This is a genomic window from Pelagibius sp., from assembly GCF_965249265.1.
GTDB lineage: Bacteria > Pseudomonadota > Alphaproteobacteria > Kiloniellales > Kiloniellaceae > Pelagibius.
Map to the genome: position 1 here is coordinate 1,520,882 of NZ_OZ252224.1, position 109,407 is coordinate 1,630,288.

The following is a 109,407-nucleotide window of genomic DNA, read 5'->3' on the forward strand; positions in this document are numbered from 1 at the left end:
GATCGCGGTAGTCGGGAATCTTGGCGGCCGAGCCCGGCGTCGTCTCAATGGTGAAGTCCTGCATCAGATCGATGATCTGCCGGCGGGTTTCTTCGGTGGCGCTATCCACCGTATCGGCGTTGCTCACGGCAAACATCCCAAGCTTCCTTCTTAACCGATCATACCGTTTCAAGGCCGCCGGCGGCCACCAGTTCGGCCAGGCGGGAGTCGTTGTAGTCGTCTTCCAGGCGGCTGGCTGCAGCGGCGGCCTCAGCCTCCAGGTCATCACCGCAGTCCTCGGGGGTGCCGCGGCGCCATTCCTCAAGATAAGCATCGCTGCCGTGCAGCTTGGCGCGCATGGCGGCGCGGTCGATGGCTTTCTCGAAGCGCTCGGTCAACTGGATCTTGGCGTTTTTGCGTCCCGCCTTGACGATGACCTGGGCGGGGATATCGCGCCAGTAGACAATGGTCAGCTGAGCCATGACGAGGGCTCCTCCGGCAGGTCCACCTTCCGCTCCAGAAAGCGCGCCATCTCGCCGTAGCCGGTGAAACGGTACTCGTAGGACAGACCCAGGCGCGCGGCAGCCTGTTCCGCGTGCGCCTGCAGGTCGGCGTTTTCCGTCTGGGCCAGATAAATCAACTTCGTATAGTTCCCGAAATAGAGATCCTGCAGTTCAGGGTGGCGGTCCAGCCCGAGACCCTGAATGATCAGCCGCTCGAAATGGCGGGCGAGATAGTCGGTGAGATAGAAGGTTCCGATCTCCGCCTCCGCCAGTTCATCAAAGGTCTGATTGCCGGCGAAGAAGGAGTAGCAGTGCGGACCCTCGATCCGCTCCACGCCCTCTGCCTCAAGCACCCGGTCCAGCTCTCCGCCGGTGCCGCAGTCGCCGTAAAGCACGAAGATGCGATCGTAGTTCGCGCGCGCCTTTTGGATGCGCTCGCGGATTGCTTCGGGGATCTTGTGCGGCGTGTTGTGCCAGGATGCCGGCAGGCAACTGATCGTTAGATGGCGCCAGGCATTCACCTTGACCAGTTCCACCAACTCGCGGGCCAGGGCCCCGCAGGCGATCAGCAGGGTGCGTTCCGGGCAATGGAGGTCGGTCGTTTGGAGGTCTGTCGTCTGGAGCGCGGTCATTGCTGGACCCTCCCGCCGGGCGCCCCGGGCGCTTAGGCGACGCCCTGTGACTGGTTGTGACGGCGTTTCATGAACTCCTTGGCCGTTTCCACGGCCACCGCCGCGTCACGGCAGTAGGCATCGGCGCCGACGGCTTCGGCAAAGGCCTCGTTCAGCGGGGCGCCGCCGACCAGCACCACATAGTCGTCGCGAATGCCCTTTTCCTTCATGGTGTCGATGACGACCTTCATGTAGGGCATGGTCGTGGTCAGCAGGGCGGACATGCCCAGGATGTCGGGCTTGTGCTCTTCCAGGGCGGCCAGATAGTTCTCCACCGGGTTGTTGATGCCCAGGTCGATGACGTCGAAACCGGCGCCCTCCATCATCATCGACACTAGGTTCTTGCCGATGTCGTGGATGTCGCCCTTTACCGTGCCGATCACCATGGTGCCGAGCTTCGGGGCACCGGTCTCGGCAAGCAGCGGACGCAGGATGAACATGCCGCCCTTCATCGCGTTGGCGGCCAGCAGCACCTCGGGCACGAAAAGAATGCCGTCGCGGAAGTCGATGCCGACGATACGCATGCCTTCGACCAGGGCCTCCGTCAGCACCCTGTAGGGTTGCCAACCGCGGCCGAGCAGGATGTGCACGGCTTCCTCGATTTCCTCCTTGAGGCCGTCATAGAGGTCGTCGTGCATCTGCTTGACGAGTTCTTCGTCGTCAAGGCTGTTCAGGTCGAGATCGTCTTCGTCCGCCATACTCAAATCCTCTTGGCAAGAGCGCGAGGGCTTTGCAGCCCCTCACAACATTTGTGGCTGTTGCGGGCCTTGGTCGGCTTCGCCTTCGGCGACAAATCGTGTCTGAAACGCGACATCGGAGAAAGGGGAGTGAAGTCAAAGGGTTGTGTTGGTTTTCCCGGTTTGCGACACAAGCTGTCGCGGAGGGATTCCGGCGATCAGGCGGCGGGTAACCCTCGACAGCGGTCTCTTGGCCAGGATTGCTGTCCTAGGCCGAAAGGCCGCGGCGGCTTATGCGGCTTGCCAAGCCGTTGATGCAATGGAAGGATCGCATACCTAAGGGAAGCTTGGATGCGCCGTTCTCGGGGATGTCATGCCATTTAGCGTGGCGATTATCGGCGCCGGGCCGAGCGGGTTCTACACCGCGGAGGCCTTGCGGCGATCCAGTCTGGATTTTCGGATCGACCTCATCGAGGGTCTGCCGACCCCTTTTGGTCTGATTCGTTTCGGCGTCGCGCCGGATCACCAATCGACAAAGCGCGTCGCGCGCAGCTATGAGCGTACCGCCCAGGACGAGGCGGTCGGCTACTTCGGCAACGTCGAGGTCGGACGCGACATCGGACTTGAAGAATTGCGGGGCCTCTACGATGCCGTGGTGGTCGCCATTGGTGCGCCGCTGGACCGGGAGCTGAAGATTCCCGGCGGCGACAAAGCGGGGGTCTACGGCTCGGCCACCTTCGTCGGCTGGTACAACGGTCATCCCGACCACCGTGACTTGGCGCCGGACCTGAACACCGAAAGCGTCGCCATTATCGGCAACGGCAACGTCGCGCTGGATATCGCAAGGGTTCTGGTGAAGACCCCGGCGGAGATGGCGACCACGGACCTTCCGGACTACGCCGGCGCCGTGCTCCATTCGGCGCCGGTTCGCGATGTCCATCTCATCGGCCGGCGCGGGCCGCTGGAATCCAAGTTCACTAATGTCGAACTGCGTGAGATGGCGCGGCTGGAAGACTGTCTGCCGCTGGTCGACCCCGGCCAGATACCGGACGGGCCGGCAGCCGATGCCGACGAGCGGGAGCAACGGCTCCAGGCCAAGAACCTCGACACCTTGCGTAGCTTTGCCGGGCTTGATGCGGCTGGCAAAAGCAAGCGCGTCCATTTCAGATTTTTCAACCGGCCGGTCGAAGTACTGGGTGGCAGCCGGGTCGAAGCCCTTCGGCTGGAGAAGACCCGGGTCGAGGACGGTCACGCGGTCGGGACCGGCGAGACCTTCGACCTGCCCTGCGGTGCGGTCGTGGCCGCGATCGGTACCAAGGCCCAGCCGCTGGAAGGTCTGCCCTTCGACCAGAGCAAAGGGGTCGTGACCAACCGCCATGGGCGGGTGGACAGGGGGCTCTACGTGGTCGGCTGGGCCAGGCGCGGCCCTACCGGGGTGATCGGCACCAACAAACCCGATGCGGAAGAGATTGCCACTCATATCGAAGCGGATCTCGCCGACGCCGGTGGAGGTTCTGGGGCCAAGGCGTCCCTGGCCCGGAAGACCGGGCGTCCGGCACTGGAAGACCTGCTGGATCAGCGCGGTGTCAACTGGATCAGTTATGACGGCTGGAAGGTGATCGAGGCGGCAGAGGTGGAGGCGGCGGAACCCGGCATGCCGCGCAAGAAACTGATCCGCATCGCGGAAATGCTGGCGGTGCTGGACGGTGCCGGGCCGGCGCCCCGCCAGCGCTCGGATTGAGGTATACACATACAAAAATTGTGATTTTTTAAATTTCACGGTTGATTATGATGTTTTTTGAACAAGGCGTTGGCAAACCTGGGCCTCAGGGCCATATTCACGCCGGGTTGGCAGAGCTGTCAGGGGCGCTGCCCTGATCAAGTGAAAGGTCTTGGGAATGGAAGGTTCGACGGCTCTTAAGGTTGAGCCCTCAGGCCGCCGGGTTTTGGACTCGGCGGTGGTGCGCTTCGCCGGTGATTCGGGCGACGGGATGCAGCTGACCGGCAGTCAGTTTACGCTGTCGACGGCGCTGGCCGGCAACGACCTTGCGACCTTCCCGGACTTCCCCGCCGAGATCCGCGCCCCGGTCGGCACGACTTTCGGCGTATCGGCCTTCCAGATCAATTTCGGCGCCCGGGTCATCAAGACCTCCGGTGATGCCCTCGACGTGCTGGTGGCGATGAACCCGGCGGCCTTGAAGGTCGATCTGCCGGAATTGAAATCCGGTGGCCTGCTGATCCTCGATTCCGGCTCCTTCAACGAGCGCAACTTCACCAAGGCCGGCTATCAGCAGGACCCGCGGGAGGACGGCAGCCTCGACGATTACCGGATCGTTGAAGTCGACATGTCGCAGATGACCCAGGATGCCCTGAAGGATTCCGGCCTCACCAAGAAAGAGGCGCTGCGCTGCAAGAACATGTGGGCGCTGGGGCTGGTCTATTGGATGTTCGGGCGCGAGCGGAAGCCGACGCAGGACTGGTTGACCAGCAAATTCGCCAAGCGGCCGGAAATCGCCACGGCCAATATTGCCGCGCTCAACGCGGGTCATGCTTTTGGCGAGACGGCGGAGATGGGCGAGGACCTGGCCGCTTTCTCCATCCCCGCAGCGAAGATCGCGCCGGGCCTCTACCGCAACATCACCGGGGCGGAGGCTTTGTCCTGGGGCTTGGTGGCCGGCGCCAGCGGCGCCGACCTGAAGCTGGTGTTCTGTTCCTATCCGATCACCCCCGCGTCTTCACTGCTCCATACACTCGCCGGGCTGAAGAACCACGGCGTCGTGACCTTTCAGGCGGAAGACGAGATCGCAGCGGTCTGCGCGGCCATCGGGGCGTCCTATGCCGGCGGGGTCGGCGTCACCTCCAGCTCCGGGCCGGGCGTTGCCTTGAAGACCGAAGCGATTGGCCTGGCGATCTCGGCCGAACTGCCGCTGGTCATCGTCAATTCCCAGCGTGCCGGACCATCGACGGGCATGCCGACCAAGACGGAACAGTCGGATCTCTATCAGTCGGTTTTCGGGCGCAACGGCGACTCGCCGCTGGTGGTATTGGCGGCCCGTTCGCCGGCCGACTGTTTCGATGTTGCGATCGAGGCCGTGCGTCTTGCGACCAAGTACATGACCCCCGTCATCCTGTTGAGCGACGGGTACATCGCCAATGCCGCCGAGCCTTGGGCCGTGCCCGATGCCGAGACTCTGCCGCGCTTTCCGGTGACCTTCGAAACCAATGCCGAAGGCTTCCATCCCTTCAAGCGCGACCTGGAAACCCTGGCCCGTGCCTGGGCGGTACCGGGCACGCCGGGGCTGGAACACCGGATCGGCGGTATCGAAAAGGCCAGCGACAGCGGCAACATCTCCTATGACGCCGAGAATCACCAGCGCATGACCAACCTGCGCCGCGACAAGGTTCTGGGCATCGCCAAGGACATCCCGGCCCAGGCCTTTGAGCAGGGCGGCAGCGACGACCGCCTGGTGCTGGTCGGCTGGGGATCGACCTACGGGCCGATCAGCCGCGCGGTCGACAACCTGCGTCAGGAGGGCCTGCCGGTCGCTCATCTGCACCTGCGGCACATCTGGCCGCTGGCGGAGAACCTGGGCGAGCTGCTGTCCGGTTTCGAACAGATCCTGGTTCCGGAGATGAACGACGGACAACTGGTCACTTTGTTGCGCAGCGAATTCCTGGTACCGGCCGAGGGCCTGAACAAGGTGACCGGTAAGCCGTTCAAGATTGCAGAGATTGAGGCGGCGGTACGTGCCCGCCTGGAGGCCTGAGATGAACATCGCGACCCCGGCCGTAAAGACGGCCAAGGACTACGCCTCGGATCAGGAGGTGCGCTGGTGCCCGGGCTGCGGCGACTACGCGATCCTGAAGGCTGTGCAGAAGACCCTGGCCGAATTGCAGGTGGACACGGAGAAGACGGTCTTCATCTCCGGGATCGGCTGTGCGGCGCGCTTTCCTTATTATCTCTCGACCTATGGCTTCCACACCATCCACGGTCGTGCGCCGGCCTTTGCGACCGGTGTCAAGCTGACCAACCCGGAGCTCGACGTCTGGGTTGTCTCAGGCGACGGCGATGCGCTGTCGATCGGCGGCAACCATCTGCTGCATGTCCTGCGGCGCAACGTCGACCTGCAGCTCCTGCTGTTCAACAACGAGATCTATGGCCTGACCAAGGGACAGTATTCGCCGACCTCGCGGGTCGGGACGCGCTCGCCTTCGACGCCGGGCGGTTCGCTCGACACGCCGGTCTCGGCGGGCTCCTTCGCGCTGGGGGCCGGTGCGCGCTTCTTCGCTCGCTCGGTCGACACCCAGCAGAAGGATTTGCCGGTGGTGCTGAAAAGGGCGCGCGAGCATCGCGGCGCCTCGCTGGTCGAGATTTTCCAGAATTGCATCGTCTACAACGATAACGCCTTTGCGGGCTTTACCGACCGCTCGGTTGCAGCAGACGCGCAGATCCACCTGGAGCACGGCAAGCCGATGCTGTTCGGCAAGGAGCGCAACAAGGGACTGCGCCTGAAGCCGGGCCGCCTTGAGCTTGAGACCGTTACGCTGGGTGAGGGCGGAGTCACGGAAGCGGACATCCTGGTGCATGACGAAACCGACCGCGCCATGGCCACGTTACTGGTGGCCATGGAGCCGCCGAGCCTGCCGGTGGCGATGGGGGTGGTCTTCTGCGACCCGGCACCCAGCAGCTACGAAGCCGGTGTTTTGGCCGAAGTCGACGCGATCGAAAGCAGCCGTCCGGGAACCCTGGCCGAGCTGCTCACGAAGGGGAACACCTGGACGGTGTCCTAAGGCCGGTATTGCCGTTCGGGCCGGACGAGGGTCCCGACGTCAGACCAGCTTCTTCAAAAGCCTTACGAACTGCTCGCGCTCTTCGGGGGGCAGGGGGGCCAGGATCTCGCCGCCGATGCGCTTTGCGTCGGACAGCAGCGATGCGACCGTTTCCTTTCCCAGAGGCGAGAGGCTTAAGACCATCCGCCGCCGGTCATTGGGGTCCGGCAGCCGCTCTATGAAGCCGCGCTCCTGAAGGCGCCGGATAACGCCCTGGATGGTTGCCGGATCCATCGCGGCCATGCGTCCGAGCCGGTTCTGCGACAGCTTGCCGGTCTCGTGGAGGCGGGCCAGGGCGAAGAACTGAGTCGGCGTCAACTGGGCGTCGGCCAGGACGGTCAGGAAAATCGAAGACGCGCGCTGATGGGCCCGACGCAGAAGATGCTGAACCTGATGGTCCAGAACGAAGTCCTGGGTCGGCGCCGTGTCGTCAACGGGCGCTGAAAGACGGGTTTGTTCGGAAAAGCTGGACAAGTTGGTCATCCCTGAAGGAGATCGAAACCTCGGAAAAGCAGCCCACGACCATCTTTTGCGGCTCGTTGGGCGCCAACAAATCCTCTGCCGGAGAGCAGTATACAGGTGCTTTTCGCCGCGCGTCCAGCCGCTAAACACCGGCAATACATTAGATTTTCCGAATTAATCCGCTGCCAGGCAGGGTTGCCCCAGAAGGTCGGTGGCAAACCAGCCGCTGCTTACCAATGCCGCCAGGGCTTCGATATCCGGGGCCAGCAGGCGGTCGTCGGCCAGGAAGGCGGCGCGCGCACGGATGGCCGCCATGGCCCCGGCAAGCTTCGGCGAGGTCTCCAGCGGCCGGCGCAGGTCGACACCCTGGGCCGCCGCCATCAGCTCGATGGCGACGATATGGGCCACATTCTCCGCGATATCCGAAAGGCGGCGGGCGCCGTGGGCGGCCATGGAGACGTGGTCTTCCTGATTGGCTGAGGTCGGCAGGCTGTCGATGCTGGCGGGGTGGCACAGGATCTTGTTTTCCGATGCCAGCGCCGCGGCGGTGACATGGGCGATCATGAAGCCGGAGTTGAGGCCGGGTTCGGCGACCAGGAAGGCGGGCAGGGTGCTCATATGTGCGTCCACCAGCAGGGCGACCCGCCGCTCGGAAAGGGAACCGATCTCCGACAGGGCAATCGCGATGGTGTCGGCGGCAAAGGCAACCGGCTCGGCATGGAAGTTGCCGCCGGAAAGCACCTCGCCGGTATCGGGGAAGACCAGGGGATTGTCGGAGACGGCATTGGCCTCGATCGTCAAGGTCGCAGCAGCGGTCCGGAAGCTGTCGATCACCGCGCCCATCACCTGAGGCTGACAACGCAGGGAGTAGGGGTCCTGAACCCGGTCACAATCCAGGTGCGATTGACGGATGGCGCTGCCGTCGAGCAGGTCGCGCAGCCATGCCGCCACTTGAGCCTGGCCGCGATGGCCGCGCAGGTCCTGGATCCTCGGGTCGAAGGGTGTGTCACTGCCGAGGGCAGCATCGACGGAAAGAGCGCCGGCGGTGATGGCCGCGCTAAAGATATCCCAGGCCTGAAAAAGGCCATGAAGAGCGAGGGCAGTAGAAACCTGGGTGCCGTTCAGGAGGGCAAGCCCCTCTTTGGCGGCCAGTTCGACCGGCTGCAGTTCTTGCTCGGCCAACACCTCGGCGGTCGGGCGGATCTGCCCGTCATGGCGGATTGCGCCTTCACCCAGCAGGACGGCTGAGAGGTGGGCCAGCGGTGCCAGATCGCCGGACGCGCCCACCGAGCCCTTGCCGGGGATGACCGGGTAGAGCTCTTCGTTCAGCAGCAGGATCAGGCGGTCGATCACTTCGGCGCGAATGCCCGAGTGGCCGCGCGCGAGGGCATTGATTTTCATTATCAGAATCAGGCGCACCACCCGGTCATCCAAAGGTGTCCCGACCCCGGTGCAGTGCGACAGCACCAGCCGGCTCTGCAGTTCGGTCACCTGATCGCCGGCAATGGTCTGCCGGGCCAGGCTGCCGAAGCCGGTGGTGATTCCGTAGACCGTACGCTCTTCCGCAACCACCTGGGCGACACAGTCGGCGGCAGCGTTGATGGCCTGATAGCAGGAGGGGTCAAGACTGATTGGCCGGTGCCGGCGCCAATACGCACAAAGCCTGTCCAGGGTCAGGCCGCCAGCCTTTAACATCTCGTGATCGCCATTCACCGGTAACAGCCTCCCTTGTCCGAAGTTGTATATACAACTTCGGCACTCATACCATCGTTCTGATGGACCATAAAGCCCGGGCTTCGACAGATCGCGGTCATTTTGTTTCCGACGAAAAGGGTAGAAGAAACGAGAGAGCTGTAATCGAAGATTGTGGGAACAAAAACATAGACAGGCACCAAGCACTTGATTCGGCCAGCACATGAAATCTGCATTATCATCAAAACGAGTAGTTTTTGTGACTTATGCAAAGGCCGAAAGAGCAAAATGACACCCGATGTTTAGCTTAAACGGAACCTTAAGTGCTGGCCCATTAGGTTTCGCTTCAGCTGGGGAATAATACAGTTTGAGGAAGTCTTATGCGGCTCCAGGCCCTTCGATCCTTTCGGATCGCCCATCGTGTCTTGACCCTGATTGCCCTCTCGGCGGCCGGCCTGATGGTTGTGGCCGGTATGATGCTGATGGATCTCCGCGGCTCGCTGATCGAGCAGAAGCAAAACGAACTGCGCCAGTTGGTGGAAAGCGCCGTCGCCATTGCTGACGCAAATCACAAGCGCGCCGAAGCCGGTGAAATCTCGGTCGAGGAAGCCCAGCGCCTGTCGCTGACCGCGATCGGCGACATTCGCTATAACGGTTCGGACTACTTCTGGGTCAACGACATGCAGTCGGTGATGGTGATGCACCCGATCAAACCGGCTTTGAACGGCAAGGACCTGAGCGACCTGAAAGACAAGGCCGGGACGCAGATCTTCGTCGAATTCGTCAAGGTGGTCAGCGCCGATGGGGCCGGTTATGTCCGTTATCTCTGGCCCAAGCCGGGCAGCGAGCAACCGGAGCCGAAGGAATCCTACGTCCAAGGGTTCGAGCCCTGGGGCTGGATCATCGGAACCGGCGTCTACATCGACGACCTGAACGCGATCTTCTGGCAGAAGGCGACGGTGATCGGCGGTATGATCGCTGCCATTCTGGTCGGCATTGCGGTTGTCTCCATGCTGATCGCGCGCAGCATTACCCGGCCGATCTCCGGGATGATCGCCTCGATGCGCAGCTTGGCCGACGGCGATCTCAAAGTCGAGATTCCCGGTGTTGGCCGCCATGATGAGATCGGCGATATGGCCGATGCCGTGCAGGTTTTCCGCAGCAACGCTGAAAACCAGAGGCGTTTGGAGAAGGAGAACAAGGACTCTGCCAAGCGCGCCGAGCAGGAAAAGCAGACCGCCATGCGCCAGCTCGCCGATGGTTTCGAGGCCAGTGTGAAGTCGGTGGTCGACTCGGTCTCCTCGACCGCATCGACCATGCAGACAACGGCGCAGTCGATGACTTCGGCGGCGGAGGAAACCGAGCAACAGGCCCAGGCCGCCGCCGGCGCTTCCGAAGAGGCTTCCACCAATGTTCAAACCGTTGCCTCGGCGGCGGAGGAGCTTGCCTCTTCAATCGAGGAGATCGGGCGCCAGGTTTCGCGGTCATCCGAAACCGCCAACCGGGCCGTCGAACACGCAAGGGGCACCAACGGCAAAGTGGAGGGTCTTGTCGAGGCCGCCCAGAAGGTCGGCGAAGTCGTCAATCTGATTTCCGACATCGCGGAGCAGACCAACCTTCTGGCGCTGAACGCGACGATCGAGGCGGCCCGCGCCGGTGAGGCCGGCAAGGGATTCGCGGTCGTCGCCAACGAAGTGAAATCGCTCGCGACCCAGACCGCCAAGGCGACCGAGGAGATTTCGCAGCAGATCGGTGAGATCCAGTCTGCGACCACCGATGCGGCAACGGCAATCAAGTCGATCGCCGAGACGGTCGAACAGATCAACGAGATCGCCGGCAGCATCTCGGCCGCGGTTGAAGAACAGGGCGCGGCGACGCAGGAAATCGCGCGCAACGTTCAGCAGGCTTCCGCCGGCACTCAGAAGGTCAGCGGGAACATCGGCGCGGTCACCAAGACCGCGGGTCAGACCGGTTCTTCTGCGGGCGAGGTCCTGGGCGCAGCAAGCCAGCTTTCCCAGCAGTCGGACAAGCTCCGCAAGGAAGTGCAGCAGTTCATCACCAAGGTCCGCGCGGCCTGACGATCAAGGAACTGAGCCCCCGTTTTCAGCCGGATCCAACGGTTGAGGCGGGGGCTTCGTGTTTCGCTCTCCGTCCGGCATCGATCATCGCGATACTTTCCGTCGGTTAAAGAACAGCCGATCCCCCTGAAGCCGCCAAGCTTGAGGCAGGCGGCCGCCTCTTAGCGGCCTTACGAAGCAGCAAAAAGGGGGAAAGGCTGATGGCCGGCAGACGACGCGGAGGCGGAAGGGCGGGGTCGCGCCCGCAAGAGACTGTGGCGCCCGCCGGTCTCTCCGGAGGAAACTACCGCCCCCTTGCCGAAGCCGATCTTCCCAGGATTGTTGCGGCGGCTATGGAGGTTTTGGAGCGCACCGGCATCGAGGTCGCGCCGAGCCCTTGCCGTGAGATCTTTCGGACCGCCGGTTGCCGGATCGATGACGATGCGAACCGGGTCTACATCGGACAGAAACTGATCGAGCAAAGCCTGCGGACGGCGGCGCGCGAAGTGCTGCTGGCCGGGCGCAGTGAGAAACACGATCTGCTGCTGGGCGGCCGCCGGGTCTACATGGGCACCGGCGGGCAGGCGGTGAAGATCCTCGACCTCGACGGCAAGGTGCGGGAGACGCGACTGTCGGACAACTACGATATCGGGCGTCTCTGCGACACGCTGGAGCATATCCACTTCTACATGCGCCCCGTCGTGCCGCGCGATCTTGCCAACGATCAGATCGACATCAACCAGTTCTATGCCTGCCTCGCGGCCACCGAAAAACACGTGATGGCAAACGCGTACCTGCCGGAGAAGGTGGCCGGCCAGCGGGCCATGGCGGAGATCCTGGCCGGCGGCGCGGAGGCGCTGGACCGCCGCCCGATCATCTCCTACAGCAACTGCTGGACGGTCAGTCCGCTGCGCTACGCGACCGAGACCGTCGAGATCCTCGATCAGATCGTCGCTCATGGCCTGCCGGTGGCAATTTCTTCGGCACCGCAAGCGGGGGCGACCTCACCGGCGGCGCTGGCGGGAACCCTTGTGCAGATAACGGCCGAGCAGCTTTCCGGCATCGTCTATGTGAACCTGTTGAACCCGGGTCATCCCCTGCTGATGGGCTGTGTGCCGGCCCAGGCCGATCTGCGCAGCGGTGCATTTGTCGGGGGCTCCGCTGAGTTCGCCCTCTTGAATGCCGCTTGTGCCCAGATCGCCCAATACCTGGACGTCCCGATCTACAATTCCTCCGGGATCTCCGACGCCAAGGTGCCGGATGCCCAGGCCGGGGCGGAGAAGGGGATCACCGGACTCGCTGCCGCGCTGGCCGGCTCGAACTACATCCACCATTCCGCCGGTTTTCTGGAAAGCCTGCTGACCGTGGCGTATGAGCAGTTCGTGATCGACAATGACGTGAATGGCGAGATCATGCGCATGCTGAAGGGCATCGAGGTCACCGAGGAATCGCTGTCGATTGCCGTCATAGATGACGTCTGCAGGGGCGCCGGGCACTTCCTCGGCCATCCTCAGACCCTCGCCCTGATGAACAGCGAATATCTCTACCCGAGCCTGCTGGACCGCGACAATCGCGACGACTGGGAAATGAAGGGCGCTCGCGACATCCGCGAGGCAGCCCGAGAACGGGCCCGCAAGGTCCTGGCCGAACACTGGCCGCAGGCGATCCCCGCCGACCTGGATGCCGAGATTCGCCGGCGCTTCGACATCCTGCTGCCGCAGCGTGCGATGCGCCCGGCTGCCTGAAGGGGGGCGTGATCCTGCTCGTGTGAGCCTGGATCATGGGTTAGGCTGCCCCCATGAATCGGCGGCCTTACTGGCAGACAAAATCGCTTTCTGAGATGACCTCGGCGGAGTGGGAAGCACTCTGCGATGGCTGCGGGCGCTGCTGTCTGATCAAACTGGAGGACCCGGACGACGGCGAGATCGTTCACACCGAGGTCACCTGCCATTTGTTGAACGAACAAAGCTGCCGTTGCGGCGACTACGCCAACCGCAAGGCCATCGTGCCGGATTGCGTACAGCTTTCGCCGCAGAACATCGGCGAATTGAACTTCATGCCGCCGAGCTGCGCCTACCGCCGCCTTGCCGAAGGGCGGGACCTTGCCTGGTGGCATCCCCTGGTGTCGGGAGATCCCAACTCGGTCCATGAAGCGGGTATCTCCGTACGCGGCCGGGTAGTCTCGGAATCTCAGGTTGCCGATGAGGACCTGGAAGACCACATCGTGGATTGGCCCAACCAGGAAACAACGGAAGCATGAGCGCCGAGGATCTCGCTGACATCGCAACACTTGCCGAGGGGCAGGGACTGCGCCTGCGCGGCGCCTTTCTCTGCGAGGCAGACGATGCCGTTCCGCCGCAGGCCGACGGCAGCGAGAGCGGGACCTTGGTCCTGCTGGGCAATTTGGGCGGCAGTCTCTGGCCGGCTTTTTCTGCGGCGCCGGAATTCAGCGACGGACAGCCGGATCCGATGAATCGTTGGAGCAGCCGGGTCATCGCCGCGCTGGCGGAAAGGCTCGGCGGCCGCGCCGTTTTTCCCTTCGGCGGGCCGCCCTATCACCCCTTTCTGCGTTGGGCGCAGCGTGCTGAAGGCCTTGCCGCTTCGCCCCTGGGCATGCTGATCCATCCGGAATTCGGTCTCTGGCATGCTTATCGCGGCGGCATTGCGTTTGGCCGGGCGTTGGCGATTGAGCCGGGCCCCCCGGTTCCTGCACCCTGTGAGGACTGCGCCGGCCGGCCTTGCCTGTCGGCTTGTCCGGTGAACGCCTTTACGCCTTCCGGCTACAATGTGCCGGCCTGTACCGCGCACCTTGCCAGCGCCGAAGGTGAAGACTGCCTTTCCGGCGGCTGCCTGGCACGCCGCGCCTGTCCGGTGGGCGCGGAACACACCTACGGAGCGCCCCAGGCAGCCTTTCATATGAGCGCTTTTCTCACGGCGCAGACAGCAAGAATGGAGCCTTGATGAGAGAAACGATTCTTTTGATCGACCATCCCGTCGGCAAGCGCGATGACCGGGCATCCGGCCTGCTTCAGGAAATGGGATATGGCATCGAATGGTGCTCACCGGGCAGGGGCGATGCGCTGCCGCCGGTGGACAGTGATTACAAGGCCGCGGTCGTCTATGGCGGGGCGGAGAGCGTGAACAAGCCGGATGAGTATGCCTACCTTCGCCAGGAGACGGATTGGATCGGCGCCTGGGCGGAGAGCGGCCGCCCCTTTCTCGGCATCTGCCTGGGCGGACAGATGCTGGCCCAGGCCCTGGGCGCGCCGGTCAGCCGACATGACGAAGGGGCACACGAGATCGGCTACGTTGAGATCGAGCCGACCCCGGCGGCCAACGGTTTCCTTGACCAGGCGATGCATGTTTATCAGTGGCACAACGAAGGCTTCGCGGTGCCGCAGACTGCCGAGTTGCTTGCTTCCGGACCGGTGTTTCGCAACCAGGCCTTTCGCTATGGCAGCAAGGCCTACGGCATACAGTTTCATCCCGAGGTCTCAATTTCGGTGATGCAGCGCTGGATGCGTGACGCCGCGCACATGTTGGAAGAGCCGGGTGCGCAGTCAAAAGAGCAGCAGTTGGAAGCCGCGGCCCGTTTCGATGCGCCGATGGCCGCATGGCTGCGCAGTTTCTTGCACAACTGGCTGGCCTGACCGCGACTTAGTGAACCGCTCTAAGCAGTGGACGGCTTCCGGTTTCGCCGTTGGGCGCGGTCCAGCGCTGGCCAAGACGCATAATGAAAGCGCCGAGGCGCAGCAGATGTCGTCCGACCAGCCGGCGTAGGCGGCCTCTGGGCTTCTGGTGGCGGCTGCGAAGCCGGACGGGCCGAGGGCGTGGCGCAAAGGGCTCGCTGATGCCCGGTGGAAGGATCCCCGACGGCAGTGTTCCGCTCGCCCGAATGAGGCTGTAGTGCAGAATCTCAGACATAGAATTCCTCATTTATCATCGGCTTTGCATCTTGCCTCGCAGGATTGAGAGGCTTGAAATCCGCCGTACATCAGTAAAATATGCAGGGATCTCCAACCCACAAACGACGCTTTCTCATCTGATGAGTTAGTTTTGCTAAGGCATGGTGCCATGAAGGATTTGCCCCCGCTGAATGCCCTCCGGGCTTTTGAGGCCGGCGCCCGCCATCTCAGCTTCACGAAGGCGGCCCAGGAACTGCATGTCACCCAGGCGGCGGTCAGCCACCAGGTAAAGGCGCTGGAGGATCATCTCGGCATGGCTCTGTTCAAGCGCCTCACCCGTAAGCTGGTCCTCACCGACCAGGGAAAGGCGCTCTACCCGGTGGTGAGTGAGAGCTTCGGGCGCATTGCAGAGGCGGCTGGCAGGCTGCGCGATGACGGCGAGTCGCGCATATTGACCATCTCCATCACACCGGCTTTCGGCGCCAAGTGGCTGATCCACCATCTGCCGCGGTTTTGGGAACGGCACCCGGAGATCGACCTGCGCATTCACCATTCGATCCAGACCACCGACCTGCGCAGTGACGACGTTGATCTTGCGATACGCTACGGCGCAGGTCAGTGGGAGGGTGTAACGTCGGAGTTCTTGTTGCGTGTCGATCGTTTTCCGGTCTGCAGCCCGGCGCTGCTGAAAGGCAAGAAGGCGATCCGCGAGCCGGCGGACCTCTGCGGTCACACCCTTCTGCATGAGGACGATCACGACGGTTGGATTCAGTGGCTGGCGGTCGCCGGTGTGAAAGACATAAACCCGCGCCGCGGCCCGATCATCGACGATGCAACGGTGATCCTGCATGCTGCTGCGGAAGGCCAGGGCGTCGCCCTGGGGAGCACGTCAATTGTCGCCGAAGATCTCGAATCCGGGCGTCTGGTGAAGCCTTTCGACCTGACAGTGCTCAGCGACCTCGCCTATCACCTGGTCTATCTGCCGGATGCCCTGGAACGCCCCAAGATAAAGGTCTTCCGCGACTTCCTGGTAGCGGCGGCGCACCAAGGCGAAGCGAAGCTTTAAGGTTGTCGTGGCATGCCGGTACTCTGATCCTGGACGTAGAGGCTGGTTCCCGGCGCGGCGGCAATCGGTGCGCCGGAAATCTCGAAGAGGAGTTTGCGCTGCATCGCCTCGGCGAAGTCATCGAAATCGTCGGCGGTGAGCAGGAAGCTCCCCGGGCCGCCGACGACCCAGGCCTGATAGTAATCCGTAAGCTCCGGCTCTTCATTCAGGATGGCGAGTCCGTTGATGGTGATGCCCAGCTGGTTGGCATAGTCTCTCGCGATTGCCGGTGATTTGCCCTCGTTGGCCCGCCCGTCACCGGAAACGTCGATCGCTTTGCGCAAGCCCTCGAAGCCGTTGCGTTGGATAGACTGCACCGCATGGATGATGGCGTTGTTCATAGAGGTGGCGCCGCCGCTGACAAGACGTCTGCTGCGGCGCACCTGCTGCGCGAAAAGCAAGGCTTCCTGGCCGCTGGTGATTTTGGTCCAACCGATTGCAACGGCCTGGGCGGCATTGCTGGACCATTGCAGCAGGGTGACGGCAATGCCCAGGGGTGCGGTTTCCTCGATGGCGCCCAGCACCGATGGATCTTCGAAGGCGGCAGCAATTCCTAACATCTGCAAACGGAACTCGTCGTCGGTTACGCTTGAGGAACTGTCGACGGCCAACACCAGTTCCAGATCGACCGTCTGGCTTGCCGTTGCGTCGAAGGAACCGGAAAAGTAGAGGCAGAAGACTGTGGTGAGAGTGGAAAGATGGCGGGCGAGGCGGCGCATCCGGGCAGTCTAGCGAGCCTTTGCCGTGTCCGATAGCGCAACCGCACGATTACACGGCTTCTTATACTCCTTGCTTTATCGGTTCACCGCGAGCAGGGGGTTCCTTGGGCAGGGTTTTTGACGCAGCCGAAACACGTTCATCGCTTTTAAATACAGAGGCCGGCATAGTAACCCCTTCCTGAGCGGAAAGGGTGAAAGAGGAGCCCGGGCTATGCCTCTGGGGACTTTGTTGCTACGGCGTTTTGCCGCGTTTCTGACCTTTGGCTTTCTGATTCATGGAGTCCTGGCAGTCACTGCGGCGCCGGCCCTTGCAGGCGAGCAGTTTGCCGAGGCAGCCGGCAAGACCAGCAAGGTGACCCTTGAGGTGGTGATCGCCGAAGGTGCCAAGCTGCTGCGTGATGCCGTCACCTTCAAGATCGCCAAGATCGCCCCGGGCGGGCGCCTGGAACCGGTGACGACGAAGACCGGTGCCCCTCTCAATGTAGACCTGCGACAGGGCCGTTATCGGGTTGAGGCGCGCTTCGGCGATACAGCGGTTACGTCGGACCTCGAGGTGGCGGACAAGCCGCTGACCCATCGGATTTCATTGAACGCCGGCTGGGCCCATCTTCGTGTGATCCCGCATCGCGGGGCCCTGCCGCTGAGCACTGCAATCGAATGGGAAATCCTGACCTATGGCCGTGATGCCAGCGGCAACCGCCATCAGGTTGCCGTGGCGAAGAGCCCCAATCCGCGCGTCGTTCTGCCCGAGGGTTTCTACTTGGTGCGGGCGAAGACCCGGGATGCCCTGGTGAAGCACACCATCGAGATCACTGCCGGGCATACCTACAAATACACGCTGGACCTGAACGCCGGCGCCGTAGGTCTTTCAGCGGTGCGGGGCCGTGGCGGTCCCGAGATCCGGGAAACCATCGACTGGCAGATCTTTAAGGCGAGCGACACGACGCTCAGCACGCCGGTGACCTCGCGCCGTGCGGCCAGCGGGCAGCTCTGGCTGCGTGAAGGACGCTATGTCGTTGTCGCCAGCAGCGGTCCACGCAGAGGCCGGGCGAACTTCGAGGTGCGCTCGGGCAACGAGCGCCAGATCACTGTCGAATTGAAATAGGCTTTTCGCCGGCCGGGCCGCTCAGTCGAGCTCGCGCAGTTTTTCTGCCGTGTCCTTGCGCCATTCGGCCTCGTTCTGCACCGCTTCCAGAGTCACGGCCTCGCCGTTGTTCGGGTTGGTCAAAGTCTGTTTTTCCGGCGCACCGCTAAACCAGGCAAAAGCACTCTCGCCGTCATTGGCCTGACTGATGGCGATGGCGGCGGCCAGGGCCACCCCCACGCCGATAAGGGCGATCTTACGATTCATGATGATGTCCCACTCCCCGTGACATCCTGAAATAGGATGTCTCTTCCCGATCCCAGACTATCTGGGCTTTGAGGGGGCAATTGCACATGACTTTTCTGTGACTTTGAATAGTTCCAAAGAAGCGCCGAGTATTCCGAATTCTCTAATATTTTCTGCCCGAATTGACCGCAATTGGAAGCTGCCTTTTAGAACAGCAGCTTGGGCAGCACGGTGGCCAGCGGTTGCCAGAACCAGAGCACCAGCATACCGAGAATCTGCAGGGCGATGAACGGCAGCACGCCCTGATAGATCTGGCCGGTGGTGACTTCCTTGGGCGCCGCGCCGCGCAGGTAAAACAGCGAAAAGCCAAAGGGCGGTGTCAGAAACGATGTCTGCAGATTGATGGCGATCAGGATCGAAAGCCAGACCGGGTCGTGACCCATGAGGATCAGGACCGGCGCCACCAGCGGCAGCAGAATCACCGAGATTTCGACGAAGTCGAGGAAGAATCCCAGGACGAAGATCAGCGCCATGACGAACAGCAGGGCGCCGTCGGCACCGCCGGGCATGGCGGCGATAATCTCTTCGACGTGGGTGTCGCCGCCCAAACCGCGGAACACCAACGAGAACACGCTGGCGGTCAGGATGGTGGCGAAGATCATCGCGGTGACTGTCATGGTGCCGGTCATCACCGGCTTCAGGATGTCCGCGCGCCAGGCGCGTTTGAGGGCGAGTCCGACCGCAGCGAGAGCAACCGCCACCAAAGCGACCGCGATCAATCCAAGCAGCCAGTCCTGCGCACCGATATCGTCGCGTTGCAGGCGGACCGGGGCGAAGCGCGCCAGGATTGCCAGGGCCAGCAGCGCTGCGCCGCCGCCATAGATGAGGAAGGGCGGTCCGTCCTGGCGCAGCGCGGCCAGGAGCAGGGCGCCCACGGCGCCGACGGATGCCGCTTCGCTGGGTGTGGCGATGCCGCCGAGGATCGAACCCAGCACCGCGACGATCAGCACCATCGGCGGCAGCAGCGCGGCCAGCACCTTGGCGCGCGGCGGCGCCTCCTCAGGCTGGGCGAGGGCAGGGGCGTCCGCCGGCGTCACCCAGGCCTTCACCAGCATGTAGACGATGTAGATCCCGACCAGCAGCAGGCCGGGCAGCAGGGCGGCAGCGAAGGTCTGTCCGACGGAGATGGTGTCGATGGTGAAGAGGCCCTGGCGGAACTGCGCCTGTTGATAGCTGTTGGACATGACGTCGGAGAGGATGATCAGCAGGGTTGAGGGCGGGATGATCTGGCCCAGGGTGCCGGCGGTGCAGACAACGCCGGAGGCCAGGCGCGGGTTGTAGCCGTTACGCAGCATGGTGGGCAGGGCGATCATGCCCATGGCGACGACGGTGGCGCCGACGATGCCGGTGGAGGCGGCGAGCAGTGCGCCGACCAGGATCACCGAAACGCCGAGGCCGCCGCGCAGATTGCCGAAGAGGCGGCCCATGGTTTCCAGCAGGTCTTCGGCGATGCGGCTCTGCTGCAGCACCACGCCCATGAAAACGAAGAGCGAGATGGCGATCAGCACGTCGTTGGTCAGCAGGCCGAAGACACGCTGGCCGAGGGCGCCCAGCAGGCTGACGTCGAAAACGCCCAAGGCCCAACCGAGCGCGGCGAAAACCACGGCCACGCCGGTCAGCGTGAAGGCAACGGGATAGCCGAGCAGGATGGCGCCGATCAGCGCCGCGAACATCAGGAGGTCGAGATACTCACTCACGCTGTATCGCGCCTTTCGGCGAGACTGAGAAGGTCACGCAGCAGACAGGCGAGGCCCTGGACGATCAGCAGGATACAGAACCCCGGGATCAGGGACTTCAGGAGAAAGGAGGCGGGAATGCCGCCGACTGAAATCGGTCCCTCCAGCACCGCCCAGGAATTGCGTACCGAAGGCCAGGTGAACCAGAGCACCATCAACAGGGAGGGAATGAGGAAGCCGAGACCTCCGGCCAGATCAATGGCCGCTTTACCGCGTTTGCCAAAGCGGCTGTAGAAGATGTCGACCCGCACATGGGCATCGACCAGCAGGGTATAGCCGGCGCCCAGCATAAAAAGGGCGGCATGCATGTAAAGCACGCCTTCATTGAGGAAGATGAAGGAGATTCCGAAGACATAGCGCAGCAGCACCACGGCGAATTGCAGCAGCACCATCGCCAGGGCAAGCCAGCGCACGCCCGAGCCGACGGTCCGGTTCACGGCATCGAGCCGGGCGATCCAAAGCTGCATCATCTGATCCTGACCAAGTACCCTTGCGCCATGCTTCGAGACGCCGCCTCCGACGGCTCCTCAGCATGAGGTGTATCGCTATCCTGCCTCACCCTGAGGAGGCCTGAAAGGCCGTCTCGAAGGGCGAGGCAGGATTGGCTGCGATGATGCTAGTACTTGTAGTCCAGCGCCCGGGCGTTCATCTGCCCGTTGTCGGCATAGACCATGTAGTCGGCGATCGAGCTGCGGTAGGCGAGGAAACTCTCGACGATGCGCTTGACCAGTTCGTCGCTGTCGTCGCGCAGTTCGGCCATCACTTCGCCGGCGGCATTGCCCATGGCGACGATGACGCTCTCCGGCAGCATTTTCACCTGCACACCCTGTTCGGCTACCAGTTTCTGCAGGGCGGCGGCGTGCTTGGTGGTGTACTCGGTCCAGACCGGGTTGTAGAGCGACTCGCAGGCCAAGGCGACCGCCTGTTTCAGATCGTCGGGCAGGGCGTTGTAGGCTTCCAGGTTGACGCCGCACTCCTCCGCCGAGGACGGTTCGCCGACGCCGGGCCAGTAGTAGTTCTTGGCCACCTGATAAAAGCCGAGGGCGGAATCGGTCCAGGGACCGATGAACTCGCCGGCGTCCAGGGCGCCGGACTGCAGCGCCTGGAACATGTCGCGCCCGCCCATGGCCTGCACCGCCATGCCGAGCTTGCTGCACATCTCCGACGCCAGGCCGGTGGTGCGGTAGCGTAGGCCCTTCAGGTCGTCGACCGAGTTGATGTCCTTGCTGAACCAGCCGGCCCACTGCGGGCCGGAGTTACCGCAGAGGAAAGGCTTCAGGCCGAAGCGGCCGTACATTTCGTCATAAAGCGCCTGGCCGCCGCCGTGGGTCAGCCAGCCGACCTGCTCGTCGGCGCGCAGGCCGAACGGCTGCGATCCGAACAGCAGGATGCCCTTGGATTTCGAACCCCAGTAGGCGGGGACGGCGTGGTAGAGCTCGGCGGTGCCTTCAGAAACGGCATCGAAGACGCCGCGGCCCGGCACCAGTTCACCGGCGGCAAAGAGCTTCACTTCGATGCGTCCGCCGGAGAGGGCGGTAATGCGGTCGGCCAGCAACTGGGCGGCGACACCTGGTCCGGGCAGATTCTTCGGCCAGGCCGTCACCATCTTCCACTGCATGGTTCCCTGCGCGATGGCCGGCGCGGCCAGGGTGGCGCTGGCGGCTGCCGCGGCACCGCCTGCTTTGATGAAAGTACGTCTCTTCATGTCTCGTCTCCCAAATCTATGACCCAAGCATTCTTCGTTTCAGTTTCCCTTAGGACTTTCCCTTGCGTCCAGCATCGGCAGGTTGTGCTTTGCCCGCCGAACGCCGTTATTCACCCGGCTTTGCGGCAATGAATTTCTACCGGCAGGATGGCGGACTCGGCGAAGCCGCGTCCGGTGTTCGCGGCCATGGTGGCGGCAGCCGCCCCATGGATCAGTTGAACGGCGCGGTGCGGCGGTTTTTCACCCTGGTCCACCAGGGCCCGCGAGCGCTTGGCAAAGGCCAAAGCCTGTTCCCGGGTGTCGCGCAGCGCGATGTCGACGAAACCGCAGGCCCGCAATCCCTCTTCGGTTTGCCCTGGCGTCGCCAGAAAACTGGACTCCGGCGTCTCGGCCCAGGGCGTCGGGTAGTCCAGCTTGCCACCGTCCCCCCGGGCGATCTCGGAGAGCATCAACCAGCCGCCGGGTTTCAGGACCCGATGGATCTCGGCGTAGAAAGCGGCCTTGTCGGCGATGTTCATGGACACGTTCATGGAGTAGGCGCCCTCGAAGCCGGCATCCGCGAAGGGCATGGCCAGAGCGTCGCCCTGCTCGAAGCGGACCCGGTCCTGAAGGTCAAGCTGGGTGGTTACTTCCCGGGCCACCGCGCAGAACTCCTCGGTTAAATCGATGCCGGTGATCCGGCAGCCGAAGCGGTTTGCGAAGTAGCGTGCCGGGCCGCCGATCCCGCTGCCGATATCCAGCAGATGATCACTCGGCGCAACGCTGAGGGTGTCGGCCAGTTCCTCGGTCACCTCCAGGCCGCGGCCGTGAAACTGATCATAGGGTGCCAGCGCTTCCAGGGTCGGCCGTTCCGGGTCGGCCCCGTCTGCTGCCAAGGCCTTCTGCAAGCGCGCCAGAAGATCGCCTTTGGTGTAGTGGCCGGCGATGTCCGATGAAGTGCTCAAATTCCGGTTCCCCTCTTGTCCGGTTTGGCGGCAGCGGCTGCTTTGTCTGTTTCCCGTGCCTTGCTTCAGTCCAGCATCGGCAGGTTGAGGCCCTGTTCCCGGGCACAGTCCTTGGCGATTTCGTAACCGGCATCGGCATGGCGCATGACACCGGTGGCCGGGTCGTTCCACAGTACCCGGCCGACGCGTGCGGCGGCGGCATCGCTGCCGTCGCAGACGACGACCATGCCGGAGTGTTGCGAGTAGCCCATGCCGACCCCGCCGCCGTGGTGCAGCGACACCCAGGTCGCACCGCTGGCGGTGTTCAGGAGCGCATTCAGCAGCGGCCAGTCGGAAACGGCGTCGGAGCCGTCCATCATGCCCTCGGTCTCGCGGTTGGGGCTGGCGACGGAGCCGGAGTCCAAGTGGTCGCGGCCGATGACGATGGGCGCAGAGACTTCCCCGCTGGCCACCATCTCGTTGAAGGCGAGTCCCAGACGGTGGCGCTGGCCGAGACCGACCCAGCAGATCCGCGCCGGCAGGCCCTGGAACTGAATGCGCTCGCGCGCCATGTCCAGCCAGTTGTGGAGATGCGGATCGTCGGGAATCATCTCCTTCACTTTGGCATCGGTTTTGTAGATATCCTCCGGATCGCCGGACAGCGCCGCCCAGCGGAAGGGGCCGATGCCGCGGCAGAAGAGGGGGCGGATATAGGCCGGCACGAAGCCGGGAAAGTCGAAGGCATGCTCGACGCCCATGTCCTGGGCCATCTGGCGGATGTTGTTGCCGTAGTCCAGCGTTGGGATGCCCTGGGCGTGGAAGTCCAGCATGGCGCGGACCTGCATGGCCATGGATTCCTTGGCCGCCTTCACCACCGCTTGAGGATTGGCGGCCTTCTCGCGTTCCCAGTGTTCCAGGCTCCAGCCGGCTGGCAGATAGCCGTTCAGCGGATCGTGGGCCGAGGTCTGGTCGGTCACGGCATCCGGGCGGATGCCCTGTTTCACCATCTCCGGAAACACCTCCGCGGCGTTGCCGAGCAACCCGACCGAAACCGCTTCGCCCTTGGCCTTGGCCTCTTCGATGATCGCCAGCGCTTCCTCCAAAGTGTCGGCGCGGCGGTCGAGATAACCGGTCTTCAGGCGCATCTCGATGCGGCTCGGCTGGCACTCTACCGCCAGCATGGAGGCCCCGGCCATGGTCGCCGCCAGGGGCTGCGCGCCGCCCATGCCGCCGAGCCCGCCGGTCAGAATCCATCGGCCTTTCAGGTCCCCGCCGTAGTGCTGGCGCCCGACCTCGACAAAGGTTTCGTAGGTGCCCTGGACGATGCCCTGGCTACCGATATAGATCCAGGACCCGGCGGTCATCTGGCCGTACATCATCAGGCCGACCTTATCGAGCTTGTTGAAATGCTCCCAGTCGGCCCAGTGCGGCACCAGGTTGGAGTTGGCGATCAGCACCCGCGGTGCATCGGCATGGGTCTTGAACACCCCCACCGGCTTGCCGGACTGCACCAGCAGCGTCTCGTCCTCGTTCAGCCCCTCCAGGCTGGAGACGATGGTGTCGAAGGACTTCCAGTCCCGCGCCGCCCGGCCGATGCCGCCGTAGACCACCAGTTCCTCGGGCTTTTCCGCCACCTCGGGATCGAGGTTGTTCATCAGCATGCGCAGCGGCGCTTCGGTCAGCCAGGATTTGGCGGAAAGCGCGCTGCCGTGGGGGCTGCGGATGACGCGGGCATTGTCACGGCGCGACGAAGCGGCGGTTTCGGACATGGCAGGTAAACTCCGGATCAGGACCAAAGTTGTATATACAACTTTCGCCGGAGAGTCGACGGGCTAGGGCAAAGCTGTCCCGGAACTAGCCGCTGCGGGTGCAAGTCCGCGAGAGGATCGCGACCCATTCGTTGTCGACTTCGGCTTCCCAGAGGGCCTCGAAGCGGTCGTTGCCGTTGAAGCGGATTTCCTCGCGCACCGCTCCGGCGTTGCCGAGGATGAAGCGCATCGCGCCCTCCAGTTTCAGGTGATCGGCGCTTTCTTCGACCAGTTGCATCTCCACCGTGGCGTCATAGGACAGCAGGCGGCGCAGGGCGAGGGGGGCGGTGCCGCTGTCCAGCCAGACGTCGAGCATCGCGGCGCCGTTGTCCTCGACCATCTCGCCGACCAGCCAGCCGTTGCGGAGGCGGTAATCCAACGTCATCGTAAGGGCGGCGTCGTTTTCCCGGCCCTCGCAGGTCCACTGGCCAACCAGCTTTGTCGCGAGCGGTGCGGTTTCGGCCGCCGCGAGGGTCCCTGAGTTGCTCAGGAACAAGAAGGCCGCGAGGGCGGGGGTGATGGATTTGAAGAGGGTTCTGGGTCGCAAGGTAAAGGCTCCAAACAACGGTTCATCGGCGACTCAGTCCGGATGTTCTAGGCGGTTCTGAAGCGAGCGTCCAGTTATCTGAATTGGTATGGCCGCTTGCGGCGGTCTGCACTCAAATGTGATTGGCACGGCAGGGCATGCGGTGTTGCACTTCACTTATGCTGCGCTTCATCGCCAATCTCTCTCTGCTGTGGGCCCTGACTGCCTGTACGGCCAACGCCGCTGCGGAGCCCGGGCTCGACCTTGTTACCATACCCGGCGGCAGCTTCGTGACCGGCGACGCGGGCGGCGATGCCAACGAGGTACGGCGCCGCGTCACCCTTGCGTCCTTCACCTTGATGCGCCGGGAGGTGACCAACGCCCAGTTTCACGCCTTCGTTGCCGAGACAGGTCATGTGACGAACGCCGAGCGGTCGGGTGGCGGCTATGTCTGGACGGACCGCTGGCGCCTGGTTGCCGGGGCCGACTGGCGGCATCCCCAGGGGCCGGGCTCCGGAATCGAAGGCCTGGACGCGCATCCCGTGGTGCAGGTCTCCGCCGGCGATGCGGAGGCCTTCTGCGCCCACCACGGCCTGCACCTGCCGGGCGAGGAAGCCTGGGCCTTCGCCGCCCGCGGGCCGCAGTCGCTGCGTTATGCCTGGGGGAACACGCCGCCGGTACAGGACGGAAAACAGCTTGTCGCCAATTTCGGCACAGAGTCTTGCTGTGCGCCCGACGGGAGCGACGGCTATCGCCGCACTGCCCCGGTGGGCAGCTTCCCCGCCGGGCGCTCGCCCTTCGATCTCGACGACATGGCGGGCAATGTCTGGGAATGGACGGCCAGTGCCTTTCCCAGCAGGCCGTCGCAGCGGGCGATCCGCGGCGGCGGCTGGGGCAACAACCCCTACTGCCTGCGCGCTGCCTATCGTCACGGCAATCCGCCGGACATCGGCCTCGACATGGTCGGCTTTCGCTGCGCCGGGTCCAACAACTGACACCGTCGGCCGTCTTGAACCGGCGCCCTCTGTTGTTATATAGTTATCATGATAATTATATGGAGTCCCTGATGACCGAACCCCTTTCGCTCTTTGCCCAGATCACGCCCAAGGCCCAGCATTTCGAAGCCGCCCGCGAAGCGGTTCTTGAGATCATTCCCGCGACGCTGGAGGAGGCGGGCTGCCGCGAGTTCGTGCTTCACGAGGCGCGGGACGGCAGCGGGAAGCTTTTTCTCTATGAAACCTGGGATGACGAGGTGGCGCTGGAGGCCCACTATGCCCAGCCCTACACGCGCTCGGTTCTGGAACGCTACAAGGACTGGCTGGCGGCGCCGGTGCAGGTCACCAAGCTGACACGCCTTTGAGGGCAGGGGCTCATGTTCTTCCTGAAGGACCTGCCGACCCAGGACATGCTGCAGGGTTACCAGGCGCGCTTTCCCGTTATGGACGCGCCGACGGTGGAAACGGCCTTGAAGCTGCTGCGGCGCGCAAGCCTGCTGCTGCGCGAACTGGACGCCTACTTTGCCGCACATCGCCTTTCCCAGACGCGCTTTTTGATCCTGGTGCTGCTCGACCGCGATCCGACGGTGGACGGGCTCTCGGTGACGGAGATCGCCGGCAAGCTGGATATCTCCAAGCCCATCGTCACCAATACTCTGAGGGCCCTGGCCGCCGACGGCCTGTTGAAGATCGTCACCAACGAAGACGACCTCAGAGCCCGCTGGGTCACGCTGACGGCGAGGGGACGAAAACGTCTGCACAAGGTTCTACCGGGCTACTTCGAGCTGATTCAGGACTTCATGGCACGGCCTTGAAGGGAAGGCAGCCCGCTCAATCACCAGACTCGCGTCCGGGAATCCCTGGGACTGTTGGGCGAAGCATCAGCGCGCCGTTTCCGCCGAGAAGCGTTCGCCGAGGCGGTAGCGGTCGCCGGGGTGGAGCAGGCGGGCCCAGGTGACTGGCCGCTTGCCCGACCAGGTGTGGCGGCGCAGCAGCAGACAGGGGGTGCCGGCGGTGATTTCCAGCAGCCGGCATTCTTCCTTGCTGGGCGCCACGGCCATGACGACATGCTCGGCCTCGCTGAGGGGCGCGGCCTGCATCAGGTAGTGGTTGGGGGTGATGGCGGTGAAATCCTGGTCCAGATAGGCGGGCGCCACCGCCGGGTTGACGATGCGATCCTCCAACTGGATCGGCAGGCCGTTTTCCCGATGCACGATGATCGAGTGAAACAGGGCTTCGCCGCGGCGCAGGCCGAGCAGCTTGGCTTCGAAAGCACGCGCCTTTTCCCGGCGCAGCAGACAGACCTCCGCCGTGTGCGCGTGACCGCGCTCGCGAATCTCATCGGCGATGTTGTGAATCGAGAGAATTTCCGACTGCGGCTTGGCCTGGGCGACGAAGGTGCCGGCGCCCTGCACCCGTTCCAGCCAGCCTTCTGCGGTAAGCTCCCGCAGCGCCCGGTGGACTGTCATGCGGCTGACGCCCAGGTCGCGGGTCAGTTCGTTCTCCGAGGGCACCCTTGCCGTCTCCGGCCAATCGCCGGCCTGAATGCGGCCCACGATGTGATCCTTCACCTGCCGATAGAGGGGCAGGTCGTCACGGGTTTTTGAACCGGAGGAGGAAGCAGGCATGGAACGCGGCGGTTTCCCGAGGTAGGTTTCTGAAAACACTAGCATCGCTTGGATGCTCAACTTGTATATACAAGGTGCGGGCCACTGGCCAGCCGGGCGAACTGGGCCCGCGATCGGAAACCACCTCTACGACCTATCTTCAAGGAATCCTCTTGGACCTCTTCGATTTCTCTTCAGGCTCTTTGCCGCTGCTGGTTTCCATGCCCCACAGCGGCACCCATATCCCGGCCGAGATGGCGGCGCGGATGACGGAAGCCGGCCTGGCGGTGCCGGACACCGACTGGCATATCCCGCGCCTCTATGATTTTCTCGGCGATCTCGATGTCTCGGTCATCCGGGCGAGCCACTCGCGCTATGTCGCCGACCTGAACCGCGCACCGGACGGGGCCGCGCTCTATGCAGGGGCCGACAATACGGAACTCTGTCCGACCACCACCTTCGACCGCCGGCCCATCTATCGCGAGGGCGAGGCGCCGACGGAAGCCGAGATCGCCGAGCGGCAGGCCTTCTATTGGCAGCCCTACCATGACCGCGTCGCCGACGAATTGGCGGCGATGAAATCAAAGCACGGCATCGCGCTGCTCTGGGATGCCCATTCGATCTGCAGCCACGTGCCGCGCTTCTTCGAGGGCCGCCTGCCGGATCTCAACCTGGGCACCGCTGACGGCGCATCGGCGGCGGGGGACCTGCTGGACATTCTCCGCGCCGTGGCGAGAGAGGCGGAGGCCGTCGGCTACAGCCACGCCGCCAACGGCCGCTTCAAGGGCGGCTACATCACCCGCCACTACGGCAAACCCGACGCCGGGATCCATGCGGTGCAGCTTGAGCTTTCCTGGGCCACCTACATGGACGAGGCACCGCCCTTCGACTTTCGCGAAGACCTGGCGGCCGGGGTGCGCCCGGTGCTCGCCGGCCTCGTCCAGACCATGCTGGCCTGGGCGGAGATGGAGGTCGACGCCTAACAGGCGGATCGGGTTCCCCCTCACCCCGACCCTCTCCCACAAGGGGAGAGGGAGAAACAAACAAGGCGCCTGTTGATAGACCCTCTCCCCTGGTGGGAGAGGGAGGGGCCCGCGAAGCGGGAGGGTGAGGGGGAATGCTGCGTTTCGCGCAGCGGCACAATCAGCCCGCGCTAGCCACCCTTCACGATCTTCCCGTCCTTCATCACCTGATGACAGGGGTTGAAACCGACGGCGTAGGCGAGCTGCGCCGGATGGTCGATGTCCCAGAGCACCAGATCGGCGGCTTTGCCGACCTCCAGCGTGCCATGGCTCGCCCCCATCCCCAGGGCCCGCGCGCCGTTGCGGGTGATCCCGGCCAGCGCTTCTTCCGGGGTCATGCGGAACAGGGTGCAGGCCATGTTCAGCATCAGCAGCAGGGAGGTGACGGGCGAGGAGCCGGGATTGCAGTCGCTGGCAAGAGCGATGGGCACACCCGCCTCGCGAAAGGCTGCCAGCGGCGGGAGCTGGGTTTCGCGCAGAAAGTAGAAGGCGCCGGGCAGCAGCACCGCGACGGCGCCACTGGCCGCCATGGCGCGCACGCCCTCGACGCTGGTGTATTCCAGATGGTCGGCGGAAAGGGCGCCGAAGCGGGCCGCCAGCGCCGCGCCGTGCAGGTCGGAAAGCTGGTCGGAGTGCAGCTTTACCGGCAGGCCGGCGGCCCGGGCGGCCTCGAAGACCCGCGCCACCTGTTCGGGGTAAAAGGCGATACGCTCGCAAAAAGCGTCCACCGCGTCGGCGAGGCCCGAGGCCGCGACCTCAGGCATCATGGCGATGACGGCGTCGATGTAGTCTTCCGGCCGGTTGTCGAATTCCGGCGGCAGGGCGTGGGCGCCGAGGAAGGTGGTCTTCACCGTTACCGGATGATTGTCGCCGAGCCGCCGGGCGACCCGCAGCATCTTCAGTTCGTGTTCCAGCGCCAGGCCGTAGCCGGACTTGATCTCGATGGTGGTCACCCCCTCGGCAAGGAAGGCCCGCAGTCGGGGCAGGGCGGCGGCATAGAGATCATCTTCGTCGGCCTTGCGGGTTTGGGCGACGGTGGAGCGGATGCCGCCGCCGGCGCGGGCGATTTCTTCATAGGAGGCACCCTCCAGGCGCAGCTCGAATTCCCGCGCGCGGTCGCCGCCGTAGACCATATGGGTGTGACAGTCGATCAGTCCCGGCGTGATCCAGCGGCCATCGCAGGGATGCACCGCCTTGGCCAAATTCTCAGCTGCGCCGGGCATCTCGGCCTCGGGGCCGAGCCAGACGATCTCGCCCCCGGCCACGGCGAGCGCCGCGCCCTCAATCGCCCCGTAAGGCGGGCTGCCGTTTGCCGCGTCGCCAAGCGTCATGGTGGCGAGACGGGCGCCGGTCCAGAGATGATCCCACATAGGCTGCTGCTTCCCCAGTTGACGGCGACAACGACTTACGGCGCGAAGACACCGCATCAGTTGTATATACAACCTGCCTGACTTACGCTTGCCTCTCTCATCACGCAAGCGCCGCCAATCGCTTTTTTCATAGCAGGACATGATGACCCGCCAAACGCTTTTCGCAGCAAACGCCCTGCTTCCCGACGGCTGGGCGGAGAATGTACGGCTTGAGGTTGATGCAGACGGGAACCTGGATCAGATAACGCGAGGGGCTGCGGTGGCCGACGCCACGCGTCTGGCCGGGGCGGTGCTGCCGGGCATGCCGAACCTGCACAGCCATGCGTTCCAGCGGGCCATGGCGGGCCTGGCCGAACATGTCGCGCCGGGCAGTTCGGGCGACGACTCCTTCTGGACCTGGCGGGAGGTGATGTACCGCTTCGTCGGCGCTCTGACGCCGGAACAGGTTCAGGCCATCGCCGCCCAGCTTTATGTCGAGATGCTGAAAGCCGGCTATACGGCGGTGGGCGAGTTTCACTATCTGCATCATGGCCCTGACGGCAGCCCTTACGACGATATCGCAGAGATGTCGCGGCGAACCATCGCGGCGGCAGGGACGACCGGTATCGGTATCACCCAGCTGCCGGTGCTCTATGGCTACGGCGGCTTCGGCGCTCAGAAAACGGGTGAAGGGCAACGGCGTTTTCTGAATGATCCCAACCATTTGCTGCGTATCGTTGAGGTGCTTAAGGATTCACATGAAGATGATCCCCAAGTGCGGATCGGCCTCGCCCCCCATTCCCTGCGTGCAGTCACGCTTGAGACTTTGGATGAAGTGGTAGCCGGGCTCACCGGCCTCGATCCGGCGGCGCCGATCCATCTCCATATCGCCGAGCAGGTGAAGGAGGTGGAGGACTGTCTGGCCTGGTCCGGCAGGCGGCCGGTCGAATGGCTGCTGGAGAATCACGCCCCGGACCGCCGCTGGTGTCTGATCCACGCGACCCATATGAGCGAAGCCGAGACGAAGGGGCTGGCTGCTTCCGGCGCGGTCGCCGGCCTTTGCCCGACGACGGAGGCCAATCTCGGCGACGGGCTCTTCCCGGCGGTGGACTTCCTTGCAGCCGGCGGGGCCTGGGGCATCGGCTCCGACAGCCACATCTCGGTCAGCCCGGTCGAAGAGCTACGCTGGTTCGAATACGGCGAGCGGCTGGCCAGGCGCAAGCGCAACGTGCTGGCCGGGGAGGGTGCCGATGCCTCCCTCGGTCATCGTCTCTACAGCGACGCCTTGGCCGGTGGCGCGCAGGCCCTCGGCCGTCCCATCGGTGCGTTGCAGGTGGGCAGGCGCGCCGACCTTGTGGTCCTCGATCCGGCGGTGCCGGCCCTCTCGGAGATGCCGGTCGAACGCCTGCTCGACGCGATGATCTTCGCCGGCAACCGCAACCCGGTGCGCGACGTCATGGTCGGCGGCGACTGGGTGGTCTGCGAAGGGTCGCACAGGGACGAGCGCAAGGTGCTGGAAGACTACCGCGCGGTGCTGCGGACTTTGTTGTCTTAGGCAAAAGGCGAGCGATACAGCGAAGGCGGCGCACACCGCTTCCCCCTCACCCAGCTTCGCCTAAACGCGATCTTTGATCCGTTAAGGCTGCGCAACCCTCTCCCACCAGGGGAGAGGGGGAATCAGATAAGGGGCCGGCAGTAGTTCCCTCTCCCCTTGAGGGCTACGGCATTCACGGAATTGCTTCTCTTTGAGGCGATGATGTGATTCAAGCAATCCAGGTTTTTTTGGGGGATCTGGATGGCTGGGTTTGGAGACGTGCGTGTTGCGGGTCGGTCGGAATGGATGATGGACCAGTTGGTGTCGAGCGGCAGTTGCGTATTGCGCAAGGTTGGTGGTGACCGGGCTGGTGAGATGGCGTGCCACCGGTTTTTGTCTTCGCCGCATTCCAGCGTTGCGGCGATCCTGTCCGGCCTTGCGGCCCGGACGGCGGCGGTGTGCGCGGGTCGGCATGTGATCTGCATCCAGGATACGAGCGAGATCAACTTCAAGAACCGCGCGGCCAACCGCCGGGGTTTTGGATGCGGGGCGGATGGCACGAGCCCGGCCTTTTTCCTGCACCCGCTGCTTGCGGTGGACGCCGAGGACGAGGCGGTGCTTGGCCTTGTGGGGGCCGAGATCTGGACCCGGCCGCCGGTCAAGGCGGGCGATCGTCGGCGGCGTGCGCCTTCGGACAAGGAGAGCGGTCGCTGGCTGTCCGGGGCGCGCTGCGCCGGCGAGGGTTTGGCCGGCGCCGCCAGCGTAACCGTGGTGGCCGACCGGGAAAGCGACGTCTACACGCTGTTTGCCGGCAAGCCCGAGGGCGTGGAGCTTGTGGTGCGGGCGCGCCACGACCGTGGCTTGGCGGACGGGGAGAACGAAGCAGACGGGGCGGATGGCCGCCGCCTGTTCGAGGCACTGGCGGCGGAACCTGCGCAAGGCCGGTCTGTCGTGAAGGTCGGCCCGCGTGGGCCGGGCGACAAGGGCCGCGAGGCCACGGTGGAACTGCGGGCACGCCGTGTGCGGATCGTCCGCCCCTCGAGGCTGAAGAAGGCGCATGCCGCAGAGATGGTCGAGATGACCGTCGTCGAAGCGCGCGAGCCCGATCCGCCGGCGGGCAAGGCGGCGCTGCACTGGCGTCTGCTGTCGTCGGCGGACATCGCGCCGCAGCGTGCGGTTCAGCTCTACCGCCTGCGCTGGCGCATCGAGCAGCTGTTCCGAACCTGCAAGAGCGACGGCCTGCGCTTCGACGAAACCCAGATGCACGATGCCGGGCGGCTGATGAAGTTCGCCGCCATGGCGCTCGGCGCGGCGGCCCGCATCATGCAACTGGTCGATGCCCGCGACGGCTCGCGCCGACCGGCGACGGACGCCCTCGACGCCGGCTTTCTGCCCGCACTCCAGGCGATCTCCAAGACGCTCGAAGGCAACACCGAGCGCCAGAAAAATCCGCATCCAGCCGACAGCCTCGCGTTCCTCGCCTGGGTCTGCGCCCGCCTCGGCGGATGGAACTGCTACTACAAACCGCCCGGACCAAAGACCATGAAAACCGGTTGGCAAACCCTCGCAGCACAACTCACCGGATTCGCACTCGCAACAAACATCGAAAATGTGTGAATCCCATAGCCCCTTGAGGGAGAGGGAGGGGCCCGCGTCAGCGGGAGGGTGAGGGGGCCCTGTCACGCCTGATTTCGCTCTTTGCCGATCGCTTAAACAGGAAGTGCCTTGACGGACATACCTATGGTCTGTATTTAACTGATCAGTTATTTAACAAGATGGTTTAGTTTACCATGCCTTCAGATGCCCTCAGCATGACCTTCGCCGCCTTGGCGGACCCGACCCGCCGGGCGATCCTGGCGCGGCTCTCCTCAGGCGCGGCGACGGTGAGCGAACTGGCCGAGCCTTTCGACATGAGCATGCCGGCAGTCTCCAAGCATCTGAAGGTGCTGGAGCGTGCCGGGCTGATCGGCCGCGGGCGCGAAGCCCAGTGGCGGCCCTGCCGCCTGGAGGCGGAGCCGATGAAGGAGGCCGTCGACTGGCTGGAGACCTACCGCCGCTTCTGGGAGGACAGCCTCGATAACCTGGATGCCTATCTGAAGGAATTACAGACTGCCGCGCCTGGTGATGAAAAGCCCGCAGTGGCCCCCAAAAGGAAGCGATGATGACCAAGCGCGCCGAGAGCCGGCAGTCCGACGATGCGTCAAGCGCCGTGCTGACCTTTACCCGCAACTTCGATGCACCGTGCAAACGTGTCTTCGATGCCTGGACAAATGCCGAGCAGCTCTCCAACTGGTTCTGTCCGGCCGGCTTCACGGTCGTTTCCTGCGCGGTCGATTTCCGGGTGGGCGGTGTTTTCGGCGTCGCCATGCGGTCATCCGATGGCAGGGTTTTTCGCTGGCACAACACCTATCGGGACATCGTCATACCGCAACGCCTCGCCTATGCCAGCTCAATCCTGGACGAGGCCGGCCGGCCGATCTTCGATGCCGTCACTTCGGTGACCTTTCGGGAACGCGATGGCGGGACACTGTTGATCGTCGAGTCCGCGGTCGAGAAGCTCCACGATCCGGCGGCGGCTGTTTTCGCCGACGCGATGGAACCGGGCTGGCGGGAGGGCTTGGGAAACCTCGCCGCCTTTCTGCATCGACAATCGAAGGAGGGCTGATTCCATGACACCACAAACTGCCGACACGCTGGCCGACGACTTTGTACTGTCCATCACCCGCAGATTGGAGGCGCCGCGCGAACTGGTTTTCAAGGTCTGGAGCCAGCCGGAGCACCTGGCCCGCTGGTGGGGACCGAAGGGCTTCACCCTGCCGTCCTGTCAGATGGACTTTCGCCCGGGCGGCGCCTTCCGCTTCACCATGCGCGGCGCCAATGGAAAAGATCACACTCTGCAGGGTGTTTATCGCGAAATTGTTCCGCCACAACGCCTGTCGTTTTCCTGGCGATGGGTCGACGAGGCGGAAGACTGTGCGGGGCCGGAAACCCAGGTAACGGTAACCCTGGAGAGCCAGGGCGACAAGACGTTGCTCACCCTGCATCAGGCGCGTTTCGATACCGTGAGCGCGCGGGATTCACACGGCGAGGGCTGGGGTGAGTCGTTGGATCGGCTCACCGACTACGTCGGTGGCTTGTGACGGCACAGGTGACAAAGGAGATCATATCATGGCACATCAAACCGTATCCCGCAGCGAATGGCTGGAGGCCCGCAAGGCGCATCTGGAAGCGGAAAAGGCCTTCACGCGGCAGCGCGACGTTTTGCTGGAGGCGCGCCGTGCCCTGCCTTGGGTCAAGGTTGAAGAGAACTACGTCTTCGAAGGACCGCAAGGGCCGGTCACGCTGGCCGACCTTTTCGACGGCCGCGGCCAGCTCATGATCCAGCACTTTATGTTCGGACCGGATTGGGAGGAGGGCTGCCCCAGTTGTTCCCTCATGGCCGATCACATTGACGGCGCCCGCCCGCATCTCGCCCAGGCCGGGCTTTCCTTCGCCGCCGTTGCGCGCGCGCCGATCGCCAGGATCGAGGCCTTCAGGCGACGCCTGGGCTGGGGTTTCCCCTGGGTCTCGTCACTCGCCAACGACTTTAACTTTGACTTCAATGTGTCGTTCAAGCCGGAGGCGCTCGACCGCGGCGAGGCCGTCTACAACTACCGGACCGCGCAGGGCGACATGGAGGAGCGGCAAGGCGTCTCCGTGTTCTGCAGAGACGAGACGGGCGGCATCTTCCACAGCTACTCCACCTATGCCCGCGGCGTGGAGAGCTTCATCGGCGCCTTCAATCTTCTCGACATGGTGCCCAAGGGGCGCAACGAGAAGACCATCATGGACTGGGTGCGCCACCACGACCGCTATGAAGATCAGAACTTCGCGGCGCAGCCCTCAGCGGCCGAATAGGAAACAAGAACCGGTGCTTTGAGCGCTGGGAGCAGCAGCTTTCTGGAGTTCCGATTGCAAGGTGGCGCGCAGCGGTTCCCCCTCCCTCTCCCCTGGTGGGAGAGGGAGGGTGAGGGGGGATCGCTGCGGCCGACCCTAGACCCAGGGGCAGTGGCTGTTGGAGGCGCCGAAGGTGCGACCTTGGGCAAAGCGCGAGAAGGCGAAGGGCTCCAGCTCTGCCACCCGGTTGTCGCCGGCCAGGATCTTTGCCACCAGCTTGCCGACGCCGGTCATTTTGAAGCCGTGGTTTGAATCGGCGATCATGTAGGCGTTGGGCATGATCCAGTCGAAGATCGGCACGTTGTCCGGCGTGAAGGCGCCGATGCCGCCGTTGGGCCGGTCCTTGAAGTTTTTCCGGTGGTTTTTGAAGCGCGGCATGAGATAGCCCATAGAGGCGGTCAGGTAGTCGGCGAACCAGTCGTCGGCCTGGTATTCCTCGTTGTCCCAGCCATAGGGATCGAGCTTTGCCTTGGGCCCGATCTTGATGGGGATGGTGCCGCCCTGCACGCCGGCACGCTCCATACGCTCCGCGCCGTTTTTCCAGTAGACGTAGAGATGGTCGGAAATCTCCGCACCGGTCTCTTCGTTCAGCACCGGGGTGTTCATCATCTCGACATGGAGGACCGGCGGATCGAGGTCGCGGTTGTCGCGGTAGGGCTCGTCGACATAAACCTCGCCTTCCAGAAGCCGCCAATAGGTCCACATGTCCAGGCTGTTGGCGCCGCCGTCGGGATACTTGGCCTCGATGGTATCGGGCTTGCCGAGCATTTCCCAATGCTTGCCGATCCAGGCGCCGTAGCAGAGCACCGCCACTTCGCAGGCGATGTCGCCCTGGTTGGTGTGCAGTTTGGAAATGCGGCCGTTGGTGACGTCGTAGCCGGTCACCTCAACGCCGGAGAGAATCTCGACGCCGTGTTGGGCGCACTTCTCGGCAAGGCCGGCGACGGCCTGCCGCGTACCGGCGTAGCCCGAAGGTTTTTCATGGAGCACGACGCCGACGTTCTCGGTATTGAAGTCCGGCCAGTAGCCTTTCAGGAAAGACTTTGCCTCCTTGCCGACATAAACGTCGGAACGGTAGTCGGCGGCGTTCTGGCTCTTGGTCATGCGTTCGTAATCGGCGATCTGGTTTTCTTCGCCGACGGAGATGTAGCCGACCTGCTGAAAGCCGAAGCGCACCGGATCTTCCATCCAGACATCGACGGAGTGGCGCAGGATCGGATGCAGCGCTTCGGTCATATAGAAGTTGCGCACGCAGCCGCAGGCGATGCCGGTGGCCCCGGCGCCGGGCGCCGTTTTGTCGAGTACGACGATGTCCTTGCCCGAGCCCTTGCCGCGGGCTTCGAGTTCCTTGGCCAGGTGCCAGGCGGTAGAGAGGCCGTGAACGCCGGCCCCGGCGATGACATAGGTTTTTGAATCCGGAAGTACGGTCATGGTGGTGTCCTTGTCAGGTCTGATCGACGGATCGTTCCCCCCTGGCGCCCACCTTGACCGTCTGGCCCGCTAGGAAGACCGCGTCTGCCTTCCCGTCTGCGCCGGGCGGAATCGATCCGACCCTTTTCGGGTGCCGCCGGGGCGATGATTAATCGCCTGAACCCTGCGCGTTTAGGCCGGAAACGACACCACCTGTCGTCTATACACGAGACATTCCGCGCTTGTATAGACAATTTGAAAGGAAGGCAGCGAGAGCGCTGCGGCCCCCGATAATCCTGGTGCGACATCGCCTTGGGGCCGCGGATTTCCTTGCCTGATCGCAATTTGTAACGGCCTCGTCACGAAGGCCGGGGAGGTAGCATGGCACGGGATGCAGGGCGCCGCGGCGGCCGGCGCGGGCAGGGGGTACGCAGGCCGTCGTCCGGCCTGAAGCAGCTTGATTGGCGGGCGCTGGAAAACCCCTACGATCCGATCAAGGTCTTGCGCGACGACCAGGTCGAGATGATTACCGACACCGCTTTCCGCATTCTGGAAGAGGTCGGGATGGACTTCCTTCATCCCGAGGCGCTGGAGATCCTGGCCAAGGCCGGCGCCCGCGTGGAACCGGGTAGCGAGCGCGTTTACATGGACCGCGGCCTCGTGAAGGAAGCGCTGGCTTCCGCCCCGTCCAGCTTCACCCTGCATGCGCGCAATCCCGCTCATAACCTGAAGATCGGTGATCGCAACATCGTCTTCGGTTGCGTCGGATCGGCCCCCAATTCTTCCGACACCGACGGCGGGCGGCGTCCCGGGAACTACCGCGACTACAAGAACTTCCTGCGCCTGACCCAAGCTTTCAACATCATTCATTTTGTTGCCGGTTATCCGGTGGAACCAGTCGACCTGCATCCCTCGACCCGGCATCTTGATGCGCTGCGCGATTGCGTGACCCTGACCGACAAGGCCTTCCATGCCTACTCCCTCGGCCGCACGCGCATCCTCGATGGCCTCGAGATCGTGCGTATCGGCCACGGCATGACGGAATCGGAACTGGCGGCCAAGCCCTGCCTCTTCACCATCGTCAACACCTCCTCGCCGCTGCGCCTCGACGGACCGATGATCGAGGGCGTCATCGAGATGGCGCGGCGCAACCAAGTGGTCATCATCACGCCGTTCACGCTGTCCGGCGCCATGAGCCCGGCGACGGTGGCCGGCGCCCTGGCCCAGCAGCATGCCGAAGCCATGGCGGGCATGGCTTTCGCACAGATGGTCAATCCCGGCGCACCGGTGATCTACGGCGGCTTCACCTCCAACGTCGACATGAAATCGGGCGCGCCCGCTTTCGGCACGCCGGAATACAGCCGCGCCGCCCTGGCCGGCGGGCAACTCGCCCGGCACATCGGCGTGCCCTACCGTTCCTCCAACGCCAATGCGGCCAACTGCGTCGACGCCCAGGCGGCCTACGAATCCCAGATGTCGATCTGGGGGGCGGTGATGGGCCATGCCAACTTCATGATGCACGGCGCCGGCTGGCTGGAAGGGGGGCTCTGCGCCTCCTTCGAGAAGTTCGTGCTGGATGCGGAGATGCTGCAGATGATGGCCGAGTTCATAAGGCCTCTGGAAGTCAGCGAGGATGCCATCGGCCTGGAGGCGATCCGCGAAGTCGGGCCCGGCGGCCACTTCTTCGGCGCCGCCCATACCCTGGAACGCTACGAGACCGCCTTCTACGACCCGATCATCTCGGACTGGCGCAACTTTGAGAACTGGCAGGACGCCGGCAGCGAAACCGCGACCCAGCGCGCCAACCGTCTTTACAAATCGGTCCTGGAAGACTTCACGCCGCCGGCGCTCGATCCGGCGGTGAAAGAGGAACTCGACGCCTTCGTCGCGCGCCGCACGGCGGAGGGGGGTGCAGAAGCAGCATAGCTGTCTGCCCCTGTGGTCGGTTAGTCTCCCCGGCCATGAGCGATTCGTCAGACAACTTCCGCGGCGCCCTTTTCATGTCCATCTCCATGGCGGGCTTTGCGCTGAACGACGCGACCATCAAACTGGTCTCGGCGGATCTCGATCTCTATCAGATCATTTTCCTGCGCGGCATCTTCGCCACGCTGTTGGTGGGGGCGATGGCCTGGTACCGCGGCGGTCTGTTCTATCTGCCGTCGCGCCACGACACCGGGGTGATGGTCCTGCGCGCGGTGGGGGAGGTCGGCGGCACGCTCTGTTTCCTGACGGCGCTGTTTAACATGCCCATCGCCAATGCCACGGCGATCCTCCAGGCCCTGCCGCTGGCAGTGACCCTGGCGGCGGCCCTCTTCCTGGGGGAGAAGGTGGGCTGGCGGCGCTACACCGCCATCTGCGTCGGCTTCATCGGCGTGCTGATCATCGTGCGCCCGGGCGGCGAGGGCTTCAACGCCTATGCACTCTGGGCTGTCGCGGCGGTCGGTTTCATCGTCCTGCGCGACCTCTCGACCCGGCGTCTCTCGCCCGGCATTCCCTCCGCTTTCGTCGCACTCACGTCGTCCATCGCCATTACCGCGGTCGGCGGTGTCCTGTCATTGACGGTGCCCTGGCAGCCGGTCAGCGGCGGCTCCCTGCTGCTGCTTGCCGGCGCCGCCGGTTTTCTTTTCTTCGCCTATCTCTTCGCGGTGATGACCATGCGGGTAGGGGAGGTGAGCTTCGTGTCGCCCTTCCGCTATTCGGTGCTCATCTGGGCCATCGTCCTGGGCCTCGTGCTGTTCGGCGAGGTCCCCGACGCCTGGACCATCACCGGCAGCCTCATCGTCGTCGGCATGGGCATCTACACCTTCTACCGCGAACGGCGGCTGGTGAAGGCGGCTGCGGCGGCTTAGAAGGGATTTGCCCTTCTGAGACTATTCCGCCGCAAGCTGTGCGTTAGCCCCCGGATGCACCGGCGCTTCCTTGGCGCGGAAGAGATAGCGCCGAAAGATCTCGCCGTAGCCGGAGAAGACGTAACCGCCGTTGGCGGCCTGGAAGACGGCGCGGTTTTTTCGGTACAGCGCCGGGATGCGGTACCAGGGCAGGCCCGGCTTGGCATGATGGACGATGTGCAGATTGTTGTTGAGGAACAGCAGCGACATCACGGGATCGGCCTCGACGATGGCAGAGCGTTCGGCGGGCACGGGTACGGCGCGGTGTTCCAGGAAGGAGCGCAGCAGGCTCAGCCCGATGCCGGGATAGACGAACAGTAGCAGGTACTGCCAGAGCGGCAGATCGCAGACGGCCAGCACCCAGATCAAAACCAGGGCGACGCCCAGCGCGTGGAGCGCCCAGGCTTTGGCATGAGAGCTATCGCCTCTCATCAGGCGCTTGCCTTCGCCGCGGTAGAACAGCCAGAGGCAGCGCAGCGGGCCCAGCAACAGGCGGCCGGCGAGGCTGTTCTGGGCAATCAGGAAGCCGCGGGTGAGGGGGCCGGCGGCCTGCCAGGCCTCGGTCGTGACATAGAAGGATTCCGGATCGTCCAACGGATCGGTCAGGCTGTCGTCGTTGTGGTGGGCGAGATGGCTTTCGCGGTAGAGGCGGAAGGGAATCCAAAGCCAGAGGCTCGGCAGCACCAGCGCCTCGTTGAGCCAGGCCCAAGGCGTCGGATGGCCGTGCACCACCTCGTGCTGCAGCGATCCGTGCCAGGCGACAAGAAAGGTCCCGACCGGCAACAGGATCCACCAGCCAAGATCGGCATGAAACCAAGTAACGACACCGAAGGCGCCGTAGATGATCAAGGCGACGGCCAGTGTCGGAACTTCGACCTTTTCAGGCAAGCGGGCAGACTTCTGCCCCTCTACAAAACGACTACTCAAGTTGCTTCATCCCCCGATGAATGACGACCAGAGCCATTCTCTCAAAAGGGAGTAGGGGGTGAAATGCGGGACTGCGCACTTTTCGCAGTTTCTTATCTGCAATGTTTACAAATGCCGCATTTACGCTCTAATATGTTTGTAATATCACCAAAATGGTGAAAAATCACGGAAAGCTTAATGGATCGTCGACAAACCGTTGAAATCTTTCGCGAACGCCTGACCGAGGTCATCGAGCGTTCCGGGCTCAGCCGTTCGGCGTTCGCCCGCAAATCGGGCCTCGACCGTTCGACCCTCTCGCAGTTGCTGACCGACGGGAACGACCGCTTGCCGCGGGCCGAGACCATCGCCTCCATTGCCGAGCACGAACAGGTATCGACCGATTGGCTGCTTGGCCTGGTTCAGGAAGAAAAGGTCGGAACCAACATTCTGAGCGAGGCGCCGGAGATCGCCCGGGGCTCCACGTCCACCTTTGCGGACGAGCGGCTGGCGCGCTGGCGGGCCGAGGCGGTGGGCTACAAGATCCGCTATGTGCCTTCGACCCTGCCCGACCTGCTGAAGGGCGAGGAGGTGATCCGTTTCGAGTATCGTCAGCAGGGCAGCGAGATGCCGGCCTTTCGCATGGAGCAGGCGGAGGCGCGGCTGGCGTACAGCCGCCGCCCGGAAACCGATCTGGAGGCCTGTTCCTCGCTTCAGTCGCTGGAGATGTTTGCGCGCGGCCAGGGTATCTGGTCGACCTTGCCGCTCGCCGACCGCAAGCTGCAGCTCTCCTGGATGATCGCGCTGCTGGACGAACTCTATCCGACCTTCCGCTGGTTCCTCTTCGACGGGCTGAAGCATTACTCGGCACCGGTCACGATCTTCGGGCCGACAAGAGCGGCGGCCTACATCGGCAACATGTACTTCGTCTTCAATTCCACCGAACACATCCGTGCGCTGACCCAGCACTTTGACAACCTTATCCGCGGCGCCGTCGTGCAGCCGCCCGACGTCAGCCGCCTCCTCACCGGATTGCTGAAGGAGCTGGAGGAGCGCGAAGCAAAAGGGACCGCACGATGACGGCTGACAAAAACGATAGCTGGAATGGCAGCGCCGGAAGCTGTCTGTGTGAAGCCGTACGCTACCGGGTCACGGGGCCGCTGCGCCCGGTGATCGCCTGCCATTGTGTCCAGTGCCGCAAGGCCTACAGCAACTTCGCGGCGTTCTCCGCAGCGCGGCGCGGAGACCTGGAAATCGAGAATCCGGAAGGCGTTACCTGGTTCGAGTCTTCGCCCGGTGTGCGGCGCGGCTTTTGCCGGTACTGCGGTTCTTCCCTGTTCTGGGACTGCGATGGCCTCGGCTACGTTTCGGTCTCCGCCGGGACGCTGGATCAGCCCAGTGGCCTCAGCCTGCATCACCACATCTACGTGGCGGACAAGGGCGACTTCTACGAGATCGGCGACGGCGTCGAATGCCATGCGAAAAGCCACGCCTATAACTGGCCGGACGATGTGATGGGCGCCGAAGCGGCTCGCGGCGAGGACTGATGCTTTCCGCTTCTCTGCCGATGTACGATCTGCCCGCTCTGCGTAAGGAAACCGATGCCTGGTGGGCCGCCCTCGCTGCGGCCTTTCGTGCCGAGGGACTGAAGGATGTGCCCGACAGTCTGGCGCGCAGCGACGAGCCTGCAGCGCTCTGGCTTTCATCCGATCTGCTGTTCAGCCAGACCTGCGGCTATCCCCTGACCCACAGCCTCAAAGGAAAAGTGACCCTGCTGATGACGCCGGTCTACGACCTTGAAGGCTGCGCGGGCGGTACCTACTACAGTGAGATCCTGGTGCGCCGGGATGCGGACTTTCAAGGTCTCGCCGATCTGCGCGGTAAGCGTGCCGCCGTCAACGAGGCGGGATCGCAGAGCGGCTACAACGTACTCCGCAGCGCCATTGCGCCCCTTGCGAAGCAGGGGCGCTTCTTTGCTGCGGTGGAGGAAAGCGGCAGTCACCGAAACTCGATGGCGATGGTCGCCTCAGGGGACGCCGACGTCTGCGCGGTGGACTGCGTCACCTATGGCCTGCTGTGCAAGGCGGAGCCGGAAGCGGCTGTGGGGCTGCGCCGTCTGGTGGTCAGTGCTTCGGCGCCGGCCTTGCCCTTCATCACGCGGCGCGACATCCCGGAAGCGGATCTGCAGCGGCTGCGCGGCGGTCTGCGCAGCGCCTTCGATGATCCTGCGCTTGCGGACATCAGGGCGGCGCTCCTGCTCACCGATGTCGTGACGCGGCCGCTGGGCGATTATGCCGTCATAGAGGCGATGGAAACACAGGCTGTCTCCCTCGGCTATCCGACACTTGCCTGAACGGGCAGCGGCCTAAGGGGGACCCATGCCGTCAGAGACTTCTCTTTGCGATGAGAGCGCCGTCGCGCTGCGCCGCCTGCTCCTGGCGAAGGAGATTTCACCGGTCGAACTGCTGGCATCCTGTCATGCCCGGATCGATGCGGTAAACCCGGCCGTGAATGCCGTCGTCGCCGAAGATCGGGAAGCCGCAGAGGCCGCCGCGCGGCAAGCGGAAGCGGCGATCCTGCGGGGCGAGACCGAACCGCCGCTGCTTGGCCTACCGGTCGGTATCAAGGATCTGAATGAGACGGCGCAGCTGCGCACAACCTTCGGGTCTTCCGCCTTTGCTGAGCATGTTCCGGTACGCGACGATGCCCTGGTCGCGCGCATCCGTTCAGCCGGTGGGATCATCGCGGCCAAGACAAACACGCCGGAGTTCGGCGCCGGCGCCAACACCACCAATGCGGTCTACGGTGTCACGGCCAATCCCTACGACGCGGCGCTGACCTGTGGCGGTTCTTCCGGCGGATCGACGGTCGCCCTGGCGACGGGGATGCTGCCGCTGGCGAACGGTTCCGATCTCGGCGGCTCGCTGCGCATTCCGGCGGCTTATTGCGGGGTTGTCGGCTATCGCGCCACCGCCGGCGTGGTGCCCATGGTGCGCAAGAAGATCGGCTGGTCGCCGCTCTGGACCGAGGGGCCGATGGCGCGCAGCCTTGATGACCTGCTGCTGTTTCTGTCCGCCATTGCCGGCGAAGACCGGCGGGATCCGCTTTCCGGGCCAAGCGACGGCGCCGGTTTTGCGGGCCTCACTGCGGCACCGCTCGAGGGTATCAGGGTTGCGGTCTCCGAGGACCTGGGTGGCGTGCCGGTCAGCACCCCGGTGCGCCGGCTGTTCCAGGCGCGCTGCCGGACCTTGGCGGGGATTGTCGATTGTACGCAGACGGCGCCTGACCTCGGCGATGTGGACCGTTGCTTCGAAGTTTTGCGCGCTGTCAGCTTCCTGGGGGATGTGAAGGATCTGGTCGCCCGCTCCCCGGATCTGGTCGGCCCCAACGTCACGGCCAATGTGAAGCTGGGTCTGACGTTTTCCGCCGCCGATGTGGCCGAAGCGGAAACAGCCCAAACCCGGCTTTACCACCGCTTCCTGGCCTTCATGGAAGACTATGATCTGCTGATCTGCCCCGCGGCCTCGGTGCAGCCTTTCGACAAGACCCTGTTGTTTCCGAAGGAAATCGAAGGTCAGGCCCTGGCCACCTATATCTCCTGGTTGGCGATCACCTATGCCCTCACACTTTCGGGGCATCCCGTCCTGGTGTTGCCCTGCGGGCTGGATGACCAGGGCCTGCCCTTTGGCCTGCAGATCGTCGGGCGCAAGGGACGGGATCGGGATCTGTTGCGTCTGGGATTGGCGCTGGAGGCTGCCTTTGGCCGTCATCCCGACCTTTCTCGGACAGCGCCGGACATTGGCCGGCTTCAGATCTGATCGTTTGAAACCGGCTCAAAGAAAAGCGGCCCCGGGAAAACCCGGGGCCGAGAGGATTATCGTGGCTTAAAGGTAGGTCCCACGGCAGGTCGCTAACGCCGTATTGAACCCAGTACTGGCAAAGCAGTAAAAAGAATATAGCATCGGTTCCGGAGAAAATCAATTGAAATGCAAATAATTAACCATTCTACTTAATGTATAGCGTGGTTTTTCGTTTTGATTTTAAGTTAAATTCTGCTGTTAACTATTAATGCTCCAGATTTTCAGTGATTTTTACGCCAGATGTTTTTCCTATCCGATTTTGATTATTTTCCCTATTAACCTTTCGGTGCCCTAACGACCGCGCCAGAGGCCCCGGCCGGCGGTACGGGCGGCTTCTTCCTGGGCCAGGTAGGGGGCGGGATCGCCAGCGCCATCGTTGCGCAGGGCAAGGGCCCAGCCCTGCTCCACCAGCCAGGCATTCAACTCGGGTCCGCCGACGCCGCCCAGGTAGCAGACCGCCAGGGGCCGCCCAGCGCTGTCTTGTTCCTGCTCCACACAGACAACCCAATGATTGCCGACCCGGTTCTGCGCTGCCCAGCGCGCCTCCTGGCCGCAGGCCCAGACCTGGCTGCCGATCGCACAGGTCTGGGAGACCGGGGTCCCTTGGAGCCCGTAGAGACCAACCTGCCGGCCGGCAAAGTCGAGGCTGGCCGAATCGATCACCGCCGGTCCGCGTCCCGATATCTCGGCACCATTGTCCTGCGCCTCCGCCGTCGGGGCGATCAGGGCGGCGAGGAGCGTCACGGCCGCTATGAAAGGCGATCGAGGGCGCGCTGAACTTCGGCGGCTCGGGGATGATTGACGGCTCATCCGCCGACCCTGCCATAGGGCTTTGAGATCCGCCATAGGCAGTGGAGGAGGCGTCGCTGCGGTCTTATCGCGCTCTGCTCTCAATTCGTTAAGCAATTATGGTTAAAGATATCTGAGAGCAGTATGGGAGCGCCCTTGCCCTCAGGCCCGGAGCCGCGCCCGTGATCAACCGGCATGGAATGAGCGATGCCTGACGTGGAAGAAGAAAACAAAGCCGAAGAGGCTGATGAAGCGGCTTCGGCGGCCGCGGCAGAAGCCGGCGAAGACGGCGGTTCGGACGACGCAGACCAGGAAGCCATGATGGCCGAATGGGCCGCCATGGCCGAGGAAGGCGAGGAAGACGCAGAGGATGGCGCGGCAGATGCCGCCGCTGAGGATGGGCCTCCGCTGGAGAAGATCCCCTCAATTCATGAAGTCTCCCTGGAGGCTTATGCGATTCTCGGCAAGTCTTCGATGCCGGTCAGCCAGCTTCTGCGCATGGGACGCGGGGCGGTGGTCGAACTTGAAACCGGCTTGGGCGACGAGATCGAGATGCGGATCAACGATAAGCTCGTTGCCAAGGGGGAGGTGGTCGTGGTCGAAGACCGCATCGCCATCGAAGTGACGGAGATCGTCAAACGCGAGGGCCGTTGAGGTCGACCGCCAGGGTCTGGCGGAGCCCGCCAAGGCTTCGAGAACTGCCAGAGTTTACAGGAACGGCGCAGGCCTGATCAGGCGGCGCTGACGCTGTTGTTTGGAATGCCCTGGCGCAGGCAGTGGGAGATCAGCTTCAGTGCGGCATCGGTCAGCGAAAAGGCGATGCCCATGCATTCGCCGTCATGCCACATGCAGGTGCCTTCGATCTCTCCCGCCTCGTCATGCTCGACGCTGACGTCGACCGGTGGCGGCATGCCCCCGGCGAAGCGCAGCTTGGCGCCGCCGATGGACACATCTTCCAGGATGCCTTGGTACTCCACGCCCGCGGCGGTCAAGGTGACCGTTTCCTGACGCGGCAGCACGAAGCGTAACGAGCGGCGCCGCTCGAAATCACGCAGATGCTCTGGGCCAACCTTTGAGCTCATGGGAACTCCAGACTACCTCCATCAAGACTGCGTAATCGTAAGATGCAGGTTATTAACAAGATACTAATCGATTTAAGTCGGGCCCGAATAGTATTCACTAAAGGAAAGGTAACCTGAAAAATCATTGGATTCCCTCGTGTATTGGGTGGAGAACGCCGCGTGGTTATTTTGGGGCACTCGAAGAAATGGCCGCCCGTGGATCGGGATGCGCGCTGCCGGCCGCGGCTAGAGGCCGGAATTTGCTCATGTTTTGGCGAAAGTGGTGTCTCCTTATTCGCCAAATCAGATAACCTTCGGCTTCACGAATACTTTGGGAGCGGCAGCGAGAGCCTTCGTGGGCCTTCCGAAGCAAAGTGCCGCGGGTATCCCGGCGGCGCCTTCTCTGGATCGGCAAAGTGAGAGATGATGGGTTTTTGCGAATCGGCCCTGCCGTCGGCGGGCCACCCCACAGGAGACCCAGAGCATGCCGTCGTTTGATATTGTCTCGGAAACCGATCTCAATGAAGTCGATAATGCCCTTGCCGGCATGCGCCGGGAGATCGATCAGCGATACGACTTCAAAGGCTCAAATTGCTCTATCGAGCGGAAGGAAGCCGTTCTGACCATCCTGGCCGACGACGACCTGAAGCTGCGCCAGATGCACGACCTGTTGAGCACCTATATGACGCGCCGGAAGCTGGATTCCGGCGCCTGCGACCTGGGCACGCCGGAAAAGGCCTCAGGCAATTCGATCCGGCAGGTGGTCACCATCAAGCAGGGGATCGAGCAGGAGCTGGCCAAGAAGATCGTGAAGGAACTGAAGTCGAGCAAGCTGAAGGTTCAGGTTTCCATCCAGGGCGACAGCCTGCGCGTCACCGGCAAGAAACGGGACGACCTGCAGGATGCCATCGCCCTGGTGAAAGACATGGGCATCGAGCAGCCGCTGCAGTACGAGAATTTCCGCGACTAGATCCGACCATGTTTTGACGGAAGCACTTCGTGGTTGCGCCAAAACATGTGAATCCGATCACCATGAAACAGTTAGAGCAGATTCACCGGTCCCTTGCCGGGCAGCGCCCGGCTGTCTGGATCGATCGTTTCGGACGCTTCGTTTAGGGCTGCCTCCCGTTCGTTAACAGGGTTTGGTAATCCGTTGTTAACTATTGAGGATCAATGTCTTAGCCAGTTTACAGAAGAACTGGCGAAATTTACCTCATGGTCACATTTCCAAAGGAAGCTGATGGCATCGTCCGAATGATGGAGAAGTCCATGTCGGTATTGCCCATTGGTCATCAAGAATTCACGCGGGCAGACATACACGTCCTGTTGAACCGGGGCTGCGAAATGGTCGACCGCGGTCTGGCCGGCGCTTGCGTGCCGGTGGAGACCGAGGCGGGCGAGCTTGTGGTCGCCCTGCTCGATTACGATCATCAATGTCTGATCTGCGCTTTCGGCAAGGCCCAGGGTTGGTACTACGCCCTGGATGCCGCCTGGCAGCCGCTGGCTCAGGGTCAGTTGATCGACGATGTGCTCTCGGTCCTGCCTGAAGCCCTGGAAGCACATCGGCCCGCTGCGGCCAACGCCTGCTGAACGGAAGCCTGCCGTGTTCGCCCGAGCAGCACGGCTCCATCGCCGTTTTCACATGGCGCGTTCCATCCTCGCCGTAATCGTCCTGGCGCTGATGCTGACTCCCCACGCCGCGACAGCGGAAGTGGCGGAGAATGCCGAACAGGCAGGCTCGCCCTGGGAGCACGACCTGTGGCACGGCGCCACGACGATGATGCGGATCTACGTTTGCAGCCATGCCCGCCGGCCGCCTTCCTGGTGTGCCGAGGAGCAACAACTCCCCTCCGAAGCGCCTCTGCCGGCGGAGCAGGGGCCGCCCCTCACGGCCGAGGATGCGGCCTGGCTGACCTTCCTGGATACAGCTGATCCCGGAAACCTGTCACTGAAGGACGTCGCCTTCATCAAGAAGCGTGCCCTGAAACGGCGCGATACCCAGGCCATGGAGATTCTCGGTTATCTCTATGCACAGGGTATCTCCGTCGACCGCGACTATGCCGAGGCTTATCGCTGGTACGGCAGAGCCTATCTGGCCGGCGAGAAGCGGGTGAAGCCGAACATGGACCTGGTCTGGGGGCTGTTGCAGAAGTTCGATCTGCAGGCGGCCGTGGCTTTGACCAGGGAGTTCAATGCGCTGGAAAAGGCATCGTCAGGCGCAAGGACCAGCGGCGAGGACCCAGAGTCCTCAAGGGCCGCGCAGACCCCTTCGCGGGCGGTGCAGGACCCGACCGGGCCGTAGGCCGCATCTCGCCATCACCTGCGGACTTCAGAGAGAACCTTGCGCGGCTCGCCGCCGCCACAGGCTGTTCGGGCGCTCAGAACAACGCAGCGCCGGAAGGGCCGAGACTGTTCGCCTGCGGCGCTTTTTTTGTCTCTAGGCCAACAGCTTGACGATAATTGTTGCAAAAAAGCATCATATTGTTGCCTAAGATTTAGAGCAGGTGTTCAAATTTTCGGCAAAGGCAAATTTTGCTTTGAAGGCTGCTAACGAAATGCCCATATTGTTGATGTGAGCGACGCGTCGCGTCGTTCCGGACGCCTTCGGGCGTTTCCTCCCTAAACTTGGGCCACCTTTCCGGTGGCCTTTTTTTCTGCGCGATCTTGGCCCGGCTTTGGCTCTGTTCGGGGGCGGCAATCAGCTCAGCGCCTTGGCCAGGAATGGCAGGCTGCGGTCCATCCGATAGTCGACGGAGGAGTGGTTGTCGGGAAACTCCTCATAGACATGGTCGACGCCGGCGGCCTCCAGCTTGCGGTGCAGACGGCGGGCGCCGTAAACCAGTTCGTACTGATCGATATCGCCGCAGTCGATCCACAGCGCCTTCAGCTTTTTCAGATTGTCCGTCTTGTCATCGGCCATGTTGACCGGGTCCCAGAGACGCCAGTTCTGCCAGCGCTCTTCGATGAGCTCACAGGTCTCCGCATCGACCGGCAGACGGATGCCGCAAAAGGCGCTGGGGTCGGGGTCGTAGGTCGCGCACATCGCGAGCGACATCAGCAGGTGAACATCGCCGCCTTTCCATTTCGGTCCGGCTTCGAAGTCGGTGATGAACTTTTCGATCGATCCCTTCTTGGCCAGGGTACGCAGCAAGGCCGGCATGTCGCGCAGATAGCAGAGCTCAAAGCCCATGTCCCCGGAATGGCAGGCTGCCGCCGCCCAGCAGTCCGGGCGGCGAAAAGCATGGACGATGGAGCCGTAGCCGCCGGAAGACTTTCCGAAGATGCCGCGTTTCCCATCGCCGCCGCAGCCGAAGCGCTGCTCGATCAGGGGCACGACTTCGTCGATCAGAACGTCTTCCCAGGGCCCCATGGCAGCCGAGTTGATGTACTGGTTCCCGCCGAGCCGCGTAAAGCAGTCCGGGAAAGCGACGACGGCCGGCGGCATCTCGCCGCGACCGATCAGCCGGTCCAGGCGCTCCGGAACGTTTTCGCCGAAGTTTTTCCAGTTCACATGCGCCGGCCCGCCGGCGGTGAAGCCGACGATGTCGACGAGCAAGGGCAGGTCACTGCCGTCATGCCCATCGGGTACATAGACCACCACGTCCCGTTCGTGCGGGTCGCCCAGCAGATTGCCGCGCAGCAGAGCTGAATCGAGGATCAGGTTGTGAAGCTTGCCCCGGGGGGCGGCACGGTCGAGGCGCATGCTGCGATCCTTCTGCTGGTGTGGTTCTCTGCCGCTTCTGTCTATTGCCTTTGGCCTGTCCGATCAACGTGGCATCCCCTGGCCGGCAAACTGTCGGTTTTCCCGTCTTCCAGATATCGCTAAACTAAGAGGCTGGGATGACCGGCAGAACTGGAGGAGAGCGGCGGAAATGCAGGCGATTACGGCGATTGCGAGTGATGATGAGGGTTTGGCCCTGCGGTGGCAGAATGGCACGGAGAGCCATTTTTCCTGGCTCTGGTTGCGAGACCATGACCAGGGGCCGGAGAGCCTGGATCCGTCAACGCTGCAGCGGCGCGTCGATACCTTCGCCCTTGATGAAACGCTCCGTGGCTCCGACTGTGCGATCCTGGAAGAAGGCCGGGCGCTCGCCGTCACCTGGCCGGAGAACGGTCTTTGCAGCCGCTATTCGGCGGACTTTCTGGCCGCCATGGCCGGCATCGCTGCGGGAGACTGGGACACCCTGGCGGGAATGCCGCAGCGCATCTGGTCGGGCCGTTCACCGCTGAAACTGCAGGACCCGGTACCCTACGACGACATTCTCAGCGGCGCGGCCTCCGGTGGGCAGGAAGGCTTGCGGGCCTGCTTTGAGCGTTTGCAGCGCGACGGCTTTGCGGTGATCGAGGGTGTACCGACCGACGAGGCGACGGCGCGCGAACTGTTCAACCGATTCGGCTACATCCGCGAGACCATCTTCGGCGGAGTCTGGGGCGTCTCTGCCGATATCACCGACTATGAAGACAGCGCCTATTCGACCGAATACCTGGAACCGCATACCGACGCCACCTACAGCCACGATGCGCCGGGGCTGCAGTGTTTTCTCTGCCTGGAGTTCGATGGGGAAGGGGGCGAGTCCATCCTTGTCGACGGTTTCGCGATCGCCGAGCAGATGCGCGCGGAAGAGCCGGAACTGTTTCGGGTATTGAGCGAAGTGCCGGTGCCCGGACGCTACATCGATACCCGTCAGCATCTGCGCGCGGAGCGCCCCGCCATCCGCCTGGACGGGCAAGGGCGCCTGCTGCAGGTCAGTTTCAACAACTACGACCGTGCGCCCTTCTGGCTCGGCGCCGACCGCATGAAGGCCTTCTATCGGGCCTACAAGTCTTTCCATGACCGGATCGTTGAGCGGGACAACTGGCTTACCGTGCCGCTGCGGCCCGGCATGGCGCTTATCTTCGACAACTGGCGCCTTTTGCATGGCCGCATGGCCTATTCCGGCAAGCGCACCTTCTGCGGTTGCTACCATAACCACGAAGACTTTGAATCCGCCCTGCGCAATCTTGGTTGGAGTAAGGGGCCGGCAAAAAGCTAAAAACAAATCAAAACGAACAGGGAGTATCAAAAATGAAAAACATCTTTGCTTTGGGATCCGCGGCCACTCTGGCCTTTGTCATGGCGACACCGGCGGCGTTTGCCGGGGAGACTCTGGACCGGGTCATGGCGACCAAGACCTTGACCATGTCGTCGGATGCGGAGTATCCGCCGCAGTCGTTCCTCAACGACAATAACGAAATGGACGGCTTCGACGTCGACGTCGGCAAGGAAATTGCCAAGCGCATGGGCGTCGAGTTGAAGATCGTAACACCCTCCTGGGACATCATCACAGGCGGCAGCTGGGGTGGACGCTGGGACATGTCCGTCGGCTCCATGACGCCGACCAAACAGCGCGCCAAGGTACTGAACTTCCCGGCGGTCTACTACTACACACCGGCCGCCTTTGCGGTGCATCAGGATTCGAAAATCGCCTCGCTGGACGACCTCAGCGGCAAGACCATAGGCTCCTGCGGCGGCTGCACCTACGATGCCTATCTGAACAAGGACCTGGTCATCGATGCCGAGGGTGCACCCGCCTTCGACTATCTGGTCGAAGCCGGTGAGATCAAAACCTACGAAACCGACACCCATGCTTTCGACGACCTGCGCCTGGGCGACGGTACGCGTCTGGACGCGGCATTCTCGGCCCTGCCGACGATCCAGGCAGCCATTGAAGGGGGCTATCCCCTGAAGGTGATCGGCAAGCCGGCTTTCTACGAACCGCTGTCGGTGGCCACCGACAAGGGCGATCCGGAATTCGATGCCAAGATCACCGCGATCGTCGACGCGATGAAAGCAGACGGTACGCTGCAGCAGCTTTCCGAGAAGTGGTACGGGGTTGACCTGACCGCCGTTCAGTAGCGGAGGGTTCGATGCTCGATCTCGCCCGCGGGAACCCCTGGGTCTCGCGGGCGATCCTCTTCGTTTTTGCCGCTGCGGCGCTGACCGCCATGGGGCTGGGCGGCACCGCCGTGGGCAATCTCTTTTCGCCCCTGCTCGGTGCCGTCGGCCCGGAGGCGACGCCGGGCCTTGGCCGGCACTTGCTGGTCGGCCTGATGCTGGCCGGCGCCCTTGTCGCCAACCTCGAGATCATCCGCTTTTTGCCATTCCGCCTCCAGGTCCTGCTGGTCTGGGCGGAGTTGCTGTTGCTGTTCTACGGCTTCGTGCTGTCCTTCGACCGCGACTTCGGTGTGATCTTCGCGGTCGGTCGCTCCGGCGTTTCGAACCTCTATTTCCTGATCACCACCGGCGCCTTCACCACGCTCTACGTTTCCCTGATCGCCATCGCCATCGCCTGCGTGCTGGCGCTGATCGGCGCGCTCGGCAAGCTTTCGCGCAACGGCGCCTTCTATGCGGTGGCGACGTTCTACATTTCCTTCTTCCGCGGCACACCGCTGCTGTTGCAGGTGGTTCTGATCTATACCGGTTTTGCCCAGCTGGGCTTTGTAATGGAGGCTGTACCCGCCGGTATCACGGCGCTCGCGCTCTGCTACGGCGCCTACATGGCGGAAATCTTCCGGGCCGGCATCGAGGGGGTGCCGTCGGGCCAGCGCGAAGCCGCCAAAGCTCTGGCTCTGCCGTCGGATCTGATTTTCCGCAAGATCGTATTTCCCCAGGCCATGCGGCTGATCGTGCCGCCGACCGGCAACCAGTTCATTGCCATGCTGAAGGACTCCTCCCTGGTTTCCATCGTCGGCGTCTGGGAGCTGACCAAGACCGCCCAGGTGCTGGGCAAGCGGGATTTCCAGGTCTTCGAATTCCTCATTGCCGCGGCGGTGATCTATTGGGTGATGTCGGTTGTCTTCGAGGTGATTCAGGCGCGCATTGAAGGTTACTATGGCAAAGGCAATACCCGCTAACCGCCGGACGGACTTTTAGGAACCCTATGCGCGACCCCCGTTACGACATTCTTTTCGAGCCCGTGCAGATCGGGCCGGTGACCGCCCGCAACCGCTTCTATCAGGTGCCGCATTGCGCCGGCATGGGCTATCGCTATCCCAGCTCCAACGCCGCAATGCGCGGTGTGAAGGCCGAAGGCGGCTGGGCGGTGGTCTGCACGGAGGAGACGGAGATTCATGCCTCCGCAGAGATCAGCCCCTATGTCGAAAACCGCATCTGGGACGACCAGGATCTGCCGCATCTGATCGCGCTGACCGAAGCGGTGCATGCCCAAGGCGGTCTGGCGGGCATAGAGCTGGTTCACAACGGTCTGCACAGCCCCAACCACTACAGCCGCGAGGTGCCCATGGGGCCGTCCCACCGGCCCGTCGATTCCGGCGATCCGTTGCAAGCCCGGGCGATGGACAAGACCGACATCGCGAATTTCAGGCGCTGGCACCGCAACGCGGCTTTGCGGGCGCGCGAAGCCGGTTTCGACATCGTCTACGTCTACGCCGGCCATGACATGTCGCTGCTGCAGCACTTCCTTTCGCGTCGCCACAACGACCGCTGCGACGAATACGGCGGCAGTCTGGAAAACCGGCTTCGCCTGATCAAAGAGATCCTGATCGACACCAAGGAGGCCGTCGGTGATCGTTGCGGCGTCGCTTTTCGTTTTGCCGTCGACGAACTGCTGGGCGAAGAGGGCATTACCGCCGGGGGCGAGGGGCATGACGCCGTTGCCATGTTGGCCGAACTGCCGGACCTCTGGGATGTGAATGTCTCCGACTGGGAGAACGACAGCCAGACCGCCCGCTTCGCGGAGGAGGGTTACCAGGAAAGCTACACCCGTTTCGTGAAGTCCCTGACCAGCAAGCCGGTGGTCGGGGTCGGCCGTTACACCTCGCCCGATGCCATGGTGCGCGTGGTGAAACAGGGCATTCTCGACATGATCGGCGCGGCGCGGCCCTCCATCGCCGACCCTTTCCTGCCGAAGAAGATCGAGGAAGGGCGCATCGACGATATCCGTGAGTGCATCGGCTGCAACATCTGCGTGACCGGCGACAACTTCTCGGCGCCGATCCGCTGCACCCAGAACCCGACCATGGGGGAGGAGTGGCGCCGCGGCTGGCACCCCGAAGTGATTCCCGAGATCAAAGAGCGCGACAGGGTGCTGATCGTCGGCGGCGGTCCCGCTGGGCTGGAGGCGGCGCGGGCCTGCGGCCAGCGCGGGCTGGAGGTGGTGTTGGCCGAGGCGGAGGAGGTTTGGGGCGGCCGCGTGACGCGTGAGTCCAGGCTGCCGGGTCTGGCGTCCTGGGGCCGGGTGCGGGACTGGCGCCTTGGGCAGCTGCACAAGCTGGCCAACGTGGAAATGTATCTGGCAAGCGCCCTCGGCGCCGAAGACATCCTCAGCTACGGCATACCCCATGTTGTGCTGGCGACCGGCGCCGCCTGGCGCCGCGACGGCATCGGGCGCAGCGGGCATGCGGCGATCCCGGGGCTGGCGGCCGGGCCGCTGCTGACCCCGGATGACGTGATGGCCGAGGGTTTTGACCCTCAAGGCCTGCCGGACGGCCCGGTAGTGGTTTATGACGACGACGGCTACGTCATGGGCGGCCTGATGGCGGAAGTTCTCGCCAGGGCGGGCCGCAAGGTGACACTGGTGACGCCGGCGCCTCTGGTTTCCGCCTGGACCCAGCACGCCCTGGATCAACCGCGCATCCACTGCCGGCTGGTGGAGAACGGCGTGACCATCAAGCTCAACACAATTCTCACCGAGCGCAGCGCCGAGGGTGTCTATCTGGCCTGCAGCTATACCGATGCCGAAGAGGAGCTGGACTGCGCCACCTTGGTTTCGGTTACATCCCGCCTGCCGAACGACGGGCTCTACCTTGATCTGAACGATCGCGAGGCGGAGCGGGCCGGGGCCGGGATCCGAACACTGAAGTCCATTGGCGACTGCCGTGGCCCCGGCACCATCGCCGCCGCCGTCTTCGCCGGTCACCGCTATGCGCGGGAGTTCGGCGCGGTCATCGACCCCGACGTGACGCCCTTCCGGCGGGAAGCGATAGAGGTGGCTTAACAGAGTCCCCCTCACCCTCCCGCTGCGCGGGCCCCTCCCTCTCCCACCAGGGGAGAGGGTTGTATGACGACTCTTTTTTGGTTCCCCCTCTCCCCTTGTGGGAGAGGGTCGGGGTGAGGGGGCTTCAGTTTCCGAACAGATGCGTACCCAGAATGAACCGCTGCCCCGCCGTTACCGGCATCACGTCGTGCAGCAGGGTGCAGGACCACACGATGGCGGTGCCGGTGGGGACGAGATAACCCTGCTGGCTGTATTCGCCGAACCGCAGGCCGCCGCCTTCGAACGCGCCGCCGTTCAGGGCGACCGAAACGGTGAAACGCCGGTGCTGCGTCTCCTTGGTCGGGTTGTCGCGGTGGGGGCCGAGGCAACCGCCTTCCGCCGCATCGTAGCCGGCGATGCGGTATTCCTCGCGCCTTGAGATCTTGGTCTGAAAGGCTTTGCGGATCTCGGTGATCACCCGCCGGTTCAGTTTCGTATCGAGGTACTTCTGCAGCGGGACATCGCGGACCACCCGCTGCAAGACCTTGCCGTAGTCCTTGTTACGGACCATGAAGTCACCGGTTTCCTCCATGAAGCCGCGGCTGTTGAGTCCTTCGGCTTCCCAGACCGGGGCGGGTTCGTGCCAGTAGTCGATAAGGTCGGCGCAGTCGCGTTCGCTGAGCACCCGGGGCAGAACCAGAACCGGTGGATGCCCCGCCAGGGGAACGTCAGTGGGATCCGCCGTTGCCGTCTCCAGGGCGTTCAAAATCTCACCGCCGTGGGAGGCGCCGCCGCCGTCGATCAGTGCGACAAGACGCAGGTTGGTATCCAGCACGAAGGTGGTGACGGAGCCGCTTGCGTCTGCGGTTTCCAGCCCGTAGGCGCGATATGTCTCGGCCTTGCTGTCGGAGAGCAGCGGATACGGCAGGTCTTCTGTGTCGCCCAGAACCTTGTTGTCAGCAGGACTGCGTCTGGTGATTGCCAGCACCACGACATCGTCGATCGAAGCGTCGACTAGGATGGTCGAGAGGCCACGTACCTCTGCCGCAAAAGAAGGTGCCGTCTCGTTACGTTCAAAGACCAAAATCAGCGGCTTGCCGGCCAGATGGTCGGACAAGGGATGCACCGGATCGCCGTCCTGGTCCGGCAGGGCAAAAGGCCGGATACGATCGCCGGCCTCCAGCCGTTCCGGACTCTGAAAGGGTTTTAGATCTTTGCCGCCCGAGGCCATGTGCATCCCCCACCTCTGGGGCATCCTTGCGCGGCCGGACGTTTTTGCCAAGCGATCTGTTTAGGCGGTCTTTGGTTCGAGGGCTGTCACTCTGACTTCGACGAGAGCGCCTTCGACGGCCAACTCGGCAACACCGATGGCGGTCCAGGCGGGATAGGGTTCGACAGCGTAGCGCGCCCTGACCTTCCGAAAGAGCGTCAGGTGTTTGCGCAGGCCGACGTGATAGCTCGTCATCTCGACAACATGGGTGAAGTCGAGACCGGCCTCCGCCAGAACCAGGGTGACGGTTTCAAAGGCCTGTTCGAACTGCTTTTGCGGATCCGGCGAAAGACTGCCGTCCGGCGCTACGCCGGTGAAGCCGGACAGAAAGAGGATATTGTCTGCGGCAAAGGCCGGGGAGAAACGCCAGTCGTCATAGTAGTTTTGAAGGACCGGCGGCGTGATCGATTTACGGCGCATGGGTGCTGTCTAGCACCCGAACTTCAGCCTGCCCAGCCCCCCGGCCTCTAATCCGTCAACAAGGCCTCGGCCGGATCGCCCAACCGATAGCCGGTCAGGTGGCCCATGACGGTGCCATAGGCGGTTTCGATCTGCAGGCGCACGGGAATCAAGGGCGCATCCGCCGCCGGACGGGCGACCCAGATGACACGCTCGCGCGCCGTGGCGGCGTACTTGCTGCGCTCGATCCGATGACCGCCCAGCATCTCATAGTCAAGACGGCAGCCCTGAGCTTCGCCATTGAAGATCGAGTAGTCGTTGGGTGCCAGCTTTTGGGTTCCGGCATCGGCGACAGTCAGGTCATAGCGTTTGCGGCCGTCGAACACGGCGAAACGCCCTTCGCAGGTACCACCCTTCTGCAGCAGCTGGGCGAGGCCGGCGATGATGCTCAGGGGGTCGAGGGTGCCTTCGCCCGCATCGGCGGGCAGGGGGTGGCGATCCTCCCAATCCTGCTCCGGCAGAACCTCTGCCTCGACGATGTTGCCGGCTTCGTCGTAGCGCAGAGTGACGATGCGTTCGCCTTCGTCGGCGGTACCGCGGTTGTCGTGGCGCTGCGGGACGACCTTGTCGGCCACGATGCGCCCCTGGGTTTCAGTCTCGCCCTTCCAGGGGTTGAACCAGCCAAGCATGCCCTGGGTTTCCGCTGCGGCGCTGATTCGGTAGTTCTCGCCCCCATTCTCCAGCCTCGCTTCGGCATTGAGAACATGAAAACCGCCGAAATAGACCTCATAGGAGGCGGTGACGGGGATCGCGCTGACAGGCTGCTGCTTGGACGGCACATCGGCCGCTGCACCGCCGCCGGCCATGGCTGTGAGAGCGATGACGGCGATTGAGGTGAAGCGGATTCTGCATTTGCCTGACATGATGTCGGGAGCCTACCATCGGTTGCCGTGAAGGGGAATCACTTAACTGTGACAACACAATGCCTTACGCGGATCGGCCCGATTTGGATCAGGCGCGCCGGGTAAAGAATGCGTCAGGCTTCGGCATTCCGCACCAAGGAGGAAGCATCGCCATGACGTCAAAAGCGAACCTGCTGAGGGACCTGCCGCCCGCCGCTTCGGAAGAGATCTTCGAAACACTGCTGCAGCGCCCGGGCGTGAAGCTGGAGCGCATTATCTCAAGCGGCCAAACAACGCCCGAGGGTGAATGCTACGATCAGGAAGAGGATGAGTGGGTTCTGCTGCTGGCCGGTGCCGCCAAGTTGGCTGTTGAGGGGGGTGCGGGGACCATGGAAGAGCATGACCTTGCCCCCGGTGACGCGCTGCTGCTGCCCGCCCACTGCCGCCACCGCGTTACCTGGACCGACCCTTTAAGGCCGACCATCTGGCTGGCCCTGCACGTATCGGCGGCGCAGGGCTGATCTCATGCCCGGCGCCGGGAACAGGCCTATCCGCGGAATGCCCGCGTTCGAGCAGGCAGATGCTTGAACCCGGGCTGTGGCGGGCTAGTTTTCTTTTTGCACAAGCGTCTACTGATTTCGGAGAGTGAAACCGTGTTCGCAGTCGTTGGATACTCGGTTGCAGCAAAAGGCTTCGTTATGGGTCTCGCCGTTGGCGGTGCCCTGGCGGCACTGGCCGGTTGCTGCAAAAAGCGCCGGGACGAGGGGAAGGCATCTTGATCGTTCGCCTTGGGTTGAATTTCGGTGTGCATCTGCTGGCCGGTGTCGCCTTCGGCGCGCTGGCGGTCTGTGCGGCGCGGTCGTGCAGGAAAGATCGCGAAAGCAACGCGCCGGAACCTCGGCCGGATGCGGCTGCGCCTGCTGCAGAGCCGAATTGATCACGGCGTTCCGGTGTCGGACTTGAAGCCGCTGACCGTTTTCTATGACGGTGCCTGCCCCCTCTGCGAGCGCGAGATCGGGTTTTACCGGCGCCGCAAAGGGGCGGAGGCCATTTGCTGGATGGATGTGAGTGAGGCCGATGACGGAGACGTCGCGCCCGGTCTTTCCAGGGAACAGGCCATGGCGCGGTTTCACGTGCGCGACGGGGCAGGCCAAATCCTATCCGGGGGCGAAGCCTTTGCCCGCCTCTGGCGCGACCTGCCGGGCTTTCGGCTGCTGGGCAGACTGTTCAGTCTTCGGCCTTTCACCTGGATGATCAATCGCTCCTACGATTGCTTCCTGCGGTTTCGACCCCGGCTTCAGCGCATGGCCGGCGCTCCTGGCGGGCAAGCCGGGAACATCTGTGGGGAGGCTGGTCGCTGCTCGAGCAAAACCGCTTCCACAAGGGCCACCGTTGCGGCCAAGCCCGAGAAGCCTTGGCGTTCAAACCCAGGTGATGTGTGAGGCTATGGCTCAGCAGTGCGGTTCGCGTGGTGAGGGTCGAAGGCGCAGACCGGTGAGATAATCGACCACAAGGACGGTGACCGGCGAAGTCCGGCTGGCCGTCCAGAACGGCCTCGTAGTGCTGGGCCTTCAGGCCAACGCCCGCGCGGTTCGGTATGGTGGTATCTGTTTTCATCACGCTGCGCCCGGTCAGAGAGACGAAAGGCCGGGCCGGTTCCTGCTCTGCGAAACCGGACCGGCCTTTCAACCAGCCTGTATCCAGGCCTGCCAGGGTTTAGGCCGGCAGGTCGCGGGCTAGGGCTTCCAGCGACCCGGTGCGGTCGCCCGGCAGTTCGAAGTCAGCATTCGCCTCTTCAACACCGTACTTCACACAGTCGCCCGCAGGAACCAGGGTCCAGGCATTGCCCTGATAGTCGACGGTGGAGGTGCCGGCACAGGTCGTGCCGGGACCGGCGGCGCAGTCATTCTGCCCGGCCAGCGAGATGCCGTAGCACTTTTCCTTCGCCTGCGCGGCAGCCGGTGTCACATGCGCCGTCGCCGACACGGCGAGGGCCACCGCGCCGGCAATCATCGCTGCTGATATAACTTTCCCTTTTTCAGCCATATACTGATGTCTCCTCTCGATTAGCGTTCATCTCCGATTCCCGATCTGCGGAAGCTCCGCTTATCAAGCCTGTTACAGATCCGAGACGCGGTTCGGTGTAGGCCGAAGGCTATCCCCCGATAAGGGGCCGGGCCCTCGCATGTCCCGTCATTGTCGTTGATGGCCTTCCAGCTCTTGGATGAAGCGGGAAGAGGCTCCTTCTTCGACAAAGGCGGTCGGCCTTTTCAAGATTGCCGGGAGTTTCACCCTCCCAGGACCCAACCACCGTCGGCGTGATCTCGCCTTAGAACGGGTGAATGCGCGGCCAGTTCTCATCGCCAGCTACGATATGCGCCGGAATGTCTGCCTGCCAAAGTTCCTGCGCGCGCGGATGGACCTGCACATACAGCACTTCGTCCACGATCTGCCAGACATTGGGATCGCCCGGTGCTTTGTAGTTCTGGCTGGCCGCCCAAGAGCAATAGCCGTCATAAGCAGGGGCGTAACGCTCCGGATCAGCCGCAAAGGCGTCCCGGTTCTCGGTCGAGGCAAAGTACCAGATCGCTCCGTTCCAGAAATGGTTGATCCGAGCCTCTCCCGGCATTGGACCATCTTGGTGATACGATACCGTGTCATACCCGCCAATCGCGACGGCCAACTGGTTTCCTGCCGACGCAGGCAAAGAGGCGATGGCAAGAGTCGCCACAGTAGCAAGTGCTGTTACAGATTTTCTGATCATATTAGTCTCCATACAAAGTCCCGCTGATGCGGTTAGTATGGCCTACTAGTAAAACGAACCGATCACTTACCAGTCACGTTTATGCCAGAGAGAAGTTATCCAGATAAACCTATTGTGTTTTGAATTTTACACTCGACATCTCCCATTTGGTTCCCTCCCAGCGATCGTGCCTTGGCTTGCCGCGCCCTGCTTGTATGCGGTGATGTTGGGGTTGACCTCATGCCTTGTGCCGGCAACAGGCTTATCCGCGGAATGCCCGCGTTCGAGCAGGCAGATGCTTGAACCCCGGCTGTGGCGGGCTAGTTTTGTTTTTGCACAAGCGTCTACTGATTTCGGAGAGTGAGCCGTGTTCGCAGTCGTTGGATACTCGGTTGCAGTAAAGGGGCGGAGGCGATTTGCTGTGTAGATGTGAGTAAGGCCGTGGCGCAGCAACACGGCTCGCATGGCGTGGTTGGCACTCCCCCTCAAACTGCAGACTTGGGATCGCGATGGCATTGGCTTGCCCTGGTACTGCTCCTGCTCTTGTCTCCGGGAAGCGCTGCAGGAAATGCGGCGGACAACCCATTGCTCATTGACGACTTTTCCGGAGCGGACCTCACTTCCGCATTGGGCACCCGCTGGCGGGCCGTGAGCGATCAGGTTATGGGCGGTGTCTCTGAGGCCACGCTTGTGCATCGGCAGGCGGGACGGAAAGACTGCCTGCGTCTCAGCGGTCCGGTGCGGCTCGACAACAACGGGGGCTTCATCCAGGCAGCCCTCGATCTTTCGCCGGATGGCGATTTCCTGGATGCCTCGGCTTACACCGGATTGCGGATAAGCGTACGCGGCAATGGCGAGGTCTATGGGCTGCATCTGCGCAGCGCTGATGCAATGCGGCCCTGGCAGTCCTACCGGGCCTCATTTCTTGCTTCTGAGACGCTGCAGACCATCGAACTGCCCTTCTCCGAATTCGTTCCCCACCGCCTGGAAAAAGCTCTGGACGTGAGCCGGCTGCGCCGTGTCGGCCTTGTCGCCATCGGCCGCGCCTTTCAGGCCGATGTATCGCTCTGTGCGATAGCCTTTTATCGCTGATCGAGAGTCACTCCAGCGGCCGGGCCGATCAGCTGGCGACCGGAGGCCAACGGCCCGCAGACGGAGACTTGCGGCTCGGGTGAACGAGAGTGGTTGAAGACTATGGTGCCGGCTGCAGGATTCGAACCCGCGACCCCCTGATTACAAATCAGGTGCTCTACCAACTGAGCTAAGCCGGCCCTGGGCAGGTGCGGGCAAGATAGGGCGGCTGGCGGCAGGCCGCAAGTTCGGGCTGCAGGCCGGCCCATGCGGGGCTTGCGGGGCGGTTATGCGCCCGCTTTCCGGGGCTTGCCTTGCGGCTTCGGGCGGGCTTAAGGTCCGGGAAACGGCCGCTTCGTCGCGGAGGCCACTTTCCCAGGCTCTCCGCGGCTTGGCGGTCGCGCGAAACGCCAACCTCAAGATGCCGGAACCAAACCTCGGCCAGGGAGCACAAACGTCATGTCAGCGGCCCTCTCCATCGAAACCCTCAAGAACCAGGCCCAGGGCCTGTCTTTCCGCAACCAGGCCTTCATCGACGGCAAATTCGTCGATGCCGCCTCCGGCAAGACCTTCGACTGTGTCTCGCCGGTCGACGGACGGGTCCTGACCCAGGTCGCCGCCGGCGACGGTGAGGATGTGGACCGCGCCGTGAAGGCCGCCCGTGCGGCCTTCGAGGACGGCCGCTGGCGCAACATGCACCCGGCCAAGCGCAAGAAGGTGCTGCAGCGCTGGGCCGACCTGATCGACGAACACACCACCGAACTGGCGCTGCTCGAAACGCTCGACATGGGCAAGCCGATCGGCGATTCGACCCGCATCGACATTCCCGGTGTCGCCAACTGCATCCGCTGGTACGGCGAGGCCATCGACAAGATGTACGACGAGATCGCCCCGACCGGGCCGGACGCCGTCGCCATGATGGTGCGCGAGCCGGTCGGCGTGGTCGCCGCGGTGGTGCCCTGGAACTTCCCGCTGATGATGGCGGCCTGGAAGATGGGCCCGGCGCTGGCCACCGGCAACTCGATGATCGTGAAGCCGGCGGAGCAGTCGCCGCTGACCGTTATCCGCGTCGCCGAACTGGCCGTCGAGGCGGGCCTGCCCGAGGGCGTACTGAACGTGGTTCCCGGCTTCGGTGAGACGGCGGGCCAGGCCCTCGGCCGCCATATGGATGTCGACGGCATCGCCTTCACCGGCTCCGGCGAAGTGGGCAAGCTGTTCCTGAAATACTCCGGCGAGTCCAACATGAAGCGGGTGTCGCTGGAATGCGGCGGAAAGACCCCCAACATTGTCATGGCCGATGCGCCGGATCTGGACGCCGCCGCCACCGCTGCCGCCTGGGCGATCTTCTTCAACCAGGGTGAGGTCTGCAATGCCGGCTCCCGCCTGCTGGTCGAGGAGACCATCAAGGACGAGTTGCTTGAGCGCATCATGAAGGTCGGCCAGAAGATGCGGGTCGGCGATCCCCTGGATCCTTCGACCCAGATGGGCGCCATGGTCGACGACACCCAGATGGAGCGCGTGCTGGGTTATATCGAGAAAGGCCAGGCCGAGGGCGCCAAGCTCGCCATGGGCGGCCAGCGCATCATGGCGGAGACCGGCGGCTACTACATCGAGCCGACGGTCTTCGACAACGTGAAGAACGACATGACCATCGCCCAGGAAGAGATTTTCGGGCCGGTGCTCTCCACCATCAGCTTCTCCGATCCCGAAGAGGCGATCCGGATCGGCAACGACACGATCTATGGCCTGGCCAGCGCGGTCTGGACCAGCGACATCAACAAGGCCCACAAGACCGCCAAGGCCCTGCGTGCCGGTGTGGTCTGGGTGAACTGCTTCGATGCAGGGGAAATCTCCACCCCCTTCGGCGGCTTCAAGCAGTCCGGCTTCGGCCGCGACAAGTCGCTCCACGCGATGGAAAAATACACGGAAGTGAAGACGATCTGGATCGACCTTAACTGATCTCTTCAAGCTCCGATTTTCGGACGGCGGAACCGCAGGGTGGTTCCGCCGTTTTTTTGCGCGGTCCGATCTCGCCATGACGGTTCTGCGCCCATACCTGCGCGCGAATTTTTCACCGATCTCTTTGTATCGCTTCACCTTTTCCGACAAAACTTGCCTTAGCATTGACCCACCCGAAGCTGTTTTGGCGCCGTAGAGTGCAATCAGCTATGGGCGAGTTTCCTGATCATGCCGCTGGGCGGGCGGACAGGAACAATTCGGGCGGAGGGATATGACTGTCATTGATTTTCAAGCGGCGCTGGAACAACGCGCCGCGACCGGCAGCATCGATATCGACGATCTGGTGTTGCGAGGCAGTGAGGAACTGGGGCTGGAGGTCGACACCGCGGGCTATCTGGTGCTGACCGAGGGCGAAGACTTCGAATAGGCCGTCGACGGCTAAAGCTCTTTTCGCATATAGACACGGTCGTAACCGGCTACGGCCTTGCGTTCGGTCTCGAGGTAGCCGAGACGTCGGTAGATCGCTACATTTTCCAGCATGATCTCGTTGGTGTAGAGCACGACGGCGTCATATCGTTGGCGTCGCGCTTCTTCCTCCGCGAAGTCCATCAGAAGCTTTCCATAGCCGCGGCCCTGGCAGGCCGGATCGATGGCGATGTTGTCGAGCAACAGGAAGCCGTCGTTTGGCTCCAGCACCAGAATGCCGACGGTGTTCCCATCGTCTTCAAGCACATGGGTCTGGCCGGCGGCGATCCGCTCGGCATAGTCATCGACCATCGGCCCCGGGGGCCGGTCCATGCGTTCTAGATAGGGGCTGTAGGCGGCTCTCACGATGGCTTCGATAGCAGCGCGGTCGGCTTCTTGAGCCAGGCGGATTGTGGGGTCGGCCATGCCGCTCAGCCCGGAAAGCTGCGGCCGTCCAGGGTCAGCAGCGGGCCATAAAGCTCCGGACGTCTGTCCCTGAACAGGCCCCAGGAGGCGCGCCGGGCCTGGAGCGCGTCCAGATCGAAGCTGGCGGTGAGAACCGCGCGATGGCTTTCGTCGGCCTCCGCCACCTTGGCGCCGGTCTGATCGGTGATGAAAGAGGAGCCGTAGAAAGTGACGCCCGTGGCCTCGCCTTCTTCCCGCCCGATGCGGTTGGAGGCGACCAGCGGGACCAGATTGGCGGCGGCGTGGCCTTGCATGGTGCGCTGCCAGTGATCGCGGGAGTGGATCGTCGGGTCCTGCGGCTCGCTGCCGATGGCGGTCGGATAGAAAAGGATTTCCGCCCCCATCACCGCCATCGCCCGGGCGCATTCCGGGAACCATTGATCCCAGCATATGCCGACGCCGAGGGTGCCGTAGCGGGTCGGCCAGACGCGAAAGCCGCTGTCACCCGGATTGAAATAAAACTTTTCCTGATAGCCCGGCCCGTCGGGAATGTGCGACTTGCGGTAGACGCCCAGAGTGCTCCCGTCGGCGTCGATCATGGCCAGCGAATTGTAGTAGGCGTTGTTGGCGCGCTCGAAAAAACTGACCGGCAGAACGACGCCGAGTTCCCGCGCCAGCGCCGACATCTTCGCCAGTACCGGGTGGTCTTGTGTCGGGTGGGCGAGGGCGAAGTGTTCCTGCTTCTGATCGACACAGAAGTAGGGTGTCTCGAAGAGCTCCTGGATGAGGACGACCTGGGCGCCCAGGCCTGCAGCTTCGCGCACCAGGGCTTCCGCCTCTGCCACGTTGGCTTCGCGGTTCCAACTGCAGGCCATCTGCGTGGCGGCGACGGTCACCTGGCGCATGGGGCCTCTCCTTTACCTCACTTGATGTTCAGATCGGCGGCCGTCCGGTCGAGCGCGAGGCGCAGACGCTTCACCAACTCGTCGGCCTCGTCGCGCGTCAGGATCAGCGGCGGCGCCACCACCATGGTGTCGCCAACCGCGCGGGAGACGACGCCGATCTTTACGCAGTGATCCCGGCAGAGCGTGCCGGCGCGGCCTTTGGGATTGAAGCGGCCGCGGCTTGCCTTGTCGCAGACCAACTCGACGGCGCCAATGAAACCCACGCCGCGCACTTCGCCGACCAAAGGGTGATCGGCAAGGCCGGCCATCTGCTGCTGCAAATAGGGGCCGGTGTCGTCATGCACCCGCTCGACCAGCTTTTCCTCTTCCATGATGGCGATGTTCTCGAGCGCCACGGCACAGGCGACCGGATGGCCGGAATAGGTGAAACCGTGGGCGAACTCACCGCCCTCCGACCACAGCATCTCGGCGACCCGCTCGCCGACCATCACGGCGGAGAGCGGCAGGTAGCCGGAGGTGATGCCCTTGGCCAGGGTCATCATGTCCGGTTCGATGTCATAAAGGTTACTGCCGAACCAATGGCCGGTGCGCCCGAAGCCGCAGATCACCTCGTCGGCGATCAAAAGGATGTCGTGGGCTTTGCAGATGCGCTGCACCTCCGGCCAATAGGTTTCCGGCGGAATGATGACCCCGCCGGCCCCCTGGATCGGCTCGCCGATGAAGGCGGCCACGGTCTCCGGCCCCAGTTCCTGGATCTTGTCTTCGACGGCTTTTGCCGCGGCGAGGCCGAGTTCCGCCGGGGACAGATCGCCGCCTTCGCCGAACCAATAGGGCTGGCGCACGTGATGAAAGCCGGGCAGGGGCAGGCCGTCCAGGTCGTGCATCGGTTGCATGCCGCCCAGGCTGGCCGCGGCCATGGTGCTGCCGTGATAGCCGTTGTGGCGGCTGATGATGTTGCGCCGCTCCGGTTGGCCGGCCAGGGCCCAGTAGCGCCGGACCATGCGGGCGATGGTGTCGTTGGCTTCCGAGCCGGAGGAGGCGTAGAAGACCCGGTTCAGTCCCTCGGGAGTCAGGGCGGCGAGCTTCTCCGAAAGCTCGATGGAGGGCGGCGTCGCGGACTTGAAGAAGGTGTTGTAGTAAGGCAGCGCCTGCATCTGTTCGTAGGCCGCCTTGGCGAGGCGCTCGCGGCCGTAGCCGACATTCACGCACCACAGGCCGGACATGCCGTCGAGGATGCGGGCGCCTTCGGAATCCTCCAGCCAGACGCCCTCGGCCTTGGTGATAATGCGGCTGCCACCCTCCTCGGCCAGGCCTTTGAAGTCGGTGAAGGGATGCAGGTGGTGGCGGGTATCGGCGGCGCGCCAGACGGCGGTGGAATTGCGGATGGTTTGGGCGGTCATGGATTCAATCCTGTCGGTGTCGCAAGAAAAGGAAGGGGTTCCTCGTTCCCCTTTCGGGGGCTCGCAGACTAGGGATTGAATCCGATCCGGGCGCAGTTCAGCAGCAGTTCGGCCCAGCGGCAGGGCAAAGAAGCAGTGCCGCGGCCGGCAGCGTCCGCATAAAGAACATCAGGAAGTCGATCTGGTTTCTGCATTCCAGCAGCCCGCTTCTGTTCTTTGTTGATCCGACAGATCGATCAAGGACTATACGTTTAGCAGAAGGTGTTCGCGTTCCCAAGACGAGATCACCTGCTGATAGGCGTCCAGTTCCTCGTATTTCACCAGGGTCACCGCCTGAATGAAGAGGGCGCCCAGCACCGGCTTCAGGGCCTTGGTCGCGTTGAAGCGCTCCAAAGCATCGTAGAGGGTGCGCGGCAGGGTGCGGGCGAGGCGGTAGGCGCTGCCCTCGATCGGCTGGCGCGGCTTCAGGTTCTCGGTCATACCCAGGTAACCACAGGCCAGGGAGGCGGCGATCGCCAGGTAGGGATTGGCATCGGCGCCGGCGAGGCGGTTCTCGACGCGGCGGTTTTCGGGCCCGGAGTTGGGCACGCGCAGTCCCACGGTGCGGTTATCATAGCCCCAGTGGGTGTTGATCGGGGCATCATAGTCCGGCATCAGCCGGCGGTAGCTGTTCACATTAGGGGCCAGCAGGGGCATGACGGCGGGTAGATAGCGCTGCAGGCCGGCAATGTGCTTGCGGAACAGGGCGGTATCCTTGCCGCCCTTGGTGGCGAAGAGATTGCGGCCGGTCTTGGCGTCGAGCACGCTTTGGTGAACGTGCATGGAACTGCCGGGCTGGCCCTGCATCGGCTTCGCCATGAAGGTGGCGTAGACCTTGCCGCGCAGCCCCGCTTCGCGCACGGCGCGCTTGAACAGAAAGGCCTGGTCGGCCAGCAGCAGCGCGTCGCCGTGATTGAAGTTCATCTCCATCTGCGCCGCCCCGCCTTCGTGGGTCAGGGTGTCGATGTCGATGTTCATCGCTTCGCAGAAGTCATAGACCTCTTCGAAAATCGGGTCGAATTCGTTCACGGCGTCCAGGCCGTAGGCTTGGCGGCTGGTCTCGCGCCGGCCGGAGCGGCCGATCGGCGGCTCCAGCGGATAGTCCGGGTCGGTGTTCACGTCGACCAGGAAGAACTCCAGTTCCGGCGCGACGGTGGGCCGCCAGCCCCGCTCGGCATAAAGCTCCAGCACCTGTTTCAGGATGCGGCGGGGGGCGATCTCCACCGGATCGTGGCTGAAGTGGAAGGCGTCACAGATCACCTGGGCCGTCGGTTCCTCGTACCAGGGCACGATGCGGATGGTCTCGGCATCGGGGGTCAGATAGACGTCCTTGGTGGCGGCGCTGACCACCGAACTGGGGTCTTCGGGATAGTCACCGTTGACCGTCTGGACGAAAACATCCTCCGGTATGCGCAAGCCGCGCTGACGCATGCCTTCCAGGAACTTCTTGGCCGGCAGGATCTTGCCGCGGGCGATACCGGCCATGTCCGGGACAAGGCATTCGACCTCGTCGATTCTGTTTTCCTTCAGAAAGGCTTCGATGGCGGAGCTCATAAATCACCTGCGCGTTGATGTGGGCAAAGCGCTAGCACGGCCCTCGCGCGGCTGGCAAGCGGGCTAGCCGGTGTCGCGGCGGGCTGTGAGGGGGCAGGAACAGGCCTTTTCAGTCCCGCCCGAGCAGTTCGTAGAGGGCGACGGCGGCGGCGTTGGAGATATTGAGCGCCTGGATCGGCGCCCGGGTTGGCAGCTTAACCAGAAGATCACAGCGCTCCCGGGTCAGGCGCCGCAGACCGGAACCCTCAGCCCCCAGAACCAGGGCGACGGCCTCGGCCGGGCGGCTCCCGGCCAGGCTTTGGCCCGCTTCGCCGGCCAGGCCCCAGCACCAGTAGCCGGCCTCCTTCAGGCTGTCCAGGGTCCGCGCCAGGTTGGTCACCTTGATATAGGGGACGACCTCCAGGGCGCCGGAAGCGGACTTGGCCAGGGTGCCGCTCTCCTCCGGGGCACCCTTGTCCAGGGCCACCACCGCCTGGGCCCCGAAAGCGGCGGCTGACCGCAGCACGGCGCCGACGTTGTGGGGGTCGGTCACCTGATCCAGCAGCAGGATGACCCGCCGGGCGGGCGGCGCCCCGGCCTCCATCTCAGTCCCCGCTGCGCCCTCGGGTTCAGCCTTTGGCGCGGCAAGCGGGGCGATTGCGATATCCTCGATCGCCGGCTGCTCCAGGGGCGCGGCGCGCGCCGCGAGACCCTGGTGTACCGCGCCTTCCGGCAGAAAAGCCTCGATTCCCCGGCGGTCCAGGGTTTCTGGCGAGAGCCTTTCGTGGCGGGGATCGCGCTCCTGGCGCAACCGCTGGCCCCAGGTCTGGGCCGCCTCGGGACTGAGCAGCAGCCGGTCGATGCGGCGGCGCGGGTTGGCCAGGGCGGCGAGGACCGGGTGGACCCCGTAGAGCCAGAGACCGCCCCCGCGGCCGCCCGAATGCCTGCCGTCCCGGGCGCTTTGGCTGGAGTCGCGGCGGCGTCGGCCAGGGGACTCGGGGCTGCCGGGCCCGCTCTTTTGCGCGGCTTTGCCCGGGCGGTGACCGGAGAGCTTGGTCTTGCGTTTCGTCATTCTGAGACCTAATATCCTGTGGACAAGCAGCGACAACCCTCTGCGTTCTTTTCGACCACCCGGTCAAAATGGTCGGAAGGGGCGCTTTTGCCGTGTTTAGAAGTTGACAGGCTGAATTAAATCAACATATTTCGCAACTCCATCGCACCACCGGTTGCGTCGGCTGGAGGGGTGCCCGAGTGGCTAAAGGGGACGGGCTGTAAACCCGTTGGCTATGCCTACGTTGGTTCGAATCCAACCCCCTCCACCAAGATCCCTTCTGGCGGGATGCGGAGCACGCAATAGGGCGGGTGCGGGGAGTTTTGCGGGTGTAGCTCAATGGTAGAGCTCCAGCCTTCCAAGCTGGCTACGCGGGTTCGATTCCCGCCACCCGCTCCAGAAAGCGAAGGGCCCGGCCGGTCGCCGGCCCGGGACAGACCGTAAACTCTTTGACGCGCCTGAGACGACGTTAGGAAATATAAGGTAATGGCGAAGGCAAAATTTGAGCGGACGAAGCCGCACTGCAACGTTGGAACGATTGGCCACGTTGACCATGGTAAGACGACGCTGACGGCGGCGATTACGAAGGTTCTGGCGGAGTCTGGAGGGGCTGAGTTTTCGGCTTACGACCAGATTGACAAGGCGCCTGAGGAGAAGGCGCGTGGGATCACGATTTCGACGGCGCATGTCGAGTACGAGACGGCGGAGCGTCACTACGCGCACGTTGATTGCCCGGGCCATGCGGACTATGTGAAGAACATGATCACGGGCGCGGCGCAGATGGACGGCGCGATCCTGGTCGTTTCGGCTGCCGACGGCCCGATGCCGCAGACCCGCGAGCACATCCTGCTGGCGCGCCAGGTTGGCGTTCCGGCGCTTGTGGTGTTCATGAACAAGGTCGACCAGGTCGACGACGAGGAGCTTCTGGAGCTGGTGGAGATGGAGATCCGCGAGCTTCTGTCTTCTTACGACTTCCCGGGCGATGACATTCCGATCGTGAAGGGCTCGGCGCTTGCGGCGCTTGAGGACTCGAACGAGGAGATCGGGAAGAAGGCGATTCTTGAGCTGATGTCGGAGGTTGACCGCTACATCCCGCAGCCGGACCGCCCGAAGGACAAGGCCTTCCTGATGCCGATCGAGGATGTGTTCTCGATTTCGGGCCGTGGCACGGTGGTCACGGGCCGCGTTGAGAGCGGTATCGTGAAGGTCGGCGACGAGATCGAGATCGTGGGCATCCGCGACACGCAGAAGACGACCTGCACGGGCGTCGAGATGTTCCGCAAGCTGCTTGATTCGGGTGAGGCGGGCGACAACATCGGCGCGCTGCTGCGTGGTGTTGGGCGCGAGGACGTTGAGCGCGGCCAGGTTCTGGCCAAGCCGGGCTCGATCACGCCGCACACGAACTTCACGGCGGAAGCCTACATCCTGACGAAGGAAGAGGGCGGCCGTCATACGCCGTTCTTCACGAACTACCGTCCGCAGTTCTATTTCCGGACGACGGACGTGACGGGTGTTGTGACGCTGCCGGAAGGCACGGAAATGGTCATGCCGGGCGACAATGTGTCGATGTCGGTTGAACTGATCGCGCCGATCGCGATGGACGAAGGCCTGCGCTTTGCCATCCGTGAAGGCGGGCGCACCGTCGGCGCCGGCGTCGTCGCCGGAATCAGTAAGTAATACGCAGGTCGTTTGCGGGCGCCCTCGAAAGAAGGCGTCCGCCGGCGACACTCCGAAGATCCGGCCGTTTCGGCGGTCAGGTCTTCAGGCCGGCCAGCCGGCGCGAAGGAGTGTAGCTCAATTGGCAGAGCACCGGTCTCCAAAACCGGGGGTTGTGGGTTCGAGTCCCTCCACTCCTGCCAGCGCAGGCGGCGGTGCAGGCCAAAGTAAGGCGGCTTGCAGGTTAGAAGATAAGGGAATTTCGGACCGCGCTTTGGGCGCGGTTTAGGCGTAGTAGGAAACAGTTCAAGCCGATGGCAATGATCAATCCAGGACAGTTCATTCGCGAAGTGCGCCAAGAGGTCTCGAAAGTGACCTGGCCGACGCGCAAGGAAACCGTGGTGACCACGATCATGGTGTTCATCATGGTTATCCTGACCGCGATCTTCTTCTTCCTGGTCGATCAGGTGCTTTCCTTTGGCGTGCAATTCGTCCTCGGGTTGGGGGGCTGACGTCATGGCGATGCATTGGTATGTGCTGCACGTCTACTCCGGCTTCGAGAAGAAGGTTGCCGAGGGCATTCACGAGCAGGCCCGCCAGAAGGGTATGGAAGACCTGTTCGAGCAGGTCCTGGTGCCGACCGAAGAGGTGGTGGAACTGCGCCGCGGCCAGAAGGTCAATGCTGAGCGCAAGTTCTTCCCCGGCTATGTCCTGCTGCGCATGGAACTGACCGACGAGTCCTGGCATCTGGTGAAGAACACGCCGAAGGTTACCGGCTTTCTCGGCAACCGCCGGCCGACGCCGATTTCCTCGAAAGAGGCGGAGCGGATCCTGCAGCAGGTACAGGAAGGGGTCGAGCGGCCCAAGCCCTCGATCATCTTCGAGATCGGCGAGCAGGTGCGGGTGGCCGATGGCCCCTTCACCTCCTTCAACGGTCTGGTCGAAGAGGTCGACGAAGAGCGCGCCCGCCTGAAGGTGGCGGTGTCGATCTTCGGACGGGCGACCCCGGTCGAACTGGAATACTCGCAGGTAGAGAAGCTTTAACGATTTGTTAACCATTTGGACAAGACTGTCCGGATCTGCGGGAGGCGCCGCCGCACCAAGTCCACAGGCTGCGCCGTACCGCAAAACCCTATTTGTAAGAAAGGGATAGAAAGTGGCAAAGAAAGTAGCAGGCTTCATTAAGCTGGAGATCCCGGCTGGCCAGGCGAATCCCTCGCCGCCGGTTGGGCCTGCGCTTGGTGCGCGTGGCCTGAACATCATGGAGTTCTGCAAGGCCTTCAATGCGGCCACGCAGAACATTGAGCAGGGCGCTCCGACACCGGTGGTGATCACCGCCTATTCGGACCGTTCCTTTTCCTTCGAAACCAAGACCGCCCCGGCGAGCTATTTCCTGCGCAAGGCGGCCAAGGTGTCCAAGGGTTCTTCGGTGCCGAACCGCGACAAGGTCGGCAAGGTGAGCATGGCCCAGGTCCGGGAGATCGCGGAAGCGAAGATGAAGGATCTGAACGCCAACGATATCGACGCCGCCGCCAAGATCATCATGGGCTCGGCGCGCTCGATGGGCATCGAGGTGACGGAGTAGGGCCATGGGATCTCAGGGAAAGCGGCTGAAAGCAGCCTACGATGGTATTGACCGCAAAGCGGTTTACGGCATCGATGAAGCAGTGAAGATGATCAAGGCCAGTGCCAAGGCCAAGTTCGACGAGACCATCGAGATCTCGATGAACCTGGGCGTCGACCCGCGCCACGCGGACCAGAACGTCCGCGGCGTCGTCTCGCTGCCCCACGGCACCGGCAAGTCCGTGAAGGTCGCGGTCTTCGCCAAGGGCCCCAAGGCCGACGAGGCCCGCGAGGCTGGCGCCGATATCGTCGGCGCCGAGGACCTGGCGGAGAAGATCCAGGGCGGCGACATGGATTTCGACCGCTGCATCGCCACGCCGGACATGATGCCGGTGGTCGGCCGTCTGGGTAAGGTGCTGGGCCCGCGCGGCCTGATGCCGAACCCGAAGCTGGGCACCGTGACCGCGGACGTGAAGGCCGCCATCGAGGCGGTCAAGGGCGGCCAGGTTGAATTCCGTGCCGAGAAGGCCGGGATCATCCATGCCGGTGTCGGCAAGGCGAGCTTCGGCGAAGACGCGCTGGTCGAGAATGTGAAAGCCTTTGTCGAGGCGATCTCTCGCGCCAAGCCGAGCGGCGCCAAGGGAACCTACATCAAGCGTATTGCTCTCTCGTCCACCATGGGCCCGGGGCTGCGCGTCGAATTGGGCAGCATCCAGGCCTGAGGCCTGGTCTGCCGGAACGGGATTTTCAGCCAGGGGTCTTTAAGCCCTGGCTGAAAGTGGGGCGGCAGCGGTGCTGCCGGCCCAACCTGTCCGAGACTGCAGGTGTCGGTCGCGGAAAGCTCCGATGAAGGAGTGATCCGGGACCGGTTTAAGCCATCCGGGCCTGCATAGACGGGAGGAAAGGGTTTCGCGGCTCCCTTTATGGGAGCCGAGAGGCTTGAACTTCCGGGACAGGCGAGCCGGATCACCGGAGCCTAAAGCCGGTGGTCCTCGTTGAAACCGGAAGGACCGCAATCCTGCGGTCCGACCAAGTAGAGCGGAAGTGACTCGTGGACCGATCTCAGAAAGAAGAGCTGGTCGCCAGTCTGCACAGCACGTTCAGTGAGACGACCCTGGTCGTTGTCACCCAACAGAGTGGGATGACAGTGGCCGAGGCATCGTCTCTCCGGCGTCAGATGTTGGAGGCGGGTGCCAGCTACAAGGTGACCAAGAATCGGCTCACGCGTCTTGCCCTTGAGGGTACTCAGTTCGAAGCACTGAAAGACATGTTCACCGGACCGACGGCGATTGCCGTTTCGGAAGATCCGGTGGCGGCTGCGAAAGTCTGCGTGGAGTTCGCAAAGAAGAACGACAAGCTGACGATCATCGGCGGTGCAATGGGGGCGACCATGCTTGATCCCAACGGGATCAAGGCATTGGCAACCCTGCCGTCGCTCGATGAGCTGCGCGGCAAGCTGATCGGTGTTCTGCAGGCCCCGGCCACCAAGGTGGCAGGTGTGGTGCAGGCGCCGGCTGCTCAGCTGGCCCGCGTATTCAGTGCCTACGGCTCCAAGGGAGAGGCCGCGTAAGCCTCGTCACGCACGAGAGTTCAAGCCTAGGAGAAAGTAAGAAATGGCTGATTTGGATAAGTTGGTTGAAGAGCTGTCGAAGCTGACCGTCATCGAGGCGGCCGAGCTGGCGACCAAGCTGGAAGAAAGCTGGGGCGTTTCCGCCGCAGCGCCGGTCGCTGTTGCGGCTGCTGCGGCTCCGGCCGACGGCGGTGGCGCGGCTGCCGAGCAGACTGAATTCGACGTCGTTCTGGCCGCTGCCGGCGACAAGAAGATCAATGTCATCAAAGAGGTCCGGCAGATCACCGGACTGGGCCTGAAAGAGGCCAAGGACATGGTCGAGTCCGCACCGAAGGCGGTGAAGGAAGGCGTCGGCAAAGAAGAAGCCGAAGAGCTCAAGAAGAAGCTCGAAGAGGCGGGTGCGTCGGTCGAGCTCAAGTAGCTTGCCGGTACGCCAATGCAGAGTAACCGGCCGGCCTGCGCTTTAAGGGTGCAGGCCGCGCCGGCTATCTGCGTCTCCGCCCAGGAGAAGCAGATAGCCCGGATCGAAAGACGATGCCGGGCAACGGAATAGCGGCTTTGGGGACTGTGCCGTTTAACGGTTCCCGTGACCGGGCCAGAGCTGAGGGCCCGGTGTCAAGAACGGAGCGCTTTTGTTCAAGCAGGAGCCGAACGTTCAGCTCAGCGACGCGAACGAGGATATGACAGACATGGCGAATTCCCTGACCGCACGTAAGCGCATCCGCAAGAACTTCGGCAAGATCACCGAAGTGGCGGAGATGCCCAATCTGATCGAGGTTCAGAAGACCTCCTACGACCAGTTTCTTCAGTTGGGCACTGCGATCTCCGACCGGAGCAATACGGGCCTGCAGGAAGTTTTCACTTCGGTTTTCCCGATCCGCGACTTTTCCGAGCGCGCCGAACTGCAGTTCGTGCGCTATGAGCTGGAAGAGCCGAAATACGACGTCGAGGAATGCCAGCAGCGCGGCATGACCTTTGCCGCACCGCTGAAGGTCACCCTGCGCCTGGTGGTGTGGGATGTCGACGAGGACACCGGTGCGCGCTCGATCCGCGACATCAAGGAGCAGGACGTCTACATGGGCGACATGCCCCTGATGACCCGCAACGGCACCTTCGTGGTCAACGGCACCGAGCGGGTGATCGTCTCCCAGATGCACCGCAGCCCGGGCGTCTTCTTCGACCATGACCGCGGCAAGACCCACTCTTCGGGCAAGTACCTCTTCGCCGCCCGCGTCATCCCCTACCGGGGTTCCTGGCTGGACTTCGAGTTCGACGCCAAGGATCTGGTCTACGTACGCATCGACCGGCGCCGCAAGCTGCCGGCCACGACGTTGCTGCTGGCGCTGGATTCCGCCGACACCGAGAAGCTGCGGGTCGACCGGGCCAAGGACGGCGCCGAGCTGGAGCCGCATGAGGCCCAGGGCATGACGCCGGAAGACGTGCTCGACTACTTCTACGATCACATCGTCTACAAGCGTTCCGGCAAGGGCTGGCGCACCAAGTTCGATGCCGAGCGGATGCGCGGCGCCAAGCTGGCGACCGATCTGATCGACGCCGACAGCGGCAAGGCGGTTGCCGAGGCCGGCCAGAAGATCACGCCGCGGCTCGCCAAGAAGCTGGTCGAGGGCGGCCTGAAGGACATGTTCGTTTCCAGCGAACAACTGGTCGGCAGCTACATTTCCGGCGACTTCATCAACGAGAAGACCGGTGAGGTCATCTGCGAGGCCGGCGACGAGCTGAGCGAGACCCTGATCGAGACCCTGGTCGAGGCGGGCGCCAAGAACCTGTCGATCCTGGCGATCGACCACATCAACGTCGGCGCCTATATCCGCAACACCCTGGCCGTCGACAAGAACACCAGCCGTGAAGAGGCGCTGATCGACATTTACCGGGTGATGCGCCCGGGCGAGCCGCCGACGCTGGAGACGGCCGAGACAATGTTCAACGGCCTGTTCTTCGATCCGGAGCGCTACGATCTCTCCGCCGTGGGCCGCGTGAAGATGAACGCGCGCATGGGCTTTGAGACCGATGACCAGATGCGCACCCTGCGCAAGGACGACATGCTGGAGATCCTGAAGGTCCTGGTCGGGCTGAAGGACGGCCGCGGCGAGATCGACGACATCGATCACCTCGGCAACCGGCGTGTCCGTTCGGTCGGCGAGCTGATGGAGAACCAGTACCGCCTCGGCCTGCTGCGCATGGAGCGGGCGATCAAGGAGCGGATGTCCTCCGTCGAGATCGACTCGGTCATGCCGCACGACCTGATCAACGCCAAGCCGGCGGCGGCCGCGGTGCGGGAGTTCTTTGGCTCCTCACAGCTTTCCCAGTTCATGGATCAGACCAATCCGCTGTCGGAGATCACCCACAAGCGGCGCCTCTCGGCGCTCGGCCCGGGCGGTCTGACCCGCGAGCGTGCCGGTTTCGAGGTGCGCGACGTGCACCCGACCCACTATGGCCGCATCTGCCCCATCGAGACGCCGGAAGGCCCGAATATCGGCCTGATCAACTCCCTGGCGACCTACGCCCGGGTCAATCAGTACGGCTTCATCGAGAGCCCCTACCGCAAGGTGGAAAAGGGCAAGGTGACCAACGAGGTGCACTACCTCTCGGCCATGGAAGAGGGGCGCTACACCATCGCCCAGGCCAACGCCTTGCTGGACGACAAGGGCCGTTTTACCGAGGACCTGATTTCCTGCCGTGAGGGCGGGGACTACATCATGGGCCTGCCCGAGCAGATCGACTTCATGGACGTTTCGCCCAAGCAGTTGGTCTCGGTCGCCGCGGCCCTGATCCCCTTCCTGGAGAACGACGACGCCAACCGCGCGCTCATGGGCTCCAACATGCAGCGGCAGGCCGTGCCGCTGCTGCAGTCCGAGGCACCGCTGGTCGGCACCGGCATGGAGAGCACCGTGGCCCGGGATTCCGGTGTCGCCATCGGCGCACGCCGCGCCGGGGTGGTCGACCAGGTGGACTCGACCCGCATCGTGATCCGCGTGACGGAGGAAACCTCCAGCGGCGATCAGGCGGTTGATATCTACAATCTGCTGAAGTTCCAGCGCTCCAACCAGAACACCTGCATCAACCAGCGCCCGCTGGTGAAAGTGGGTGACGAGGTGGCCCGCGGCGACATCATTGCCGACGGTCCCTCGACCAACCTGGGCGAGCTGGCGCTGGGCCGCAACGTTCTGGTCGCCTTCATGCCTTGGCAGGGCTACAACTTCGAGGACTCGATCCTGATCTCCGAGCGCATCGTGCGCGATGACGTCTTCACCTCGATCCATATCGAGGAATTCGAGGTCATGGCCCGCGATACCAAGCTGGGTCAGGAGGAAATCACCCGCGACATTCCCAACGTCGGCGAGGATGCGCTGCGTAACCTCGACGAGGCGGGCATGGTCTACATCGGCGCCGAGGTGAACCCGAGCGACATTCTGGTGGGTAAGGTGACGCCGAAGGGCGAGTCGCCGATGACCCCGGAAGAAAAGCTGCTGCGGGCGATCTTTGGTGAAAAGGCTTCCGACGTGCGCGATACCTCGCTGCGGGTGCCGCCGGGCGTCACCGGTACGGTGGTCGACGTGCGGATCTTCTCGCGCCGCGGTGTCGACAAGGACGAGCGCGCCCTGGCCATCGAACGGGCGGAGATCGAGCGTCTGGCCAAGGACCGCGACGACGAAAGGGCGATCCTGGAGCGCAGCTTCTACGGCCGCCTGAAGGACCTGGTGCTGAACCAGACCGCCGTCTCGGGCCCCAAGGGTCTGAAGTCCGGCACCAAGATCACCGAGAAGGTGCTGAGCGACTTCACGCCGGGCCAGTGGCGCCAGATCGCCATCAAGGCGGACAAGCGCCAGCTCGACCTGGAAGCCCTGAACAAGCAGTTCGAGGAGTCCATCGACGAGCTGAACAAGCGCTTCGAGAACAAGGTCGACAAGCTGCAGCGCGGTGACGAGCTGCCGCCGGGTGTCATGAAGATGGCCAAGGTCTTCGTCGCGGTGAAGCGCAAGCTGCAGCCGGGCGACAAGATGGCCGGCCGTCACGGCAACAAGGGCGTTATCTCCAAGATCGTGCCGATCGAGGACATGCCCTACACCGAAGAAGGCACCTCGGTGGACATCGTGCTCAATCCCCTGGGCGTGCCGAGCCGCATGAACGTCGGACAGATTCTGGAGACCCATCTGGGCTGGGCCTGTAGCGGCCTGGGCGGACAGATCAGCCAGATGCTCGACGAGATCGGCCGCGGCGCCAAGATGGAGCCGCTGCGCAAGAAGCTGAAGGACGTCTATGGCGATGCGACCTACAAGGGCGACATTGCCGATATGGGCGAGGAGCAGCTTCTGGAACTCGGCGGTAACCTGCGCAAGGGTGTGCCGATTGCGACCCCGGTTTTCGACGGCGCGCGCGAGGAAGACATCTCCGCGATGCTGGAGCAGGCCGGCCTCAACCGCTCCGGCCAGGTGACCCTGATCGACGGGCGCACCGGCGAGGCTTTCGAACGTCAGGTGACGGTCGGCTACATCTATATGCTGAAGCTGCATCACCTGGTGGACGACAAGATCCACGCCCGTTCCATCGGCCCCTACAGCCTGGTCACCCAGCAGCCGCTGGGCGGTAAGGCCCAGTTCGGCGGCCAGCGCTTCGGCGAGATGGAGGTCTGGGCGCTGGAGGCCTACGGCGCGGCCTATACGCTGCAGGAAATGCTCACCGTGAAGTCGGATGACGTTTCCGGGCGGACCAAGGTCTACGAAGCCATCGTCAAGGGCGACGACAACTTCGAAGCCGGTATTCCGGAATCCTTCAACGTTCTGGTCAAGGAACTGCGGTCCCTCGGCCTCAACGTCGATCTGAAACAGAGCACGTGACCGGGCGCGGCCTTCACGCCCCGACCCGTCTCTGCGAAACCAGTTATTCTATCGGGAGAAACCGATGACCGAGTTGATGAACATCTTTGGCCAGCCGACCGGCCCTCAGAGCTTCGATCAGATCCGTATTTCGATCGCCAGCCCTGAGCGGATCCGTTCCTGGTCCTACGGCGAAATCAAGAAGCCGGAGACCATCAACTACCGAACCTTCAAGCCGGAGCGCGACGGTCTTTTCTGTGCGCGTATTTTCGGTCCGATAAAGGACTACGAGTGCCTCTGCGGCAAGTACAAGCGCATGAAGTATCGCGGCATCATCTGCGAGAAATGCGGCGTCGAGGTCACTCTCTCCAAGGTGCGCCGCGAGCGCATGGGCCACATCGAACTGGCCAGTCCGGTCGCCCACATCTGGTTCCTGAAGTCCCTGCCGAGCCGCATCGGTTTGCTGCTCGACATGACCCTGAAGGATCTGGAGCGGGTGCTCTACTTCGAGTATTTCGTGGTGGTGGAACCCGGCCTGACGCCGCTGAAGATGCACCAGCTGCTGAGCGAAGAGGAGTTCCTCACCGCTCAGGAGGAATACGGTGAAGACTCCTTCGAGGCGATGATCGGCGCCGAGGCGATGAAGAAGATGCTCGCCTCTCTGGAGCTGGAGGAAGAGCGGGTCGAGGTGCGCGACGAGCTGCGCGAGACCGGTTCCGAAGCCAAGCGCAAGAAGCTGGTAAAGCGTCTGAAGCTGATCGAGGCCTTCCTGGAATCCGGCGCCCGTCCGGAGTGGATGATCCTGGACGTCGTGCCGGTCATTCCGCCCGAGCTGCGCCCGCTGGTGCCGCTGGACGGCGGCCGCTTTGCGACCTCCGACCTCAACGACCTCTATCGCCGGGTCATCAACCGCAACAACCGTCTGAAGCGGCTGATCGAACTGCGCGCGCCGGACATCATCGTGCGCAACGAAAAGCGCATGCTGCAGGAGGCGGTTGACGCCCTCTTCGACAACGGCCGCCGCGGCCGCGTCATCACCGGCGCCAACAAGCGTCCGCTGAAATCCCTCAGCGACATGCTGAAGGGCAAGCAGGGCCGCTTCCGCCAGAACCTGCTCGGCAAGCGCGTCGACTACTCCGGCCGTTCGGTCATCGTGGTCGGGCCGGAGCTGAAGTTGCATCAGTGCGGCCTGCCGAAGAAGATGGCGCTGGAGTTGTTCAAGCCCTTCATCTATTCGAAGCTGGAACTCTACGGCATGGCCTCCACCATCAAGGCGGCCAAGCGCATGGTGGAAAAGGAGCGGCCCGAGGTCTGGGATATCCTGGAAGAGGTGATCCGCGAGCATCCGGTTCTGTTGAACCGCGCGCCCACGCTCCACCGTCTCGGCATCCAGGCTTTCGAGCCGGTGCTGATCGAGGGCAAGGCGATCCAGCTTCACCCGCTGGTCTGCACCGCCTTCAACGCCGACTTCGACGGCGACCAGATGGCGGTCCACGTGCCGTTGTCGCTGGAAGCCCAGCTCGAAGCCCGCGTGCTGATGATGTCGACCAACAACATCCTCTCGCCGGCCAACGGCAAGCCGATCATCGTGCCGTCGCAGGATATCGTCCTTGGCATCTACTATCTGTCGATGGAGGCCGACGGCGAAAAGGGCGAAGGCATGCTGTTCGGCGACATGGGCGAGCTGGATCACGCCCTCTCGGTCGGTGCGGTTTCCATGCACGCCAAGATCAAGGCGCGCTACCACACGGTGGATGAGGACAACAATCCGGTGCGGCTGATCGTCGACACCACCCCGGGCCGCATGCTGCTGTCCGAGGTGCTGCCGCGTCATCCGAAGGTGCCCTTCAGCCTGCTGAACAAGGTGATGACCAAGAAGGAAGTCACCGAGCTGATCGACATCGTCTACCGCCACTGCGGCCAGAAGGACACGGTCATCTTCTGCGACCGCATCATGTCGCTCGGCTTCGGTTATGCCTGTAAGGCCGGCATCTCCTTCGGCAAGGACGATCTGATGATCCCTGATGCCAAGGCGGGCCTGGTCGAAGAGGCGCAGACCAAGGTCAAGGAGTTCGAGCAGCAGTACCTCGACGGCCTGATTACCCAGGGCGAGAAGTACAACAAGGTGGTCGACGTCTGGTCGCAGTGCACCGACCGCGTTGCCGACGAGATGATGAAGGTCATCTCCGGCACCAGCGGGCACAAGATCAACGCCGTCTACATGATGGCTGATTCCGGTGCCCGTGGTTCGGCGGCCCAGATCAAGCAGCTTGCCGGCATGCGCGGCCTGATGGCCAAGCCGTCGGGCGAGATCATCGAGACACCGATCATCTCGAACTTCAAAGAGGGCCTGACGGTGCTGGAGTACTTCAACTCCACCCACGGCGCCCGAAAGGGTCTGGCCGATACGGCGCTGAAGACTGCCAACTCCGGTTACCTGACGCGCCGACTGGTCGACGTCGCCCAGGACGCCATCATCATCGAAGAGGACTGTGGGACCGAGAAGGGCCTGACGGTCTCGGCGGTGGTCGACGGCGGCGAGGTCATTGCCTCGCTGGGCGAGCGCATCCTCGGTCGTACCGCGCAGGAGGACATCGTCGATCCGCTGAGCGGCGATGTTATTCTGAAGCGCGGCGATCTGATCGAGGAGAACAAGATCGACCGGATCGAACAGGCCGGTATCGATACGATCCTGGTCCGTTCCGCCCTGATGTGCGAGTCGGTCGGCGGCATGTGCGGCGCCTGCTACGGCCGCGACCTGGCTCGGGGTACCAAGGTGAACGTCGGAGAGGCGGTCGGTGTGATCGCCGCCCAGTCGATCGGCGAGCCGGGCACCCAGTTGACCATGCGCACCTTCCACATCGGTGGTGCGGCCCAGCGTGGTGCCGAGCAGAGTTCCGTTGAGGCGGCGGCCGATGCCTCGGTCACCATCGCCAACCGCAACGTGGTGATGAATTCCGAGGGTGTACCCATCGTGATGGGGCGCAACCTCGAGGTCGTGCTGAGCGACGAGAAGGGCCGCGAGCGCGCCCGTCACCGGGTGCCTTACGGCGCCAAGCTGCTGGTCGACGAGGGGGCCGCGGTCAAGCTGGGCGACAAGCTGGCCGAATGGGACCCCTACACCATTCCGATCATCACCGAGCGGGAAGGTGTGGCCAACTACGTCGACCTGATCGAGGGCACCTCGATCAGCGAGGTCATGGACGAGACGACCGGTATCTCGAACCGCGTGGTCATCGATTGGAAGCAGCAGCCGCGCGGCAACGACCTGAAGCCGCGGGTGACGCTGCGCGACGACAAGGGCGAGGTGGTTACCCTGGCCAACGGCATGGAAGCCCGTTACTTCATGTCGGTGGACGCTATCCTCTCCGTCGAGAACGGCGCCCAGGTGAAGGCGGGCGACGTGCTGGCCCGTATCCCGCGGGAATCCTCCAAAACGCGCGACATCACCGGCGGTCTGCCGCGGGTGGCGGAACTCTTCGAGGCCCGCAAGCCGAAGGACTACGCCATCATCAGCGAGATCGAAGGGCGTATCGAATTCGGCAAGGACTACAAGACCAAGCGCCGGATCGTCGTGGTGCCGGAGGATGAGGAGCAGGAGTCCCGCGAATACCTGATCCCGAAGGGCAAGCATATCTCGGTCCAGGAGGGCGACTTCGTCCAGGTCGGCGACATGCTGCTCGACGGTAACCCGGTACCCCATGACATCCTTGAGGTGCTGGGCGTCGAGGCCCTGGCCAACTACCTGATCGACGAGATCCAGAGCGTCTATCGTCTCCAGGGCGTGAAGATCAACGACAAGCACATCGAGGTGATCGTTCGCCAGATGCTGCAGAAGGTCGAGATCCACGACGGCGGCGATTCGACCCTCCTGGTGGGCGAGCAGGTCGACCGGGACGAGTTCGACTTCGTCAACGACAAGGTCATTGCCGAGGGCGGCAAGGCGGCCACCGGCAGCCCGGTTCTCCAGGGCATCACCAAGGCCAGCCTGCAGACCCGGTCCTTCATCTCGGCGGCTTCCTTCCAGGAAACCACCCGGGTGCTGACCGAGGCGGCGACCCACGGCAAGGAAGATCGCCTGATCGGCCTGAAGGAGAACGTGATCGTCGGACGTCTGATCCCGGCGGGTACGGGTTCGGTGATGAATCGTCTGAAGCGGGTTGCCGCCGAACGCGATCTGGAGCTGATCGAGGCACGTCAGCAGGCGGCATTGACGGAAGGCGGCGATTCGCCGGTGACCGAGGAAGAGAGTTCGGTGGCCTAGAACGGATTCTCGGGGCCCGCCGGACCTGCGAACGCGGTTCCGGCGGGTCACGATCCGTTCTCGCGGCCTCCGGTTGCAGATTTGTTACCTAGAGTGCCGGACCGGAGAAATAAATGATCGCCGACTCCGGGTTCCGGCGCATCCTTGGAAGCATTTGAAAAAGTAAGGTTTCCTGGGATTAACGGGCTTGACGGAGGGTAGGGGCACTCATATATTGCGCCCACCTTTCGGGGGGCTGGTGGTAGGCCCGGTGCGGTCTAGACGCAGCCCCTGGCGATTACGGTATTGAAATATATAGCTGTTTTCGACGGCATCGCGGTATCCGCAGGGCTGATTCCCAGCCCTTTGCGGTGCTTTGTCTCGAAAACCGGGCGCATAGGAAAACCTGATGCCAACGATCAACCAATTGATCCGTAAGCCGCGCAAGCCTGAGGTTGTGCGCAACAAGGTCCCGGCTCTTGAGGCCTGTCCGCAGAAGCGCGGCGTTTGCACGCGCGTCTATACGACGACCCCGAAGAAGCCGAACTCGGCCCTGCGTAAGGTCGCGCGCGTGCGCCTGACCAACGGGTTCGAGGTCACCAGCTACATTCCGGGTGAAGGGCATAACCTTCAGGAGCACTCCGTGGTGATGATCCGCGGCGGCCGTGTGAAGGATCTTCCCGGCGTCCGCTATCACATCATTCGTGGCACGCTCGACACCCAGGGCGTCAAAGACCGCCGCCAGCGCCGTTCGAAATACGGCGCCAAACGGCCCAAGTAAGCCAGGGAGCAAGGCATGTCACGCCGTCATAGCGCCGAAAAGCGGGAAGTTCTTCCCGACCCGAAGTTCGGCGACATCGTTCTCAGCAAGTTCATGAACTGCCTCATGTACGACGGCAAGAAGTCCGTCGCCGAGGGCATCGTTTATGGGGCCCTGGACCGGGTTCAGGAGCGCGGCGGCCAGGACCCCGTGCGGACCTTCCACGAGGCGCTGGACAACGTGAAGCCGGATCTCGAGGTGCGCTCGCGCCGCGTCGGCGGTGCGACCTATCAGGTGCCCGTCGAAGTGCGTCACGACCGCGGCCAGGCTCTGGCGATCCGCTGGCTGATTTCGGCATCGCGCTCGCGCTCCGAGCTGACGATGACCGAGCGTCTGGCCGGGGAGCTGATGGACGCTTCGAATAACAGGGGCGCAGCCGTGAAGAAGCGGGAGGACACCCACCGCATGGCAGAGGCTAACAAGGCCTTCTCGCATTATCGCTGGTAACCAAACGCAGAGTAGACCGTCATGGCACGCACCACCCCCTTAGATCGTTACCGCAACATCGGCATCATGGCCCACATCGATGCCGGCAAGACGACGACGACCGAGCGCGTTCTTTATTATACGGGCGTTTCTCACAAGATCGGCGAAGTCCACGACGGCAACGCCACCATGGACTGGATGGAGCAGGAGCAGGAGCGGGGTATCACCATTACCTCGGCTGCGACGACCTGCTTCTGGAACGACCACCGCATCAACATCATCGACACCCCGGGTCACGTGGACTTCACCATTGAGGTGGAGCGTTCGCTGCGGGTGCTCGACGGCGCCGTCGCCGTTTTCGACTCTGTGGCCGGTGTGGAGCCGCAGTCGGAGACGGTCTGGCGTCAGGCCGACAAGTACAAGGTTCCGCGGATCTGCTTCGTCAACAAGATGGACCGCACCGGGGCCGACTTCTATCGCTGTGTCGATATGATCGTCGACCGCCTGGGCGCGCAGCCGATGGTGCTGCAGCTGCCGATCGGCGCTGAGGGCGAGTACAAGGGTGTCGTCGACCTGGTGGCGATGAAGGCCATCGTCTGGCAGGACGAGTCCCTGGGCGCCAAGTTCGACATCGTCGATATTCCCGCCGATCTCGCCGACAAGGCTGCGGAGTACCGCGAGAAGCTGGTTGAGCTGGCGGTCGAGCAGGACGACGCCGCCATGGAGGCCTATCTCGAAGGCAACGAGCCGGACGAGGCGACACTGAAGCGCTGCATCCGTCAGGGTACCGTCGGCCTCAAGTTCGTGCCGGTCCTGAACGGCACGGCTTTCAAGAACAAGGGCGTGCAGCCGCTGCTCGATGCCGTGGTCGACTACCTGCCGTCGCCGGTAGAAGTACCGGACGTCAAGGGTGTGAAACCGGACAGCGACGAAGAGGATACCCGTCCCAGCAGCGACGATGCCCCGGCCTCCGGCCTGGCTTTCAAGATCATGACCGACCCCTTCGTCGGTTCGCTGACTTTCGTGCGGGTTTATTCCGGTGTCTTCACCACCGGTACGCAGATCATGAATTCGGTGAAGGACAACCGTGAGCGCGTCGGCCGCATGCTGCAGATGCACTCCAATCACCGTGAGGACGTGAAAGAGGCGCGGGCCGGCGACATCGTCGCCATTGCCGGACTGAAGAACACCACGACCGGTGAGACGCTCTGCGATCCGCAGCACCCGATCGTCCTGGAGCGCATGGAATTCCCCGATCCGGTCATCGAGGTCGCGGTCGAGCCGAAGACCAAGAGCGATCAGGAGAAGATGGGTGTCGCCCTCAGCCGCCTGGCTCAGGAAGACCCGTCTTTCCAGGTCTCGTCCGACGTCGAGAGCGGCCAGACGGTCATCAAGGGCATGGGCGAGCTTCACCTCGACATCATCGTCGATCGCATGAAGCGCGAGTTTAAGGTCGACGCCAATGTCGGCGCCCCGCAGGTCGCCTATCGCGAGACCATCACCCGCCAGGCCGAGATCGACTATACCCATAAGAAGCAGACCGGTGGTTCGGGCCAGTTCGCCCGCCTGAAGGTGGTCTTCGAGCCGACCGAGGCGGGCGAGGGCTTTGTCTTCGATAACGCCATCACCGGCGGCGCGATCCCCCGTGAATTCATCCCGGGCGTCGAAAAGGGCCTCAAGTCGGCGCAGGAGACGGGCGTTCTCGCCGGTTTCCCGATGATCGACTTCAAGGCAACCCTGACCGACGGTGCGAGCCACGATGTCGACTCTTCGGTGCTGGCTTTCGAGATCGCCTCACGGGCGGCCTTCCGTGAGGGCATTCCGAAGGCCGGTCCGGTTCTGCTGGAGCCGATGATGAAGGTCGAAGTGGTGACCCCGGAAGAGTACATGGGCGACATCATCGGCGATCTGAACAGCCGGCGCGGCAGCGTGCAGGGCATGGACAGCCGCGGCAACGCGCAGGTCATCAATGCCATGGTGCCGCTGGCGAACATGTTCGGTTACGTGAACAACCTGCGCTCCATGAGCCAGGGTCGTGCCCAGTACACGATGTTCTTTGACCATTATTCGAAGGTGCCGCAGGCGGTGGCCGACGAAGTAGTTTCCAAGCTGGCCTAGGCAAGGCCGGGTTCAGGGTTTAGGCGAGCGTAAAGCCGAGTGACGGAGAAGTAGGACCGATGGCGAAGGCAAAATTTGAGCGGACGAAGCCGCACTGCAACGTTGGAACGATTGGCCACGTTGACCATGGTAAGACGACGCTGACGGCGGCGATTACGAAGGTTCTGGCGGAGTCTGGAGGGGCTGAGTTTTCGGCTTACGACCAGATTGACAAGGCGCCTGAGGAGAAGGCGCGTGGGATCACGATTTCGACGGCGCATGTCGAGTACGAGACGGCGGAGCGTCACTACGCGCACGTTGATTGCCCGGGCCATGCGGACTATGTGAAGAACATGATCACGGGCGCGGCGCAGATGGACGGCGCGATCCTGGTCGTTTCGGCTGCCGACGGCCCGATGCCGCAGACCCGCGAGCACATCCTGCTGGCGCGCCAGGTTGGCGTTCCGGCGCTTGTGGTGTTCATGAACAAGGTCGACCAGGTCGACGACGAGGAGCTTCTGGAGCTGGTGGAGATGGAGATCCGCGAGCTTCTGTCTTCTTACGACTTCCCGGGCGATGACATTCCGATCGTGAAGGGCTCGGCGCTTGCGGCGCTTGAGGACTCGAACGAGGAGATCGGGAAGAAGGCGATTCTTGAGCTGATGTCGGAGGTTGACCGCTACATCCCGCAGCCGGACCGCCCGAAGGACAAGGCCTTCCTGATGCCGATCGAGGATGTGTTCTCGATTTCGGGCCGTGGCACGGTGGTCACGGGCCGCGTTGAGAGCGGTATCGTGAAGGTCGGCGACGAGATCGAGATCGTGGGCATCCGCGACACGCAGAAGACGACCTGCACGGGCGTCGAGATGTTCCGCAAGCTGCTTGATTCGGGTGAGGCGGGCGACAACATCGGCGCGCTGCTGCGTGGTGTTGGGCGCGAGGACGTTGAGCGCGGCCAGGTTCTGGCCAAGCCGGGCTCGATCACGCCGCACACGAACTTCACGGCGGAAGCCTACATCCTGACGAAGGAAGAGGGCGGCCGTCATACGCCGTTCTTCACGAACTATCGTCCGCAGTTCTATTTCCGGACGACGGACGTGACGGGTGTTGTGACGCTGCCGGAAGGCACGGAAATGGTCATGCCGGGCGACAATGTGTCGATGTCGGTGGAACTGATCGCGCCGATCGCGATGGACGAAGGCCTGCGCTTTGCCATCCGTGAAGGCGGGCGCACCGTCGGCGCCGGCGTCGTCGCCGGAATCAGTAAGTAAGAGAATAGTTTTTGACGCGCCTGCCCAATCCCGGGCAGGCGCCGATCTTTTGGATGGCGCTGAATTATGGACAGCCAAGACATACGTATTCGCCTGAAGGCTTTCGATCACCGAGTGCTCGACCAGTCGACCTCGGAGATCGTCGGTACGGCGAAACGCACCGGAGCCCAGGTGCGGGGTCCGATCCCGCTTCCGACCCGGATCGAGAAGTACACGGTGCTGCGCTCGCCGCACATCGATAAGAAGAGTCGCGAGCAGTTCGAAATCCGGACTCACAAGCGCCTTTTGGACATTGTCGATCCGACGCCGCAGACGGTTGATGCGCTCATGAAGCTCGACCTCGCCGCCGGCGTCGACGTCGAGATCAAGCTGAAGGGCTGAAGCCATGCGGACTGGTCTGATTGCACAGAAGATGGGCATGACCCGGGTGTTCACGCCGGAAGGCGAGAACCTGCCGGTCACGGTCCTGCAGTTGAACAACTGCCAGGTCGTTGCGGTGCGCACCTCTGAGAAGGACGGTTACGATGCCGTTCAGCTCGGTGCCGCCAAGGCCAAACCGAACCGGGTGAGCAAGCCGATGCGTGGCCACTTCGCCAAGGCGAAGGTCGAACCCAAGCGCCGGCTGGCCGAGTTCCGGGTGTCCAACGACGCCTTGCTGGAGGTGGGCCAGGAGCTCTCCGCCGCGCACTTTGTGGCCGGGCAGCACGTCGATGTGACCGGCTCGTCGATCGGTAAGGGTTTCGCGGGTGCCATGAAGCGGCATAACTTCGCCGGCCTGCGTGCCAGCCACGGCGTGTCGATCTCGCACCGCTCGCATGGTTCGACAGGTAACAGCCAGGACCCGGGCAAAGTCTTCAAAGGTAAGAAGATGGCCGGCCACATGGGCGACCGCCGGGTGACCACGCAGAACCTCGAGGTCGTCTCGGTGGACGAGGACCGCGGCCTGATTCTGATCAAGGGTGCGGTTCCGGGTGCCGAAGGCGGCTGGGTGATGATCCGCGACGCGGTCAAGGCGAGCCTGCCTGAGAACGTGCCTTTCCCGGCCGGCCTGCGGCAGGGCGCGGAAGCGGCCCCGGCCGAGCAGTCTGCCGAAGATGCGGCTCCGGCCGACGCCGAGGCGCCTGAAGCCTCCGGCGAAGAGAAGAAGGACCAGTAATCATGAAGTGTCCAGTCACGACACTTGAGAACAAGAAGGCCGGCGAGATCGATCTCGACGACGGCGTCTTCGGTCTGCGTCCGCGTCAGGACATCCTGTCGCGGATGGTGAACTGGCAGCTGGCCAAGCGCCGTGCCGGGACCCACAAGGTCAAGACCCGCGGCGAGGTTACCGGTTCGACCCGCAAGCTGTTCCGCCAGAAGGGCACGGGCAATGCCCGCATGGGCTCGGCCCGCACGACCCAGCGTCGCGGCGGTGGCACTGTTTTCGGCCCGGTCCTGCGCGATCACAGCCATGGCCTGACGAAGAAGTTTCGTCAGCTTGGTCTCAAGACCGCGCTCTCGACCAAGGCGGCGGAAGGCAAGCTGATCGTGGTTGAGGATGTGGCGGTCAAGGAAGCCAAGACCGGCGACCTGGCGAAGAAGTTCGCGGCGCTCGGTTGGTCGTCGGTTCTGATCATCGATGGTGCGGCGGTCGACGGCGATTTTGCCAAGGCTGTCAGCAACATTCCGTTGGTGGATGTGCTGCCGCAGCAGGGCGCCAATGTTTACGACATCCTGCGCCGTGACACCCTGGTGTTGACCAAGGGTGCGGTGGAAGCGCTGGAGGCGCGACTGAAATGAGCCGGGCACGCAAGATCAAGAGCGAACCGACAACGGTTTCCAAGGAACGGATCTTCGAAGTGATCCGCCATCCGGTGGTGACCGAAAAGTCGACCCTGGGTTCCGAGCACAACCAGGTGACCTTCGTAGTTCCCCTGGATGCCTCCAAGCCTGAAATCAAGGCGGCGGTCGAGGAGCTGTTCAAGGTCAAGGTCAAGGCGGTCAACACTCTGCGCCAAAAGGGCAAGGTGAAGCGCTTCCGCGGCCAGCTCGGCAAGCGCTCCGATACCAAGAAAGCTTTTGTGACTCTGGACGAGGGTCACAGCATCGACGTGACCACGGGGGTCTAAGCCATGGCGCTTAAGAATTTCAATCCGACCACGCCCGGCCGCCGTAATCTGGTGCTGGTCGACCGTGGCGATCTCTGGAAAGGCAAGCCGGTCAAGAAGCTGACCGAAGGCCTGACCAAGAACGGCGGACGCAACAACACCGGCCGTATCACGGCCCGGCGCCGCGGTGGCGGCCACAAGCGGCTCTACCGCGTGGTCGACTTCAAGCGGCGGAACTTCGACGTTCCGGCCAAGGTTTTGCGCCTTGAGTACGACCCCAACCGAAGCGCCTTCATCGCCTTGATCGAGTACGAGGGCGGTGAGCAGAGCTACATCCTGGCGCCGCAGCGTCTGGCCGTCGGCGATACGGTGATTTCCGGCGAGCGCGCGGACATCAAGCCGGGCAACGCCATGCCGCTGTCGTCGATCCCGGTCGGCACCATCGTCCACAATGTGGAGATGAAGCCGGGCAAGGGCGGCCAGATCGCCCGCGCCGCCGGCACCTATGTTCAGCTGGTCGGCCGCGACGCGGGCTACGCCCTGATGCGTCTCGGCTCCGGTGAAGTGCGCATGGTGCGGGCCGACTGCATGGCTTCCATCGGCGCCGTGTCCAACCCGGACAAGGCCAATGCGAAGCTCGGTAAGGCCGGCCGTAAGCGCTGGATCGGCAAGCGCCCCGCGGTCCGCGGTGTCGCCATGAACCCGGTCGATCACCCCCATGGCGGTGGTGAGGGCCGGACCTCGGGCGGTCGCGATCCGGTGACCCCCTGGGGCAAGCCGACCAAGGGCGCCAAGACCAGGCACAACAAGAAGACCGACTCACTGATCGTGCGTCGTCGTCACAAGAAACGATAGGGGAGCGAAGCAGTGTCACGCTCTGTTTGGAAGGGTCCGTTCGTCGACAGCTATCTGCTGAAGAAGGCAGAGGCATCGCGCGGTTCGGGTCGCAACGAGATCATCAAGACCTGGTCTCGCCGTTCGACCATCATGCCGCAGTTCGTCGGGCTGACGTTCGGTGTTTACAACGGCAAGAAGTTTCTGCCGGTGCTGGTGACCGAAAACATGGTGGGCCACAAGTTCGGCGAGTTCGCGCCGACGCGCACCTTCTACGGTCACGCGGCCGACAAGAAGGCCAAGAGGGGCTAAGTCATGGGTAAGCCTAAACATCCCGGCCGTCAGGCGGAGACCGAAGCCCGCACGGTGGTGCGCAATCTGCGCACCAGCCCGCAGAAGCTGAACCTGGTGGCCGCCTCGATCCGCGGCATGTCCGCCGAGGCCGCTCTGGCGGAGTTGACCTTCTCCAAGCGCCGCATCGCCAACGATGTGAAGAAAGCGCTGCAGTCGGCCATCGCCAATGCGGAGAACAATCATCAGCTGGACGTCGACCGTCTCTATGTATCGGAGGCCTCGGTCGGCCGCAGCTTCGTCATGAAGCGGTTCCGCCCCCGTGCGCGCGGCCGCGCTGGAAAGATCATGAAGCCTTGGAGCCGCCTTACCGTGGTGGTTCGTGAGCGCGAGGAAACGGCGTAATGGGTCAAAAAGTCAATCCGATCGGCCTGCGACTGGGGATCAACCGGACCTGGGATTCTCGCTGGTTCGCTGATGCCAACTATGCGGACCTGCTGCATGAGGATCTGCGGATCCGCGAGTATCTGCGCAAGCGTCTGCAGCAGGCCGGTGTGTCGCGCATCGTGATCGAGCGTCCGGCGAAGAAGGCCCGGATCACCATTCACACGGCGCGCCCGGGTGTGGTGATCGGCAAGAAGGGCGCCGACATTGAAAAGCTGCGCGGGGCACTGCAGAAGATGACCTCGAGCGAGGTTCACCTGAACATCGTCGAGATCCGTAAGCCGGAAATCGATGCCCGTCTGGTGGCCGAGAACATCGCCAACCAGCTTGAGCGCCGTGTCGCTTTCCGCCGCGCTATGAAGCGGGCGGTGCAGTCGGCCATGCGTCTGGGCGCCGGCGGTATCCGCATCAACTGCGGCGGCCGTCTGGGCGGCGCCGAAATCGCGCGCACGGAGTGGTATCGCGAAGGCCGCGTGCCGCTGCACACCCTGCGTGCCGATGTCGACTACGGCGAAGCCACGGCACAGACCACCTACGGCGCTTGCGGCGTGAAGGTCTGGGTCTTCAAGGGAGAAATCCTGGCGCACGACCCGATGGCTCAGGACAAGCGGGCGCAGGACGCCCAGGCCGCGCGATAGCAGCCGGCGAGAGAGTAGAGTTTGAGGAACGACAGCGATGCTGCAGCCGAAACGAACGAAGTATAGAAAAGCCCACAAGGGGCGCATCCATGGCAAGGCCAAGGGTGGCACGGCATTGAATTTCGGTGCCTACGGCCTCAAGGCGACCAGCCCGGGCCGGCTGTCTGCGCGCCAGATCGAGGCCGCGCGCCGCACCATCACCCGCCACATGAAGCGTGTCGGGAAGCTGTGGATCCGCGTCTTCCCCGATGTGCCGGTGTCCTCCAAGCCCGCCGAAGTGCGGCAGGGCAAGGGTAAGGGTTCGCCGGAGTGGTGGGCCGCGCGGGTGAAGCCCGGCCGGGTTCTCTTCGAGCTCGAAGGCGTGCCGATGGAGCTGGCGCGGGAGGCCTTCATCCTGGCCTCGGCCAAGCTGCCGGTGCAAACGAAGTTCATCACCCGCCTCGGCGGAGAGGAGAGCTAAGTCATGAAGGCCGGAGATCTGCGGACCAAATCGGTCGACGAATTGAAGGACTCGCTTCTGAACCTCCGCAAGGAGCAGTTCAACCTGCGTTTCCAACAGGCGAGCGGTCAGCTCGAGAATACGGCGCGAGTGCGGCAGGTTCGCCGCGACATCTCGCGAATTAAAACGATCCTGCGCGGTATGCAGCAGGCGGCATCTTAGGAGTATCGGCTATGCCGCGTCGTGTCTTGCAAGGAGTGGTGGTGAGCGACAAGGGCGACAAGACGATTACCGTCTTGGTCGAACGTCGGGTCATGCATCCGGTCTACAAGAAATTCATCAAGCGGTCGAAGCGCTATCACGCCCATGACGAGGGCAACAGCTGTCATGTCGGCGACAGTGTTCGCATTCGCGAATGCCGTCCGATTTCCAAGAGCAAGTCTTGGGAAGTCGTGGCCGACGGCGACCAGGCCGCTTAGAGCAAGGAAAGGGCGAGACCGATGATCCAGATGCAGACGCAGCTAGACGTCGCCGACAACTCGGGCGCCCGGCGGGTGCAGTGTATTAAAGTACTCGGTGGCTCCAAGCGTAAAACGGCAGGCGTGGGCGACATCATTGTCGTCTCCGTGAAGGAAGCAATTCCGCGCGGCCGCGTGAAGAAGGGTGATGTGCACCAGGCGGTGATCGTTCGTACCGCCAAGGAGATCCGTCGTGGCGACGGCAGCACGATCCGCTTCGACAACAACGCGGCGGTGCTGATCAACAAGCAAGGGGAGCCGATCGGAACCCGTATCTTCGGCCCGGTCACTCGTGAACTTCGTCAGAAGAATTTCATGAAGATCATCTCCCTCGCACCAGAGGTGCTGTGATGGCGAGAAAGTTCAAAATCAAGAAGGGCGACAAGGTGGTGGTGACCGCCGGTCGCGACAAGGGCAAGCAGGGCGAAGTTCTGCGGGTGTTGCGTGAGGACGAGCGGGTGCTGGTCCAGGGCGTCAACATGGTCAAGCGCCACACGGCGCCGACCCAGGCCTCGCCTGGCGGCATTATCGAGAAGGAAGCCTCGCTTCATATCTCCAATGTCGCGCACATCGATCCGAAGTCCAGCAAGCCGACCCGTGTCGGTTACAAGTTGGACAAGGACGGTAACAAGGTCCGGATTGCCAAGCAGTCCGGTGAAGCAATCGATTTCTAAGCGAAGGTCAGTGAGCATGAAACCGCGCTTGAAAGAGCACTACGATACGACGCTGAAAGCCGCCTTGATTGAGGAGTTCAGCTACAAGAATCACATGGAAGCCCCGCGCCTTGAGAAGATCATCATCAACATGGGCGTTGGCGAAGCCGTGGCTGATTCGAAGAAGATCAAGTCCGCCGTTAAGGAGATGACCCTGATTGCCGGCCAGGCGCCGGTGGTGACCAAGGCGAAGAAGTCCGTCGCGACCTTCAAGCTGCGCGAAGGCATGCCGGTGGGTTGCAAGGTCACCTTGCGGCGTGAGCGGATGTACGAGTTTCTGGATCGTCTGGTGACGATTGCTCTGCCGCGTGTTCGCGACTTTCGCGGCCTTTCCGGCAAGAGCTTCGACGGCCGCGGCAACTATGCCATGGGCCTGAAGGAACAGATCGTGTTTCCCGAGATCGACTATGATTCGGTCGATGAGATCCGCGGTATGGACATCGTTATTTGCACGACAGCCAAGAGCGATCAGGAAGCCAAGGCCCTGCTGAAGGGTTTCCAGATGCCGTTTCGGGCCTAAGGGCGGAAGGAAAGAGTTATGGCTAAGAAAAGTGCCGTCGAGAAAAACAAGGCCCGCAGAAAGCTGGTGGACCGTTATGCCGCCAAGCGCGCGGCGCTGAAGGTAACGGCGCGTGACCGCACGCTGCCGCCGGAAGAGCGCTTTCAGGCTTATTTGAAGCTTGCTGAGCTGCCGCGTAACTCGGCCAAGGGCCGTATTCGCAACCGCTGTCAGGTGACCGGGCGCCCCCGCGGCGTCTATCGGAAGTTCGAGCTCTCGCGTATTTCGCTGCGGGACCTGGCTTCCATCGGTCAGATCCCTGGCATGGTCAAGTCGAGCTGGTAGGAGAGTCGGTCGATGGCGATGAGCGATCCCCTCGGTGATATGCTGACGCGTATCCGCAACGGGCAACGGACCGGAAAGTCGAAGGTCCGGGCGCCGGCTTCCAAGCTGCGCTCCAATGTCCTTGAGGTTCTGCAACGCGAAGGTTACATCCGCGGTTATCACACGGAAGCTCTGAACAGCGGCCTCAACGAGGTCGAAATCGAGCTGAAGTACAACGATGGTGCGCCGGTGATCCAGGAGATTGCCCGCGTGTCGCGCCCGGGTCGCCGGGTGTATTCGAAGATCAAGGAGCTGCCGCGGATCTACAACGGTCTCGGCATCACCATCCTTTCCACGCCGCGCGGGGTCATGTCCGACCAGGAAGCGCGGGCGGCGAATGTCGGTGGTGAAGTGCTTTGCCGCGTCTTCTAAGGCGCAAGAGTTGAGGGACTGACAGTCATGTCACGTGTAGGCAAGAACCCCGTCGAAGTGCCCAGCGGCGTTGAAGTCGCGGTAAAGGGTGGCTTGGTTTCGGCCAAGGGTAAGTTGGGTGTCCTGGATTATCAGGCGACCGACGATGTCGAGATCAGCCAGGAAGACGGCAAGGTCTGGGTCAAGCCGGCCAATGACGGCAAGCGCGCCCGCGCCATGTGGGGCACGGTGCGTTCGCGCATCCAGAACATGGTGGTCGGCGTCTCCGAAGGTTTCACCAAGAACCTGGAGATCAACGGCGTCGGCTATCGTGCGGCGGTCCAGGGGCAGTCCCTGAACCTGCAGCTCGGTTTCAGCCACGACGTGCTCTATCCGATCCCCGAGGGCATCACCATCAAGTGTGAGAAGCCGACGGCGATCTCGGTGAGCGGCGCAGACAAGCAGAAAGTCGGCCAGGTGGCGGCTGAAATCCGCAGCTATCGTCCGCCCGAGCCCTACAAGGGCAAGGGCGTGAAGTACGCGGACGAAGTCATCCTGCGCAAGGAAGGCAAGAAGAAGTAAGACCATGAAGACTTCAAAACAGCTACAGGAACGGCGCAAAAACCGGATTCGCTCCCGGCTCCGCCGCAAGAGCAGCGACCAGCCGCGTCTGTCGGTTTTTCGCTCCGGCAAGCACATCTACGCGCAGGTTATCGACGATAGCCGGGGCGTAACGCTGGCGGCCGCTTCCAGCATCGACGGCTCCTTGAAAGAGAAGCTGAAGAACGGCGCCGACAAGGCCGCCGCGGCCGAGGTCGGCAAGCTGGTGGCCGAGCGCGCCAAGGCGGCCGGTGTCAAAGAGGTCGTCTTCGACCGTGGTAGTTACCTCTTTCACGGGCGCGTTAAAGCGCTGGCGGATGCCGCCCGTGAAGGCGGATTGGCGTTCTAAGGAAAGATAAGGCTATGGCACGATCTCCCCGTGAAGGACGGTCCCGCGACGACCGCCGGCAGCGCGACAATGATGAGCCGGAACTGATTGAGAAATTGGTTGGGATCAACCGCGTTGCGAAGGTGGTCAAGGGTGGCCGGCGCTTCGGTTTCGCCGCCCTGGTGGTGGTGGGCGACGGCCGCGGCCGGGTCGGTCACGGCCACGGCAAGGCGCGTGAGGTGCCCGAGGCGATCCGCAAGGCGACCGAGCAGGCCAAGAAGGGCATGGTTCGGGTGCCGCTGCGCGAGGGCCGGACCCTGCATCATGACATCAAGGGGCGCTTCGGTGCCGGCAGAGTGCTGATGCGGGCGGCCGAGGCCGGTACCGGCATCATCGCCGGCGGCCCGATGCGCGCCGTTTTCGAAGCCCTGGGCGTGCAGGACGTGGTCGCCAAGTCGGTCGGCAGTTCCAATCCCCACAACATGATCCGCGCCACTTTCGAGGCGCTGGAGCGCAGTGTCAGCCCGCGCATGGTTGCGCAGCGCCGCGGCAAGAAGGTTGCCGAGGTGCTCGGCAAGCGTGATACGGCGGCTGCCGAGGCGAGGGAGTAAGGCCAATGGCTGCGGCAAAGAAAACCCTGAAGGTCACCCAGATCGGCAGCCCCATTGGTCGGCGCAAAGACCAGCGGGCAACCCTGGTGGGCCTCGGACTGAACAAAATGAACCGTTCGCGCGAACTGGAAGACACACCTTCGGTGCGCGGCATGATCAACAAGGTTAGCCATCTGGTGCGTGTCGAAGGCGAAGCCTGAGACGCGATGGGTTGTGGCGGGCGGCTCCCAGGACCAGCCCGTTAGGGACGAAAAGCGATGAAACTCAATCAGTTGAGCGACAATCAGGGCGCCACCAAAAACCGCAAGCGCATCGGGCGCGGTATCGGTTCGGGCAAGGGCAAGACCTCGGGCCAGGGCCACAAGGGCCAGAAGGCGCGCTCCGGCGTGGCCATCAAGGGCTTTGAGGGCGGCCAGATGCCGCTGCACCGGCGTCTGCCGAAGCGCGGCTTCAACAACATCTTTGCCAAGTCCTTCAAGGTCGTGAACCTCGGCCGCCTGCAGCAGGCGATCGACGCCGGCCGTCTGGATGCCAAGAAGCCGGTCGACGCCGCGGCGCTGCGCGAGGCCGGCCTGGTCAAGACCGCGGGCGACGGCATCCGTTTGCTTGCAAAGGGTGAGCTCAAGGCCAAGATAGATGTGACCGTCGCCGGCGCCTCCAAGGCGGCGGTGGAAGCGGTCGAGAAAGCCGGCGGTTCCGTGACCGTCGTGGTCAAGGCACCGGTTGCCGAGGCCGCTCCGGCGTCCGAATGATCGGGAGGCCCAGGCCGCCCCGAACCCGAGAGAGATAGCCCATGGCCTCTGCTGCCGAGCAACTTGCCGCCAACATCAACTTCGGCGCCTTCGCCAAGGCGCCGGAACTGAAGAAGCGCATCTGGTTTACGCTCGGGGCCCTGATCATCTACCGGCTGGGAACCTATATTCCTATCCCCGGTGTCGATCCGCTGATTCTGGAGCAGATCTTCTCGCAGCAGGCCGGTGGCATCATCGGCGTTTTCGACATGTTCGCCGGCGGCGCCCTCAGCCGCATGACGATCTTCGCCCTCAACATCATGCCCTACATCTCGGCTGCCATTATCATGCAGCTGCTGACGGCGGTATCGCCGACCCTCGAAGCCCTGAAAAAAGAGGGCGAGGCGGGGCGCAAGAAGATCAATCAGTACACCCGCTACGGCACCGTGGTGCTGGCGATGTTCCAGTCCTACGGCATCGCCGTCGGCTTGGAGGCGACCCAGGGGCCGAGCGGCTCGGCGGTGATCGACCCCGGCCTGTTCTTCCGCCTGACCACGGTGATCACGCTTACCGGCGGCACCATCTTCCTGATGTGGCTGGGCGAGCAGATCACGCAGCGCGGCGTCGGCAACGGCATCTCGCTGATCATCTTCGCCGGCATTGTCGCCAACCTGCCCCTGGCTTTGGTGGAGGTGCTGGAACTGGGCCGCACCGGCGTGCTCTCGGCTCTGGTGATCGTCCTGCTGCTGGTCGGCTCGGTCGCCGTGATCGCCTTCATCGTCTTCATCGAGCGCGCCCAGCGCCGCATCGTGGTCCAATACCCGAAACGCCAGGTCGGCAACAAGATGTTCGGGGGCGAGGCCTCGCACCTGCCGCTGAAGCTCAATCCCTCCGGCGTTATCCCGGTGATCTTCGCGTCTTCGCTCCTGCTGCTGCCGCTGACGGTGGCCGGTTTCTCCGGCGGCGCCGGGCCGGAATGGCTGAGCTGGGTGGTGGCGAATCTGGGCCAGGGGCAGCCCCTTTATCTGGGGATTTATGCCGCGCTGATCATTTTCTTCGCCTTCTTCTACACCGGCATTGTCTTCAATCCGGATGACACGGCCGACAATCTGAAGAAGCATGGCGGCTTCATTCCGGGCATCCGCCCCGGCCGCAATACGGCTGATTTCCTGCGCCGCATCATGACCCGCCTGGGCACAGTCGGTGCAATCTATCTGGCGGTTGTCGCATTGATGCCGGAAATCCTGCGGGCCGAGTACAACTTCCCGTTCTACTTTGGCGGCACCTCGTTGCTGATCGTGGTCACGGTGACCATGGACACCGTCGGGCAGATCCACGCGCATCTGCTGGCGCAGCAGTACGAAGGGCTGATCAAGAAGTCCAAGCTGAAGGGGCGGCGCGGATGAATGTGATTCTGTTGGGCCCGCCGGGGGCGGGCAAGGGGACTCAGGCTAAGCGCCTGGAAGAAAAGCATAAATTGATCCAGCTTTCGACCGGCGACATGCTGCGGGCGGCGGTGGCTTCCGGCAATGATCTCGGCAAAAAGGCCAAGGAGATCATGGACGCGGGACAGTTGGTGCCGGACGACCTGATGATCGACCTGATTTCCGACCGGATCGACCAGCCCGACTGCACCAACGGCTTCATCCTCGACGGCTTCCCGCGCACCACGCCCCAGGCCGAGGCACTGGACAGCATGCTGGCGGAAAAGGGCCTGAAGCTGCATTCCGTCATCGAGATGAAGGTGCAGGACGAGATCCTGGTGGATCGCATCACCGGGCGCTACACCTGCGCCAACTGTGGCGCCGGCTATCACGACAGCTTCCAGCAGCCCAGAGTGGCCGGGGTCTGCGATGCCTGTGGCGGAACCGAATTCACCCGGCGCAGCGACGACACCGCCGAGACGGTGCGCAGCCGCCTGGCGGCCTATCATGCCCAGACCGCGCCGATCCTGCCGTACTACGGCGAAAAGGGCGTTCTGAAGGCGGTCGACGGCATGACCGGGATCGACGAAGTGACGGCTCAAATCGAAGATGCTTTGGGGGCGGCTTAGTGGTTGACTCGTCCCCGGCTCTTTCTATAATCCAGCGTTTCCGGCGCCTCGGGCGACCGGACTCTTCTGCTTGTCTAGACATGGTTTTCGGGCGTTTGCGGGCCCGAGTCCGCGGCGTTTAAGGAGTTCGCGAAGTGGCACGTATTGCTGGCGTCAACATTCCGACGCAGAAGCGGGTCGAGATTGCCTTGACCTATATCCACGGAATCGGCCGGACCAAGGCCACCGAAATCTGCCAGAAGGTGGGCATTCCGCGGGAACGCCGGGTCAACGAGTTGACCGACGACGAGGTGGTGCGCGTGCGCGAGACCATCGACAGGGATTACGCGGTAGAGGGCGACCTGCGCCGCGAAGTTGCAATGAACATCAAGCGTCTGATGGATCTGGGTTGCTATCGCGGCCTGCGCCATCGCAAGGGCCTGCCGGTGCGCGGTCAGCGGACCAGCACCAACGCCAGGACCCGCAAGGGCCCGGCGCGGCCGATCGCCGGCAAGAAGAAAGCCGCCAGATAATCAGCGTTTAGCATCAGGAAACGAGTAGCAAGGCCATGGCCAAACCCCAAGCGCGTCTGCGCCGCCGCGAGAAGAAGAACATCAGCTCCGGCATCGCGCATGTGAACGCCACGTTCAACAACACCATGATCACCATCACCGATGTCCAGGGGAACACCATTTCCTGGTCTTCGGCCGGCGGTCAGGGCTTCAAGGGCTCGCGCAAGTCGACCCCCTATGCGGCGCAGATCGCCGCCGAGGATGCCGGCAAAAAAGCGCAGGAACACGGCATGCGGACCCTGGAAGTCAACGTGAAGGGCCCGGGTTCGGGCCGCGAATCGGCCCTGCGGGCCCTGCAGGCGGTGGGCTTCACCATCACTGCAATCCGCGACGTGACGCCGATTCCGCATAACGGTTGCCGGCCGCCCAAGCGTCGCCGCGTCTGACGCAGAGGGCCGGGGGCAATACCGGGCGGTTTCTGCCCGCCGGTGACGGCCCCCAAACGAGATTGGCGATGACCGGAGGCTGCCGGCATCACGCCCAATCTGAGCAGACGGGAAAACCGCTCTGGCTCGACTGAGGATCCGAACAGCCTAAAAGTCGTGAGGGCACCAGCGTGCTGCAAAAAAACTGGACCGAACTGATCAAGCCGACAAAGCTGGACATCCAGCCGGGACCGGACGCCCATCGCGTCGCCAAGGTGGTCGCCGAGCCGCTGGAGCGCGGCTTTGGCCTGACCCTGGGCAACGCGCTGCGTCGCGTCCTGCTGTCGTCCCTGCACGGGGCGGCCGTGACCTCCATCCAGATCGACGGGGTTCTGCACGAATTCTCCTCGATCCCGGGGGTCCGCGAAGATGTGACCGACGTGGTGCTGAACGTAAAGGCCATCGCCCTGCGTATGGGCGGCGAGGGCCCCAAGCGCATGCGCCTGCGCGGCGAGGGGCCGGGTGAAGTCACCGCCGGGCAGATCGACACCGGTCATGACATCGAAATCATGAACCCGGGCCTCGTGCTCTGCACCCTGGATGACGGTGCGCGCATCGACATGGAACTGACGGTGGAGACCGGCAAGGGCTATGTGCCGGCCACCCAGAACCGTCCGGAAGACGCGCCGATCGGCCTGGTGCCGGTCGACTCCATCTTCTCTCCGGTGCGCAAGATCTCCTACAAGGTGGACAACACCCGTGTCGGTCAGGTCACCGACTACGACATGCTCACCATGGAGATCGAGACCAATGGCGCGGTGACCCCTGAGGATGCCGTCGCGCTGGCCGCGCGTATTCTGCAGGACCAGTTGCAGCTCTTCATCAACTTCGACGAGCCGCAGGCCCGCCACGATGAGGAAGCGCCGAGCGAGCCGCCGTTCAACCGCAATCTGCTGCGCAAGGTCGAGGAACTGGAGCTTTCCGTCCGCTCGGCCAACTGCCTGAAGAACGACAACATCGTCTACATCGGCGATCTGGTGCAGAAGACCGAAGGGGAGATGCTTCGCACCCCGAACTTCGGCCGGAAATCGCTGAACGAAATCAAGGAAGTGCTCTCCTCCATGGGGCTGCATCTGGGTATGGAAATCCCCAGCTGGCCGCCCGAGAACATCGAGGAACTGGCCAAGCGCCTGGAAGAGCCCTACTAGGAAGAGCCCTACTGGGGCGACGAAACGTTCGGAGCAGTCCGCTCCCCCCGTCTGTACTGATAAGGGATCCTCGAGGGATCACCCATCCGGCAGGCGGCAATGCAATCGGTCTCGTGCGCGAGGCCAGGGTAGAAGGAAGGAAGAGACATGCGTCACGGGCTTCATGGCCGGCGTTTCAATCGTACGGCAAGCCACCGCAAGGCCATGTTCGCGAACATGGCGGCCGCGCTCATCAAGCATGAGCAGATCAAAACCACCTTGCCGAAGGCAAAAGACCTGCGCCGCGTCATCGACCGCCTGATTACCCTGGGTAAGCGCGGCGATCTTCACGCCCGCCGCCAGGCACTCTCCGTGCTGCGCGACACCGGGCTGACAGAGAAGCTTTTCGATGAGCTGGCTGGCCGCTACAAAGAGCGCAAAGGCGGCTACAGCCGGGTGCTGAAGGCCGGCCACCGGTATGGCGATATGGCGCCGATGGCGATCATCGAACTGGTTGACCGAGACCTCGACGCCAAGGGGCAGGATTCCGGCCCCAGCCAGGATGTCGAGGACGACGAAGACGAGGATTGACCCTCACGTCAGCGGCCTCACGGGCCATCACGTTAGCGAAAGGCAGCCTTCAACGGCTGCCTTTCTTGTTTGACCCCTGCGGATGCGGCCCCAATTATGAGATTCCCAGCTGTGAGATTCTGGGCGAAAGTCAGGACAGGAGAAAAGTCTTGAGCCGATACAACCCAGCGCAACCCGTTCCTTTCAGCCCTAAAGTCCGTCCATTCGGAGGACGTAGGGACCGCGGACGGCTGCTTGTGCTCGGTGCTGTGCTGCTCCTCGCCGCTGCACTCGTTTCGCCGGCTGGGGCGCAGGAGCGGGTGGTTCCCGAGAACCGCGACGCGGTCATGCTGTCCTTCGCGCCCGTGGTGCGCCAAGCGGCCCCTGCCGTGGTCAACATCTTCACCAAGCGCAAGGTTCAGAAGCAGCGCCGGACAAGCTCGTTGCTGGACGATCCCTTTTTCCGCCGGTTCTTCGGCGGCGGCCCGCGCGGCCAGGGGCGGCGCCAGGGGCAACCCTCCTCCCTCGGCTCCGGGGTGATCGTCGATCCGCTGGGCTTCATCGTGACCAACGAGCACGTTATCAAGGGCGCCGAACTCATCAAGGTGGTTCTCAACGATCGGCGCGAGTTCGAGGCCGAACTGGTTCTCGCCGACCCGCGGACCGATCTGGCGATTTTACAGATCGATCCCGAGGGCGAGACCCTGCCGTCCATTGCCTTTCGCGATTCCGACACCGTGGAAGTCGGCGACCTGGTGCTGGCGCTGGGCAACCCCTTCGGCGTGGGTCAGACGGTGACCAGCGGCATCGTTTCGGCCCTGGCACGCACGCAGGTCGGAATCACCGATTTCAGTTTTTTTATCCAGACCGACGCCGCCATCAATCCGGGCAATTCCGGCGGCGCGCTGATCACCACCGACGGCCGCCTGATCGGCATCAATACGGCCATCTATTCACGTAGCGGCGGGTCGGTCGGTATCGGCTTTGCGATCCCCGCCAACATGGTGCGGACCGTGGTTGCCAGCGCGCGCACGGGCGGCGCCCTGGTTCGCGCCTGGACCGGCCTCTCGGGCCAGACGCTGACCTCGGATCTGGCCGAGGGGCTGCGTCTTGAGCGGCCCGGCGGTGTGGTGATCAACGAAACCTTTCCGGATGGCCCGGCCGACCGCGCCGGTATCAAGGCGGGGGATGTTCTGGTGACGGTCGATGACCAGCCGGTGAACGACATCGAGGCCCTGAACTATCGGGTCGCGACGGGGGAACTGGGGCAAGCCGTGAACGTCGGTTTCTATCGTCAGGGCAAGCTGATCTCGGCCAGGTTGCCGCTGGAGGCACCGCCGGAATCCCCCTTGCGCAATGAGATCCGGCTGCTCGGCCACCATCCGCTGGGCGGGGCCGTGGTGGCCAGCCTCTCGCCGGCTTTGGCCGAGGAACGCGATCTCGCCGGCGCCTGGAAAGGGGTGATCATCATCCGGGTTCAGCGCGGCACCCCGGCCCAGAGGGTCGGATTCCGGGCCAACGACATCATTCTTTCCATCAACGGCCAGTCCCATCTCAATTCCGCCGACCTTGCGGCCGCGCTGGACCGCAGCGCCGACCGCTGGGAAGTGGTGTTCAAGCGGGATGGGAAGCTCCGCAAGGTCGCTTTCGGCTCCTGAAAGCCGATATTTCTTAAGAATCTGCCGCTTACGGCCGATTTCAGGCGATCCAATCCCCTCCGCGCATCGTAAAGAGATTGGGTAAACCAAGCAAAACTGCGGCCCCGGGGCGTGCTGCAGTCGCGAAGATGGGAGTGGTGGCATTGAAGCGCATGCAAACATCCGGACTTCGAACGGGTCTGCTGGCGGTCTTGGTTGCCGCGGGATTGACCGCTTTCACACCGGCAAAGGACTTGAAGGCGACGGAAGCCGGTATGGATGCGCCGGATCCACTGTCTTTCAAAGTCATGAGGGACGGCTCGAACATCGGCAGTCACAGCATTAGCTTTGAAGAAGTCGGCGAAGAGCTGCATGTCGACATCGCCATCGACCTGAAGGTCAACTTGGCTTTCATCACGGTTTTCCGCTACGAGCACCGCAACAAGGAAATCTGGCGCGACGGGCGGCTGGTCTCTCTTGAAAGCCGCACCTACGATGACGGCGACGAATACTTTGTCTCGGCCCGTGCGACCGACGAAGGTCTGCTGGTTGAAAACAAGGAAGGCAGTTTCGTCGCACCCGGCGACATTCTGCCGACCAGTTACTGGAACCCCGCCACCGTGGAGCAGGACCAGCTCCTGGATACCCAACGCGGACGCTTGCTGGCCGTCTCAACCAACCCCAAGGGCCTGGACGAGGTTCTGGCCGCTGAACAGCGCCTGCCGGCGAAGAAGTTCGACCTCAACGGCGACCTGGATGCCGATCTCTGGTACGCCCCCGGGGGCGAGTGGATGAAGATCGCCTTTACAGCACGTGGGGCGACCATCGACTATGTACCCGTCGGACCGCATCGGGGACTGGTGGACAATCAGCAGTCGAGCCTTCAGTAAAGGGTTTGCCGCGTCCGGTCCGGCAATCACACGGCGATTGCCGCTAGGGATTCAAGGGTGCCTCTTCAGAAAGATCATTGTGCCTGGATAACCGGCGCCTCGACAGGGCTCGGCCGGGCCTTGGCGCTACGCTGCGCGGCGGAGGGCTGGCATGTCGTGGCCTCGGCCCGCGGGCAGGAGGCGTTGGAGAGTCTCCGAACGGAGGCGGCCGGCCTGCCGGGCAGGATCTCGCTGGTTCCCCTGGATGTCACCGATGCCACCGCCGTTGCGGCGGCGGTGCGGCATATTGAAACCGACATCGCCCCCATCGGTCTGGCGGTTTTGAATGCCGGCAGTCACCGCCCCATGTCCGCCGAGAGCTTCAAGGCCGATGACGTCGCGGCCTTGCTGAACTTGAACGTGATGGGCATTGCCCATTGTCTGGAGGGCCTGCTGCCGGCGATGATCGGGCGGAGCCAGGGGCAGGTTGCCTTGGTCGCTTCCCTGGCCGGCTACTCCGGACTTCCGTCAGCCGCCGGCTACGGCGCCAGCAAGGCCGCCGTCATCAATATGGCCGAAGCGCTGAGGCCCGAATTGGAAGGTCTCGGGGTTACCCTTCAGGTGGTCAATCCCGGCTTCGTCGAGACGCCCTTGACGGACAAGAACGATTTCCCGATGCCCTTTCTCATGCCGGTCGACAAGGCGGCGGGAGCCTTCTTCCGCGGCCTGCAGTCCACACAGTTCGAGATTGTCTTTCCGCGGCGTTTTGCCTACTTGATGAAGCTGCTAAGGCTCCTACCTTACCGCCTGTTCTTTGCGCTGACGCGGCGAACCCTGTCGAAACGCTGAGGGCCGAAACGCTGACGGACGATAGTGGTTTCACCATTGAGGACTTTTGCCGAATGATCTCTGATGCGGCCGTATCCGACTACATCACCTTTTTCGAAAACCTGACACCGGAGAGTCTGAACCGGTTTGAAGAGGTCTTCAGCAGCGACGCGCGTTTTCGCGATCCCTTTAATGATGCCCGGGGCGTTGCCGCGGTGCGGCGTGTCTTTGAGAAGATGTTCGACGACGTCGACGAGCATAAGTTCAAAGTGCAGAGCTATGCCGTGAACGGCAACTCGGCCTATCTGGTTTGGGTGTTTGAGATCACGCCGAAAGGCAAGACGAAAGTCTGGCTGATAGAAGGCATGAGCCGGATCGATTTTCGCGACGACGGCAAGGCCACAGCGCATATCGACTACTACGATGCCGCCGGACAGATCTATGAGAAGATTCCCTTGATCGGCGGCGTCTTGCGTCTGATGCGGCGTAAGATCGCCGCCTGACTCTCGGAACCGCTTTTAATCACTCGGCGGCTACGCTGTGGGCTTCAGACTCACTGGCGTTCTGGGCCGGCATTTTCTGAAAGAAAATCGTCACCTCGCCGATATCCAGACCGAACTTGCTGACCCTGGCCCGGTTGAAGAGGACATCATCCGGCTGCAGGAACATCCAATCGTCGAAGTTCACGTTCCAGGTTGACTCTCCGACTTTCAAGGCCAGCGTGTAGCGCCAATTGAGGGCATTGCCGTAGGACACGCCTTCGGCCTCGCCGATCACGTCGGCGGCGGTCCCTTCGTAGCGGTGTTCATCGAGCTTTGTGATGGTCCAGATGCGCTGCTCCGTTTCGCCGTCGGAGTAGACGAAATCCTCGACAAGGGTGAGCTGTTCGCCGTCCCAGGTGCCTTCGATGTCGACCACGAAGTCGCGCCGCAGGTTGCCGAAACGGTCTACGAAGATGCCCCAGGCCCGCGTGTTTCCGGCGAAGTATTCTTCGATCAAGAGCCGCGGTTCGCGTCCGTCGAACTGTTCGGGGGTCATGCTGCTACAGCCTGCCGTGATGAGAAGAAGGGTCGTTGCGATGCACCGTAAAAGAAACATTGCCTGTCTCTGGAACTGTTGATCGTCTGTTTTCGCGCCGCTCGATGAGCGCGCGGACGCGGCGCTGACGCTGCTGTGTGATCGGGAATTGCCAGACCAAAGCGATTGCCGCCAGCTTGAAGACCACCGGCGCCAGACCATAGAGCAGCGCCAGCGACCAAACCGCGCCAGGCTGCTCCGCCGCCGGATCGAAGCCGGCCAAGTCCAACAAGGGAAAAGAAAGGCCTACCGCCAATGCCAGCGCCAGCTTGGTTGCGACGCCCCAGAGCCCGAAGTAAACCCCGGCCCGCTCGCTGCCGCTGCGCAGCCTGTCCAGGTCGATGACGTCCGCCTGTATCGCCGGGGGCAACGCCAGATCCGCCCCCAATGCGATGCCGGACAGGATGCAGATGACGAGAAAGGCCCAGGTGTCGCCCGGTCCCAACAAGGGTACCCAGACGAAGACCGCGCAGGCCCCCAGCATTGCCGTGCACCAGGCCCGATGCTTGCCGATGCGTTTCGCCAGCCACAGCCATAGGGGCAGGGCGGCGATGCCGCAGACGAAATAGGTGAGCAAAAGAGGCCCGGTCCAAGATTCGGCTTCCAATCCAAATTTCACATAAAGCAGGAACAACGTTGACGGCAGCCCGATCGCTATCCCATTGAGGAAATAGGCCGAAATCAGCCTGAGGAAAGGGCCGTTGCCGAACAAAATCGCCGCCGAACGGCGCCAGGAAAGCGGCTTTGGCGGTTGTCTGGACGGCTCGTTTACCATCGCGCAGGCCGCTACAACACAAAGTGGCAGCAGCACAATTATGCCGATCAGCAGCCATTCAAGCGTCAGGCCTCTGTCGTCACCGGTGAAGCTGGGCAGGGCCGCTGCCGCGACGGTGCCGACCACCACGAAACCTTCGCGCCAGGCGGTGATCCGGCTGCGCTCGTTATAGCTTTGCGACAGCTCGGCGCCCCAGGCGCTGTAGGGCAGCAGGATCATGGTGCTGCCGAAGTAGAGCGCCATGGTCCAGGCCATGAGGTAGAGGAAGCCGGGGGCCTCCTCAGGCAGAAAGAGAAACCATGCAGAAATCAGGAGGAAGGGAATGCCGAGCAGCATCCAGGGGCGCCGGCGTCCCCAAGGTGTCGGCAAGGCATCGGAAACGCGGCCCATCAGCGGATCGGTCAAAAGATCCCAGATGCGGGCGATCAGGAGGGCCCCACCGACCGACGCCAGGCCCAGGCCCAACTCCTCCGCATAGAAGGCCGGCAGGTAGACGTATAGCGGAACACCGAGCGCGGCCAGAGGCAGGCCCGGCAGGCCATAGGCAAACAACATGGAGCGGGAGAGCCCCGCGCTGGCAGCGTTCGCTTGGGACAAGGTTGGCTACCCGCGGGAGAGGGCGATCTGGCGGACGTCGATGCGACCGATCTTGAATCCCACGTTGCAGTAGGCGAGGTAGTAATGCCACATGCGCCGGAAACGTTCGTCATAGCCGAGCGCCGAAATGTCCGGCCAGGCGGCTTCGAAACGCTGCGACCAATCCGCCAGCGTGCGCGCATAGTCGTGACCGAAGCCTCTGTCGCCGATCCATTCCAGGCCCGCCGCCTGAACAGTGTTCTTCAAGGCCTGACGCGAGGGCAGCAGGCCCCCAGGGAAGATGTGGCGTTGAATGAAATCGGCGCTGCGCCGATAGGGCTCCCAGATCGCATCGTCGATGGTGATGATCTGCAGAGCGATGCGTCCTTCCGGGCTCAGCGCATCGCGCAGCTTGCCGAAGAAGACCGGCCAATAACGCTCGCCCACGGCCTCGAACATCTCGATGGAGGCAACCCGGTCGAAGCGGCCGGTCACGTCGCGGTAGTCCTGGCGACGGATCTCCACCTTCTCGGCAAGACCATCGAGATGAACGCGCTTGCGGGCGTAGTCGTACTGTTCCTCCGATATCGTGATGCCGGTGACCCGGCAACCGGCCTCCTTTGCCGCGAAGGCGGCAAAGCCGCCCCAGCCGCAGCCAACCTCCAGCAGGTGATGGTCCGGCGAGAGATCGGCAAGTTCGGTCATGGCCCGATACTTGTTCTGCTGCGCCGCTTCCAGGCTGTCGCCCTCCGACGTGAAAACCGCCGAGGAGTAGGTCATGCTGGGATCGAGCCACTGCTCGTAGAAAGCATTTCCGAGATCGTAGTGGTAAGCGATGTTGCGCTTTGAACCGCTCTTCGAGTTGGCGCGCAACAGATGCGGCAGGCGGTTCAGAAAACGCATAACCGGATGGCCATGCACCACGCGTTGCCAGGCGGCCTCGTTCAAGGCGCCCAACTCGATCATTGCGGTGAGGTCTTCGGTCTCGAAATCGCCGTCCACATAGGCTTCGGCAAAGCCGTTGTGTCCGCCAAGCAGCAAGCGGCGGACGAAGCGTGGCCTGATGACCTTCAGCGCTGCTGAGGGCCCAGGTTCTTCGCCTTCGAAGAGGTGCCGCGAACCATCCGGCAACTCCATCAAGACAGAACCGGCGCGCAGGCAGCGGCCCAAGGTGATCAGGAGTCTGTAAGGACCAATGGACACAAGACTGTTTTGCCTAAGGTTCATCGCGATGTCCATATGGCTGTTGTAAAGTGCTGATCGGGAAAGCAGTTATGGCGCAGTGCGGGTAACGGCCTGTGCCGGCGGGGCACCGCGCTGATGAAAGGTTGCGCCCTTGCGCCAAAGCCACAGCGCTTCCCAATGGATTGCCGCCATCACCTTGGCGGTCATCAGAGGATATCGCAGCAATGCCTTCCAGAGGCCGCCGCCATCGACGGCGACCCGGCGTCCGGTCAGGGTCGCGAGAAGAATTTCCCCCTCTGCAACCGATTGTCGTATGAGCACGGAGAGACCTTCATCCGGTTCCCGCAGGCGAAAGCGGTAGGCCGCCGACATCTCGATAAAGGGAGAGACGTAGAACGCCTTCTCGCAGCTCTGCAGAATGGCCTGGCGGTCCCGGTCCCCGCCGACAATGGGGATGAGATAGCAGTGCTGTTCTCCGAAGGTGTTTTTCACCTCGTAGATGATCGCGCGGAGAGAGCCGTCACGATGGCGGCAGAACCAAATGGTCAGCGGATTGAAGACGTAGCCGAAAATACGCGGAAAGCAGAGCAGCTGAAGCCTGCCGCCCTCAAGATCGATGCCGGCGG

Annotated in this window: 118 protein-coding genes and 4 tRNA genes (2 of these 122 only partly in view); 86 read left to right on the forward strand and 36 right to left on the reverse strand. The window is 63.2% G+C overall.

Translation table 11 applies throughout. The features are described 5' to 3' along the window. The 4 genes in view from ACP146_RS07245 to ACP146_RS07260 are tightly spaced (at most 32 nt apart) and all read right to left on the reverse strand, a layout consistent with a single transcriptional unit that may run on beyond the window. Positions 1 to 136: the start of a methylenetetrahydrofolate reductase gene (locus ACP146_RS07245; RefSeq protein ID WP_422366099.1), read on the reverse strand. 812 nt of this gene lie to the left of the window's left edge; only the first 136 of its 948 coding nucleotides appear in the window; it begins with the start codon at positions 134 to 136; its stop codon lies off the left edge, out of view. Positions 137 to 158: 22 nt separating this feature from the next. Next, positions 159 to 461: a virulence factor gene (locus tag ACP146_RS07250; RefSeq protein WP_422366100.1), complete on the reverse strand. Its 303-nt coding sequence runs from the start codon at positions 459 to 461 to the stop codon at positions 159 to 161. Continuing rightward, positions 449 to 1,114, reverse strand: a complete 666-nt coding sequence (locus tag ACP146_RS07255; RefSeq protein ID WP_422366101.1) for a DUF1638 domain-containing protein — start codon at positions 1,112 to 1,114, stop codon at positions 449 to 451. The genes ACP146_RS07250 and ACP146_RS07255 overlap by 13 nt, the downstream gene beginning before the upstream one ends. Positions 1,115 to 1,146: 32 nt before the next feature. Then, positions 1,147 to 1,851: a corrinoid protein gene (locus ACP146_RS07260; protein ID WP_422366102.1), complete on the reverse strand. Its 705-nt coding sequence runs from the start codon at positions 1,849 to 1,851 to the stop codon at positions 1,147 to 1,149. A gap of 352 nt (positions 1,852 to 2,203) precedes the next feature. Between ACP146_RS07260 and ACP146_RS07265 the strand changes: the two genes are divergently transcribed. From ACP146_RS07265 to ACP146_RS07275, 3 genes are all read left to right on the forward strand, one after another. Beyond that, on the forward strand, positions 2,204 to 3,571 hold the full coding sequence (locus tag ACP146_RS07265; protein ID WP_422366103.1) for an FAD-dependent oxidoreductase: 1,368 nt from the start codon (positions 2,204 to 2,206) through the stop codon (positions 3,569 to 3,571). Between the two features lie 157 nt (positions 3,572 to 3,728). Beyond that, positions 3,729 to 5,597: a 2-oxoacid:acceptor oxidoreductase subunit alpha gene (locus tag ACP146_RS07270; RefSeq protein ID WP_422366104.1), complete on the forward strand. Its 1,869-nt coding sequence runs from the start codon at positions 3,729 to 3,731 to the stop codon at positions 5,595 to 5,597. Position 5,598: 1 nt separating this feature from the next. Further along, positions 5,599 to 6,621, forward strand: coding sequence for a 2-oxoacid:ferredoxin oxidoreductase subunit beta (locus ACP146_RS07275; RefSeq protein ID WP_422366105.1), 1,023 nt, complete (start codon positions 5,599 to 5,601; stop codon positions 6,619 to 6,621). Between the two features lie 39 nt (positions 6,622 to 6,660). On the opposite strand, the gene ACP146_RS07280 is transcribed toward ACP146_RS07275, so the two are convergent. Together ACP146_RS07280 and hutH are read right to left on the reverse strand one after the other, a co-directional pair. Continuing rightward, entirely contained in the window at positions 6,661 to 7,134 is a 474-nt protein-coding gene (locus ACP146_RS07280) for a MarR family winged helix-turn-helix transcriptional regulator (RefSeq protein WP_422366106.1), read from the reverse strand. Between the two features lie 162 nt (positions 7,135 to 7,296). Next, entirely contained in the window at positions 7,297 to 8,817 is a 1,521-nt protein-coding gene (gene hutH / locus ACP146_RS07285) for a histidine ammonia-lyase (protein ID WP_422366107.1), read from the reverse strand. A 377-nt stretch (positions 8,818 to 9,194) separates the two neighbouring features. Here hutH and ACP146_RS07290 point away from each other — a divergent pair, with 377 nt between their 5' ends. The 6 genes from ACP146_RS07290 to ACP146_RS07315 all read left to right on the forward strand — a co-directional run bounded on the left by ACP146_RS07290 (position 9,195) and on the right by ACP146_RS07315 (position 15,842). After that, positions 9,195 to 10,892: a methyl-accepting chemotaxis protein gene (locus ACP146_RS07290; RefSeq protein WP_422366108.1), complete on the forward strand. Its 1,698-nt coding sequence runs from the start codon at positions 9,195 to 9,197 to the stop codon at positions 10,890 to 10,892. A 200-nt stretch (positions 10,893 to 11,092) separates the two neighbouring features. Continuing rightward, positions 11,093 to 12,616 carry a trimethylamine methyltransferase family protein gene (locus ACP146_RS07295; RefSeq protein WP_422366109.1) on the forward strand — a complete coding sequence of 508 codons (1,524 nt, stop codon included), beginning with the start codon at positions 11,093 to 11,095 and terminating at the stop codon, positions 12,614 to 12,616. 53 nt (positions 12,617 to 12,669) lie between these two features. Next, positions 12,670 to 13,131, forward strand: a complete 462-nt coding sequence (locus tag ACP146_RS07300; RefSeq protein WP_422366110.1) for a YcgN family cysteine cluster protein — start codon at positions 12,670 to 12,672, stop codon at positions 13,129 to 13,131. Then, entirely contained in the window at positions 13,128 to 13,832 is a 705-nt protein-coding gene (locus ACP146_RS07305) for a ferredoxin (RefSeq protein ID WP_422366111.1), read from the forward strand. The genes ACP146_RS07300 and ACP146_RS07305 overlap by 4 nt, the downstream gene beginning before the upstream one ends. After that, positions 13,832 to 14,521, forward strand: a complete 690-nt coding sequence (locus ACP146_RS07310; RefSeq protein ID WP_422366112.1) for a glutamine amidotransferase-related protein — start codon at positions 13,832 to 13,834, stop codon at positions 14,519 to 14,521. The genes ACP146_RS07305 and ACP146_RS07310 overlap by 1 nt, the downstream gene beginning before the upstream one ends. A gap of 424 nt (positions 14,522 to 14,945) precedes the next feature. Continuing rightward, positions 14,946 to 15,842, forward strand: coding sequence for a transcriptional regulator GcvA (locus tag ACP146_RS07315; RefSeq protein WP_422366113.1), 897 nt, complete (start codon positions 14,946 to 14,948; stop codon positions 15,840 to 15,842). Here ACP146_RS07315 and ACP146_RS07320 read toward each other — a convergent pair. After that, positions 15,839 to 16,600: a DUF1194 domain-containing protein gene (locus tag ACP146_RS07320; protein WP_422366114.1), complete on the reverse strand. Its 762-nt coding sequence runs from the start codon at positions 16,598 to 16,600 to the stop codon at positions 15,839 to 15,841. The genes ACP146_RS07315 and ACP146_RS07320 overlap by 4 nt on opposite strands. A gap of 211 nt (positions 16,601 to 16,811) precedes the next feature. On the opposite strand from ACP146_RS07320, the gene ACP146_RS07325 reads away from it, so the two are divergent. Continuing rightward, on the forward strand, positions 16,812 to 17,705 hold the full coding sequence (locus ACP146_RS07325; RefSeq protein ID WP_422366115.1) for a hypothetical protein: 894 nt from the start codon (positions 16,812 to 16,814) through the stop codon (positions 17,703 to 17,705). Between the two features lie 21 nt (positions 17,706 to 17,726). Here ACP146_RS07325 and ACP146_RS07330 read toward each other — a convergent pair whose 3' ends face one another. From ACP146_RS07330 to ACP146_RS07360, 7 genes are all read right to left on the reverse strand, one after another. Then, positions 17,727 to 17,951 carry a hypothetical protein gene (locus tag ACP146_RS07330; protein WP_422366116.1) on the reverse strand — a complete coding sequence of 75 codons (225 nt, stop codon included), beginning with the start codon at positions 17,949 to 17,951 and terminating at the stop codon, positions 17,727 to 17,729. Between the two features lie 185 nt (positions 17,952 to 18,136). Further along, positions 18,137 to 19,687: a TRAP transporter large permease gene (locus ACP146_RS07335; RefSeq protein WP_422366117.1), complete on the reverse strand. Its 1,551-nt coding sequence runs from the start codon at positions 19,685 to 19,687 to the stop codon at positions 18,137 to 18,139. Then, positions 19,684 to 20,196, reverse strand: coding sequence for a TRAP transporter small permease subunit (locus tag ACP146_RS07340; protein ID WP_422366118.1), 513 nt, complete (start codon positions 20,194 to 20,196; stop codon positions 19,684 to 19,686). Before ACP146_RS07340 ends, ACP146_RS07335 begins: the two co-directional genes overlap by 4 nt. 146 nt (positions 20,197 to 20,342) lie before the next feature. Beyond that, positions 20,343 to 21,431, reverse strand: coding sequence for a TRAP transporter substrate-binding protein (locus ACP146_RS07345; protein ID WP_422366119.1), 1,089 nt, complete (start codon positions 21,429 to 21,431; stop codon positions 20,343 to 20,345). A gap of 110 nt (positions 21,432 to 21,541) precedes the next feature. After that, entirely contained in the window at positions 21,542 to 22,375 is an 834-nt protein-coding gene (locus ACP146_RS07350) for a class I SAM-dependent methyltransferase (RefSeq protein ID WP_422366120.1), read from the reverse strand. Between the two features lie 65 nt (positions 22,376 to 22,440). Next, positions 22,441 to 24,123, reverse strand: coding sequence for a urocanate hydratase (gene hutU, locus ACP146_RS07355; RefSeq protein ID WP_422366121.1), 1,683 nt, complete (start codon positions 24,121 to 24,123; stop codon positions 22,441 to 22,443). A gap of 85 nt (positions 24,124 to 24,208) precedes the next feature. After that, positions 24,209 to 24,709 (reverse strand): hypothetical protein, encoded by a 501-nt coding sequence (locus tag ACP146_RS07360; protein WP_422366122.1) that lies wholly within the window; start codon positions 24,707 to 24,709, stop codon positions 24,209 to 24,211. A gap of 158 nt (positions 24,710 to 24,867) precedes the next feature. On the opposite strand from ACP146_RS07360, the gene ACP146_RS07365 reads away from it, so the two are divergent. The 3 genes from ACP146_RS07365 to ACP146_RS07375 all read left to right on the forward strand — a co-directional run bounded on the left by ACP146_RS07365 (position 24,868) and on the right by ACP146_RS07375 (position 26,498). After that, the gene (locus ACP146_RS07365) at positions 24,868 to 25,683 is read left to right on the forward strand and encodes a formylglycine-generating enzyme family protein (RefSeq protein WP_422366123.1); all 816 of its coding nucleotides are present in this window, start codon (positions 24,868 to 24,870) and stop codon (positions 25,681 to 25,683) included. Positions 25,684 to 25,754: 71 nt separating this feature from the next. Next, positions 25,755 to 26,048, forward strand: a complete 294-nt coding sequence (locus ACP146_RS07370; protein ID WP_422366124.1) for a putative quinol monooxygenase — start codon at positions 25,755 to 25,757, stop codon at positions 26,046 to 26,048. Between the two features lie 12 nt (positions 26,049 to 26,060). After that, the gene (locus ACP146_RS07375; RefSeq protein ID WP_422366125.1) at positions 26,061 to 26,498 is read left to right on the forward strand and encodes a MarR family transcriptional regulator; all 438 of its coding nucleotides are present in this window, start codon (positions 26,061 to 26,063) and stop codon (positions 26,496 to 26,498) included. Between the two features lie 66 nt (positions 26,499 to 26,564). Here the strand turns inward: ACP146_RS07375 and hutC are convergent, their stop codons facing one another. After that, entirely contained in the window at positions 26,565 to 27,311 is a 747-nt protein-coding gene (gene hutC, locus ACP146_RS07380) for a histidine utilization repressor (RefSeq protein WP_422366126.1), read from the reverse strand. A gap of 152 nt (positions 27,312 to 27,463) precedes the next feature. On the opposite strand from hutC, the gene hutG reads away from it, so the two are divergent. Then, positions 27,464 to 28,273, forward strand: coding sequence for an N-formylglutamate deformylase (gene hutG, locus ACP146_RS07385; RefSeq protein WP_422366127.1), 810 nt, complete (start codon positions 27,464 to 27,466; stop codon positions 28,271 to 28,273). A gap of 170 nt (positions 28,274 to 28,443) precedes the next feature. Here hutG and hutI read toward each other — a convergent pair whose 3' ends face one another. Continuing rightward, entirely contained in the window at positions 28,444 to 29,682 is a 1,239-nt protein-coding gene (hutI, locus tag ACP146_RS07390; RefSeq protein WP_422366128.1) for an imidazolonepropionase, read from the reverse strand. A 142-nt stretch (positions 29,683 to 29,824) separates the two neighbouring features. Here hutI and ACP146_RS07395 point away from each other — a divergent pair, with 142 nt between their 5' ends. From ACP146_RS07395 to ACP146_RS07420, 6 genes are all read left to right on the forward strand, one after another. Further along, positions 29,825 to 31,216, forward strand: a complete 1,392-nt coding sequence (locus ACP146_RS07395) for a formimidoylglutamate deiminase (RefSeq protein ID WP_422366129.1) — start codon at positions 29,825 to 29,827, stop codon at positions 31,214 to 31,216. Positions 31,217 to 31,456: 240 nt separating this feature from the next. Then, a complete protein-coding gene (locus tag ACP146_RS07400) occupies positions 31,457 to 32,812 on the forward strand; it encodes an IS4 family transposase (protein ID WP_422364713.1) in 1,356 nt (451 codons plus the stop codon). Positions 32,813 to 32,985: 173 nt separating this feature from the next. Then, entirely contained in the window at positions 32,986 to 33,357 is a 372-nt protein-coding gene (locus tag ACP146_RS07405) for an ArsR/SmtB family transcription factor (RefSeq protein ID WP_422366130.1), read from the forward strand. Then, positions 33,354 to 33,860 carry an SRPBCC family protein gene (locus tag ACP146_RS07410; protein WP_425032388.1) on the forward strand — a complete coding sequence of 169 codons (507 nt, stop codon included), beginning with the start codon at positions 33,354 to 33,356 and terminating at the stop codon, positions 33,858 to 33,860. Before ACP146_RS07405 ends, ACP146_RS07410 begins: the two co-directional genes overlap by 4 nt. A 4-nt stretch (positions 33,861 to 33,864) precedes the next feature. Continuing rightward, positions 33,865 to 34,335, forward strand: coding sequence for an SRPBCC family protein (locus ACP146_RS07415; RefSeq protein WP_422366132.1), 471 nt, complete (start codon positions 33,865 to 33,867; stop codon positions 34,333 to 34,335). Between the two features lie 28 nt (positions 34,336 to 34,363). After that, positions 34,364 to 35,092: a DUF899 domain-containing protein gene (locus tag ACP146_RS07420; protein WP_422366133.1), complete on the forward strand. Its 729-nt coding sequence runs from the start codon at positions 34,364 to 34,366 to the stop codon at positions 35,090 to 35,092. 135 nt (positions 35,093 to 35,227) lie between these two features. Here the strand turns inward: ACP146_RS07420 and ACP146_RS07425 are convergent, their stop codons facing one another. Next, on the reverse strand, positions 35,228 to 36,562 hold the full coding sequence (locus tag ACP146_RS07425; protein ID WP_422366134.1) for an NAD(P)/FAD-dependent oxidoreductase: 1,335 nt from the start codon (positions 36,560 to 36,562) through the stop codon (positions 35,228 to 35,230). A 360-nt stretch (positions 36,563 to 36,922) separates the two neighbouring features. Between ACP146_RS07425 and ACP146_RS07430 the strand changes: the two genes are divergently transcribed. Together ACP146_RS07430 and ACP146_RS07435 are read left to right on the forward strand one after the other, a co-directional pair. Then, a complete protein-coding gene (locus ACP146_RS07430) occupies positions 36,923 to 38,467 on the forward strand; it encodes a trimethylamine methyltransferase family protein (RefSeq protein WP_422366135.1) in 1,545 nt (514 codons plus the stop codon). Between the two features lie 35 nt (positions 38,468 to 38,502). Next, positions 38,503 to 39,390, forward strand: coding sequence for a DMT family transporter (locus tag ACP146_RS07435; RefSeq protein ID WP_422366136.1), 888 nt, complete (start codon positions 38,503 to 38,505; stop codon positions 39,388 to 39,390). 21 nt (positions 39,391 to 39,411) lie between these two features. Here the strand turns inward: ACP146_RS07435 and ACP146_RS07440 are convergent, their stop codons facing one another. Next, positions 39,412 to 40,317, reverse strand: a complete 906-nt coding sequence (locus tag ACP146_RS07440; RefSeq protein WP_422366137.1) for a fatty acid desaturase — start codon at positions 40,315 to 40,317, stop codon at positions 39,412 to 39,414. Between the two features lie 216 nt (positions 40,318 to 40,533). On the opposite strand from ACP146_RS07440, the gene ACP146_RS07445 reads away from it, so the two are divergent. The 4 genes from ACP146_RS07445 to ACP146_RS07460 are packed head-to-tail and all read left to right on the forward strand — an operon-like array spanning position 40,534 to position 44,150. Further along, positions 40,534 to 41,412 (forward strand): helix-turn-helix domain-containing protein, encoded by an 879-nt coding sequence (locus ACP146_RS07445; protein ID WP_422366138.1) that lies wholly within the window; start codon positions 40,534 to 40,536, stop codon positions 41,410 to 41,412. Continuing rightward, positions 41,409 to 41,879 (forward strand): GFA family protein, encoded by a 471-nt coding sequence (locus ACP146_RS07450; RefSeq protein ID WP_422366139.1) that lies wholly within the window; start codon positions 41,409 to 41,411, stop codon positions 41,877 to 41,879. The genes ACP146_RS07445 and ACP146_RS07450 overlap by 4 nt, the downstream gene beginning before the upstream one ends. Next, positions 41,879 to 42,685 carry a phosphate/phosphite/phosphonate ABC transporter substrate-binding protein gene (locus ACP146_RS07455; RefSeq protein ID WP_422366140.1) on the forward strand — a complete coding sequence of 269 codons (807 nt, stop codon included), beginning with the start codon at positions 41,879 to 41,881 and terminating at the stop codon, positions 42,683 to 42,685. Before ACP146_RS07450 ends, ACP146_RS07455 begins: the two co-directional genes overlap by 1 nt. Positions 42,686 to 42,710: 25 nt before the next feature. Continuing rightward, entirely contained in the window at positions 42,711 to 44,150 is a 1,440-nt protein-coding gene (locus ACP146_RS07460; protein ID WP_422366141.1) for an amidase, read from the forward strand. Positions 44,151 to 44,483: 333 nt separating this feature from the next. On the opposite strand, the gene ACP146_RS07465 is transcribed toward ACP146_RS07460, so the two are convergent. Then, a complete protein-coding gene (locus ACP146_RS07465) occupies positions 44,484 to 44,936 on the reverse strand; it encodes a thermonuclease family protein (RefSeq protein WP_422366142.1) in 453 nt (150 codons plus the stop codon). Positions 44,937 to 45,188: 252 nt separating this feature from the next. Between ACP146_RS07465 and ACP146_RS07470 the strand changes: the two genes are divergently transcribed. Then, positions 45,189 to 45,635, forward strand: coding sequence for a FliM/FliN family flagellar motor switch protein (locus tag ACP146_RS07470; RefSeq protein ID WP_422366143.1), 447 nt, complete (start codon positions 45,189 to 45,191; stop codon positions 45,633 to 45,635). A gap of 77 nt (positions 45,636 to 45,712) precedes the next feature. Here ACP146_RS07470 and ACP146_RS07475 read toward each other — a convergent pair whose 3' ends face one another. Further along, positions 45,713 to 46,063: a PilZ domain-containing protein gene (locus tag ACP146_RS07475; RefSeq protein ID WP_422366144.1), complete on the reverse strand. Its 351-nt coding sequence runs from the start codon at positions 46,061 to 46,063 to the stop codon at positions 45,713 to 45,715. 463 nt (positions 46,064 to 46,526) lie between these two features. On the opposite strand from ACP146_RS07475, the gene ACP146_RS07480 reads away from it, so the two are divergent. The 3 genes from ACP146_RS07480 to ACP146_RS07490 all read left to right on the forward strand — a co-directional run bounded on the left by ACP146_RS07480 (position 46,527) and on the right by ACP146_RS07490 (position 48,344). Continuing rightward, complete coding sequence (locus ACP146_RS07480) at positions 46,527 to 47,012, forward strand: YajQ family cyclic di-GMP-binding protein (RefSeq protein WP_422366145.1); 486 nt, start codon at positions 46,527 to 46,529, stop codon at positions 47,010 to 47,012. 299 nt (positions 47,013 to 47,311) lie between these two features. Next, positions 47,312 to 47,632: a hypothetical protein gene (locus tag ACP146_RS07485; protein WP_422366146.1), complete on the forward strand. Its 321-nt coding sequence runs from the start codon at positions 47,312 to 47,314 to the stop codon at positions 47,630 to 47,632. A 13-nt stretch (positions 47,633 to 47,645) separates the two neighbouring features. After that, a complete protein-coding gene (locus tag ACP146_RS07490) occupies positions 47,646 to 48,344 on the forward strand; it encodes a hypothetical protein (RefSeq protein ID WP_422366147.1) in 699 nt (232 codons plus the stop codon). Between the two features lie 396 nt (positions 48,345 to 48,740). Here the strand turns inward: ACP146_RS07490 and ACP146_RS07495 are convergent, their stop codons facing one another. Further along, positions 48,741 to 49,745: an alpha/beta hydrolase gene (locus ACP146_RS07495; protein WP_422366148.1), complete on the reverse strand. Its 1,005-nt coding sequence runs from the start codon at positions 49,743 to 49,745 to the stop codon at positions 48,741 to 48,743. Between the two features lie 169 nt (positions 49,746 to 49,914). Between ACP146_RS07495 and ACP146_RS07500 the strand changes: the two genes are divergently transcribed. The 4 genes from ACP146_RS07500 to ACP146_RS07515 are packed head-to-tail and all read left to right on the forward strand — an operon-like array spanning position 49,915 to position 55,038. Continuing rightward, positions 49,915 to 51,075, forward strand: a complete 1,161-nt coding sequence (locus ACP146_RS07500) for a TauD/TfdA family dioxygenase (protein WP_422366149.1) — start codon at positions 49,915 to 49,917, stop codon at positions 51,073 to 51,075. A 32-nt stretch (positions 51,076 to 51,107) separates the two neighbouring features. Further along, complete coding sequence (locus ACP146_RS07505) at positions 51,108 to 51,938, forward strand: transporter substrate-binding domain-containing protein (RefSeq protein ID WP_422366150.1); 831 nt, start codon at positions 51,108 to 51,110, stop codon at positions 51,936 to 51,938. An 11-nt stretch (positions 51,939 to 51,949) separates the two neighbouring features. Continuing rightward, entirely contained in the window at positions 51,950 to 52,936 is a 987-nt protein-coding gene (locus ACP146_RS07510) for an amino acid ABC transporter permease (protein WP_422366151.1), read from the forward strand. A 26-nt stretch (positions 52,937 to 52,962) separates the two neighbouring features. Beyond that, positions 52,963 to 55,038, forward strand: a complete 2,076-nt coding sequence (locus tag ACP146_RS07515) for an FAD-dependent oxidoreductase (RefSeq protein ID WP_422366152.1) — start codon at positions 52,963 to 52,965, stop codon at positions 55,036 to 55,038. A gap of 124 nt (positions 55,039 to 55,162) precedes the next feature. On the opposite strand, the gene ACP146_RS07520 is transcribed toward ACP146_RS07515, so the two are convergent. The 3 genes from ACP146_RS07520 to ACP146_RS07530 are packed head-to-tail and all read right to left on the reverse strand — an operon-like array spanning position 55,163 to position 57,609. Then, the gene (locus ACP146_RS07520) at positions 55,163 to 56,254 is read right to left on the reverse strand and encodes a redoxin domain-containing protein (protein ID WP_422366153.1); all 1,092 of its coding nucleotides are present in this window, start codon (positions 56,252 to 56,254) and stop codon (positions 55,163 to 55,165) included. 54 nt (positions 56,255 to 56,308) lie between these two features. Then, complete coding sequence (locus ACP146_RS07525; RefSeq protein ID WP_422366154.1) at positions 56,309 to 56,707, reverse strand: RidA family protein; 399 nt, start codon at positions 56,705 to 56,707, stop codon at positions 56,309 to 56,311. Between the two features lie 47 nt (positions 56,708 to 56,754). Beyond that, positions 56,755 to 57,609, reverse strand: a complete 855-nt coding sequence (locus tag ACP146_RS07530; RefSeq protein WP_422366155.1) for a DUF3108 domain-containing protein — start codon at positions 57,607 to 57,609, stop codon at positions 56,755 to 56,757. Positions 57,610 to 57,761: 152 nt separating this feature from the next. On the opposite strand from ACP146_RS07530, the gene ACP146_RS07535 reads away from it, so the two are divergent. Both ACP146_RS07535 and ACP146_RS07540 read left to right on the forward strand, forming a co-directional pair. After that, positions 57,762 to 58,109: a cupin domain-containing protein gene (locus ACP146_RS07535; protein WP_422366156.1), complete on the forward strand. Its 348-nt coding sequence runs from the start codon at positions 57,762 to 57,764 to the stop codon at positions 58,107 to 58,109. A 384-nt stretch (positions 58,110 to 58,493) separates the two neighbouring features. Next, positions 58,494 to 59,030: a thiol-disulfide oxidoreductase DCC family protein gene (locus ACP146_RS07540; protein WP_422366157.1), complete on the forward strand. Its 537-nt coding sequence runs from the start codon at positions 58,494 to 58,496 to the stop codon at positions 59,028 to 59,030. Positions 59,031 to 59,304: 274 nt separating this feature from the next. Here ACP146_RS07540 and ACP146_RS07545 read toward each other — a convergent pair whose 3' ends face one another. Then, a complete protein-coding gene (locus ACP146_RS07545) occupies positions 59,305 to 59,634 on the reverse strand; it encodes a DUF2282 domain-containing protein (RefSeq protein ID WP_422366158.1) in 330 nt (109 codons plus the stop codon). Between the two features lie 283 nt (positions 59,635 to 59,917). Continuing rightward, positions 59,918 to 60,352 (reverse strand): YHS domain-containing (seleno)protein, encoded by a 435-nt coding sequence (locus ACP146_RS07550; protein ID WP_420348210.1) that lies wholly within the window; start codon positions 60,350 to 60,352, stop codon positions 59,918 to 59,920. A 606-nt stretch (positions 60,353 to 60,958) separates the two neighbouring features. Between ACP146_RS07550 and ACP146_RS07555 the strand changes: the two genes are divergently transcribed. After that, on the forward strand, positions 60,959 to 61,423 hold the full coding sequence (locus ACP146_RS07555) for a CIA30 family protein (RefSeq protein WP_422369626.1): 465 nt from the start codon (positions 60,959 to 60,961) through the stop codon (positions 61,421 to 61,423). Positions 61,424 to 61,526: 103 nt separating this feature from the next. Here the strand turns inward: ACP146_RS07555 and ACP146_RS07560 are convergent. Beyond that, a tRNA-Thr gene (locus ACP146_RS07560) sits at positions 61,527 to 61,602 on the reverse strand. 259 nt (positions 61,603 to 61,861) lie between these two features. Between ACP146_RS07560 and ACP146_RS07565 the strand changes: the two genes are divergently transcribed. Further along, positions 61,862 to 63,361 carry an aldehyde dehydrogenase gene (locus ACP146_RS07565; protein WP_422366159.1) on the forward strand — a complete coding sequence of 500 codons (1,500 nt, stop codon included), beginning with the start codon at positions 61,862 to 61,864 and terminating at the stop codon, positions 63,359 to 63,361. 271 nt (positions 63,362 to 63,632) lie between these two features. Continuing rightward, positions 63,633 to 63,788, forward strand: a complete 156-nt coding sequence (locus ACP146_RS07570; RefSeq protein WP_422366160.1) for a hypothetical protein — start codon at positions 63,633 to 63,635, stop codon at positions 63,786 to 63,788. An 11-nt stretch (positions 63,789 to 63,799) separates the two neighbouring features. On the opposite strand, the gene ACP146_RS07575 is transcribed toward ACP146_RS07570, so the two are convergent. The 5 genes from ACP146_RS07575 to ACP146_RS07595 form a co-directional block, all read right to left on the reverse strand. After that, entirely contained in the window at positions 63,800 to 64,252 is a 453-nt protein-coding gene (locus ACP146_RS07575) for a GNAT family N-acetyltransferase (RefSeq protein ID WP_422366161.1), read from the reverse strand. A 5-nt stretch (positions 64,253 to 64,257) separates the two neighbouring features. Further along, positions 64,258 to 65,136, reverse strand: coding sequence for an N-carbamoylputrescine amidase (gene aguB, locus ACP146_RS07580; RefSeq protein WP_422366162.1), 879 nt, complete (start codon positions 65,134 to 65,136; stop codon positions 64,258 to 64,260). A gap of 17 nt (positions 65,137 to 65,153) precedes the next feature. Continuing rightward, entirely contained in the window at positions 65,154 to 66,536 is a 1,383-nt protein-coding gene (locus ACP146_RS07585) for an aspartate aminotransferase family protein (protein WP_422366163.1), read from the reverse strand. 243 nt (positions 66,537 to 66,779) lie between these two features. Continuing rightward, a complete protein-coding gene (locus tag ACP146_RS07590; RefSeq protein WP_422366164.1) occupies positions 66,780 to 68,129 on the reverse strand; it encodes a glutamine synthetase family protein in 1,350 nt (449 codons plus the stop codon). Between the two features lie 109 nt (positions 68,130 to 68,238). Next, positions 68,239 to 69,180 carry a TrmH family RNA methyltransferase gene (locus ACP146_RS07595; RefSeq protein ID WP_422366165.1) on the reverse strand — a complete coding sequence of 314 codons (942 nt, stop codon included), beginning with the start codon at positions 69,178 to 69,180 and terminating at the stop codon, positions 68,239 to 68,241. Positions 69,181 to 69,345: 165 nt separating this feature from the next. Here ACP146_RS07595 and ACP146_RS07600 point away from each other — a divergent pair. The 47 genes from ACP146_RS07600 to ACP146_RS07830 all read left to right on the forward strand — a co-directional run bounded on the left by ACP146_RS07600 (position 69,346) and on the right by ACP146_RS07830 (position 105,671). Continuing rightward, positions 69,346 to 69,430, forward strand: a tRNA-Tyr gene (locus tag ACP146_RS07600). A gap of 54 nt (positions 69,431 to 69,484) precedes the next feature. Beyond that, positions 69,485 to 69,558 (forward strand) — tRNA-Gly (locus ACP146_RS07605). 87 nt (positions 69,559 to 69,645) lie between these two features. Next, positions 69,646 to 70,836 carry an elongation factor Tu gene (gene tuf, locus ACP146_RS07610; protein WP_422366166.1) on the forward strand — a complete coding sequence of 397 codons (1,191 nt, stop codon included), beginning with the start codon at positions 69,646 to 69,648 and terminating at the stop codon, positions 70,834 to 70,836. Positions 70,837 to 70,942: 106 nt separating this feature from the next. Further along, a tRNA-Trp gene (locus ACP146_RS07615) sits at positions 70,943 to 71,018 on the forward strand. 111 nt (positions 71,019 to 71,129) lie between these two features. After that, positions 71,130 to 71,327 carry a preprotein translocase subunit SecE gene (gene secE / locus ACP146_RS07620; RefSeq protein ID WP_422366167.1) on the forward strand — a complete coding sequence of 66 codons (198 nt, stop codon included), beginning with the start codon at positions 71,130 to 71,132 and terminating at the stop codon, positions 71,325 to 71,327. A gap of 4 nt (positions 71,328 to 71,331) precedes the next feature. Beyond that, the gene (gene nusG, locus ACP146_RS07625) at positions 71,332 to 71,859 is read left to right on the forward strand and encodes a transcription termination/antitermination protein NusG (protein WP_422366168.1); all 528 of its coding nucleotides are present in this window, start codon (positions 71,332 to 71,334) and stop codon (positions 71,857 to 71,859) included. 112 nt (positions 71,860 to 71,971) lie between these two features. Continuing rightward, positions 71,972 to 72,400, forward strand: a complete 429-nt coding sequence (gene rplK, locus ACP146_RS07630) for a 50S ribosomal protein L11 (protein ID WP_422366169.1) — start codon at positions 71,972 to 71,974, stop codon at positions 72,398 to 72,400. 4 nt (positions 72,401 to 72,404) lie between these two features. Then, positions 72,405 to 73,100, forward strand: coding sequence for a 50S ribosomal protein L1 (gene rplA / locus ACP146_RS07635; protein ID WP_422366170.1), 696 nt, complete (start codon positions 72,405 to 72,407; stop codon positions 73,098 to 73,100). Between the two features lie 329 nt (positions 73,101 to 73,429). Further along, positions 73,430 to 73,948 (forward strand): 50S ribosomal protein L10, encoded by a 519-nt coding sequence (gene rplJ, locus ACP146_RS07640; protein ID WP_422366171.1) that lies wholly within the window; start codon positions 73,430 to 73,432, stop codon positions 73,946 to 73,948. A 43-nt stretch (positions 73,949 to 73,991) separates the two neighbouring features. Then, positions 73,992 to 74,369 carry a 50S ribosomal protein L7/L12 gene (gene rplL / locus ACP146_RS07645; RefSeq protein ID WP_422366172.1) on the forward strand — a complete coding sequence of 126 codons (378 nt, stop codon included), beginning with the start codon at positions 73,992 to 73,994 and terminating at the stop codon, positions 74,367 to 74,369. A gap of 268 nt (positions 74,370 to 74,637) precedes the next feature. Continuing rightward, positions 74,638 to 78,804, forward strand: a complete 4,167-nt coding sequence (rpoB, locus tag ACP146_RS07650; RefSeq protein ID WP_422366173.1) for a DNA-directed RNA polymerase subunit beta — start codon at positions 74,638 to 74,640, stop codon at positions 78,802 to 78,804. A 64-nt stretch (positions 78,805 to 78,868) separates the two neighbouring features. After that, positions 78,869 to 83,047, forward strand: coding sequence for a DNA-directed RNA polymerase subunit beta' (rpoC, locus tag ACP146_RS07655; RefSeq protein ID WP_422366174.1), 4,179 nt, complete (start codon positions 78,869 to 78,871; stop codon positions 83,045 to 83,047). 388 nt (positions 83,048 to 83,435) lie between these two features. Next, positions 83,436 to 83,807, forward strand: a complete 372-nt coding sequence (rpsL, locus tag ACP146_RS07660) for a 30S ribosomal protein S12 (protein WP_167224145.1) — start codon at positions 83,436 to 83,438, stop codon at positions 83,805 to 83,807. A 15-nt stretch (positions 83,808 to 83,822) separates the two neighbouring features. Further along, a complete protein-coding gene (gene rpsG / locus ACP146_RS07665) occupies positions 83,823 to 84,293 on the forward strand; it encodes a 30S ribosomal protein S7 (RefSeq protein ID WP_422366175.1) in 471 nt (156 codons plus the stop codon). 21 nt (positions 84,294 to 84,314) lie between these two features. Next, a complete protein-coding gene (fusA, locus tag ACP146_RS07670) occupies positions 84,315 to 86,390 on the forward strand; it encodes an elongation factor G (RefSeq protein ID WP_422366176.1) in 2,076 nt (691 codons plus the stop codon). A 59-nt stretch (positions 86,391 to 86,449) separates the two neighbouring features. Continuing rightward, positions 86,450 to 87,640, forward strand: a complete 1,191-nt coding sequence (gene tuf, locus ACP146_RS07675) for an elongation factor Tu (protein ID WP_422366166.1) — start codon at positions 86,450 to 86,452, stop codon at positions 87,638 to 87,640. 66 nt (positions 87,641 to 87,706) lie between these two features. Next, entirely contained in the window at positions 87,707 to 88,021 is a 315-nt protein-coding gene (rpsJ, locus tag ACP146_RS07680) for a 30S ribosomal protein S10 (protein ID WP_167231680.1), read from the forward strand. 4 nt (positions 88,022 to 88,025) lie between these two features. After that, entirely contained in the window at positions 88,026 to 88,796 is a 771-nt protein-coding gene (gene rplC, locus ACP146_RS07685) for a 50S ribosomal protein L3 (protein WP_422366177.1), read from the forward strand. A gap of 2 nt (positions 88,797 to 88,798) precedes the next feature. Further along, complete coding sequence (gene rplD, locus ACP146_RS07690) at positions 88,799 to 89,419, forward strand: 50S ribosomal protein L4 (protein ID WP_422366178.1); 621 nt, start codon at positions 88,799 to 88,801, stop codon at positions 89,417 to 89,419. Next, the gene (locus ACP146_RS07695; protein WP_422366179.1) at positions 89,416 to 89,748 is read left to right on the forward strand and encodes a 50S ribosomal protein L23; all 333 of its coding nucleotides are present in this window, start codon (positions 89,416 to 89,418) and stop codon (positions 89,746 to 89,748) included. The genes rplD and ACP146_RS07695 overlap by 4 nt, the downstream gene beginning before the upstream one ends. A gap of 3 nt (positions 89,749 to 89,751) precedes the next feature. After that, a complete protein-coding gene (gene rplB, locus ACP146_RS07700) occupies positions 89,752 to 90,582 on the forward strand; it encodes a 50S ribosomal protein L2 (protein WP_422366180.1) in 831 nt (276 codons plus the stop codon). A 12-nt stretch (positions 90,583 to 90,594) separates the two neighbouring features. After that, on the forward strand, positions 90,595 to 90,873 hold the full coding sequence (gene rpsS, locus ACP146_RS07705; RefSeq protein ID WP_299397228.1) for a 30S ribosomal protein S19: 279 nt from the start codon (positions 90,595 to 90,597) through the stop codon (positions 90,871 to 90,873). Positions 90,874 to 90,876: 3 nt separating this feature from the next. Next, positions 90,877 to 91,257 (forward strand): 50S ribosomal protein L22, encoded by a 381-nt coding sequence (rplV, locus tag ACP146_RS07710; RefSeq protein ID WP_422366181.1) that lies wholly within the window; start codon positions 90,877 to 90,879, stop codon positions 91,255 to 91,257. Continuing rightward, on the forward strand, positions 91,257 to 91,934 hold the full coding sequence (gene rpsC, locus ACP146_RS07715; RefSeq protein ID WP_422366182.1) for a 30S ribosomal protein S3: 678 nt from the start codon (positions 91,257 to 91,259) through the stop codon (positions 91,932 to 91,934). The genes rplV and rpsC overlap by 1 nt, the downstream gene beginning before the upstream one ends. A gap of 37 nt (positions 91,935 to 91,971) precedes the next feature. Next, on the forward strand, positions 91,972 to 92,394 hold the full coding sequence (gene rplP, locus ACP146_RS07720) for a 50S ribosomal protein L16 (protein ID WP_422366183.1): 423 nt from the start codon (positions 91,972 to 91,974) through the stop codon (positions 92,392 to 92,394). 3 nt (positions 92,395 to 92,397) lie between these two features. Then, positions 92,398 to 92,595: a 50S ribosomal protein L29 gene (rpmC, locus tag ACP146_RS07725; RefSeq protein WP_422366184.1), complete on the forward strand. Its 198-nt coding sequence runs from the start codon at positions 92,398 to 92,400 to the stop codon at positions 92,593 to 92,595. An 11-nt stretch (positions 92,596 to 92,606) separates the two neighbouring features. Continuing rightward, a complete protein-coding gene (gene rpsQ / locus ACP146_RS07730; RefSeq protein WP_422366185.1) occupies positions 92,607 to 92,852 on the forward strand; it encodes a 30S ribosomal protein S17 in 246 nt (81 codons plus the stop codon). Positions 92,853 to 92,873: 21 nt separating this feature from the next. After that, complete coding sequence (gene rplN / locus ACP146_RS07735; RefSeq protein WP_422366186.1) at positions 92,874 to 93,242, forward strand: 50S ribosomal protein L14; 369 nt, start codon at positions 92,874 to 92,876, stop codon at positions 93,240 to 93,242. Continuing rightward, entirely contained in the window at positions 93,242 to 93,565 is a 324-nt protein-coding gene (rplX, locus tag ACP146_RS07740; RefSeq protein ID WP_422366187.1) for a 50S ribosomal protein L24, read from the forward strand. The genes rplN and rplX overlap by 1 nt, the downstream gene beginning before the upstream one ends. A 16-nt stretch (positions 93,566 to 93,581) precedes the next feature. Then, complete coding sequence (gene rplE, locus ACP146_RS07745; protein WP_422366188.1) at positions 93,582 to 94,124, forward strand: 50S ribosomal protein L5; 543 nt, start codon at positions 93,582 to 93,584, stop codon at positions 94,122 to 94,124. A gap of 18 nt (positions 94,125 to 94,142) precedes the next feature. Beyond that, the gene (gene rpsN, locus ACP146_RS07750) at positions 94,143 to 94,448 is read left to right on the forward strand and encodes a 30S ribosomal protein S14 (RefSeq protein WP_422366189.1); all 306 of its coding nucleotides are present in this window, start codon (positions 94,143 to 94,145) and stop codon (positions 94,446 to 94,448) included. Between the two features lie 12 nt (positions 94,449 to 94,460). Next, complete coding sequence (rpsH, locus tag ACP146_RS07755; protein ID WP_422366190.1) at positions 94,461 to 94,859, forward strand: 30S ribosomal protein S8; 399 nt, start codon at positions 94,461 to 94,463, stop codon at positions 94,857 to 94,859. A gap of 27 nt (positions 94,860 to 94,886) precedes the next feature. Beyond that, positions 94,887 to 95,420 carry a 50S ribosomal protein L6 gene (gene rplF, locus ACP146_RS07760; protein ID WP_422366191.1) on the forward strand — a complete coding sequence of 178 codons (534 nt, stop codon included), beginning with the start codon at positions 94,887 to 94,889 and terminating at the stop codon, positions 95,418 to 95,420. A gap of 4 nt (positions 95,421 to 95,424) precedes the next feature. Then, the gene (rplR, locus tag ACP146_RS07765) at positions 95,425 to 95,787 is read left to right on the forward strand and encodes a 50S ribosomal protein L18 (RefSeq protein WP_422366192.1); all 363 of its coding nucleotides are present in this window, start codon (positions 95,425 to 95,427) and stop codon (positions 95,785 to 95,787) included. Positions 95,788 to 95,801: 14 nt separating this feature from the next. Beyond that, positions 95,802 to 96,377: a 30S ribosomal protein S5 gene (gene rpsE, locus ACP146_RS07770; protein WP_422366193.1), complete on the forward strand. Its 576-nt coding sequence runs from the start codon at positions 95,802 to 95,804 to the stop codon at positions 96,375 to 96,377. A gap of 5 nt (positions 96,378 to 96,382) precedes the next feature. Continuing rightward, the gene (gene rpmD / locus ACP146_RS07775; protein ID WP_422366194.1) at positions 96,383 to 96,577 is read left to right on the forward strand and encodes a 50S ribosomal protein L30; all 195 of its coding nucleotides are present in this window, start codon (positions 96,383 to 96,385) and stop codon (positions 96,575 to 96,577) included. 57 nt (positions 96,578 to 96,634) lie between these two features. Then, positions 96,635 to 97,129 (forward strand): 50S ribosomal protein L15, encoded by a 495-nt coding sequence (gene rplO / locus ACP146_RS07780; protein WP_422366195.1) that lies wholly within the window; start codon positions 96,635 to 96,637, stop codon positions 97,127 to 97,129. A 41-nt stretch (positions 97,130 to 97,170) separates the two neighbouring features. Beyond that, positions 97,171 to 98,514 (forward strand): preprotein translocase subunit SecY, encoded by a 1,344-nt coding sequence (gene secY / locus ACP146_RS07785; protein WP_422366196.1) that lies wholly within the window; start codon positions 97,171 to 97,173, stop codon positions 98,512 to 98,514. Next, positions 98,511 to 99,161 carry an adenylate kinase gene (locus tag ACP146_RS07790; protein ID WP_422366197.1) on the forward strand — a complete coding sequence of 217 codons (651 nt, stop codon included), beginning with the start codon at positions 98,511 to 98,513 and terminating at the stop codon, positions 99,159 to 99,161. Before secY ends, ACP146_RS07790 begins: the two co-directional genes overlap by 4 nt. Positions 99,162 to 99,295: 134 nt before the next feature. After that, on the forward strand, positions 99,296 to 99,673 hold the full coding sequence (rpsM, locus tag ACP146_RS07795) for a 30S ribosomal protein S13 (protein ID WP_167231747.1): 378 nt from the start codon (positions 99,296 to 99,298) through the stop codon (positions 99,671 to 99,673). Positions 99,674 to 99,708: 35 nt separating this feature from the next. Continuing rightward, complete coding sequence (gene rpsK / locus ACP146_RS07800) at positions 99,709 to 100,098, forward strand: 30S ribosomal protein S11 (protein ID WP_193368096.1); 390 nt, start codon at positions 99,709 to 99,711, stop codon at positions 100,096 to 100,098. A 170-nt stretch (positions 100,099 to 100,268) separates the two neighbouring features. After that, the gene (locus ACP146_RS07805) at positions 100,269 to 101,285 is read left to right on the forward strand and encodes a DNA-directed RNA polymerase subunit alpha (RefSeq protein WP_422366198.1); all 1,017 of its coding nucleotides are present in this window, start codon (positions 100,269 to 100,271) and stop codon (positions 101,283 to 101,285) included. Positions 101,286 to 101,432: 147 nt separating this feature from the next. Next, positions 101,433 to 101,855: a 50S ribosomal protein L17 gene (gene rplQ / locus ACP146_RS07810; RefSeq protein WP_422366199.1), complete on the forward strand. Its 423-nt coding sequence runs from the start codon at positions 101,433 to 101,435 to the stop codon at positions 101,853 to 101,855. Between the two features lie 236 nt (positions 101,856 to 102,091). Continuing rightward, positions 102,092 to 103,492 carry a Do family serine endopeptidase gene (locus ACP146_RS07815; RefSeq protein WP_422366200.1) on the forward strand — a complete coding sequence of 467 codons (1,401 nt, stop codon included), beginning with the start codon at positions 102,092 to 102,094 and terminating at the stop codon, positions 103,490 to 103,492. A 152-nt stretch (positions 103,493 to 103,644) separates the two neighbouring features. After that, positions 103,645 to 104,361, forward strand: a complete 717-nt coding sequence (locus ACP146_RS07820) for a DUF6134 family protein (RefSeq protein WP_422369627.1) — start codon at positions 103,645 to 103,647, stop codon at positions 104,359 to 104,361. Positions 104,362 to 104,418: 57 nt separating this feature from the next. Further along, positions 104,419 to 105,189, forward strand: coding sequence for an SDR family NAD(P)-dependent oxidoreductase (locus tag ACP146_RS07825; RefSeq protein WP_422366201.1), 771 nt, complete (start codon positions 104,419 to 104,421; stop codon positions 105,187 to 105,189). 53 nt (positions 105,190 to 105,242) lie between these two features. Next, positions 105,243 to 105,671 (forward strand): nuclear transport factor 2 family protein, encoded by a 429-nt coding sequence (locus ACP146_RS07830; protein ID WP_422366202.1) that lies wholly within the window; start codon positions 105,243 to 105,245, stop codon positions 105,669 to 105,671. 19 nt (positions 105,672 to 105,690) lie between these two features. Here ACP146_RS07830 and ACP146_RS07835 read toward each other — a convergent pair whose 3' ends face one another. The 4 genes in view from ACP146_RS07835 to ACP146_RS07850 are tightly spaced (at most 45 nt apart) and all read right to left on the reverse strand, a layout consistent with a single transcriptional unit that may run on beyond the window. Then, a complete protein-coding gene (locus ACP146_RS07835) occupies positions 105,691 to 106,206 on the reverse strand; it encodes a DUF3833 domain-containing protein (RefSeq protein WP_422366203.1) in 516 nt (171 codons plus the stop codon). 4 nt (positions 106,207 to 106,210) lie between these two features. After that, complete coding sequence (locus ACP146_RS07840) at positions 106,211 to 107,617, reverse strand: MFS transporter (protein WP_422366204.1); 1,407 nt, start codon at positions 107,615 to 107,617, stop codon at positions 106,211 to 106,213. Positions 107,618 to 107,623: 6 nt separating this feature from the next. Then, entirely contained in the window at positions 107,624 to 108,823 is a 1,200-nt protein-coding gene (locus ACP146_RS07845) for a class I SAM-dependent methyltransferase (RefSeq protein WP_422366205.1), read from the reverse strand. 45 nt (positions 108,824 to 108,868) lie between these two features. Then, a protein-coding gene (locus tag ACP146_RS07850; protein WP_422366206.1) for a DUF1365 domain-containing protein crosses the window boundary here: on the reverse strand, positions 108,869 to 109,407 show its 3' portion. Its footprint extends 292 nt past the window's final position; only the last 539 of its 831 coding nucleotides appear in the window; the start codon falls outside the window, past its right edge — the gene reads right to left on this strand; it ends in the stop codon at positions 108,869 to 108,871.

What these genes read in the sequence shown, in the direction of transcription:
- ACP146_RS07250 (WP_422366100.1), bottom strand. Translation starts at nt 461, where the DNA reads ATGGCTCAGCTGACCATTGTCTACTGGCGCGATATCCCCGCCCAGGTC.
- ACP146_RS07255 (WP_422366101.1), bottom strand. Translation starts at nt 1,114, where the DNA reads ATGACCGCGCTCCAGACGACAGACCTCCAAACGACCGACCTCCATTGC.
- ACP146_RS07260 (WP_422366102.1), bottom strand. Translation starts at nt 1,851, where the DNA reads ATGGCGGACGAAGACGATCTCGACCTGAACAGCCTTGACGACGAAGAA.
- ACP146_RS07265 (WP_422366103.1), top strand. Translation starts at nt 2,204, where the DNA reads ATGCCATTTAGCGTGGCGATTATCGGCGCCGGGCCGAGCGGGTTCTAC.
- ACP146_RS07270 (WP_422366104.1), top strand. Translation starts at nt 3,729, where the DNA reads ATGGAAGGTTCGACGGCTCTTAAGGTTGAGCCCTCAGGCCGCCGGGTT.
- ACP146_RS07275 (WP_422366105.1), top strand. Translation starts at nt 5,599, where the DNA reads ATGAACATCGCGACCCCGGCCGTAAAGACGGCCAAGGACTACGCCTCG.
- hutH (WP_422366107.1), bottom strand. Translation starts at nt 8,817, where the DNA reads ATGTTAAAGGCTGGCGGCCTGACCCTGGACAGGCTTTGTGCGTATTGG.
- ACP146_RS07290 (WP_422366108.1), top strand. Translation starts at nt 9,195, where the DNA reads ATGCGGCTCCAGGCCCTTCGATCCTTTCGGATCGCCCATCGTGTCTTG.
- ACP146_RS07295 (WP_422366109.1), top strand. Translation starts at nt 11,093, where the DNA reads ATGGCCGGCAGACGACGCGGAGGCGGAAGGGCGGGGTCGCGCCCGCAA.
- ACP146_RS07300 (WP_422366110.1), top strand. Translation starts at nt 12,670, where the DNA reads ATGAATCGGCGGCCTTACTGGCAGACAAAATCGCTTTCTGAGATGACC.
- ACP146_RS07305 (WP_422366111.1), top strand. Translation starts at nt 13,128, where the DNA reads ATGAGCGCCGAGGATCTCGCTGACATCGCAACACTTGCCGAGGGGCAG.
- ACP146_RS07310 (WP_422366112.1), top strand. Translation starts at nt 13,832, where the DNA reads ATGAGAGAAACGATTCTTTTGATCGACCATCCCGTCGGCAAGCGCGAT.
- ACP146_RS07315 (WP_422366113.1), top strand. Translation starts at nt 14,946, where the DNA reads ATGAAGGATTTGCCCCCGCTGAATGCCCTCCGGGCTTTTGAGGCCGGC.
- ACP146_RS07320 (WP_422366114.1), bottom strand. Translation starts at nt 16,600, where the DNA reads ATGCGCCGCCTCGCCCGCCATCTTTCCACTCTCACCACAGTCTTCTGC.
- ACP146_RS07325 (WP_422366115.1), top strand. Translation starts at nt 16,812, where the DNA reads ATGCCTCTGGGGACTTTGTTGCTACGGCGTTTTGCCGCGTTTCTGACC.
- ACP146_RS07330 (WP_422366116.1), bottom strand. Translation starts at nt 17,951, where the DNA reads ATGAATCGTAAGATCGCCCTTATCGGCGTGGGGGTGGCCCTGGCCGCC.
- ACP146_RS07340 (WP_422366118.1), bottom strand. Translation starts at nt 20,196, where the DNA reads ATGATGCAGCTTTGGATCGCCCGGCTCGATGCCGTGAACCGGACCGTC.
- ACP146_RS07345 (WP_422366119.1), bottom strand. Translation starts at nt 21,431, where the DNA reads ATGAAGAGACGTACTTTCATCAAAGCAGGCGGTGCCGCGGCAGCCGCC.
- hutU (WP_422366121.1), bottom strand. Translation starts at nt 24,123, where the DNA reads ATGTCCGAAACCGCCGCTTCGTCGCGCCGTGACAATGCCCGCGTCATC.
- ACP146_RS07365 (WP_422366123.1), top strand. Translation starts at nt 24,868, where the DNA reads ATGCTGCGCTTCATCGCCAATCTCTCTCTGCTGTGGGCCCTGACTGCC.
- ACP146_RS07370 (WP_422366124.1), top strand. Translation starts at nt 25,755, where the DNA reads ATGACCGAACCCCTTTCGCTCTTTGCCCAGATCACGCCCAAGGCCCAG.
- ACP146_RS07375 (WP_422366125.1), top strand. Translation starts at nt 26,061, where the DNA reads ATGTTCTTCCTGAAGGACCTGCCGACCCAGGACATGCTGCAGGGTTAC.
- hutC (WP_422366126.1), bottom strand. Translation starts at nt 27,311, where the DNA reads ATGCCTGCTTCCTCCTCCGGTTCAAAAACCCGTGACGACCTGCCCCTC.
- hutI (WP_422366128.1), bottom strand. Translation starts at nt 29,682, where the DNA reads ATGTGGGATCATCTCTGGACCGGCGCCCGTCTCGCCACCATGACGCTT.
- ACP146_RS07395 (WP_422366129.1), top strand. Translation starts at nt 29,825, where the DNA reads ATGACCCGCCAAACGCTTTTCGCAGCAAACGCCCTGCTTCCCGACGGC.
- ACP146_RS07400 (WP_422364713.1), top strand. Translation starts at nt 31,457, where the DNA reads ATGGCTGGGTTTGGAGACGTGCGTGTTGCGGGTCGGTCGGAATGGATG.
- ACP146_RS07405 (WP_422366130.1), top strand. Translation starts at nt 32,986, where the DNA reads ATGCCTTCAGATGCCCTCAGCATGACCTTCGCCGCCTTGGCGGACCCG.
- ACP146_RS07410 (WP_425032388.1), top strand. Translation starts at nt 33,354, where the DNA reads ATGATGACCAAGCGCGCCGAGAGCCGGCAGTCCGACGATGCGTCAAGC.
- ACP146_RS07415 (WP_422366132.1), top strand. Translation starts at nt 33,865, where the DNA reads ATGACACCACAAACTGCCGACACGCTGGCCGACGACTTTGTACTGTCC.
- ACP146_RS07420 (WP_422366133.1), top strand. Translation starts at nt 34,364, where the DNA reads ATGGCACATCAAACCGTATCCCGCAGCGAATGGCTGGAGGCCCGCAAG.
- ACP146_RS07425 (WP_422366134.1), bottom strand. Translation starts at nt 36,562, where the DNA reads ATGACCGTACTTCCGGATTCAAAAACCTATGTCATCGCCGGGGCCGGC.
- ACP146_RS07430 (WP_422366135.1), top strand. Translation starts at nt 36,923, where the DNA reads ATGGCACGGGATGCAGGGCGCCGCGGCGGCCGGCGCGGGCAGGGGGTA.
- ACP146_RS07435 (WP_422366136.1), top strand. Translation starts at nt 38,503, where the DNA reads ATGAGCGATTCGTCAGACAACTTCCGCGGCGCCCTTTTCATGTCCATC.
- ACP146_RS07445 (WP_422366138.1), top strand. Translation starts at nt 40,534, where the DNA reads ATGGATCGTCGACAAACCGTTGAAATCTTTCGCGAACGCCTGACCGAG.
- ACP146_RS07450 (WP_422366139.1), top strand. Translation starts at nt 41,409, where the DNA reads ATGACGGCTGACAAAAACGATAGCTGGAATGGCAGCGCCGGAAGCTGT.
- ACP146_RS07455 (WP_422366140.1), top strand. Translation starts at nt 41,879, where the DNA reads ATGCTTTCCGCTTCTCTGCCGATGTACGATCTGCCCGCTCTGCGTAAG.
- ACP146_RS07460 (WP_422366141.1), top strand. Translation starts at nt 42,711, where the DNA reads ATGCCGTCAGAGACTTCTCTTTGCGATGAGAGCGCCGTCGCGCTGCGC.
- ACP146_RS07470 (WP_422366143.1), top strand. Translation starts at nt 45,189, where the DNA reads ATGCCTGACGTGGAAGAAGAAAACAAAGCCGAAGAGGCTGATGAAGCG.
- ACP146_RS07475 (WP_422366144.1), bottom strand. Translation starts at nt 46,063, where the DNA reads ATGAGCTCAAAGGTTGGCCCAGAGCATCTGCGTGATTTCGAGCGGCGC.
- ACP146_RS07480 (WP_422366145.1), top strand. Translation starts at nt 46,527, where the DNA reads ATGCCGTCGTTTGATATTGTCTCGGAAACCGATCTCAATGAAGTCGAT.
- ACP146_RS07485 (WP_422366146.1), top strand. Translation starts at nt 47,312, where the DNA reads ATGTCGGTATTGCCCATTGGTCATCAAGAATTCACGCGGGCAGACATA.
- ACP146_RS07495 (WP_422366148.1), bottom strand. Translation starts at nt 49,745, where the DNA reads ATGCGCCTCGACCGTGCCGCCCCCCGGGGCAAGCTTCACAACCTGATC.
- ACP146_RS07500 (WP_422366149.1), top strand. Translation starts at nt 49,915, where the DNA reads ATGCAGGCGATTACGGCGATTGCGAGTGATGATGAGGGTTTGGCCCTG.
- ACP146_RS07505 (WP_422366150.1), top strand. Translation starts at nt 51,108, where the DNA reads ATGAAAAACATCTTTGCTTTGGGATCCGCGGCCACTCTGGCCTTTGTC.
- ACP146_RS07510 (WP_422366151.1), top strand. Translation starts at nt 51,950, where the DNA reads ATGCTCGATCTCGCCCGCGGGAACCCCTGGGTCTCGCGGGCGATCCTC.
- ACP146_RS07515 (WP_422366152.1), top strand. Translation starts at nt 52,963, where the DNA reads ATGCGCGACCCCCGTTACGACATTCTTTTCGAGCCCGTGCAGATCGGG.
- ACP146_RS07520 (WP_422366153.1), bottom strand. Translation starts at nt 56,254, where the DNA reads ATGCACATGGCCTCGGGCGGCAAAGATCTAAAACCCTTTCAGAGTCCG.
- ACP146_RS07525 (WP_422366154.1), bottom strand. Translation starts at nt 56,707, where the DNA reads ATGCGCCGTAAATCGATCACGCCGCCGGTCCTTCAAAACTACTATGAC.
- ACP146_RS07530 (WP_422366155.1), bottom strand. Translation starts at nt 57,609, where the DNA reads ATGTCAGGCAAATGCAGAATCCGCTTCACCTCAATCGCCGTCATCGCT.
- ACP146_RS07535 (WP_422366156.1), top strand. Translation starts at nt 57,762, where the DNA reads ATGACGTCAAAAGCGAACCTGCTGAGGGACCTGCCGCCCGCCGCTTCG.
- ACP146_RS07540 (WP_422366157.1), top strand. Translation starts at nt 58,494, where the DNA reads ATGCGGCTGCGCCTGCTGCAGAGCCGAATTGATCACGGCGTTCCGGTG.
- ACP146_RS07545 (WP_422366158.1), bottom strand. Translation starts at nt 59,634, where the DNA reads ATGGCTGAAAAAGGGAAAGTTATATCAGCAGCGATGATTGCCGGCGCG.
- ACP146_RS07550 (WP_420348210.1), bottom strand. Translation starts at nt 60,352, where the DNA reads ATGATCAGAAAATCTGTAACAGCACTTGCTACTGTGGCGACTCTTGCC.
- ACP146_RS07565 (WP_422366159.1), top strand. Translation starts at nt 61,862, where the DNA reads ATGTCAGCGGCCCTCTCCATCGAAACCCTCAAGAACCAGGCCCAGGGC.
- ACP146_RS07570 (WP_422366160.1), top strand. Translation starts at nt 63,633, where the DNA reads ATGACTGTCATTGATTTTCAAGCGGCGCTGGAACAACGCGCCGCGACC.
- ACP146_RS07575 (WP_422366161.1), bottom strand. Translation starts at nt 64,252, where the DNA reads ATGGCCGACCCCACAATCCGCCTGGCTCAAGAAGCCGACCGCGCTGCT.
- aguB (WP_422366162.1), bottom strand. Translation starts at nt 65,136, where the DNA reads ATGCGCCAGGTGACCGTCGCCGCCACGCAGATGGCCTGCAGTTGGAAC.
- ACP146_RS07585 (WP_422366163.1), bottom strand. Translation starts at nt 66,536, where the DNA reads ATGACCGCCCAAACCATCCGCAATTCCACCGCCGTCTGGCGCGCCGCC.
- ACP146_RS07590 (WP_422366164.1), bottom strand. Translation starts at nt 68,129, where the DNA reads ATGAGCTCCGCCATCGAAGCCTTTCTGAAGGAAAACAGAATCGACGAG.
- ACP146_RS07595 (WP_422366165.1), bottom strand. Translation starts at nt 69,180, where the DNA reads ATGACGAAACGCAAGACCAAGCTCTCCGGTCACCGCCCGGGCAAAGCC.
- tuf (WP_422366166.1), top strand. Translation starts at nt 69,646, where the DNA reads ATGGCGAAGGCAAAATTTGAGCGGACGAAGCCGCACTGCAACGTTGGA.
- secE (WP_422366167.1), top strand. Translation starts at nt 71,130, where the DNA reads ATGGCAATGATCAATCCAGGACAGTTCATTCGCGAAGTGCGCCAAGAG.
- nusG (WP_422366168.1), top strand. Translation starts at nt 71,332, where the DNA reads ATGGCGATGCATTGGTATGTGCTGCACGTCTACTCCGGCTTCGAGAAG.
- rplA (WP_422366170.1), top strand. Translation starts at nt 72,405, where the DNA reads ATGGGATCTCAGGGAAAGCGGCTGAAAGCAGCCTACGATGGTATTGAC.
- rplL (WP_422366172.1), top strand. Translation starts at nt 73,992, where the DNA reads ATGGCTGATTTGGATAAGTTGGTTGAAGAGCTGTCGAAGCTGACCGTC.
- rpoB (WP_422366173.1), top strand. Translation starts at nt 74,638, where the DNA reads ATGGCGAATTCCCTGACCGCACGTAAGCGCATCCGCAAGAACTTCGGC.
- rpoC (WP_422366174.1), top strand. Translation starts at nt 78,869, where the DNA reads ATGACCGAGTTGATGAACATCTTTGGCCAGCCGACCGGCCCTCAGAGC.
- rpsL (WP_167224145.1), top strand. Translation starts at nt 83,436, where the DNA reads ATGCCAACGATCAACCAATTGATCCGTAAGCCGCGCAAGCCTGAGGTT.
- rpsG (WP_422366175.1), top strand. Translation starts at nt 83,823, where the DNA reads ATGTCACGCCGTCATAGCGCCGAAAAGCGGGAAGTTCTTCCCGACCCG.
- fusA (WP_422366176.1), top strand. Translation starts at nt 84,315, where the DNA reads ATGGCACGCACCACCCCCTTAGATCGTTACCGCAACATCGGCATCATG.
- tuf (WP_422366166.1), top strand. Translation starts at nt 86,450, where the DNA reads ATGGCGAAGGCAAAATTTGAGCGGACGAAGCCGCACTGCAACGTTGGA.
- rpsJ (WP_167231680.1), top strand. Translation starts at nt 87,707, where the DNA reads ATGGACAGCCAAGACATACGTATTCGCCTGAAGGCTTTCGATCACCGA.
- rplC (WP_422366177.1), top strand. Translation starts at nt 88,026, where the DNA reads ATGCGGACTGGTCTGATTGCACAGAAGATGGGCATGACCCGGGTGTTC.
- rplD (WP_422366178.1), top strand. Translation starts at nt 88,799, where the DNA reads ATGAAGTGTCCAGTCACGACACTTGAGAACAAGAAGGCCGGCGAGATC.
- ACP146_RS07695 (WP_422366179.1), top strand. Translation starts at nt 89,416, where the DNA reads ATGAGCCGGGCACGCAAGATCAAGAGCGAACCGACAACGGTTTCCAAG.
- rplB (WP_422366180.1), top strand. Translation starts at nt 89,752, where the DNA reads ATGGCGCTTAAGAATTTCAATCCGACCACGCCCGGCCGCCGTAATCTG.
- rplV (WP_422366181.1), top strand. Translation starts at nt 90,877, where the DNA reads ATGGGTAAGCCTAAACATCCCGGCCGTCAGGCGGAGACCGAAGCCCGC.
- rpsC (WP_422366182.1), top strand. Translation starts at nt 91,257, where the DNA reads ATGGGTCAAAAAGTCAATCCGATCGGCCTGCGACTGGGGATCAACCGG.
- rplP (WP_422366183.1), top strand. Translation starts at nt 91,972, where the DNA reads ATGCTGCAGCCGAAACGAACGAAGTATAGAAAAGCCCACAAGGGGCGC.
- rpmC (WP_422366184.1), top strand. Translation starts at nt 92,398, where the DNA reads ATGAAGGCCGGAGATCTGCGGACCAAATCGGTCGACGAATTGAAGGAC.
- rpsQ (WP_422366185.1), top strand. Translation starts at nt 92,607, where the DNA reads ATGCCGCGTCGTGTCTTGCAAGGAGTGGTGGTGAGCGACAAGGGCGAC.
- rplN (WP_422366186.1), top strand. Translation starts at nt 92,874, where the DNA reads ATGATCCAGATGCAGACGCAGCTAGACGTCGCCGACAACTCGGGCGCC.
- rplX (WP_422366187.1), top strand. Translation starts at nt 93,242, where the DNA reads ATGGCGAGAAAGTTCAAAATCAAGAAGGGCGACAAGGTGGTGGTGACC.
- rplE (WP_422366188.1), top strand. Translation starts at nt 93,582, where the DNA reads ATGAAACCGCGCTTGAAAGAGCACTACGATACGACGCTGAAAGCCGCC.
- rpsN (WP_422366189.1), top strand. Translation starts at nt 94,143, where the DNA reads ATGGCTAAGAAAAGTGCCGTCGAGAAAAACAAGGCCCGCAGAAAGCTG.
- rpsH (WP_422366190.1), top strand. Translation starts at nt 94,461, where the DNA reads ATGGCGATGAGCGATCCCCTCGGTGATATGCTGACGCGTATCCGCAAC.
- rplF (WP_422366191.1), top strand. Translation starts at nt 94,887, where the DNA reads ATGTCACGTGTAGGCAAGAACCCCGTCGAAGTGCCCAGCGGCGTTGAA.
- rplR (WP_422366192.1), top strand. Translation starts at nt 95,425, where the DNA reads ATGAAGACTTCAAAACAGCTACAGGAACGGCGCAAAAACCGGATTCGC.
- rpsE (WP_422366193.1), top strand. Translation starts at nt 95,802, where the DNA reads ATGGCACGATCTCCCCGTGAAGGACGGTCCCGCGACGACCGCCGGCAG.
- rpmD (WP_422366194.1), top strand. Translation starts at nt 96,383, where the DNA reads ATGGCTGCGGCAAAGAAAACCCTGAAGGTCACCCAGATCGGCAGCCCC.
- rplO (WP_422366195.1), top strand. Translation starts at nt 96,635, where the DNA reads ATGAAACTCAATCAGTTGAGCGACAATCAGGGCGCCACCAAAAACCGC.
- secY (WP_422366196.1), top strand. Translation starts at nt 97,171, where the DNA reads ATGGCCTCTGCTGCCGAGCAACTTGCCGCCAACATCAACTTCGGCGCC.
- ACP146_RS07790 (WP_422366197.1), top strand. Translation starts at nt 98,511, where the DNA reads ATGAATGTGATTCTGTTGGGCCCGCCGGGGGCGGGCAAGGGGACTCAG.
- rpsK (WP_193368096.1), top strand. Translation starts at nt 99,709, where the DNA reads ATGGCCAAACCCCAAGCGCGTCTGCGCCGCCGCGAGAAGAAGAACATC.
- rplQ (WP_422366199.1), top strand. Translation starts at nt 101,433, where the DNA reads ATGCGTCACGGGCTTCATGGCCGGCGTTTCAATCGTACGGCAAGCCAC.
- ACP146_RS07820 (WP_422369627.1), top strand. Translation starts at nt 103,645, where the DNA reads ATGCAAACATCCGGACTTCGAACGGGTCTGCTGGCGGTCTTGGTTGCC.
- ACP146_RS07830 (WP_422366202.1), top strand. Translation starts at nt 105,243, where the DNA reads ATGATCTCTGATGCGGCCGTATCCGACTACATCACCTTTTTCGAAAAC.
- ACP146_RS07835 (WP_422366203.1), bottom strand. Translation starts at nt 106,206, where the DNA reads ATGACCCCCGAACAGTTCGACGGACGCGAACCGCGGCTCTTGATCGAA.
- ACP146_RS07845 (WP_422366205.1), bottom strand. Translation starts at nt 108,823, where the DNA reads ATGAACCTTAGGCAAAACAGTCTTGTGTCCATTGGTCCTTACAGACTC.